The 93,818-nt window shown below is 46.1% G+C and carries 86 protein-coding genes and 1 riboswitch (1 of these 87 only partly in view); of the genes, 33 read left to right on the forward strand and 53 right to left on the reverse strand.

Features of this window, described 5'->3' with window-relative positions:
* Positions 1-533, forward strand: the final stretch of a protein-coding gene (locus ACFOEE_RS12795; protein ID WP_377124843.1) for an alpha/beta hydrolase family protein. 1,423 nt of this gene lie to the left of the window's left edge; the window shows 533 of its 1,956 coding nt (coding positions 1,424-1,956); its start codon lies beyond the left edge, outside the window; the stop codon is at positions 531-533.
* Between the two features lie 49 nt (positions 534-582).
* Here ACFOEE_RS12795 and ACFOEE_RS12800 read toward each other — a convergent pair whose 3' ends face one another.
* From ACFOEE_RS12800 to yaaA, 3 genes are read right to left on the reverse strand one after another with little or no spacing between them, the layout of a single operon-like run.
* A complete protein-coding gene (locus tag ACFOEE_RS12800; RefSeq protein WP_377124845.1) occupies positions 583-1,764 on the reverse strand; it encodes an MFS transporter in 1,182 nt (393 codons plus the stop codon).
* A 32-nt stretch (positions 1,765-1,796) separates the two neighbouring features.
* Positions 1,797-2,063 (reverse strand): hypothetical protein, encoded by a 267-nt coding sequence (locus tag ACFOEE_RS12805; protein ID WP_377124847.1) that lies wholly within the window; start codon positions 2,061-2,063, stop codon positions 1,797-1,799.
* A 22-nt stretch (positions 2,064-2,085) separates the two neighbouring features.
* Entirely contained in the window at positions 2,086-2,865 is a 780-nt protein-coding gene (yaaA, locus tag ACFOEE_RS12810; protein ID WP_377124849.1) for a peroxide stress protein YaaA, read from the reverse strand.
* A gap of 262 nt (positions 2,866-3,127) precedes the next feature.
* Between yaaA and tal the strand changes: the two genes are divergently transcribed.
* Both tal and ACFOEE_RS12820 read left to right on the forward strand, forming a co-directional pair.
* A complete protein-coding gene (gene tal / locus ACFOEE_RS12815) occupies positions 3,128-4,078 on the forward strand; it encodes a transaldolase (protein WP_377124851.1) in 951 nt (316 codons plus the stop codon).
* Positions 4,079-4,341: 263 nt separating this feature from the next.
* On the forward strand, positions 4,342-4,530 hold the full coding sequence (locus ACFOEE_RS12820) for a DUF3545 family protein (protein WP_377124853.1): 189 nt from the start codon (positions 4,342-4,344) through the stop codon (positions 4,528-4,530).
* Between the two features lie 96 nt (positions 4,531-4,626).
* Here ACFOEE_RS12820 and ACFOEE_RS12825 read toward each other — a convergent pair whose 3' ends face one another.
* The 4 genes from ACFOEE_RS12825 to ACFOEE_RS12840 all read right to left on the reverse strand — a co-directional run bounded on the left by ACFOEE_RS12825 (position 4,627) and on the right by ACFOEE_RS12840 (position 7,979).
* Positions 4,627-4,803, reverse strand: coding sequence for a hypothetical protein (locus ACFOEE_RS12825; protein WP_377124855.1), 177 nt, complete (start codon positions 4,801-4,803; stop codon positions 4,627-4,629).
* Positions 4,804-4,894: 91 nt separating this feature from the next.
* Entirely contained in the window at positions 4,895-6,667 is a 1,773-nt protein-coding gene (phaC, locus tag ACFOEE_RS12830; protein ID WP_377124857.1) for a class I poly(R)-hydroxyalkanoic acid synthase, read from the reverse strand.
* A 121-nt stretch (positions 6,668-6,788) separates the two neighbouring features.
* Positions 6,789-7,133, reverse strand: a complete 345-nt coding sequence (locus ACFOEE_RS12835; protein WP_377124859.1) for a phasin family protein — start codon at positions 7,131-7,133, stop codon at positions 6,789-6,791.
* Positions 7,134-7,229: 96 nt separating this feature from the next.
* On the reverse strand, positions 7,230-7,979 hold the full coding sequence (locus ACFOEE_RS12840; RefSeq protein WP_377124861.1) for an SDR family oxidoreductase: 750 nt from the start codon (positions 7,977-7,979) through the stop codon (positions 7,230-7,232).
* Between the two features lie 452 nt (positions 7,980-8,431).
* Here ACFOEE_RS12840 and ggt point away from each other — a divergent pair, with 452 nt between their 5' ends.
* Complete coding sequence (gene ggt / locus ACFOEE_RS12845; RefSeq protein WP_377125012.1) at positions 8,432-10,132, forward strand: gamma-glutamyltransferase; 1,701 nt, start codon at positions 8,432-8,434, stop codon at positions 10,130-10,132.
* A gap of 192 nt (positions 10,133-10,324) precedes the next feature.
* Positions 10,325-12,382 (forward strand): winged helix-turn-helix domain-containing protein, encoded by a 2,058-nt coding sequence (locus ACFOEE_RS12850; RefSeq protein WP_377124863.1) that lies wholly within the window; start codon positions 10,325-10,327, stop codon positions 12,380-12,382.
* Positions 12,383-12,417: 35 nt separating this feature from the next.
* On the opposite strand, the gene ACFOEE_RS12855 is transcribed toward ACFOEE_RS12850, so the two are convergent.
* The gene (locus ACFOEE_RS12855) at positions 12,418-14,586 is read right to left on the reverse strand and encodes a carbohydrate binding family 9 domain-containing protein (RefSeq protein ID WP_377124865.1); all 2,169 of its coding nucleotides are present in this window, start codon (positions 14,584-14,586) and stop codon (positions 12,418-12,420) included.
* A gap of 222 nt (positions 14,587-14,808) precedes the next feature.
* Entirely contained in the window at positions 14,809-15,303 is a 495-nt protein-coding gene (locus ACFOEE_RS12860; protein ID WP_377124867.1) for a DUF4124 domain-containing protein, read from the reverse strand.
* A gap of 192 nt (positions 15,304-15,495) precedes the next feature.
* Between ACFOEE_RS12860 and ACFOEE_RS12865 the strand changes: the two genes are divergently transcribed.
* Positions 15,496-15,735, forward strand: coding sequence for a hypothetical protein (locus ACFOEE_RS12865; protein WP_377124869.1), 240 nt, complete (start codon positions 15,496-15,498; stop codon positions 15,733-15,735).
* 38 nt (positions 15,736-15,773) lie between these two features.
* Here ACFOEE_RS12865 and ung read toward each other — a convergent pair whose 3' ends face one another.
* The 21 genes from ung to ACFOEE_RS12970 form a co-directional block, all read right to left on the reverse strand.
* Positions 15,774-16,433 (reverse strand): uracil-DNA glycosylase, encoded by a 660-nt coding sequence (gene ung / locus ACFOEE_RS12870; RefSeq protein ID WP_377124871.1) that lies wholly within the window; start codon positions 16,431-16,433, stop codon positions 15,774-15,776.
* Between the two features lies 1 nt (position 16,434).
* Positions 16,435-17,277, reverse strand: coding sequence for a cobalamin-binding protein (locus ACFOEE_RS12875; RefSeq protein ID WP_377124873.1), 843 nt, complete (start codon positions 17,275-17,277; stop codon positions 16,435-16,437).
* A gap of 9 nt (positions 17,278-17,286) precedes the next feature.
* A complete protein-coding gene (cobO, locus tag ACFOEE_RS12880; RefSeq protein ID WP_377124875.1) occupies positions 17,287-17,889 on the reverse strand; it encodes a cob(I)yrinic acid a,c-diamide adenosyltransferase in 603 nt (200 codons plus the stop codon).
* Between the two features lie 12 nt (positions 17,890-17,901).
* A complete protein-coding gene (locus tag ACFOEE_RS12885; protein WP_377124877.1) occupies positions 17,902-19,374 on the reverse strand; it encodes a cobyric acid synthase in 1,473 nt (490 codons plus the stop codon).
* A gap of 1 nt (position 19,375) precedes the next feature.
* Positions 19,376-19,921, reverse strand: a complete 546-nt coding sequence (gene cobU, locus ACFOEE_RS12890; RefSeq protein ID WP_377124879.1) for a bifunctional adenosylcobinamide kinase/adenosylcobinamide-phosphate guanylyltransferase — start codon at positions 19,919-19,921, stop codon at positions 19,376-19,378.
* Complete coding sequence (locus ACFOEE_RS12895) at positions 19,912-20,688, reverse strand: adenosylcobinamide-GDP ribazoletransferase (RefSeq protein ID WP_377124881.1); 777 nt, start codon at positions 20,686-20,688, stop codon at positions 19,912-19,914. The genes cobU and ACFOEE_RS12895 overlap by 10 nt, the downstream gene beginning before the upstream one ends.
* Positions 20,688-21,746, reverse strand: coding sequence for a nicotinate-nucleotide--dimethylbenzimidazole phosphoribosyltransferase (gene cobT, locus ACFOEE_RS12900; protein WP_377124883.1), 1,059 nt, complete (start codon positions 21,744-21,746; stop codon positions 20,688-20,690). Before cobT ends, ACFOEE_RS12895 begins: the two co-directional genes overlap by 1 nt.
* Positions 21,743-22,738: a FecCD family ABC transporter permease gene (locus ACFOEE_RS12905; protein ID WP_377124885.1), complete on the reverse strand. Its 996-nt coding sequence runs from the start codon at positions 22,736-22,738 to the stop codon at positions 21,743-21,745. Before ACFOEE_RS12905 ends, cobT begins: the two co-directional genes overlap by 4 nt.
* Positions 22,735-23,544, reverse strand: a complete 810-nt coding sequence (locus tag ACFOEE_RS12910) for an ABC transporter ATP-binding protein (protein ID WP_377124887.1) — start codon at positions 23,542-23,544, stop codon at positions 22,735-22,737. Before ACFOEE_RS12910 ends, ACFOEE_RS12905 begins: the two co-directional genes overlap by 4 nt.
* A 212-nt stretch (positions 23,545-23,756) precedes the next feature.
* Positions 23,757-23,942: riboswitch (cobalamin riboswitch) on the reverse strand.
* Complete coding sequence (locus ACFOEE_RS12915; protein WP_377124889.1) at positions 23,943-24,539, reverse strand: histidine phosphatase family protein; 597 nt, start codon at positions 24,537-24,539, stop codon at positions 23,943-23,945.
* Between the two features lie 49 nt (positions 24,540-24,588).
* Positions 24,589-24,801, reverse strand: a complete 213-nt coding sequence (gene nqrM / locus ACFOEE_RS12920) for a (Na+)-NQR maturation NqrM (RefSeq protein WP_377124891.1) — start codon at positions 24,799-24,801, stop codon at positions 24,589-24,591.
* 132 nt (positions 24,802-24,933) lie between these two features.
* On the reverse strand, positions 24,934-25,962 hold the full coding sequence (locus tag ACFOEE_RS12925) for an FAD:protein FMN transferase (RefSeq protein WP_377124893.1): 1,029 nt from the start codon (positions 25,960-25,962) through the stop codon (positions 24,934-24,936).
* 136 nt (positions 25,963-26,098) lie between these two features.
* Positions 26,099-27,325 (reverse strand): NADH:ubiquinone reductase (Na(+)-transporting) subunit F, encoded by a 1,227-nt coding sequence (gene nqrF, locus ACFOEE_RS12930; RefSeq protein WP_377124895.1) that lies wholly within the window; start codon positions 27,323-27,325, stop codon positions 26,099-26,101.
* A 17-nt stretch (positions 27,326-27,342) separates the two neighbouring features.
* Complete coding sequence (gene nqrE, locus ACFOEE_RS12935; RefSeq protein WP_377124897.1) at positions 27,343-27,951, reverse strand: NADH:ubiquinone reductase (Na(+)-transporting) subunit E; 609 nt, start codon at positions 27,949-27,951, stop codon at positions 27,343-27,345.
* Positions 27,952-27,961: 10 nt separating this feature from the next.
* Complete coding sequence (locus ACFOEE_RS12940; RefSeq protein ID WP_377124899.1) at positions 27,962-28,594, reverse strand: NADH:ubiquinone reductase (Na(+)-transporting) subunit D; 633 nt, start codon at positions 28,592-28,594, stop codon at positions 27,962-27,964.
* Positions 28,594-29,337: a Na(+)-translocating NADH-quinone reductase subunit C gene (locus tag ACFOEE_RS12945; protein WP_377124900.1), complete on the reverse strand. Its 744-nt coding sequence runs from the start codon at positions 29,335-29,337 to the stop codon at positions 28,594-28,596. Before ACFOEE_RS12945 ends, ACFOEE_RS12940 begins: the two co-directional genes overlap by 1 nt.
* Positions 29,330-30,529: an NADH:ubiquinone reductase (Na(+)-transporting) subunit B gene (locus ACFOEE_RS12950; protein ID WP_377124902.1), complete on the reverse strand. Its 1,200-nt coding sequence runs from the start codon at positions 30,527-30,529 to the stop codon at positions 29,330-29,332. Before ACFOEE_RS12950 ends, ACFOEE_RS12945 begins: the two co-directional genes overlap by 8 nt.
* A gap of 3 nt (positions 30,530-30,532) precedes the next feature.
* On the reverse strand, positions 30,533-31,876 hold the full coding sequence (locus ACFOEE_RS12955; RefSeq protein ID WP_377124904.1) for a Na(+)-translocating NADH-quinone reductase subunit A: 1,344 nt from the start codon (positions 31,874-31,876) through the stop codon (positions 30,533-30,535).
* A gap of 398 nt (positions 31,877-32,274) precedes the next feature.
* Positions 32,275-33,465: an enoyl-ACP reductase FabV gene (gene fabV / locus ACFOEE_RS12960; RefSeq protein WP_377124906.1), complete on the reverse strand. Its 1,191-nt coding sequence runs from the start codon at positions 33,463-33,465 to the stop codon at positions 32,275-32,277.
* A gap of 82 nt (positions 33,466-33,547) precedes the next feature.
* Entirely contained in the window at positions 33,548-33,862 is a 315-nt protein-coding gene (locus ACFOEE_RS12965; protein ID WP_377124908.1) for a BolA family protein, read from the reverse strand.
* 60 nt (positions 33,863-33,922) lie between these two features.
* Positions 33,923-34,519, reverse strand: coding sequence for an alpha-ketoglutarate-dependent dioxygenase AlkB family protein (locus tag ACFOEE_RS12970; protein WP_377124910.1), 597 nt, complete (start codon positions 34,517-34,519; stop codon positions 33,923-33,925).
* A gap of 38 nt (positions 34,520-34,557) precedes the next feature.
* Between ACFOEE_RS12970 and ACFOEE_RS12975 the strand changes: the two genes are divergently transcribed.
* The 4 genes from ACFOEE_RS12975 to ACFOEE_RS12990 all read left to right on the forward strand — a co-directional run bounded on the left by ACFOEE_RS12975 (position 34,558) and on the right by ACFOEE_RS12990 (position 38,369).
* Positions 34,558-35,724 carry a methyltransferase gene (locus ACFOEE_RS12975; RefSeq protein WP_377124912.1) on the forward strand — a complete coding sequence of 389 codons (1,167 nt, stop codon included), beginning with the start codon at positions 34,558-34,560 and terminating at the stop codon, positions 35,722-35,724.
* Positions 35,714-36,280: a YajG family lipoprotein gene (locus tag ACFOEE_RS12980; protein ID WP_377124914.1), complete on the forward strand. Its 567-nt coding sequence runs from the start codon at positions 35,714-35,716 to the stop codon at positions 36,278-36,280. The genes ACFOEE_RS12975 and ACFOEE_RS12980 overlap by 11 nt, the downstream gene beginning before the upstream one ends.
* A gap of 3 nt (positions 36,281-36,283) precedes the next feature.
* The gene (locus tag ACFOEE_RS12985) at positions 36,284-36,904 is read left to right on the forward strand and encodes a peptidylprolyl isomerase (protein WP_377124916.1); all 621 of its coding nucleotides are present in this window, start codon (positions 36,284-36,286) and stop codon (positions 36,902-36,904) included.
* A gap of 73 nt (positions 36,905-36,977) precedes the next feature.
* Complete coding sequence (locus ACFOEE_RS12990) at positions 36,978-38,369, forward strand: AmpG family muropeptide MFS transporter (protein WP_377124918.1); 1,392 nt, start codon at positions 36,978-36,980, stop codon at positions 38,367-38,369.
* Between the two features lie 44 nt (positions 38,370-38,413).
* Here ACFOEE_RS12990 and ACFOEE_RS12995 read toward each other — a convergent pair whose 3' ends face one another.
* Positions 38,414-38,656 (reverse strand): helix-turn-helix domain-containing protein, encoded by a 243-nt coding sequence (locus ACFOEE_RS12995; protein WP_377124920.1) that lies wholly within the window; start codon positions 38,654-38,656, stop codon positions 38,414-38,416.
* A 487-nt stretch (positions 38,657-39,143) separates the two neighbouring features.
* Here ACFOEE_RS12995 and ACFOEE_RS13000 point away from each other — a divergent pair, with 487 nt between their 5' ends.
* Complete coding sequence (locus ACFOEE_RS13000; protein WP_377124922.1) at positions 39,144-39,320, forward strand: hypothetical protein; 177 nt, start codon at positions 39,144-39,146, stop codon at positions 39,318-39,320.
* Between the two features lie 48 nt (positions 39,321-39,368).
* Here the strand turns inward: ACFOEE_RS13000 and ACFOEE_RS13005 are convergent, their stop codons facing one another.
* The 3 genes from ACFOEE_RS13005 to zntR form a co-directional block, all read right to left on the reverse strand.
* On the reverse strand, positions 39,369-40,469 hold the full coding sequence (locus ACFOEE_RS13005; protein ID WP_377124924.1) for a lysophospholipid acyltransferase family protein: 1,101 nt from the start codon (positions 40,467-40,469) through the stop codon (positions 39,369-39,371).
* 137 nt (positions 40,470-40,606) lie between these two features.
* A complete protein-coding gene (locus ACFOEE_RS13010) occupies positions 40,607-41,980 on the reverse strand; it encodes an SO_0444 family Cu/Zn efflux transporter (RefSeq protein WP_377124926.1) in 1,374 nt (457 codons plus the stop codon).
* Positions 41,964-42,380, reverse strand: coding sequence for a Zn(2+)-responsive transcriptional regulator (zntR, locus tag ACFOEE_RS13015; protein WP_377124928.1), 417 nt, complete (start codon positions 42,378-42,380; stop codon positions 41,964-41,966). Before zntR ends, ACFOEE_RS13010 begins: the two co-directional genes overlap by 17 nt.
* Before the next feature lie 92 nt (positions 42,381-42,472).
* Here zntR and ACFOEE_RS13020 point away from each other — a divergent pair, with 92 nt between their 5' ends.
* Together ACFOEE_RS13020 and ACFOEE_RS13025 are read left to right on the forward strand one after the other, a co-directional pair.
* Positions 42,473-43,420 carry a D-2-hydroxyacid dehydrogenase gene (locus ACFOEE_RS13020; protein ID WP_377124930.1) on the forward strand — a complete coding sequence of 316 codons (948 nt, stop codon included), beginning with the start codon at positions 42,473-42,475 and terminating at the stop codon, positions 43,418-43,420.
* A gap of 152 nt (positions 43,421-43,572) precedes the next feature.
* On the forward strand, positions 43,573-43,953 hold the full coding sequence (locus ACFOEE_RS13025; protein ID WP_377124932.1) for a DUF3192 domain-containing protein: 381 nt from the start codon (positions 43,573-43,575) through the stop codon (positions 43,951-43,953).
* Between the two features lie 43 nt (positions 43,954-43,996).
* Here the strand turns inward: ACFOEE_RS13025 and ACFOEE_RS13030 are convergent, their stop codons facing one another.
* The 3 genes from ACFOEE_RS13030 to ACFOEE_RS13040 all read right to left on the reverse strand — a co-directional run bounded on the left by ACFOEE_RS13030 (position 43,997) and on the right by ACFOEE_RS13040 (position 50,129).
* Entirely contained in the window at positions 43,997-44,911 is a 915-nt protein-coding gene (locus ACFOEE_RS13030) for a diguanylate cyclase domain-containing protein (RefSeq protein WP_377124934.1), read from the reverse strand.
* Entirely contained in the window at positions 44,904-48,605 is a 3,702-nt protein-coding gene (locus ACFOEE_RS13035; RefSeq protein ID WP_377124936.1) for an ATP-binding protein, read from the reverse strand. The genes ACFOEE_RS13030 and ACFOEE_RS13035 overlap by 8 nt, the downstream gene beginning before the upstream one ends.
* Before the next feature lie 120 nt (positions 48,606-48,725).
* Positions 48,726-50,129, reverse strand: a complete 1,404-nt coding sequence (locus ACFOEE_RS13040; RefSeq protein ID WP_377124938.1) for a PhoH family protein — start codon at positions 50,127-50,129, stop codon at positions 48,726-48,728.
* A gap of 337 nt (positions 50,130-50,466) precedes the next feature.
* Here ACFOEE_RS13040 and rapA point away from each other — a divergent pair, with 337 nt between their 5' ends.
* The 5 genes from rapA to ACFOEE_RS13065 all read left to right on the forward strand — a co-directional run bounded on the left by rapA (position 50,467) and on the right by ACFOEE_RS13065 (position 57,060).
* The gene (rapA, locus tag ACFOEE_RS13045) at positions 50,467-53,361 is read left to right on the forward strand and encodes an RNA polymerase-associated protein RapA (RefSeq protein WP_377124940.1); all 2,895 of its coding nucleotides are present in this window, start codon (positions 50,467-50,469) and stop codon (positions 53,359-53,361) included.
* Between the two features lie 72 nt (positions 53,362-53,433).
* Complete coding sequence (gene rluA, locus ACFOEE_RS13050) at positions 53,434-54,087, forward strand: bifunctional tRNA pseudouridine(32) synthase/23S rRNA pseudouridine(746) synthase RluA (RefSeq protein WP_377124942.1); 654 nt, start codon at positions 53,434-53,436, stop codon at positions 54,085-54,087.
* Between the two features lie 319 nt (positions 54,088-54,406).
* Positions 54,407-55,297, forward strand: a complete 891-nt coding sequence (locus tag ACFOEE_RS13055; RefSeq protein WP_377124944.1) for an ABC transporter ATP-binding protein — start codon at positions 54,407-54,409, stop codon at positions 55,295-55,297.
* Positions 55,294-56,037 (forward strand): ABC transporter permease, encoded by a 744-nt coding sequence (locus tag ACFOEE_RS13060; RefSeq protein WP_377124946.1) that lies wholly within the window; start codon positions 55,294-55,296, stop codon positions 56,035-56,037. Before ACFOEE_RS13055 ends, ACFOEE_RS13060 begins: the two co-directional genes overlap by 4 nt.
* An 87-nt stretch (positions 56,038-56,124) precedes the next feature.
* Positions 56,125-57,060: a DUF3530 family protein gene (locus tag ACFOEE_RS13065; protein ID WP_377124948.1), complete on the forward strand. Its 936-nt coding sequence runs from the start codon at positions 56,125-56,127 to the stop codon at positions 57,058-57,060.
* Positions 57,061-57,071: 11 nt separating this feature from the next.
* Here the strand turns inward: ACFOEE_RS13065 and djlA are convergent, their stop codons facing one another.
* Genes djlA through ACFOEE_RS13080 form a run of 3 tightly spaced genes read right to left on the reverse strand, consistent with a single transcriptional unit; the run spans position 57,072 to position 59,618 of the window.
* On the reverse strand, positions 57,072-57,950 hold the full coding sequence (gene djlA / locus ACFOEE_RS13070; RefSeq protein WP_377124950.1) for a co-chaperone DjlA: 879 nt from the start codon (positions 57,948-57,950) through the stop codon (positions 57,072-57,074).
* Positions 57,940-58,620, reverse strand: a complete 681-nt coding sequence (gene murU / locus ACFOEE_RS13075; protein WP_377124952.1) for an N-acetylmuramate alpha-1-phosphate uridylyltransferase MurU — start codon at positions 58,618-58,620, stop codon at positions 57,940-57,942. Before murU ends, djlA begins: the two co-directional genes overlap by 11 nt.
* Positions 58,617-59,618 carry an aminoglycoside phosphotransferase family protein gene (locus ACFOEE_RS13080; RefSeq protein WP_377124954.1) on the reverse strand — a complete coding sequence of 334 codons (1,002 nt, stop codon included), beginning with the start codon at positions 59,616-59,618 and terminating at the stop codon, positions 58,617-58,619. Before ACFOEE_RS13080 ends, murU begins: the two co-directional genes overlap by 4 nt.
* 99 nt (positions 59,619-59,717) lie before the next feature.
* On the opposite strand from ACFOEE_RS13080, the gene lptD reads away from it, so the two are divergent.
* The 7 genes from lptD (at position 59,718) to ACFOEE_RS13115 (ending at position 68,453) form a co-directional block, all read left to right on the forward strand.
* Positions 59,718-62,036 carry an LPS assembly protein LptD gene (gene lptD / locus ACFOEE_RS13085; protein ID WP_377124956.1) on the forward strand — a complete coding sequence of 773 codons (2,319 nt, stop codon included), beginning with the start codon at positions 59,718-59,720 and terminating at the stop codon, positions 62,034-62,036.
* A 13-nt stretch (positions 62,037-62,049) separates the two neighbouring features.
* The gene (gene surA / locus ACFOEE_RS13090) at positions 62,050-63,342 is read left to right on the forward strand and encodes a peptidylprolyl isomerase SurA (RefSeq protein WP_377124958.1); all 1,293 of its coding nucleotides are present in this window, start codon (positions 62,050-62,052) and stop codon (positions 63,340-63,342) included.
* Positions 63,343-63,344: 2 nt separating this feature from the next.
* Entirely contained in the window at positions 63,345-64,337 is a 993-nt protein-coding gene (gene pdxA / locus ACFOEE_RS13095; protein WP_377124960.1) for a 4-hydroxythreonine-4-phosphate dehydrogenase PdxA, read from the forward strand.
* A complete protein-coding gene (gene rsmA / locus ACFOEE_RS13100; RefSeq protein ID WP_377124962.1) occupies positions 64,334-65,140 on the forward strand; it encodes a 16S rRNA (adenine(1518)-N(6)/adenine(1519)-N(6))-dimethyltransferase RsmA in 807 nt (268 codons plus the stop codon). Before pdxA ends, rsmA begins: the two co-directional genes overlap by 4 nt.
* Positions 65,124-65,513 (forward strand): Co2+/Mg2+ efflux protein ApaG, encoded by a 390-nt coding sequence (apaG, locus tag ACFOEE_RS13105; protein WP_377124964.1) that lies wholly within the window; start codon positions 65,124-65,126, stop codon positions 65,511-65,513. The genes rsmA and apaG overlap by 17 nt, the downstream gene beginning before the upstream one ends.
* A 3-nt stretch (positions 65,514-65,516) precedes the next feature.
* Complete coding sequence (locus ACFOEE_RS13110) at positions 65,517-66,320, forward strand: symmetrical bis(5'-nucleosyl)-tetraphosphatase (RefSeq protein WP_377124966.1); 804 nt, start codon at positions 65,517-65,519, stop codon at positions 66,318-66,320.
* Between the two features lie 111 nt (positions 66,321-66,431).
* Positions 66,432-68,453 carry a methyl-accepting chemotaxis protein gene (locus ACFOEE_RS13115; RefSeq protein ID WP_377124968.1) on the forward strand — a complete coding sequence of 674 codons (2,022 nt, stop codon included), beginning with the start codon at positions 66,432-66,434 and terminating at the stop codon, positions 68,451-68,453.
* 141 nt (positions 68,454-68,594) lie between these two features.
* Here ACFOEE_RS13115 and tkt read toward each other — a convergent pair whose 3' ends face one another.
* Positions 68,595-70,586 carry a transketolase gene (gene tkt, locus ACFOEE_RS13120; RefSeq protein WP_377124970.1) on the reverse strand — a complete coding sequence of 664 codons (1,992 nt, stop codon included), beginning with the start codon at positions 70,584-70,586 and terminating at the stop codon, positions 68,595-68,597.
* A gap of 298 nt (positions 70,587-70,884) precedes the next feature.
* Here tkt and metK point away from each other — a divergent pair, with 298 nt between their 5' ends.
* Positions 70,885-72,072 carry a methionine adenosyltransferase gene (metK, locus tag ACFOEE_RS13125; protein ID WP_377124972.1) on the forward strand — a complete coding sequence of 396 codons (1,188 nt, stop codon included), beginning with the start codon at positions 70,885-70,887 and terminating at the stop codon, positions 72,070-72,072.
* Between the two features lie 225 nt (positions 72,073-72,297).
* On the forward strand, positions 72,298-73,071 hold the full coding sequence (locus ACFOEE_RS13130; protein WP_377124974.1) for a hypothetical protein: 774 nt from the start codon (positions 72,298-72,300) through the stop codon (positions 73,069-73,071).
* 1 nt (position 73,072) lies between these two features.
* On the opposite strand, the gene ACFOEE_RS13135 is transcribed toward ACFOEE_RS13130, so the two are convergent.
* The 5 genes from ACFOEE_RS13135 to ACFOEE_RS13155 all read right to left on the reverse strand — a co-directional run bounded on the left by ACFOEE_RS13135 (position 73,073) and on the right by ACFOEE_RS13155 (position 78,451).
* Entirely contained in the window at positions 73,073-73,501 is a 429-nt protein-coding gene (locus ACFOEE_RS13135) for a GFA family protein (protein WP_377124976.1), read from the reverse strand.
* A 328-nt stretch (positions 73,502-73,829) separates the two neighbouring features.
* Positions 73,830-75,110 carry a glutamate-1-semialdehyde 2,1-aminomutase gene (gene hemL / locus ACFOEE_RS13140; protein WP_377124978.1) on the reverse strand — a complete coding sequence of 427 codons (1,281 nt, stop codon included), beginning with the start codon at positions 75,108-75,110 and terminating at the stop codon, positions 73,830-73,832.
* Between the two features lie 11 nt (positions 75,111-75,121).
* Positions 75,122-76,138 (reverse strand): aspartate carbamoyltransferase, encoded by a 1,017-nt coding sequence (locus tag ACFOEE_RS13145; RefSeq protein WP_377125014.1) that lies wholly within the window; start codon positions 76,136-76,138, stop codon positions 75,122-75,124.
* Positions 76,139-76,320: 182 nt separating this feature from the next.
* Entirely contained in the window at positions 76,321-76,755 is a 435-nt protein-coding gene (locus tag ACFOEE_RS13150) for a CopD family protein (RefSeq protein ID WP_377124980.1), read from the reverse strand.
* Positions 76,756-76,768: 13 nt separating this feature from the next.
* Positions 76,769-78,451, reverse strand: a complete 1,683-nt coding sequence (locus ACFOEE_RS13155) for a chloride channel protein (RefSeq protein ID WP_377124982.1) — start codon at positions 78,449-78,451, stop codon at positions 76,769-76,771.
* 274 nt (positions 78,452-78,725) lie between these two features.
* Here ACFOEE_RS13155 and erpA point away from each other — a divergent pair, with 274 nt between their 5' ends.
* Positions 78,726-79,064, forward strand: a complete 339-nt coding sequence (gene erpA / locus ACFOEE_RS13160; RefSeq protein WP_377124984.1) for an iron-sulfur cluster insertion protein ErpA — start codon at positions 78,726-78,728, stop codon at positions 79,062-79,064.
* Between the two features lie 207 nt (positions 79,065-79,271).
* Here the strand turns inward: erpA and ACFOEE_RS13165 are convergent, their stop codons facing one another.
* Positions 79,272-81,107 (reverse strand): winged helix-turn-helix domain-containing protein, encoded by a 1,836-nt coding sequence (locus ACFOEE_RS13165; protein ID WP_377124986.1) that lies wholly within the window; start codon positions 81,105-81,107, stop codon positions 79,272-79,274.
* Positions 81,108-81,213: 106 nt separating this feature from the next.
* Between ACFOEE_RS13165 and ACFOEE_RS13170 the strand changes: the two genes are divergently transcribed.
* A complete protein-coding gene (locus tag ACFOEE_RS13170) occupies positions 81,214-82,575 on the forward strand; it encodes a serine hydrolase domain-containing protein (RefSeq protein ID WP_377124988.1) in 1,362 nt (453 codons plus the stop codon).
* A 245-nt stretch (positions 82,576-82,820) separates the two neighbouring features.
* On the opposite strand, the gene ACFOEE_RS13175 is transcribed toward ACFOEE_RS13170, so the two are convergent.
* The 3 genes from ACFOEE_RS13175 to ACFOEE_RS13185 form a co-directional block, all read right to left on the reverse strand.
* Positions 82,821-83,672, reverse strand: coding sequence for an HDOD domain-containing protein (locus tag ACFOEE_RS13175; protein WP_377124990.1), 852 nt, complete (start codon positions 83,670-83,672; stop codon positions 82,821-82,823).
* A 101-nt stretch (positions 83,673-83,773) separates the two neighbouring features.
* A complete protein-coding gene (locus ACFOEE_RS13180; protein ID WP_377124992.1) occupies positions 83,774-84,493 on the reverse strand; it encodes an SRPBCC family protein in 720 nt (239 codons plus the stop codon).
* 33 nt (positions 84,494-84,526) lie between these two features.
* Entirely contained in the window at positions 84,527-86,047 is a 1,521-nt protein-coding gene (locus tag ACFOEE_RS13185; RefSeq protein WP_377124994.1) for a CYTH and CHAD domain-containing protein, read from the reverse strand.
* Between the two features lie 162 nt (positions 86,048-86,209).
* On the opposite strand from ACFOEE_RS13185, the gene ACFOEE_RS13190 reads away from it, so the two are divergent.
* Entirely contained in the window at positions 86,210-86,857 is a 648-nt protein-coding gene (locus ACFOEE_RS13190; RefSeq protein ID WP_377124996.1) for a TIGR04211 family SH3 domain-containing protein, read from the forward strand.
* A gap of 38 nt (positions 86,858-86,895) precedes the next feature.
* On the opposite strand, the gene ACFOEE_RS13195 is transcribed toward ACFOEE_RS13190, so the two are convergent.
* On the reverse strand, positions 86,896-87,393 hold the full coding sequence (locus tag ACFOEE_RS13195) for a winged helix-turn-helix transcriptional regulator (protein ID WP_377124998.1): 498 nt from the start codon (positions 87,391-87,393) through the stop codon (positions 86,896-86,898).
* A gap of 137 nt (positions 87,394-87,530) precedes the next feature.
* On the opposite strand from ACFOEE_RS13195, the gene putA reads away from it, so the two are divergent.
* A complete protein-coding gene (putA, locus tag ACFOEE_RS13200) occupies positions 87,531-91,331 on the forward strand; it encodes a bifunctional proline dehydrogenase/L-glutamate gamma-semialdehyde dehydrogenase PutA (RefSeq protein WP_377125000.1) in 3,801 nt (1,266 codons plus the stop codon).
* A 154-nt stretch (positions 91,332-91,485) separates the two neighbouring features.
* Here putA and ACFOEE_RS13205 read toward each other — a convergent pair whose 3' ends face one another.
* Both ACFOEE_RS13205 and ACFOEE_RS13210 read right to left on the reverse strand, forming a co-directional pair.
* Positions 91,486-91,650 carry a DUF1328 domain-containing protein gene (locus ACFOEE_RS13205; protein WP_377125002.1) on the reverse strand — a complete coding sequence of 55 codons (165 nt, stop codon included), beginning with the start codon at positions 91,648-91,650 and terminating at the stop codon, positions 91,486-91,488.
* Positions 91,651-91,659: 9 nt separating this feature from the next.
* Positions 91,660-92,106, reverse strand: coding sequence for a PA2169 family four-helix-bundle protein (locus ACFOEE_RS13210; protein ID WP_377125004.1), 447 nt, complete (start codon positions 92,104-92,106; stop codon positions 91,660-91,662).
* Positions 92,107-92,432: 326 nt separating this feature from the next.
* On the opposite strand from ACFOEE_RS13210, the gene ACFOEE_RS13215 reads away from it, so the two are divergent.
* Together ACFOEE_RS13215 and ACFOEE_RS13220 are read left to right on the forward strand one after the other, a co-directional pair.
* Positions 92,433-92,999, forward strand: coding sequence for a BON domain-containing protein (locus ACFOEE_RS13215; protein WP_377125006.1), 567 nt, complete (start codon positions 92,433-92,435; stop codon positions 92,997-92,999).
* Between the two features lie 125 nt (positions 93,000-93,124).
* Positions 93,125-93,700, forward strand: a complete 576-nt coding sequence (locus ACFOEE_RS13220; RefSeq protein ID WP_377125008.1) for an outer membrane beta-barrel protein — start codon at positions 93,125-93,127, stop codon at positions 93,698-93,700.
* Positions 93,701-93,818: the final 118 nt, after the last annotated feature.

Here is a 93,818-nt window from a genome sequence, read left to right on the forward strand (position 1 = left end):
ATCGCCAATGGGGTAATGCTATTCAACGCGATATCAGTGAAGCAGTGGCGTGGACCATCAAAAACAAAGGCGTCAGTAAAGACCATATTTGCATTATGGGTGCGAGCTTTGGGGGTTACAGTGCAATTATGAATCCAATTTTAAACCCAGATTTGTATCAATGTGCAGTGGCGAATGTTGGAGTATATGACTTGGCTATGATGTACAACGAAGGGGATATCCCAAGAATGCGTACCGGTAAGGCGTATTTAGAGGAAGTGATTGGCCGCGACGAAGCTGAACTTGCTGCTTATTCTCCGGTTAATCATGTTGAAAAACTTAACATCCCCTTGTTTTTAGCCCATGGTGAAAAAGATCAGCGCGCACCCGTTGAGCATTATGAAGCTTTAACCAAAGCGCTGGATAAAGCGGGAAAGCCATATGAGTCATTGGTAGAGGCCAAAGAAGGCCATGGATTTTATAATGAGCAAATTCGTGGCAATTACTACATCCAAGTGCTCAACTTCTTAGATAAACACCTCAAAGACGAATAAAACACAAATTAGCACTCGTTTTTGTATAAAAAGGCGCTTAGCGCCTTTTTTACTTCAACGCACTGATAGGCTGTACTTGCATGCGCTTAGCCCGCCATTGCCAAACGAGTATAAAAAGTAGCAGCAACAAGATGGGCAAGGTATACCAGTTAATATTTTGCCAGCCGATTGTGCCTTCTAGCCAACCCGCACCGAGTGACGATAGCGCAACCATACTAAACACCAGAAACTCATTGGTTGCCTGTGCTTTACCCCGCTCACTCGGCTGATAGGTGCTGCTCACCATTTGCGTGGCAGTAATGAACATAAAGTTCCAGCCTACGCCAAGTAGCGTCAGCGCCACTAAAAAGTGCGCATGGCTGGTGCCATAAAGATTAGTCAGCACACACAGCAACATCAAAGCGATACCAGCACAAACGACAGTGATCTGCCCAAAACGATTAATAAGTTTAGCGGTAAAGAACGATGGCACAAACATGCCAAGCACATGCCATTCAATCACCAGCGCCGAATCAGCCAGTGCGAAGCCATGGCGGTGCATAGCCAGTGGGGTGGCCGTCATGAGTAAGTTCATGACGGTATAACTCACCATAGCGACTAAGACCGCGGTATAAAACTGTGGTTGCGTCGCAATTTGCCACACACTACGGCCGCCGGATTTAACTGCAGTGGCTTGCACCTCAGCAAATTTCACTACTTGCAATAGCAGTAATGCCAATACATACAAGCAGCTTAAGGCGATAAAAACATTGGCATAGTTAAGGCTTGGATAGTGAGTGTTCACCCAAACCGCAAGATTGGGCCCTAAGATAGCCGCAATCACGCCACTGGCCATCACAGTAGAAATCGCGGTTGCGGGGTTATCACTGGCTTCAATTGCAGCAAAGCGATATAAAGTAGCAAATCCTATACCGACCCCAATCAAAAAGGTAGCAACACTGAATAACCAAAAGTGCGAAAGCATAAGTACGACATAACCTAACACAGTGCCGCTGATGCCAATTAAATTACCTAAGCTAAAGCCTTTCTTCCGGCCAATTTTAGCCATGATAAGTGACGCTGGAATGGTTGCGAGCAGCAAACCAAACATTTGCGCCGCAACAGGAAAAGTAGTGAGGCTGGTCGATGGGCTAAGTAATTGCCCTACCAGCGCGCTAATCGTCACCAATAAAATGTTTCCTGTGGTGATAAGACCCTGACAGCACGCTAGTAACAGCACATTTTTATTCACCGCCTTTTCCTTCTTTTACTTACTTAGTGTAGCTACCAGCCCGCTCTCACTTCCCAACTGCCGGGTTTACTGTCAGTTTCGCATTGCGGGCTATTGATCTGACATTGCTGTAAACAGTTTTGCAGAAGACTGTCAGGGTTTTTATGATCCTCGCGGCACTGTTTGGTGCAGCTAGTTTGGTCGCGGTCACAATATTGATTTTCTTGTCCTTGCTTGGTCGAGCTTGTGGTTGACGTGGTCAAGTTACACCCAGCCAACAACACTGAGCTGATAGCTAAGCTAATCACGCCTTTTTTCATCCTTTATTCCTTATATTACTTATTATTTTTGCTCTGCTCTTAAAAATACCGGTTCACTGCTTTTCTTCGTGGCTTCAGCACTGTAGTAATACCCGGCAACACTAAACTTTAACAGCTCAGCGACATTGTCAATTTGCTTATCCATAATGTACCTTGCCATCAAACCACGGGCTTTTTTGGCATAAAAGCTGATAACTTTATATTGACCGTTCTTCTGATCCTTAAAAATCGGCGTGATAATCTCGCCTTGCAAGGCTTTTTTATCTACCGCTTTAAAATATTCATTCGAAGCGAGATTCACTAACACTTTACTGTTAGTCGCCGCTAATGCTTCATTTAATTTGTCCGCAATAATACGCCCCCAAAAAGCATATAAACTTTTGCCACGCGGATTATCTAAACTGGTCCCCATTTCCAAACGATAAGCCTGCATTAAGTCGAGCGGTTTGAGTACCCCATAAAGACCGGACAAGATGCGTAAATGTTGCTGAGCATATGCAATCGTTTGCTGTGGCGCGTTGTACGCATCAAAACCACCATAAACATCACCATTAAAGGCGTAAATAGCTTGCTTGGCATTTTCACGGTTAAAAGGCAAAGACCACTGTGTAAAACGGGCAACATTGAGCGCCGCTAATTTATCACTCAGCTTCATCAAACTAGCCAGCTGTTGCACTGATAGTTCACGGCAAACAGCAATGAGTTCGGCACTGTGGTCCAACAGCTCAGGCTGAGAAAAGTCGCTCAGCGGTGCTTGGGTTTGATAATCGAGATTTTTCGCGGGAGAGATCACTGTGATCATAGCTAGCCTATTGACTTCAATATTATTTAGTGTCAATTTCAACATTAAATGAAGCGAAAATCACGCTTTGTTTTCCCGCCCTTATAACAACAATACACTTGTGGCCCGCAACAGTAGCGATAATTTCGTTAGAAAAAAGCAAGATAGGACATTTGACCTATGCGCCATGGTCACGGTATTGCAACATAAGGACAATAAGCTTGCTGTTGGCTCAAAGCTCACATCATCATCGAGCCAGCAAAACATAGGAATGAGGACAGCCATGACATCTGCATTAGACAGGCTAAAACAATATTCATCAATTGTTGCTGACACCGGCGACATTGACGCTATCCGTAAATTACAACCGGAAGATGCGACCACTAACCCATCGTTATTATTAAAAGCGGCAGAAACACCAGCCTATCAACACTTTTTAGCTAAAGCATGGCAGTTTGCCAAAGCAACGCACAGCGATGCGAAGCAGCAGTTAGAGCTGGCTTGCGACTATTTTGCAGTATTAATAGGTAAAGAAATTGCTGACAGTGTGCCTGGTTATATCTCAACCGAAGTAGACGCACGTTTGTCTTTTGATACCGCAGCAACCATAGCCAAAGCAAAAACTTTGCTCGCGCTTTACCAACAAGAAGGCGTAAGTAAAGATAAAATCTTGATCAAAATTGCCTCAACTTGGGAAGGCATTAAAGCCGCTGAAGTGCTCGAGCAAGAAGGCATCAAATGTAACCTGACACTACTATTTAGCGATGCACAAGCGCGTGCCTGTGCCGATGCCAATGTGTTCCTGATCTCGCCATTCGTTGGTCGTATTCTTGATTGGCATGTCGCGAAAGGTATGACAAAGCCAAGCGATCCGCTGCAAGATCCAGGTGTGCAGTCAGTGCGTAGCATTTACGACTTCTATAAACGTCACGGATACAAAACCGTGGTCATGGGTGCAAGCTTCCGTAATGTGGGCGAGATCTTAGCGTTAACGGGTTGCGATAAGCTCACCATCAGCCCTGCACTGTTAGAAGAGCTAGCCAGCATGCCTGCTGCAGAAGAGTATCTGCTCGAAAATAACTATACAGTCACAGCCAAACCTGCGGCATTAACTGAGGCCGAGTTCCGTTGGTTGCATAACCAAGACGCCATGGCTACAGAGAAATTAGCCGAAGGGATCCGTGCTTTTGCTGAGGCGCAAGAGACCTTAGAAAAACGTTTTAGCGCGCTATAATCGTCATACGATTGTCATCGCGACTACATCGCTTTGTCATTAACACGCCACCGCCTCAGGTGGCGTTTTTGTTTCTACTGAATTTCTTTTGCTAACTTGAGCTTCATCAAACCATCACAGGCTTTTAACCAGATTGAAATATTTGTGTTTTATTTTTGAGCTGTCTGTGATATACCAACCTTACCTGAATGCGCGTGGAAAAAGCGCAAAAGGTCAACGTGGGTGTTCGCGTTTTGAGGTCAATCATCAATTAGGAGAAATTCATGGATAGCCTAGACGATCTATTTGAGTTACTAGAGGATCCTGAAACAACAAAAAGAACCTCTCAAAGAAGCAAGAAGAGAAGATGGCGTGAAATTGAAGCACTGAAAGACAGACAGCGACTTCGCAAAGAACTACAAGAACTAGATATATTCGCAGACAGCGTCGACTTAGAAGGCTTAGACTTCTAATCAAAAAAGGCTCATTTTTGAGCCTTTTTTGCATCTGCATAATACTAGCCTGTTCGAAGATAAAGCCAGCGGCTTTATCTTCTCACCCGCTACATTTTAGAATGTAACACACACGCTATAGTCGCCATCATTACCAGGTTGCTGGTCCATAACGCATTGTGGATTGCCTGAACATGCCCCTTGACCACCCGCAACCACACGAGTTTTATCCGCAGGGAAAGTCTTATTCCACGATAAATCTTTAACCTTCTTCTTGTTTAGTTTGATTTTCATAACCTACTCCTTGTTTTTATATAGGCACAATTACACTAGCATCGGTACAAAATGCCGTCAACTAGCTAACGTGCCCAAATTGACAACATAGTTAGGAAATAGATTTTTTCACGTATTCACCCGGCGCATCGTAAATGCCTGGGTTTTCTTGGCTTTTTGCTGCCCTTGCAGGTACTGCATCACCTTGATACGCACTGAGCCAGCTAGCCCAGTGTGGCCACCAGGACCCACTTTGATGCTCAGCTTGAGCTAACCAATCATTAGCATCCCCCTGCACTTGCGGACCACACCAATAACCATATTTGCCTTTCGTGGGCGGGTTGATCACCCCAGCAATATGCCCAGATTCGCCAAGCACAAACGTGGTATTGGCAGCCGTGGCTTGAATACCTTTGAAAGTTGCTTGCCACAGTGCAATGTGATCATCTCGAGTAGAGAGCATGTACACCGGCTGTTTGACTTTACTTAAGTCAATTTTCGTCCCGCGAATACTGACACCTTTAGGCTCAACCAAACGGTTATTGAGATACAATTCACGAAGCATAAAATTGTGACACGCCGCGGTGAGGTTGGTGCTATCACCATTCCAATAGAGTAAATCCAAATCCATCGGTTGCTGGCCTTTGAGGTAATTATTCACATAATAATTCCAGTACAGGCTGTTTTCGCGCAGCATACTAAACGACAACCCCAGCAAATGGCCGTTCATCACGCCATTTTGCAGATTATAGCTTTCAAGCGCGGCTATCGTTGGTTCATTGATAAACACCCCTATCTCACCTGGCTGTGAAAAATCCAGCAAGGTAGTCAGTAACGTAGCGGATTTGATCCTCGCTTTACTGCGCTTGGCAGCAAAATAGGCCATAGTGGCAGTAACCAAAGTACCAGCAATACAGTAGCCTACCGCGTTAACTTCGTTTTCCCCAGTTTGCTTTTCAATGGCATCAAGGGCGGCAATCACTCCATCCACGACATAATCTTCAAAGCCGATTTCCGCCATACTGGCATCAGGATTTTTCCACGACACCATAAACACACTGTGGCCTTGCTCTAGGGCGAATCTCACCAGTGAGTTACTGGGCTTGAGGTCCAGAATATAGTATTTGTTCACATACGGCGGGACGATTAAAAGTGGCGTTTTATGCACTTGCTCGGTAAGCGCATGGTATTGAATTAGTTCAAATAAGTGATTCTGATAGATCACTCGACCAGGAGTCGTCGCCAAATCTTGGCCTAAACTAAAGGCATCGTCGCGGGTCATGCTAATACGCAGCATATCGCCGCCTTTCTCAAGGTCTTTTTTAAATAATTCAAAACCTTGTAGTAAGTTTTGGCCTTTTGATTGAATAGTGAGGTTAAGTAATTCAGGGTTAGTTGAAATAAAATTACTGGGGGCAATTGAGTTAATACTTTGTCTGGCAAAAAACTCTAAGCGTTCTTTGAGTTTGTCATCAAGGCCCGGCGTATCACGAATGGCATCTAACAATGATTGACCAAACAGCAAGTAGCTTTGCTTGATATAATTAAACCAAGGGTTGGCTTGCCATTCTTCTGCAGCAAAACGCTTGTCACCACTTTCTGGCTCGACAACGGCAGCATTGTCTTCACCAAGCGCTTGACCCCAAGCAGCTTGCATAATTTTTAACTGCTGTTGCCACCAAGCAAACTGCTTACTGTAAACAACCTCAGGTTGCTTGCTGACTTCATTGATCCAAGTCGCAAAGTCGCGCGCATTTTGCTCATTAAGCGCTTTTTGCAGTGGATTTTCTTGCAGCATACTTTTGGCCAACACATCGTAGCAACTTTGGTTAAACTGCCACCATTTGGCTAAATTCTGTTCCAAATCTGAGTTTTGGGTTTCCATAATACTTTTCCTAAGCGGAGGCATTATTATCAAGATGGGCGTGTGTCAGGCTATTGCTTGCCAACACAGCATAACGGAAAAGGAGCATCAGGGCGTTGCCCAAATGCTCCCTAAAACACACTTAAACTTGTGCCGCTTTCATCGCATCTTTATTGATGGTTTCAAGCGTATCTTTGAACTCTTGACCTAATTGCGTGAGCTTTTGGCCATCCGCAATCATTTGTTGACTCAATGCGTTTAGTGCACTCAGCTGGCTGACGTTAAAATCAATGAAAGACTTCACATCTTTCACTTCAGAAGCGGTTTTAAGCTGTTCAATTGACGTCTTAGTATAAGACTGCGCTGCCTCTAACTGAATTTGCGCCAGTTGCTCAATATTCTTTGCAACCAATTGATTAAACTGTACTAATGGTGAAAAATACTTTTCACTTTGGGCGCTAAATGTTTTCAATAAATCGTTGTACATGGTCTGTTTCCTTATCTGATCAGCTTGTAAAAGTGGACTTTTCCCAAATACCACCACGCGCATTTGCCATGTTTTGAGAAGTCGCCACGTCAGGTGTTAATTCATATATAAACCACCGTTGAGCGCTAACGTCTCACCGGTAATGTAAGCAGCCTTGTCGGAGGCCAAAAATGCCACCGCTTGTGCAACTTCAGTTGGGGTCGCAAGGCGCTGCATCGGCACTTGCGCCTTGATGCTATCAAGCACGTCAGTCCGCATTGCCGCGACCATAGGTGTCTCTGTGTAGCCCGGTGCCACAACATTCACTGTGACACCAGCTCGTGCCCCTTCATAGGCCAACGCTTTGCTAAACCCTATCATGCCAGCTTTGGCGGCAGAGTAGTTGGCTTGGCCAAATTGACCTTTTTGACCATTCACGCTGGAAATATTGATGATGCGACCGAATTTTTGCGCGCACATGGCAGCAAAAAGCGGCTGAGTCATATTGAAAAGCGAATTGAGATTGGTATCTATGACCTCTCGCCATTGTGCGGCAGTCATTTTCTTAAAAGTGCTGTCGCGAGTAATACCGGCATTGTTGACCAAAATATCAATGCGACCAAACTCCTCCAGCAAATTGCTAATAGCAGCTTCACAAGCCTGCTGGTCGGTGACATCCAGAAAAAGCGGTCGGACAAGAGCGGGATTAAGCTGCGTGTCGTTCAGCCACTCATCATAATCTGCAGCGGTACGTTTGGCGCTGGCCACGGCAATCACCAAACAGCCCTCTTGTACCAATTCTTTGGCGATTGCAGAACCAATACCGCCAAAGGCACCGGTCACGATAGCTATCTTAAGGTTTTCCATAACTGTGTTCCTGACAAAAAGCGGCTGAACTGGCACACCTCTCAGCCACGGTACCCGCTATGACAGCTCCCTATAGCGGCGTTTGCTTAACTACGGCTATTGTTCACGTAGTTTGTGACGGATATATGCCAATAAGATGTACTTCTCAAGACAAACTCGCGCCACATGATACGTAATAAGATTGAGTGTAGAACTTTAGAGTAAAAACTCAAACTTCATTCCCACCTCAGTAGCCAAAGTTATGATGCCGATTATTGGCGCCATAAAGCTTGATGTAAATCACACTCCACGGCTTTTTGCTTGCCATCCCGCTATACCCGCCATTGCGCGGATTTATTGGACAGTTTGCAGATCAGGTGTTCTAATCAAAAAACATTGCGTTAATTGAAATGGACCCGAGTGTGACAAAAATAACTACCCTACTCGCAGTATTAACACTCAGCGCAACCAGCCTGAGTTTAGCGGCGCCAAGCGCATCTGAGAGCAACATCAAAGCTGCAGAAACATCCATCTTTAGTTCACAAGCCACCGCACAGCCGATTTGGGCAAAAGACGGTATGGTGGCTAGTCAAGAAGCGTTAGCCTCTCAAGTAGGCATCGAAATATTGAAGCAAGGTGGCAATGCGGTTGATGCTGCTGTGGCGGTAGGTTTTAGCCTTGCTGTCACTTTGCCACGCGCAGGTAATATAGGTGGTGGTGGTTTTATGCTGGTGTATTTAGCCAAAGAACAGCAAACCATTGCAATTGATTACCGTGAAACAGCGCCAGCCAAAGCACACAAAGACATTTTCTTGGATGAACAAGGTAACGCGGTGGCGAGTCTTAGTCGTGAACATGGTTTAGCTGTGGGAGTACCAGGCACAGTAATGGGCATGGAGCTGGCGCTAAAAAAATACGGCACCATGAGCATGCAGCAAGTAACGCAAGCCGCTATCAAAATGGCACGCGATGGCATCTTAGTTACGCCCGATTTAGCTAATTCACTAGCGGGCTTAAAACGTCGTATCGCGCAATGGCCAAGCTCTGCTGAGATATTTTATAAACCGAATGGCGATAATTTCGCCCCCGGCGAGTTACTCAAACAACCTGAACTGGCGCATTCATTGGCGCTTATCGCCAAGCACGGTAGTAAAGGTTTTTACCACGGCGAAACAGCAGAAAAAATCGTTGCGGCGGTCACTCAAGCAGGCGGCATTATGTCATTAGCCGACCTAGCGAATTATCGCGCGGTGGAGCGCACTGCCGTTACAGGTCATTATCGTGGTTATAAGGTCATTTCAATGCCCCCTCCTTCATCAGGCGGTGTACATCTGATTGAGTTACTGAACATGCTGGAAAACTTCCCGCTGAGCGAACTTGGTCACAATAGTGCTGCCAGCTTACATATTATGGCCGAAGCGATGAAACGCGTTTATGCGGATCGCAGCGAATATCTTGGCGACCCAGATTTTTATCAGGTTCCTGTCGCAACTTTGACTGATAAAACCTACGCAAAACAGCGCGCCAGCGAGATAAACCTACAAAAGGCAACGCCCAGTACCGAGATAAATCCCGGCAAACTTACCCCATATGAAAGCGACCAAACCACCCATTATTCGGTAGTCGATAAATGGGGTAACGCAGTAAGTAATACTTATACTTTAAACTTTAGCTATGGCTCAGGTCTGGTAGCCAAAGGCACAGGCATTTTGCTTAATAATGAAATGGACGACTTCTCAGCGAAACCGGGTACGCCCAATGGGTTTGGTTTAGTGGGAGGCGACGCCAACGCCGTAGAAGGCAACAAACGACCGCTCAGTTCAATGACACCCACGATTGTTTTGAAAGACGGTAAGCCTTTCTTAGTCACTGGCAGCCCAGGTGGCTCACGCATTATCACCACCACTTTGCAGGTGATTTTAAATGTCATTGATCACGGCTTAAATATCGCGGAGGCAAGCAATGCATCGCGGGTACACCATCAATGGCTACCCGATGAACTACGTATAGAACGTAGTCTCAACCCAGATACGCGCGCGTTGCTTGAGGCCAAAGGCCATACTTTGTCGGTGCAAAACGCTATGGGTTCGACGCAATCTATAATGGTTACCGAGCAAGGTTTGTATGGCGCATCCGATCTACGTATTTCAGGTAGTGCCACGGTGGGGTATTAGTTCAATCGCTGACGTATTGCTACGGTAAGCTCTGTAGCAATACGCAATAACGTCAACACTCCGCCTATGCTTAACACATCAAGCAACACCTTGGCAGCTAGCCCAATAATTCACATTGAATGTTACAAAAAAAGACATTGCAGAAACGAATTTGATCGTTAACATTGTTGCCAAAACAAAGAAATGAGCGCTATGAATGTAATAATCGTCGGTGAATTCAAGTTTGACGCAGTCAATGCTTGCTTGGAAAAGCCCCCCGAAGTGATAGCGCTCGACCCAAGGTTACTGGCGTTATTGTCGTTTTTAGTGGCTAACCCCAACCGCATTATTACACGTGATGAATTGCAAGCCGCGATTTGGCAACAAGTGATTGTCACAGATAATGCCATCAATAAACTGGTCGCCAATTTACGTAAAGTATTGGCCGACGACCCTAAAGCACCGCGTTACATTAAAACCATTCCAAAACAAGGTTATGTTTTTATTGCGCCTATTTCTACTTACCAAGCAGAGTCGACCACTTCACCTCTTGCGCCTGTGCTCCCAGTAAATCGCATTACTCAGTCACCACATACACTGCGGTATTGGCTACTCGCGGCCATGACAATTGTGGGTTTCGCGCTCGCTTATTTACTTATGTACACTACCCCAGCTAGCGTGACTTATGGCGATAGCCAAGCCTTGTCGCGTCAGTACGGTGGCAAAGGTTCATTGTTGCTCAGTGCAGATAAGCAAACGCTCTACTTTCTCAACCACCGTCCAGCGGGTGCCGAGCTGTGGCAATTGGATAGACAAACCGCGAATCAACCCTTACCAATTCAGCTCAATACCCCTTATAACATCAAAGAACTACTGTTTGCGGATAAGCAAACCCTGATTTTTCGCGCTGAAGAGGAGCAATGTGGCTGGTATCGCGCTTCCTTTGATGCCATCAGCCAGAGTCTGAATAACGATGCAACACTCCTTACCGAGTGCGATAAGCTCACCGTCCACCGCTCAATGCTGCATGCCAATGGTCAGCTCTATGTGCTGGCGCATGAAAAACAACACGAACACCGCAACCATTTATACCACGCAGCACTTGGCGAAGCATTACAACCGCTGCCGCTAGAGCTCGCGTCTAAGTGGCGTTTAATAGATATCGACAGGCAAGCAACACAGCCACAGTTGCTACTCAGCGCCCATTCTATCGACGGTAAAACCGCTGCGGTGGTGTATGATCCTGTCAACGCCAGCACGAGTATCTTAACTGAGTTAAATCTTCTTACAGCACCGCTGGTCTGGGATCACCAGCAAACCGGACTGGTGTTTGCGACCTCAGCGCCAGACAGTAAACTCATTCATATAGATTTAGCCAGCCAAAACCAAACCTTGCTGGCTAGCAGCAACGAAAGGTTATGTTGCAATATTTTGCGCCACCCGAATGGTCGTGATTATATCTTCAGTAGTAATGATAAAAACGTGGATTTGCGCTGGCAAGAAACCGGCTATCAGCTCGACAATAGCAGTGTGGTGGACGCACAGCCTACCTTTGCTCATACCCGCACTGGGCATTATTTACTGTCGAATCGCGCAGGATTTATGCAGGTGTACTTTCAGAGCAATGCAGGTTCAGCTGAGCTGTTGCCCATTCTCAATGCTGATAGCCTCGCTAGCACTTTGGCACTGTCGGCGAACGACTCACTGCTGTTGATTGCCGAGCAACATCGACTGATGCTTGCTGATCTCAATGAGCGCCGGTTACAACATGAGCACTTTGTAGAAGGTGATATTATCAATACCCAGTGGCTCACCAACACGTTATTTAGTGTATCCATCAAACACTACAATCAAAAGTTTGTGGCTATCTATAATAACTCGCTACAACACATTGCCACGTTGAGCAAACCTTGGCAGCAGGTATTGGCAGACCCACAAGATAGCGAGCACTATTATTTTATTGATAGCGACCACAATCTTTACCACATGCCAACCGCAGCTATCTTCGAGACCCCAAGCCCAGATGCCGGAACATGGCTAGGCACCTTACCCGTTTATGATAATGTGAAAATTGAACACGGTATTTTATATTTACTCACCGTATACGGAGAGCATCTGCTGCGCTATGACTTACGCGGTTCACAATTGCAACACCTGTCGAAAGTCCCTATACACAGTTATTTAGGCTTTGATGTCAAAGACGGTGAGGTGCTCTTTGCCACCAAAGCCAGTTATCGCAGTGAGGTGTACCAAACGCTCGCGCGTGACTAATTGAGCCGCCTTTGGTCGGCTAAGTTACCAGCAAGCTACCAGCGAAAGGTATAATTGAGCTTAAGCGCAGTTTCGTTAAATTGCGTTAAACGCTCATGCCAACCTTCGCTCAAATCAAAACCGCGATTAAAACTCAGCTGATATAACTCATCAGGGCGGCTTTGATAACGCAGCCGACTAAACACCGACAATGAGTCTGATTGCGTGTTGTGCTGCAACAAAGTTTGCCACGACCAATCTGGGTTAAACGCCACATTCACGCGTAAGCGAGTACCATACATTTGTTCTTTTTCAATCTGACGTTGGTAATGATAGAGCTGCCGGCTCAAGGCTAAGCTGATAAATTTATTCGGTTTATAGTTTAAATCAAACTCGAACTCTTTAACCTCGCTATCATAAAAATCACCGCTGGCAATACGCATTTCGCCAAACAAAGGTTTGCTGCTGTCCGTTCCCAGTGCCATTTTCCACTTTGAAAAAGTAAAGTCCTGCTCGGCAAAGGTGATGTTTTTGCCCATTTTATAAGGTGTTTTTAGTTGCTCCTTACGCGTTTCATGCTGCACATAAAGCCAAGAGCTATCTTTAAACTCAAACTGTAGTGGTCGAACGCGGTATTCCTGACTCAGCCTGTGATTATCGGTATCGTCGGTTTGCCAAAAGAAAGTGGTAAACTGAAAGTAATTTAAATAGTCAGCCAACGGCCCCTGTTTGGGGCGATGACGAAAGTGATTCACCAACTCATAGTATTGAATACCTCGGCGATTAACAAAGCCGAGCGCTGGGCGGTAATCCGCACCAATATAGCGGTATTTAGCCCGCATATAGACCGCATCATTAGGCAAAAACATCTGGCCACCATAAGCTTTGGTATCGTCGCTGGCGTGCTGGGATTGTGTTTCTTGATACCAAGCGTAAGCTTCTAAACGCTGATCGGTAAAGATCGCGTCTTCGTAACGATAATCTATGCCCCACAGCAAACTGTCACCACTGTTTTGCGCATTACCCTGCGTGGCTATCATACCAAGTTGATGGGTGCTATTAAGCTGATGACTCAAACGCACCACACTTAATTGCGTGCTGTCGTCTATCGCACCGTCCTGCGCTTGGTTGACCGATAGCACCCCAATGCGAGTGTCGCCAATCTGGCCTGCCAATTTAGTGCCCCAGTTTATGTCTAACACGCCGCTTATGGCTCCTTGCCCAATGCGTCGCGAATAAAATGGCATGCCATTTTGGTCATAGTCATTTAGGCCACCGAAGCTGAAAACTTGCGAATCTTGTAAAAAGAAATCCCGCTTTTCACTGTAGTATTGCTGAAAGCGCGTGAGGTTCATATTCACCTCATCGACCTCAGTCCCAGAAAAGTCAGTATTTAACGTCACCACCCCAGTCAAATTGGGGGTTAGCTTGTAAAATGCGTCCAGCGACGGTGTCCACGCGTGCTCACCAGCAGTCTTGCTCAACGCCAGACCCGGTTTTAGTTCAACTCCTAAGCCTTGTTTTAAGCCAGTTAGCTGAGTAATGGGCGCAACCTGCCCCGCAGCCCAACCATAGGTTTCGCCATCATTTAAGTTCCAATACACTTGTTGATATGGCGCGGAGAGTTTATGCCGCAGCTGAATGCCCCACGTATCAAGCGCTGGGTCAAACGATAAGGATTGCATCGGAATAGCCATTTCCACTCGCCAGCCGTCGGCAAAGCGCGATGTTTTCGCGTACCATAGGGTCGACCACTGAGCGATGTAATCAGTGCCGTTGACTAAGCCGTCCTCTTTCACCCCTGAAGGCGAGACATGAAACAAATACCCATCGCGTTTATCAAAATTGGTGTCGAGCGTAATACCAAAATAATCCTCATTCCAGATTGAGCTACCTTGAGTCAACACCCTGTCGGTGATGGTATCTTGTGGCTGGAATATCTCGGCCGCCACATACAAAAAATTGTCGTCATAACTCAGATAAGCGGTCAGCGGGTATTTGGGCTTATCACCAACCGTAGGTCGAAACAGCACAAAATCGCTAATTTTCACCGCCTCATCCCATTCATGGGCGCTAAAAACACCATCAATTTGCGGCGCGGTAGTCATTTTCTTCAACGCCAGTGCACCTCGGGCAAATGGATAAGGAGACTGTTGCTGCGCTACAGCCATACCTGATTGCGGCAGTAAAAAACTCACCAGTAAGGATCCCAGTTGCTTTTTCATGATAATTTCCTGTTGTTAAGCTGGCTTTGATTGTGTGGAAAGGCCGCCAAAAAAAGGTGATTGAAGCAGGAAAAAAGGTGACAAAGCGGTGAAATCTGGTGATAGACTCGTGATTATCTCTTTATAAATCAAAAGATTCGAATTTTATTGTAAGGAAGCGGCGCTACTTTTGCAGCAAGCAGCGCAAAATGTGGTTTCACAGCCAAAAGATAACAGGGAGCGTTAAGGATGTTCGAGTTGTAATTGGCGTTGTTGTAAACTACGAATGGCTGCGTCTAAACTTTCTACCTCAGTGGCATAAGCTTGGCTAATCGCGCTCATTTCTTCACTGATACTGGTTTCCCACTGCGCCCCTGCCAAGTTGTTATTGGCTTTGAGCTTTTTTTGTTGCAATGCCAAGAGCTGCGCGTCGCGCTGTTTGAGTTTAGCTTCACGTTTTCCTTCCAAACGCGCAATTTCCCGCTTAACTTGTTCAACTGCCACATAACTTTCAATATCTGCTAGCACTTGCTGAGCAGTTTGCTGCTGTGTTTGTTGAGCAGTTTGCTGCTGCGCGGTTTGCCCACCTAAAAACGGCGGCGCTTTAATGGTGACCACTTGCTGATCTTTACCGCAGGGAAATTGCGAATAAACCACAGTACCATTATCGTTGCATTTATAGACTGATGTGCTACTGGCAAGCATGAAAGGCAAAACCCAAGAGACAGTAAAAGACATAGTTATTGCTCCTTGCAAAATTCACTCAAGTACCCTGAAAGTTTACTACAAAATCGCCGCCATGGTTTAGATTTGCGATGATTAAAGCAACTGCTTTAAATTTAATTTCCTATTTTATAGACAACTACTTAAGTGCGTTTTAGAGTGTTAACAAGTTATTACATTACAGCGCTCTGAATAAGGATAGTGAGTATGTTATTTCTCGTCTTTGTCATGTCATCCTTAATAGGCATGGTGATGGGGGTTTATTCACGAAAACGCCCATGGTATGAACATGGTATCACTTCCTTGATGACGGTATTTGTTGTCGAACGTCTCTTTTTTGACAGCACTGCGCCAGATTTGACCATGCTGATAACCACCCTAGGGTGTTTATGCGCTGGTTTTGCACTCGGCTATTGGCTGAGATATAAGGTGTTTCCTTACGATTAGCGGTGCAGGTAAGCAGCTTACCCGCACATTGATGTTGATCACACCTGCCAGTTGATCGGTGTTTTACCCATACTGGTTAAAAGCTGATTGGTTTGCACAAAATGCTGACAGCCCAAGAAGCCACGATGCGCCGATAGCGGAGACGGATGCGGTGCTTGCAACACATGGTGACGGCCGCGGTCAATGGCTTTGCCCTTTTTCTGGGCATGTGAACCCCACAGCAAAAACACGATGCCATTGGCATGGGCGTTAAGCTGCTCTATCACCACATCGGTAAAGCGCTCCCAACCTAAATGTTTGTGAGAATGCGCTTGTCCTTGCTCAACGGTTAAAACGGTATTGAGTAACAACACCCCTTGCTCTGCCCACGGCAGTAAATAACCATGGCTTGGGATCTGAAACCCCGCCACTGTGCCCGCCAGCTCTTTATACATGTTGACTAATGACGGTGGTGGTTTAATGCCGGGTAACACCGAAAAGCATAAACCATGGGCTTGATCTGGGCCGTGATAGGGATCTTGACCTAAGATCACCACTTTTACTTCATCAAATGGCGTCACCTTAAACGCTTCAAACACTTGCTCCTGCGGTGGATAAACCGTCACACCTGCGGCGCGACGCTCTGCCACATAGTTCAGCGTGTCTTGAAAATAAGCTTGTTGTTTTTCATGCCCAAGTACATCGGCCCAAGTGGTCATGCTATTTCCCTTGTTGGTAATGCTGTTTTGAAAGCGCCAGTTTAGCACACATGTCGTCGATACCATCAAGCACTCGAGTGGTATAACGGTGCAGCAGATCCGCATTCACATGAATATACTGTTGATGCTTGGCAGCTGGGATCTCAGGCCAAGCTTGCCAATTGATCAACGGCACTTTTTGCTTGGTTTTTTCATCCGGCAAAATGATCACTTGCGGTTTCGCGTGGATCACATTTTCAATACCGATTTGCGGATAATCGCTACTGGCATCAGCAAAGACGTTGTCGACTTGGCAGATCTCAAGCAACTGATGCACCCAAGTGTTACGCCCAATAGTCATCATAGGTTCTGGCCACAACTGATAAAACACCGCAAGGCGCATCTCACTTTGATACTTGTCCTGTAGTGTTTTAAAACGCGTTTCAAACTGTTGTGCCTGCTTCTCCGCCTCTACTTCAAGCCCCGTTAATTGACCAAACTCACGCAGCTCTTTGGCAACATCGGCAATCTCATGGGTGTGACTGTACACTACGGGGATACCTAGCGCTGCGATTTTATCGAGATCCGTTTGCTTGTTGCCGGTTTGCCATGCAATAACTAAATCAGGCTTGAGCGCCAGCAGCTTTTCCATGCTAATACCATGGTAACCGCCAATACGCGGGATAGCATTGGCGGCTTCTGGAAAGTCAGCATATTCCACTGTGCCAACAATGCGCTCCCCAGCCCCTATCACATAGAGGTTTTCAACGATATGCGGCGCTAGGGCAATGATCCGTTGTGCCGATGGTTTAGCAACACTGCCAAATGCACATAGCGACAACACTAGCGATAACCAATATTTCATTGCTATTCCTTAAAAATCAAAGCCTTTACGTGCTTTCACGCCAGCTTCAAAGGCATGTTTGAGGTTTTGCACTTCACTGACTGTATCTGCCAAGTCTTTTAAGCGACGATGTGCCCCACGACCGGTGATAATCACTGACTGCATTGGCGGGCGGTTTTCAAGCGCACTGATCACCTCATCTAAATCCAGATAATCATAAGACACCATATAGGTCAGCTCATCTAACAGCACTAAATCAATGCGTTCGTCTTTTAGCCATTCTTTTGCAATTGCCCAAGTTTCTTGCGCGGCCAACGTGTCGGTTTCACGGTTTTGAGTTTCCCAAGTAAAACCGGTTTTCATCACCGCAAACGGCACACCAGCCTTTTCCAGCAAATTGCGCTCGCCACATTCCCACATCCCTTTAATAAACTGCACCACCGCCGCATTCATACCATGGCCCACACAACGTGCGACAGTGCCAAACCCTGACGTCGACTTGCCTTTACCATTGCCGGTGATCACTTGCAAAATGCCTTTTTCAATATCCGCCGCTGCGACTTTGGCATCGACTTGTTCTTTAACCTTTTGTTGTCGTTGTTGATGCTTGTCTTGTGATTGCTGTTCGCTCATACGCGCCTCAAGTTATTGGTTAGCCAGCGCAAATAGCTGGTCTAAATCTAAATGTTGTTCGCAAATATCCGCCAGTCGCTCTAATTGTTGTTCACGATGGCTATCTAAATCAAAGCTTTGCCCTTGCCATCGGCCACCACTCGCCCAAGCTAAAATGGCGTTACAGGCACTGCTGCTGTCGAACAAACCATGTAAGTAAGTACCTGCAATTTGGTTGTCAGCTGAAATAAAGCCATCGTATTGCACGCCCTGTGGGTGGCTACTAAAACGTAAAAAGGGTTGCTGCATAGCCGAGCCATGAGATTGTCCACAGTGGATCTCATAGCCGCTAATTGCCACACAGTTACTATCTAACAGACATTCGCCTTGTGCTTGGGTTAAGGTTTTGTGCGCGCTTAAGGTCGTGACAAAATCAGCCAGTTGTAAGCCAGTAACACGACCCAGCGACGATTCAATACCAAGCGGATCGCAAATTTCACTGCCGAGCATTTGTAATCCGCCACAAATCCCCAACACTTTGCCACCATAGCGTAAATGTTGTTTGATCTCTTTAGGCCAGCTTTGCGAGTGTTGAAATTGCAAATCACCCAGGACGTTTTTACTGCCCGGTAAAATGATCAGATCCACTTGGCCAATGGCGTCGGTATGGCGCACATAGCGTAAATCGACTTCTGGGTTGAGGCGCAAACTGTCAAAGTCGGTGTGATTGCTAATATGCGGAAACACCAACACGGCGACTTTTAGTTTGGCATCGCTAACTTGATTGCTGACATTGATGGCATCTTCGGCATCGAGTGCAAGGTCATGGAGATAAGGCAATACGCCAAGCACTGGTTTACCTGTGTATTGTTCTAGCCAATCCAAGCCGCCTTGCAATAAGCTAATATCGCCGCGAAAGCGATTGATCACAAAGCCTTTCACCAGCGCTTGTTCTTCCTCACTCAACAGTGCCAAAGTCCCCACTAGATGGGCAAATACCCCACCTTTATCGATGTCCGCAATAATGATCACCGGCGCTTGTACTTTGCAGGCAAAGCCCATATTGGCAATGTCATTTTCTCGCAGATTAATTTCTGCGGGGCTACCAGCTCCTTCGACCAAACACCAATCGTACTGCTGGCTTAAACGTTGGTAGGAAGTGAGTACCGCATCCATCGCGACTTTTTTGTAATCGTGGTAACCCGCCGCTTCCATATTCGACAGCGCTTTGCCATGGACTATCACTTGTGCGCCAGTATCTGAGTTGGGTTTTAATAAAATCGGATTGAAATCCACCGATAACGGGACTTTTGCCGCCACTGCTTGTAGTGCTTGAGCACGACCAATCTCACCACCGTCCTCAGTGACCGCACTGTTAAGTGCCATGTTTTGTGGTTTAAATGGCGCGACCTTTTCCCCGCGGCGCGCCAGTACTCGGCACAGCCCCGCTACTAAAGTACTTTTGCCAGCATCAGAGGTGGTGCCCTGTACCATTAAAGTCCGCATTTTAGTCGGCTCCTTTTAAAGTTAATGGCAAACCGGCCATCACAAAATCGACCCGCGTCGCGATACTAGCCAACTCTTGATGTAAGCGACCCGCTTCATCGACAAATTGGCGGCTTAATGCGCCAAGCGGCACGATACCTTGGCCAACTTCATTGCTGACTAAAATCACTTTTGCTTGGCACATTTGCAGGCTTTCAACAAATGCGTGTTTTGCCTCTAAAAACGCCTCTAAACCGTATTCACATAAGCCATGGGTAAACCATAAGGTTAAGCAATCTACCACCACTGCGCTGTTTGCGGGTAAGCGAGTCATCACATCATGCAGTTGCCAGTGTGCTTCTATCACTTGCCAATGCGCTTGGCGCTGTTGTTGGTGATGAGCAATGCGCGCTTGCATTTCTTGGTCTTGCGCTGTGCCTGTAGCTAAATAAAACAGTTGATCTACCGCGCCACTTTCGAGCCACTGCTCTGCGCGTTGTTCCGCCAAGCGGCTTTTCCCCGAGCGTGCGCCACCTAAAATCAACTCTAGTTGGGTGGTTATTGCCATAGCACCACCAAACAAGCGTACACACTTAGCTCTGCAAGCTGCTGCGCAGCGCCAAGGCAATCTCCGGTGTAACCGCCAAGCTGTTGTTTAAACCAACGTAAGCACAGCGCACGCAGTAACCATAACACCACGACTATCACCAGCAGCTCTGCCAGTTGCATTGGTGTGACTAACCACAGCAGTAATATCAATGCAGCGCTGGTAAGGTTAAGTAAGTCGCGACTGTTTGCTGCTAATACTTCGGCGACGGGCTTTACCTTGCTTTGCGCATCCTCTTGAACATAAGGCAAGGCACCAATAATTGAGGTCGCCATCGCGCGCGACAAACTGTGGCCAAGCAAGAGTGCCACCGCAATCTGCCAAAAGGCAGCGCTTAAACTGGCCAGCAGCAGCACTTTTAATAGCAGCAACAGCACCAAAGCCGCAGCACCATAGGTGCCAAGGCGGCTATCTTTCATTATTTGTAGCTTATGCTCAGTGCTAAATCCGCCACCAAAGCCGTCCCAGACATCGGCAAAACCATCTTCATGGAATGCGCCAGTGAGCAATAGGCTCACCGCAAGTAACAGCACCACCGCTATGGTGGCAGGGAAAAGTAACTGCAATAGCCAGTAACTAATGGCTAAAATTAACCCCAGCATGACCCCGACCAAAGCAAAATAACCACTGGCGCGGTTCAAGCTGACATCATCCGGCTGTTCGGCAAGCTTAAGGGGAATGCGGGTTAAAAATATCACCGCAAGTTTAAAATCCGTTTGCCATGCCATTAATGATTCACCTCAGTGACGGCGGCAGTTGCAAAACTCGCCATGTCGTTGTAAAACGCCGCAGCACATTGCAATAGCGGCAAAGCCAGCGCTGCACCGGTGCCTTCGCCTAAACGCAGCTGTAAATTTAACAGTGCTTCAACCTGTAAATAGTCGAGCATTTTTTGATGGCCTTGTTCACCAGAACAATGAGCAAAGACAAGATATTCTTTACAAGCAGGATAAGCCGCTACCGCCAGCATAGCTGCCGCGGTGGCAATAAAACCATCCACTAGCACCACTTTACCCGCTTGCGCGACTGCCAACATAGCACCCACCATTTGGCAAATCTCAAACCCACCAAGATGGCGTAAAATGGCCCAAGGCGATGTTAACGCCGCGCGATGTAACTCAAGCGCCTGGGTAATTAACTGGCATTTTTTCGCCATGACCTCAGCACTGACTCCTGTGCCTTTGCCCACAGTTTCGCTGGCAGGTAAGCCACTCAGGGCAGAAAATATCGCTGCCGCACTACTAGTGTTGCCAATGCCCATCTCACCAAATGCAAACACATTGCTGCCCGCTTGCAGTGCAGCGCTGATACTTTCAGCGCCAAAACTTAAACCTTGTTGCAACTGAGCTTCGCTCATCGCGGGCGCATTATGAAACGCTGCTGTTGAGCTACCAAGACGCTGACTGATCACCGCTAAATGCGCAGCTGGCGGTTGCAAAATACCGCAATCCACCACTTGTAACTGCCACCCCAATTGCCGACAAAATACATTAATGGCAGCTCCACCATTTGCGAAGTTTGCCACCATCTGGCCTGTCACTTCACTGGGGGCTATCGACACCCCTTCGGTGGCAATGCCATGGTCGCCAGCAAACACTGTCAGCACGGGTTGTTGCAATAAGATAGGTTGCTTTGCATCTACAGTTAACACTTCCGCCAGTTGCTGTGCCAGTGCTTCAAGTTTACCAAGCGCTCCCAAAGGTTTGGTTTTTTGCGCAATACGGGTGCTAATGGCACTCTTTGCACTATGCTTGAGTGGTTGAATTTTAAAACGGACCTCATTCACGAGCGCGTTCCCCGATTTTTAAGCAGTAATAAAGCTAAGAAAAACACACTGCCGATGGAGGAGGTGATCACTCCGATGGGCAGCTCTTGATTGTCGAGCAGCGTGCGGGCGGCAATATCGACCCACAACATAAACAAGCCCCCCACTAAAGCAGTCGCGACCACCCCTATCACTTTCGCCTGCGATAAGAAAAACCGCACCATATGTGGGATCATTAAGCCAACAAAGCCAATCCCACCGCAGCCCGCCACTAACACCGCTGTGACTAACGAGCTAAGTAACAATACAGTAATGCGCAGTTTTGGCACATTCACCCCTAACGTAGTGGCGCCTTCATCCCCCAGTAAGAGTGCGTTTAGCGGACGGCGTAGTAACAGCAATGCTCCTGCAACCAGCCCTACAGTTAAACAGGGCAACCATAACCAGTTCCATGAGGCGCGTGAAAAACTGCCTAAACTCCAAAATAGAATTGCAGAAATGGCTTCTGGATCGCACCAATACAACAGCAGACTGGTCAAGGCGCTGAATAAAAAGGACAACGCCACCCCAGCAAGCAGCAAGGTTTCGACTCTAGGGTTGCGGGTACTGGCCGCAAGCAATAGCAACAAACTCATTGCCAACACACTGCCTAAAAATGCCGCGCCCGATAACCACAAACCGGTATGTAAACCCGTCGCGGCAAATAACACCACCACGCCAAATGACGCGCCGGACGAGATCCCAAATAAATAGGGGTCCGCCAAAGGGTTACGGGTAACGGTTTGCAACATCATACCTGCTAGAGCCAGACCTGCCCCAGCAGTAAAAGCCAAAATGGCCCGCGGTAAACGCAGTTCAAGGACGATTTTATGCAACAGATTTTGCGCATCGTATTGCCATAACGCAGTGATGACATCCTGCGCGGGAATAGTGACCGCACCAATGGCTAACGCAGCCAATAAACTGACCAATAAGAACGAGCACAGTGACCCTAAGATTACGCTGTTTTTCATTGCTGATAGCCATAGAAATAACGAATATGGGGAATACGTTTGTCTTTACTCATCGGGCAAGGCACCTCGGTGACTTCAGCGCATACTGCAAATACGTCGCTCAGCAGGGTTTCATCGAGAATCGCGATAGGGGTACCATCGGCCACCAGTTTGCCGCTCTTCATCACTAATAGCCTGTCACAAACTGCCGCAGCAAGATTTAAATCGTGAAAAGAAGCAAGCACAGTCACGCCCATACTTTTTGCTAGCTCCATAATTTGAATTTGATATTTCACATCTAAATGACTGGTTGGTTCGTCCATGATAAGTAACTGTGGGCTTTGTACCATAGCTTTGGCTATCATCACCCGCTGTCGCTCGCCCCCCGATAAACTATTGTAACTTTGCTGCGCTTTGTCGCTTAGACCAATAGCAGCAATCGCAGCATCAATGTGGCTTTTATCAGCTTGGGATTGCGTGGCAAACAAGCTTTTATGGGGAGTAAGCCCCATGGCGACCACATCAAACAGGGCAAGATTAAAATCATTGCTGACTTCTTGCAGTACCACCGCCACTTGCTGGGCATAGTATTTGAGCGATAACGTATGAATGGCCTGATCTTGCCAGCAGATCTCACCACTATCAGGTTGCAAATAACGATACAAGCAGCGTAATAACGTCGACTTACCCGCCCCATTTGGGCCAAGTAAACCAACAAATTCGCCAGCTTGAAGGTGAAAGCTCACGTTTTGCAGGATAGCCTTGTTGGCACGACTGACACAAACCGCATCAACGCTTAATAACGGAGGGTAAATAGCTGCGCTCATAGTACCTCAGGTTTACCCTTACAAGCGGCTTTGCGGCAATACTGAGTATCAGCATCGCCAAGCAAATTCAACAATTTAAGGGGTTATATCAGTAAATAGGCGCGACGACTAAATCAACCATAGGCACTTATACCTAAGGTTTAATTTGATTGTGGTACGGCATGTTACGCCTCACCACAATATGAATATTTGTTGCCACTTGAGTGCGCCCGCTCAAGCTCGTTGCAATAGCCCTAGTATCTGACTTAACCTCAAACATTTGATTCAGCTTACCCAGCGGTATAGCAGAACATCGCAAGTTTGGAACAGTATCACAGTTGCGGGGACAGTTGAGGACTAGCACCTCATTCCCAGGGAATGCCATTGCAATTAGTGGCGCTATTATGAAGTCTAGACGGCTAAAACACAACTTTCGGCCAAGCTTTTACTTGTTCGTCAAAATAGACTTCAACCTTAAAACCGCACAAATAGGAAAATTCAATCGCAGCTAGCTGCTCACCACTGGGACGCATATTCCCGAAGATAGCCAATAGCAGAATTTTCATCACACCGGCATGGCTAACAATCAACCACTCCCCCACGCAAGGCTGAGCAAGCACGCTTTGCCACCATTGCACAACTCTGGCATGAAATGTTTCCATTGTTTCGCCTTGCGGCGGCGTATATGCCCAAGGGTCTTGCCAAAAGTCCCCAATCTGTGCGCCCTCCTCGGTACGTTGCCAAAGTTGTTCATACGGTTTACCGTCCCACACGCCAAAATCCATTTCACGCAATGCCGCCGCCACTTCAACCGGACACAGGCTTTGCTCAGCAAACGGCGTGGCGGTTTGCTGGCAACGTAGTAAAGGGGAGCTGTAAATGCGTGTCAGTTTGTTCACATCCACCATGCTGCCAGCTGAAAAATGGAGCGGCGCTAAAGCGCAGTCAGTACGGCCTAACAGTACTCCCGTTAAAGCGGGTTTTGCATGGCGTAGAAAATGCAGGGTTAAAGTCATGGTGGTCGGATGTATGAAACGACAATGCGAGCCTGAGCTCGCATTGGTCTTACAGAATTTGGTTATCTTTCCACATCTGCTCTTTGGCTAAGCGCTTTTTGCGCTTATCACATGGGTCATCGCAATCGCACACTTTGTCAATGCCCATTGAACCTAAGCCACCACAGCTACTGGCCATGGATTTCTTTTGTACAATTACGCCGACGGCCATCGCCGCTGCAATCAAAATCAGCAAACCAAAAGTAAGAATAAATACAGACATGGTTATAACCCTATAAAAAGCGAAGCTCAGCACGCTGAGTGGTGACGAATTGACGATATTATAACGCGCTTACGGATTGCTCACCACCATAAGCGCGTGACCGAACGCAAATTCCCAGTTAGCAGATGCAGCCTAGAGATATGGCGCAAATGCTGGGCTTGACCAAGTTTGAATACCCGTTGGCGTTTTACTCATTAAGTACACAGGTAAATTGTGCTCGATAGCATAAGCCTGTGCTTTTTCCATCCCCATGACCGTCAGTGCGGTAGCTAGTCCATCTGCGGTCATTGCCGAAGGATGCAGCACAGTGACCGAAACCAAGTCATGTTTAATTGGCATGCCCGTGGCAGGGTCAATTAAATGGGTATAAATCTCGCCATCCATTTCGTAGAAAATACGATAATCGCCAGACGTCGCAATACCATTAGTGCCAGGTTCAACGACACGGTGTACTTGGCGCTGTCCCATAGGGGCATCTGGCTGCTCAATGGCAATGCGCCAAGGCTCAACACCGGCTTTGTCACCAGCAACGCGCAGCTCACCACCAATTTCCACCATATAATTTTTAATACCATGCTGCTCAATTAGCTCAGCCACTTTATCAATGCCATAGCCTTTGGCAGTCGCTGAGAAAGTTACCCGCAAACCATCTATTGTCTTGCTCAGACCTTGCTCACTCAGCACCAGCTTATCAACCCCAATACGCATTAACATATCGTCAAGCTGCTCTTGAGATGGGCGTTTGGTTGGACGTTTGTCTGGACCAAAACCCCACAAATCAATCAATGGCCCCATAGTCACGTCTAACGTTTTTGTCGATTCACCGATGCGAATAGACTCGGCCGCGACTTTACGAAAATCTTCGCTTATCGCCATCACTTCGTCTGCAGGTAGGCTATTAAACTGATTGATCTCAGAATCGGGGATATAGGTTGACATCGATTGATTGACTTCCAATAACGCCTCATCAACTTCTGCTTGAAGGCTTGAACTGGTCAAATCTATGTCACCAGGAAACACTTTAATACTATAAGTGGTACCCATGGTTTTACCATGGATCTCTAACATGCTTGTATTGTTTATCGCGGGATTACATGCCGTCAATAGCACAGAAAATAAAGTCGCTGCAATTAAGGGCAATCTAAGTTGTCGGGTATTCATTATTCATCCTAAACAGCTTTCCCTGCATTTGAGGGAAAGGGTAATACACTAATTCATCTCACCAATAAAAAAGAACCCTACGGTTTACACCGCAGGGTTCTAATTATGCATAAATTACTTGCTGCATATTGATGGATTAACCACCAAAGTCATCCAGAAGGATGTTCTCGTCTTCAACACCTAAGTTTTTCAGCATGTTGATAACGGCCGCGTTCATCATCGGAGGTCCACACATGTAGAACTCACAATCTTCTGGCGCTTCATGGTCACGTAGGTATTGTTCAAACAATACGTTGTGGATAAAGCCTTTGTAACCAGTCCAGTTGTCCTCTGGTTGAGGATCTGACAAGGCTACGTGCCAAACGAAGTTGTCGTTCTCAGCTGCCAAGCCGTCGAAATCTTCCACATAGAACATTTCACGCTTAGAACGAGCACCGTACCAGAAAGACATCTTACGCTTAGACTTAAGACGCTTTAACTGGTCGAAAATATGTGAACGCATTGGCGCCATACCAGCACCACCACCGACGAAGATCATTTCTGCATCAGTGTCTTTCGCGAAGAACTCACCGAATGGACCAGAAATTGTCACTTTATCGCCTGCTTTGAGTGACCAAATGTACGAAGACATTTTACCACATGGCAAAGTCAAGTTGTTTGGCGGTGGCGTCGCAATACGTACGTTCAGCATGATGATACCGAACTCTTCTGGGTAGTTCGCCATAGAGTATGCACGAATGGTTGGCTCATCAACTTTAGACTCTAGTTTGAAGAAGCCAAAACGTTCCCAATCGCCACGGTATTGTTCTGGAATATCGTAATCAGCGTATTTAACGTGATGCGCTGGCGCTTCGATTTGAATGTAACCACCAGCACGGAACGGTACGCTTTCGCCATCAGGAATCGCAAGCTTAAGCTCTTTAATGAACGTTGCTTTGTTATCGTTAGAGATAACCGTACATTCCCACTTTTTAACACCGAAAATTGACTCTTCAAGTTCAATTTCCATGTCGTTTTTCACGTTAACCTGACACGCTAAACGACAACCTTCACGCGCTTCACCTTTAGAAATATGGTCAAGCTCAGTTGGCAGAATGTCGCCACCACCAGCATGAATGTGGACACGACACTGGCCACAAGAACCACCGCCACCACAAGCTGATGATACGAAGATACCTGCGTTAGCAAGTGCACCAAGCAACTTACCACCCGCTGGCACCTTAAGTGCTTTCTCAGGATCACCATTGATACCGATTGTAATATCACCTTCAGCAACTAACTTTGACTTAGCCGCGATGATGATAAGTACCAGCATTACTACGATAGCAATGAAAATACCTACGCCTAAATAAACCTCTAGCATGATCTCTCCTAGCTACCTTACAGTGAAATACCAGAGAAAGACATGAAGCCAAGACCCATTAGACCTACAGTGATAAAGGTAATACCTAAACCACGAAGACCATCAGGAACGTCTGCATACTTCATCTTCTCACGGATACCCGCTAGCAATACGATTGCAAGCGCCCAACCTACACCAGAACCGATACCGTAAACGATAGACTCTCCGAAGTTGTAGTTACGCTCAACCATGAACGAAACCGCACCGAAGATCGCACAGTTTACTGTGATAAGCGGTAGGAAGATACCTAACGCGTTGTATAGGGCTGGGAAGTATTTATCCAAAGCCATTTCAAGGATTTGTACTAAGGCTGCAATAACACCGATAAAGGTTAAGAATTTCAAGAAGCTTAAATCCGCTTCAGGGAAACCCAACCACTCAAGTGAACCTGGCGCCAAAATCGCATGATAAACAACTTGGTTCACTGGTACTGAAATACCAAGTACGGCAACAACCGCAATACCAAGACCTAACGCAGTTGTTACTTTCTTAGATACTGCTAGGAAAGTACACATACCTAAGAAGAAAGATAAAGCTAAGTTTTCAATGAAAACCGCTTTAACAAATAAGCTAATATAATGTTCCATCTTTCTCCCCTTATGCCTTCGCTTCTACTTGATCTTTCTTATAAGTGCGTAGTGCCCAAATAATCAGACCAATGATGAAGAACGAGCTTGGTGGTAGGATCAATAGACCCATAGGTTGATACCAACCGCCCTCAGAGATAAGTGGCATAATTTGCACGCCGAACAATGAACCAGAACCACCTAGTTCACGCACGAAAGCAACTGTCATCAATACCGCTGAGTAACCCAAACCGTTACCGATACCATCAAGGAATGACATCATAGGTGGCGACTTCATTGCATAAGCTTCTGCACGACCCATAACGATACAGTTAGTAATGATTAGACCAACGAATACCGATAGTTCTTTAGCTGTTGCGTATACAAACGCTTGTAGCGCTTGGTCAACCACGATTACCAATGACGCGATAATCGTCATTTGCACGATAATACGTACACTTGATGGAATGTGGTTACGGATCATAGAGATAAACAAGCTTGAAAATGCCGTTACTAATGTCAATGCGATTGACATGATTAACGCCTTTTCCATCTTTGAAGTTACTGCTAGCGCAGAACAAATACCCAAAACCTGTAAGGCAATTGGGTTATTTGCTAGCACTGGGCCAAACAGTACCTTTTTAATGTCTTTTGCATTAGCCATTAGTTCAATTCTCCTTTACGTAGTTTCGCAAGGAATGGACCAAATGCTTTGTCGCTAGTCCAGAAATCTACTGTGTGATCAACACCATTAGATGTTAATGTGGCACCAGATAGACCATCAACCTTGTGTTGGTTACCCTCAGCACCGCTTTTCACAACATCAAGCGGAAGTGATTTGCCCACCCAAGTAGCAGTCCATTTTGGATTCTGGATCTCACCACCTAGACCTGGCGTTTCAGAGTGCTTGAAGAAGATGATTGACTTAACCGTAACACCATCCGCTTCCAATGCTAGGAAACCGTACATGATACCCCACAGGCCGTAACCTTGGATTGGGAGTATAACAGCGTCGATTTTACCTTCAGCAGTACGCGCGAAATACACAGGTGAGTTGTACGTCATACGTAGTACACCCGCTTTGTCATCGGCTTTATCAAGCTTAAAGCTGCGTTTGGCGTCAAACTTTGTTGCTTCGAAGTCAAATGTTGCCGCATCTTCGTCTACAAACTCACCAGTTTCCATGTTAACTACACGAGACTCGATGCGCTCAGCAAATGTTTTCGCTACATCAGTCACGTCATTAACACCAGCAACAGATAGAATGTTACGTTGAATGTCGGCAGATTTACTGGCTTTTTGGAGTGGGCGTAATTGTACTGAAGCTGTTGCTACAACAATCGCACACACCAAACACAGGCCAACAACTACACCTAGCGTTTTGCCAACTGTCTCTTTCTTAGCCACGAGCCAATCTCCTCTTCATGTTAGCTTGCACGACGAAGTGGTCAAATAGTGGCGCGAATAAGTTAGCAAATAGAATTGCCAACATCATGCCCTCTGGGTATGCCGGGTTAACTACACGGATCATGACAACCATGAAACCGATAAGTGCGCCGTAAGCCCATTTGCCTTTGTCCGTGAATGAAGCTGAAACCGGGTCAGTTGCCATGAAGAACATACCAAAGGCAAAACCACCTAGCACTAAGTGCCAATGCCAAGGCATTGCAAACGCAGGGTTAGTCTCTGAGCCAAGCATGTTCAATAACGTTGCAGTCACTGCCATACCAAGTAAAGTACCTAGTACGATGCGCCATGAAGCGATACGAGTGTAGATTAAGAACAAACCACCAATCATGATAGCTAGAGTAGAAGTTTCACCTACAGAACCTTGAATAAAGCCGTAGAATGAATCCCACCACAATGCCATATCATTGTAATCAAGACCGCCAGCGCTAGCTTGGCTTAGGTAAGTCGCACCTGAATAAGAGTCAACTGCAGTCCATACTTTGTCACCCGAAATTTGTGCTGGGTAAGCAAAGAATAAGAATGCACGGCCAGCAAGTGCTGGGTTTAGGAAGTTACGGCCTGTACCACCGAATACTTCTTTCGCAATAACCACACCAAAGGTGATACCTAGCGCAACTTGCCATAATGGAATGGTTGCAGGTAGGATTAATGCAAACAGTACTGAAGTTACGAAGAAACCTTCGTTTACTTCATGCTTACGGATTGAAGCGAACAGCACTTCCCAGAAACCACCAACAATAAATGTTGTTGCGTAGATAGGTAGGAAGAAACACGCGCCGTAGAACATTTTTGCACCCCAACCTGAGGTTGCCGTCAGTTCTCCACCGAACATTTGGAATAACGCAACTTGCCAGCTGTTCGCTAGCTCGAAACCGTTACCTAATGCGATAGCAGCTTGATGACCGATATTAAACATACCAAAGAACATTGCTGGGAATGTCGCCATCCATACAAAAATCATGATACGTTTTAGGTCAATGTTATCACGCACATGAGTCGTGCCTTTGTTAACATAACCTGGAGTATAGAAAATAGTCGCCACTGCTTCATACAGAGCGTACCACTTCTCGTGCTTACCGCCCGGTTCAAAGTGGTGTTCAATGTCTTCTAAAAATTTCTTTAAGGCCATTTGTTAACCTTCCTTCTCGATAGTCGTCAGGCAATCACGAAGGATTGAACCGAAATCATACTTGCCTGGACAAACGAAGGTACAAAGCGCTAAATCTTCTTCATCTAGCTCAAGCGCACCTAACGCAATCGCACTGTCAAGATCGCGAGCAATAAGGTCGCGAAGTAACAATGTAGGCAGGACATCGAGTGGCATAACGCGCTCGTAGTTACCGATAGGTACCATCGCACGCTTAGAACCACCCGTTGAGGTTGTCATCTTGAACAAACGACTTGGTGCTAAGTGAGATAGGAACGAACGTGTTACAGAGAACTTATCGCTACCTGGGGCAATCCAACCAAATAGTTCTTTTTCGCGGCCTTCTAACAGCACTGCGACTTGAACATGGTAACGGCCTAGGTAAGCGTGTGGGCCTGTCGCAATTTTACCTGCGAGTACAGAACCAGAGATCACGCGGTTATCGCCTTCCTCTAACTCGCCAGCAACTAAATCGGTCAACGACGCACCTAATGTAGTTCTTACTAAACGAGGGTTCTTAACACGCGGGCCAGCAAGAGAAATAACGCGCTCAGCGTAAATTTCACCCGTTAGGAATAGTTTACCGAAGGCAATAACGTCTTGGTAACCTAAGTGCCATACTTGCTTGCGAGCAGATACCGCATCCAAGAAATGGATATGTGTACCAACAAGACCAGCTGGGTGAACACCGCCAAACTCGTGTACTTCTACCTGAGCAATTGACGAGCTCGGGATTTTCGCGCCAGTTTGCTTACAAACGAATACTTTACCGTCAGTCAGACGAGATACTACAGCTAGACCCGCTTCAAACGCTTCTACGTTTTCAGCAATGATCACCGCAGGATCAGCAGCTAATGGGTTAGTATCGATTGCAGTCACGAAAATTGAGCTTGGCGTTGCTGCCAGGCTTGCTACGCGACTGAACGGACGAGCACGTAGCGCAGGCCATTGACCAGCATCTACTAGTACACGTTGAACAGTTTCACGGTCTAAGTTAGCTAACTCAGCTGCCGCAAACTTGTCGAACGTGACTTGCTCATTACCGCTCACTTCAATCACAACTGACTGAAGTACGCGCTTCGCACCACGGTTGATTTCTTTAACTACACCAGAAGCTGGCGCAGTGAACTTGACGCCTGGGTTCTTTTTATCTTCAAAAAGAACTTGGCCTTTTTTGACTTGGTCATCCACGCGAACATGCATGGTAGGACGCATACCAATAAACTCTTCACCTAGCACAGCCACTCGTTTAACGGCAGAACCGTCATGAATAACTTGCTGAGGTGCGCCCTCTATCGGTAAATCCAGACCTTTTTTTATGTTGATCATACGCACTTGCATTACATTAATGGAAAGAAACTGAATAATCTTTAGTCACCACAGCACTTAATTCAAGTATTTCGCTAGGATTTAAAGAGCAACCCTATCGCAACCGCCTTAAGCGATGTGATAATGTCCTTACATATTTCCCAGATTTTAACATTAATCCTGCGGACTATGCGAGGGGAAATATGAAATTAATCCTGCAAAGCAATGCTTTTCCCTCAGCTTTTGCGAACTGAGCGTAAGTGCAATTCATTCATGCGCGACTTTAGTGGTATTGTTTTTTTCTGACACACCTGAATTGCAAGCTGATGATAAAATCACCAGCTCAATTTCGCAAATAACTGCAATAGACATCCTTTTCTGCTTTGCTAGTAAAAAGCCGCTTTGCAGCGGCTTTTCGATTATAGCATATGCTTGATATCGACTACTGGGTCAACATCGGCATCGTAATCAACCCCATCGAGGCCAAAACCGAATAAACGTAAAAACTCATTGTGATAACCCACATAGTCCGTCAGCTCGTCGATAGTTTCTGTCGTGGTGGTATCCCAAATCGTTTGGATCTCTGCTTGAATATCGTCCTGCAGTTCTTTGTAGTTTTGGAACAGGTGGCCACCTTCATCAAAACGTGGCGTTTCACCGTAGAGGTTTTCGGTAAATAAACCGTGGATCTGCTCAATCGTGCCTTCGTAAATGCCACGCGCTTTGGTGACTTTAAACAACGCAGAAATATACAAAGGCATAATTGGAATTGCTGAGCTCGCCTGCGTAACTACAGCATTAAGTGACGCCACATAAGCTTCGCCATTTAGTGCCGAAGTAGTGGTGTTAATGGCTTTTGCCGCACGGTCTAAGTCTTCTTTAGCTTTGCCGATAGTGGCATGACCGTAGATAGGCCAAGTTAATTCTTTACCAATGTAAGTGTATGCTGCGGTTTTAAAGCCATCAGCTAACACACCGGCTTGTTGCAAAGCCGCAATCCACAATTCCCAATCTTCACCACCCATTACTTTGATGGTATTGGCAATTTCATCTTCATTTGCGGCTTCAACGGTCATTTCATCAATTGCACGCTTGGTGGTATTTAAGTTTTTCGTGGTGATGCTGTTGCCAATTGGCTTAAGCACTGAAGAATAGGTTTCACCGGTTGTTGGATCAGTGCGGCGTGGAGAGGCGAGCGAGTATACGATAAGGTCAATCTGTCCCATCTCGGCTTTAATGACATCAATGGTCTTGGCTTTAATTTCGTTCGAAAACGCATCACCGTTAATGTTCTTTGCCCACAAGCCTTCAGCTTCAGCAGCGGTTTGGAAAGCGGCAGTATTATACCAACCAGCCGTGGCCGTTTTCTTTTCAGAGCCTTCTTTTTCGAAGAACACCCCAAGCGTTTTTGCACCATAGCCAAACGCAGCGGTAATACGTGACGCCAAACCATAACCGGTCGATGCGCCAATCACTAGCACGTTTTTCGGACCATCGCCCAATTTACCTTGTGCTTTGACAAAATTGATCTGTTCGCTGACATGTGCCGCACAACCTACAGGATGCGCATTAGTACAAATAAAACCACGAATTTTCGGCTGAATAACCATGTTGAGTCCTATTTTCGTCTTCTTAAATTAGTTAAAACTGTCCTAGTTTATAGGTTGATCGACATAAATCAGGTCTGATCAGCTATTTATCAAACTTTGAACCACCTAAACAGCGCGGTGAATCTGGCACTGTTTGCCCGCTTTGTTGATATTCTTGAGGGGTATAAGCATGAATCGCCAAAGCATGAATATGGTTGGCTAGCTCATCTGCTAATATGGCATTGATTGTGCGGTGGCGTTGCAATAAACGCTGACCAGTAAAAGTATCGCTTACCGCAATTACTTTAAAATGCGATTCTGCGCCGCGACTGTGCATGTGACTTTCATTTAGCACTTCGAGATGAGTGCAAGGCAGTGCCGCCTGAACTTTGTCAAAAATGACCTGTTGCATCGTCATAGTGTCACTCCACTTTGGTTTGTGCGCCACTATACGCCGATGAGCTGACAAAAGCGAATCTTACTCTTTAGGACCAATAATATAGCGAAAAGTCAGGTTAATGCGCCCACCTTGCACTTTTAATTGCTTTGGCAGTGCATGTTGATAATGATGTTGGCTATCTCCATGCATAACTAAACAACTACCGTGCTCTAACATTAACTGGTGCTTTTCATCGTTAAATTTATGTTTAATGGTGAATTTGCGTGGCGCGCCGAGGGAAATTGACGCAATCACAGGTTGATGCCCCAATTCCTGCTCATCATCGCTATGCCATCCCATGCAATCACGACCATCACGATAGTAATTGAGCAGTAGCGCATTAAATGGCCGTTGGTAATGATGCTCTAAACGCGCGCGCATCGCACGCAATGGCTCACTCCAAGGTAAAGGCGTTAAAGTCATTTGTGAATAGGCATAATTCAGCCCAGCGTCAGCTACATAGCATTGTAATCTAGGGATCGGATGCTTGCGGCCATAAACTTGGATCTGCGGTTGTTGCCAAGGCATAGCCGTTTGTAAATATTGATATAAGGCAAGTGCCTTATCCATACTTAACACTTGCGGATAATAGCTGAAACCAGACGGTAACTGAGGTTTTTGCAACGATTCAAACATGATACGATGACAGGCCAATTTTTGCTTTTACAAACACTATGCTAACTGATGCTATTTTAGGCGGGGTTAACTACACCCTGCACCGCTTTCCATTAGACCAGAAAAACCGCAGTCTGCAAGCTTGGGATGCCGCTGACGAATATTTGCTTGAGCATATTGCCAATGAATATGCCTCGGCCGAGCATATTTTGGTGCTCAATGACGCATTTGGTGCGTTGGCTTGCGCGCTCCCTGCCAAGCAACTGACCTGCGTCAGTGACTCCTATATTAGTCAATTAGCCACTCAGCATAATTTGGCCTGCAACCAACTTGAAGATAAAACCGTGACCTTGCTCGACAGTTTGGCGGCTTTTCCCACGGATGTGTCATTGGTGGTCATCAAACAGCCCAAAAACAATGGTTTTTTAGCAGCGCAATTAGAGCAACTCAGTAGTCAGTTAGCACCTGGCACACCGGTTATCATTGCTGCCAAAGCAAAAGATATTCACAGTTCAACTTTGAAACTCATCGCTAAAGCGCTGCATGAGCCAATCACCAGTTTGGCGCAGAAAAAAGCCCGTTTGGTGTTTGCCACCACCAAACCACTGCCACACGCCCGCTCCGTCCGCGACCACGCAGTAAGCTGGCCACTAGAAAAAACCACGTTTAGCATCACCAACCATGCCAATGTGTTTTCACGCGATTCTTTAGATATCGGTGCGCGGTTCTTTATCAACTATCTGCCTCAAGGTAAAAAACCACTTAAGGTGATTGATTTAGGCTGTGGTAACGGAGTAATTGGTTTATCTGTGCTGGCAGCAATGCCGAACGCGAAAGTGACATTTGTCGACGAGTCAGCCATGGCAGTTGCCTCGGCTCATGATAATGTCACAACCAATTTAGCTGAGCGTATTGCAGACTGCGAATTTAAACAGAACGATTGTTTACAAGGATTTGCATCACACAGCGCCGATTTAGTACTGTGCAATCCGCCTTTTCATCAAGCCCAAGCCATTACCGACCATATCGCTTGGCAGATGTTTGTTGAAGCAAAACGCACCCTCAAAGTCGGTGGTGAGTTGCGTATCGTTGGCAATCGCCATCTGGGCTATGAGGAAAAATTAAAACGTTTATTTAATAATTGCCGATTGATTGGCAGCAACAACAAATTTGTCGTGCTGAGCGCCAAAAAAGAAGCTAACCCCGGAGTATCTTATGACTTTTAGCTGGTTTCGTGTAATTACCCTGACTCTTAGTTGCGCATTATTAAGTGCCTGCAGTTCGCCATTACGTCATGCTATTTTGGCGCCAAGTTATAGCGGCGCTCAGTTCCAGCATTTGCCTTTTGCCATGCAATTACAAGTCAATGACCACAGGATCAGCAAATTCGCGATTAAAGTGGTAGATCAAGAACCACAAATTTACTTACCCGACGCCAATGTGCCAATACAAGTCCAACAAGCTTTCAACAGTGCTTGGCAAGCGCAAGGGATCACGCTTAGTAATGATGCGCATATCGCGATGACACTGAATATCAAAATGCTCAATGCCCGCATTACGGAAACCTACAGCCAACATCAAAGTATTGCCAAAACTGAGTTTGAAGTGGTTGTTCGCAAGGGCAAAAAGACCTTTAGTAAGGTTTACAGTGGCAGTGCAGAACTCAATGGCCCACTGCGTCATGAACAAGCAAAAATTGAAAATCAGCTCAATCACTTGATTGAACAGACACTAACCCGCATTGTATCAGACTCAGAACTTGCCAACTTTTTAAAGGAGTAACCCATGAAAACCTGGCTATTCACCTTCATTTTGGCTGCCTTTAGTGGTTTTACCATGGCCGATATCGACGGTAAATTTGTGCAAAAAGACAATTTGTTCCCACGGGTTAAAATGTCAACCAGCATGGGCGAGCTTACGCTCGAGTTAGACAGAATGCGCGCGCCTATCACGGTCAATAATTTTCTGACTTATGTCGCCAACGGCGATTACAAAGGTTCGGTGTTTCATCGCGTTGAGCGTGATGACGCCAACGAGAAAGACTTTGTGATCCAAGGCGGCGGTTATGATAAAGACTATGATGGCATGTTTGAACGTGCGGCGATTTTTAATGAAAGTGGCAATGGTCTGCGTAATGACCTTTACACTATCGCCATGGCTTATCAAGATAACAAACCGCACTCAGCCACACGGCAATTCTTCTTTAATATGAACGACAACGACCACCTCAATCCAGGCAAGGGCTGGGGGTTTGCGGTATTTGGTTATGTCACAGATGGCACCGATACGTTAGACAAAATCATGAAAGTGGAAACTGGGTATAACCAAAAGTTGGGCTATTCATTTATCCCAAAAACCCCAGTAATCATTTATAACGTTGAAATACTAGAAGAAAACGCACAATAATGGTCTTTAATCGCCACCCACAGCAGTGGCGATATGCCAAATCACCTAACGACAACATCAATAAGAGTCCCAAATGAGCACTTGGTCGCAATTCGTTAATCACAGCAAACTGCTATTTTCCGACAAACGACTTGCGACGGTATTCGCGTTTGGTATTGCCAGCGGCTTTCCTTGGGTTTTGATTGGCTCTGTGATGTCCGCTTGGCTGAAAGACGAAGGCTTAAGCCGCAGTATGATTGGTCTGTTTGGCATTGTTTTTGGTGCCTATACCATCAACTTTTTATGGTCACCACTACTCGACCGCTTAGCTATCCCATTTCTAAAAGTGCGTATGGGGCAGCGCCGTAGCTGGATCTTCGTGTGTCAGCTTATCGCTATCAGCGCCACGGTCGCTATGGCTTCTCTCGATTTACACGCCCATTTATGGCACGTTGCCTTATGTTGTTTTGTAATTGCACTTTCCTGCGCGACCCAAGATATCGCTATTGATGCCTATCGTATCGATAGTTTCGCCGAGCATGAGCAAGATAAAATCACGGCCGCCGCGGCTATGGCTACCTCAGGATGGTGGACGGGCTATGCTTTACTCGGCGCGATCCCATTCTTTTTAGCTGATTTGCCGGGGGTTAACTGGCCGCAAGTGTATTACGTACTGGCGGTTATTTTCAGCTTGTTATTGCTAGTTACTTTAATTGCCAAGGAGCCGCTGTCAAATCGTGAGCACCAGCAGCAAGCCTTAGAGTTAGCCTATCAAGCTAAATTAAGCGCTTTACAAGGCCCTAGAGCGCAGATCATGGCGTGGTTGTTGGTCACCTTGGTTGAACCGTTTCGCAGCTTTTTCCGCCGCAACGGCGTCAAAACTGCGCTGGCGCTTATCTTGTTTATCTTCCTATTCAAAATTGGTGAAGCCTTTTTAGCCCGGATGTCGATTGTGTTTTACAAAGAGATAGGCTTCAGCAACAGCCAAATAGCACAGTATTCCAAGCTTGGCTCTGGGGTTATTACCATAATATTTGCCTTACTTGGCAGCCTGTTTAATCAAAAATATGGCATTGTCCGGGGCTTATTTATCAGCGGTATCGCGATGGCGGCTTCCAATTTGATGTTCTCATGGATTGCGATTACCGGCCCCAAAGAGTCTTTGTATCTCGCCGCGATTGTTGTCGATGGGTTTACCCAAGCTTGGTCACTGGTTGCGATGGTGGCATTTATTTCGATGTTATGTGATAGAGCGTTTAGCGCCACGCATTATGCCTTATTGGCTTCTATTGGTAGCTTTGGTCGGACAGTTTTATCCAGCTACAGTGGCGTGGTGATAGATGATTGGTTGCACGGAAACTGGGCGCTATTCTTCGTTTTAACAGCGCTGATGGTTATACCGTCGTTGCTATTTTTATTCTTTATTCGCCATGAACTCCATGCGCTAGAGCAAAAAGCGAAGGTGACGGTAAACACGTTAAAGTAACGTTGTGCCTCCCTGCACGTGAAGTTTAACCTGCAGAAGAGCGATTATTGCTCTTCTTTAAGTAGTTTTAAACCTTCATATGGGTCAACTTCTAGGGCTTCACAGTAACGCAAAAACTCAATTACGTCTAAACGGCGTTCTTGGTTTTCAATTTTACCGATAAAAGAGTGTGGTGTACCAAGTACTTGAGCTAGGCTACGCATAGTATGACCTTTCTCTTGACGCTTAGTTTTTAACCACTTAGTCAACTTACCGTTTTCTTCTGAAGAAACCGTTTTACCCATCATAAATTACATCTCCTACTCGATGAATGATTAATAAAGCCTGAGCGAAATTTGCCCGTCTCGCTCAAGGCTGTATGTATACCACAGGACAGGTTGGCAGCAAAGCATTGCCTGCAATCTCAGACCTGTTTTAGGTATAGACTATTATCAAAATAGTGCCTAGTGAAATTTTTATTTCTTAGCGTTATAAGCAATATTTTGCAGCTGAATGTAAACGATGAGATAACCAAACGCTTTTTTTTGCTTATTCTCAGCGCCATAGGGCTTTTACTTTAACAAATAATTGATTAAATGTACCAGTATTTGAAATAATTTATTTTACCTTTAAAAATAAGGTTTTATGTCTTAGTATTCAATTTAGCTGGGATTTTCTTCGCAAGTACAGTGTGTTTTTGCATGCAACACTGCAACAACTGTTTAAATATCAAACAGCAAGATCCGCATTTCATCACCTAAGTGTTTACCCTGCGGCTTAGAGTAGGACGAGTATATGTTTAGAGTTTTGTTCTTGTTACCCCTGCTGGCGTGTTTAGGTTGGTATTTGTTTTTACGCCATTATGGAGTGCCTATCAAAAAAGGTCGGAAGGGCTTTATTTATATTTTAGTCTTTTCCACGGCGGTACTGGGCTTCTTTATCTTGATGATGAGATTGACCAACAGCCAATAAAAACGGCACTCGCAGTGCCGTTTTACTTTTCTATCTTGCTTACAGAATTCACTCAGGGAAAGATTTTCGCTTTACCGGCTCAGCGTACATAGCCAAAACTTGTTCGCGCAGCTCTTCTGGCACGAGTGCCAAACGCGCGGCAAAACTCGCTTGTTCACTGCTGCTCACCTCTGAGTCCATTCCCGCCGCCAAATAGTTGCTAGAGTGCAAGTGATAATGTGTCAGGATCTGCTTATCTATCTGCAGCGCTAAATCATCAGGGTTATCACATTCAGTATGGATTGGTTCACCAAAAGCAACATGGACATGGCCTTTATCTGAACTAAAACCATCGATAATGCTGGTGATGTCTTCACCTTGGACTTTAGTGTAAGAGCCATATTTGCGCTTGTGGACCAGCTCGCGGGCTTTAGCTATCGCACAAGGTTCATATTGATAAGAAATAGATACAGGCACAATTTGCAGCTGATTAATATATTCTGCAAAGCCGAGTTTAAGTTTTCGGCCGTGCAGCTGTAACATTTTGATCAAGGCAGGATCGGTAAAATCAACACCATCTTTGGCACGCCCTTCTTTTTGCGCAATCCAAATCGAGTGCCCTTCCTGCAAGGAGGTATAAATATACTCCGACAGTTCACTCAATGCGCGCAGCATTTCTTTCGGCGCTTTGGCCGAACGTTTAACAATAAAGCTTTTATTAAGACGCATCAGCTCAGTGATGTAAGGCACTTGCAAAAGGTTGTCACCAATGGCAATACGCACTGTATTCATATTGTTCTGGTGCAAACCCCAGTTCACTAACGCAGGATCTAACACGATATCGCGGTGGTTAGAAATAAACAGATAAGGTTTATCCGCAGCCAGATTATCAAGGCCTGAGAAGGTTACTTTACTGGTGGTATTATCAATCAGCATCGACAAATATTGCGCAACAACGCGCTGTACTTGCTCAACACTGTTGAAACTGCCCCATTTATTACGTAAGCGCCAACGCACCAAAATACGCGCTAACGTACGCCATTGATTGAGGAAGGAAGGTAAATTGTATTTTGCAATAACGTCAATAAAGTCGTTATCCGCCATCAGTCGCGCTAATGCGGGCGCAACTTCATCATCATTGTACGGTCTGATTTCCGCGAACTTATCCACTAAACAACTCATTTACTAGGATTAAATGAAAAAACGGCGCTATTTTATCGCGCCGCTTTGGTTCTTGCTAAGAATATCTAGTCTGACCAGCATGACCTCACCTTCATGGTTGTTATTATTGCGATTAAGTCACTGTTCTAGATAGCAATGCGATTCCTAGCAAGCAAAGAGCGTAGCATTAAACGGGCCATTAAACCAGCCAAAAGGAGCGCGGATACTAAGCTCAACCAGTCTGGCAATACACTATGCTCTTCACCAAGTAGAGGGGATACGGTAAAGCCATAACGCTGCACCAAGAAATCAGTTAAGTAGCCAAAGACAATCGCCACTCCAATCACCCCGCCGAGATAAGCCATCACAGCGCGTTTACCCAGCTCATTTGCAACTACACCTATTGTAGCAATATTGGTTGCAGGTCCTGCCAACATAAACACCAGTACCGCACCTGGCGATACTCCAGCCAACAACAGCCCCGCAGCAATCGGCGTGGAAGCCGTGGCACAAATATACATAGGAATACTAATTAAGATAACCACTAGCATCGCGAGAATACCGTTTCCCCACTGGGCTAAAAACGAAGTGGGCACAAAGGTTTGGATCAATGCCGCAAAGAACAATCCCACCATTAACCATTTCATGGTGTCTTCTAACAATTTATCGCTACTATAACGCATCGCCTCGGTTAACTTTGCCACCACACTTGCGGTTGGCGCCACTGGCTGCTCGCCACAGCAACTACTGTTCGCTGAGGTACCGTGCACTGAAGTAGTGTGCGAGGTGTGGCTATGTGATTGGCCGACTGGCGCACAGCAACTCACTTTTTCGGATGCTACTGAAGCTGTAGTTTTGGGTGTACAACAACTGGTTTCTGTGGTTGTAACAAGGTTTGCCGTACTCGGTGCACAGCAACTCTTTTCAGCGCTTACAACTACACTTGCTGATTTTGGCGCACAACAACTAGTTTCCGCCGCAGTCACTGAACTTGAGGTACTCGGCGCACAGCAGCTGGTTTTTACGCTTGCCACTGTACTATCAGATTTTGGCGCACAGCAGCTGGTTTCAGCCGTTTTGCCTGATGTACTTGGGTCTTCCTCGCTACGCGCCTGCATGATAGGCGTATCTCTACCTACTAACACGCCTGCGGCAATTGCACTACAAATGGCCGCAATTGGGCGGATCACCGCCATAAAGGGACCTAATAATGCGTAAGATACCGAAATGGAATCAACTCCGGTTTCTGGCGTTGACACCAAAAAGGCGGTGGTGGCGCTTTTCGACGCCCCAGCACGGCGCAGCCCAATTGCTGCTGGGATAACCCCGCATGAACAGAGCGGCATAGGGGCACCAATTAGCGCGGCTTTTATGGTCGTCCAAAGGCCTTCTTTGCCTAAATGACGACCTAATAGATCTTTGGGAATAAACACATGAATTACCCCAGCGACAAACAACCCCAGTAACAACCAAGGCGCTGACAACACAAACAGTTGCCAAAAATTAGTGAGTAGTGCCATCTCGGTCCTCCAAGGTGGTAAGAATTGAACAAGCGGCTGCGGATTCATCGCCACCGCAGCAGCGATCAGCAAGCACAGTGAGCGAGCGCTCAAACTTCTGCAGTTCAGCAATACGCGCACGCACCAACTCAAGTTTAGTTTCGGTCAGCGCTTTGACCTCTTCACAGTGGTACTGCGCTTTTGCGATTTGGATTTTCAACAATTCGCCAATTTCACTGAGGCTAAAACCCACTTCTTTGGCGCGCAGGATAAAGCGCATCTGTTGATATTGATTTTCACTGTAAAGTCGGTACCCCGCGCTTGAGCGCATATCCGGCGTGAGTAAACCATGTTGTTCGTAATAACGCAGCGTATCTGTAGAGATAGCAAGGCGCTTAGCCAGTTCACCGATTTTCATCATTTATCCCTTTGTCATACCGTATAATGGAGAGTATAAACCTTGGAGTAAACACTAAGGTCAAGCTTTTTAAAAAAATAACTCACAGGATAACTATGAACATTGCAATATTGGACACTCAAACCTTTGGTGATGTGGATCTCAGCCTGTTTGATAGGTTTGGTCAGGTTGCTCATTATCAAACCACCAGCGCGATACAATTGGTGTCACGGCTGCAACAGGTTGAAGTGGTGATCACCAATAAAGTGGTACTTGATGCCAACACCTTAGCGCAAGCACCGCAGCTAAAACTTATCTGCGTTGCTGCCACTGGTAGCAATAACATCGACCTTAGTGCAGCAGAACAACTCGGCATTACAGTATGCAATGTTGCAGGCTATTCCACCGCTTCTGTGGTGCAACATACGTTTACCTTACTAGGTAATCTATTAGGCAATCAACATCGTTATATTCAGGATTGCCGCGCTGGGCTTTGGCAACAAAGCCAAATGTTTTGTCGCTTAGACTATGCCATTACTGAGCTGGCTGGTAAGCAATTTATGATTTACGGCTATGGTAGTTTAGGGCAAGCCGTTGCCAAAGTTGCCAGCGCTTTTGGTGCCAATGTAGTTATCAGTGAACGTAAGGGAGCAAGTGTGGTACGTGAAGGTCGGGTCGCGTTTTACGATGCGTTAGCGCAGGCTGATATCGTATCACTCCACTGTCCATTGACCACGGAAAGTCGCGATTTGCTCAGCCACGCTGAGTTTCAGCGCATGAAACCTTCTGCTGTGCTTATTAATACCGCAAGGGGTGGTATAGTCAATGAACAAGCATTAGCGGATGCGCTTGGCGATAACACCATTGCCGCAGCAGGTGTTGACGTGTTGAGCCAAGAACCAGCGAGTACGGATAACCCTTTGGTCAATTATCAAGGTGATAACTTACTGCTCACGCCGCATATCGCTTGGGCAAGTCAAGAGTCAATTAAACGCCTTCTTGAGCAAATAGCCTTAAATATTGACAGTTTTATCGCGGGCAATGCTCGTAATCGAATCGTCTAATTTGCTATTTATTAGTAAATTTGACTACTTTGATTTAAAACCATAAACAACAATGAAATATAACGTATTGATATGTATTAAAATTTAAATATTGGCCGAGGTTTTGCTAAACTCTTGCTACGCAATGACAGCTCTTAAATGGAATAAATACAATGAAAAAACTACTACTTACTGCTCTACTTAGCGCTCCTCTATTAACCGGTTGTGTAGTTGCAGTATCGGATGGTGAAGTAGATCACGGCTGGGCGAGTGACTACAACAATAATGACTGGCGTCATACGCAAAAAATGAACCGCGACAAAATAGCTAAACTTGTACTAGGTACAGATTACAGCAGCGTCGTTAATACTTTTTCGACTCCAGATTTCAGTGAATCTCTAGAAAAAGAAGGGGCTGTTTACCAAGTGTTGTATTTCGCCACTCATAGCAAGCACTCTGATGGCAAGACCACTAAAGACGAATGCACACCACTGCTGTTTAAAGATGGTAAGTTGGTAGGTTTTGGCGAAACCGCGCTCAAAGCCCTACTGTAATCAAAATGAATCCCCAATTTAAAGCCTTGCTTACCGCAGGGCTTTAAATACTGACAATTTCCAGCTTTGCCTGCAACTGATGTGCTTTGCGTAGCGCTTCATCCGCTTGGGCGTATATCTCGACCGGAGTCGCGGTAAAATTATCAACGACCACTATGCCCCCCATACTGATACTGATAAAAGCGCAAATTGGCGATGCTTGATGAGGTATTTTTAAATCTTCGACCATTAATTCCAATGCTTGAGCAAACTGCAATGTGCTTTCCAACCCATCGACATTGAGCACCACGGCAAAACGCACACCATCAAATCGAGCGACAAAACCACCATAATGTCTAGTCACTTCCTGCAATACATGGGCTACTTTCACTAAACACGCATCCCCCGCCGCATAGCCATGTTTATCATTGTAAGCGCGAAAATAGTCGATATTAACTAGTAAAAATGCTAACGCATGGCTATTTTTTTTAGCTTGCAACCACAGTTTGCCAAACACTTCTTCGAGCGCACGGCGATTGGGGATCTCTGTTAACCCATCAATATTCGCCAAACGCTCCAGTAAATCATTTTTCTTTTTTATCGCCAGATGGTTTTTAACCCGAGCTTTGATAATCGCGGGGCTGAATGGCTTAGTCACATAATCCAGAGCGCCAAGCTCTAAGGCTTTAGCTTCATCATGGAAACTATGGCTTTGCGATAAAATAATGACCGGGATACTGTAGGTTTTATGACTGGCTTTTAATCGTTCCAGCACATGGTAACCGGCGCCCTCCCCCATCAAGACATCCAGTAAAATCAAGTCTATCCGCACTTCATCGACATCGTTATCGAGTACCAGCCATGCTTCATCTGCACAGCTACAAAGCCGTATATCGAACTCTTCACTCAAAGTGTTTTCTAACACCAAGCGATTTAATGGGTCATCATCAATAACCAGTAGATGCGCGCGTTTATTCATGTTTTTCCTCGAATCGCCATGTTAGGTATTGCAGAGCCTGTGCGAGTGCGTCCTGTAACGCACAAAACGCAGCCTCAGCCACCGTGCCTTGCTTCCCTTGCTGCTCAACTTGTTTGGCTTTCTCTGCCAAGCGCTTAAACCCGAGTCCAGCCGCCGTTCCTTTGATACTGTGCGCAAGCTGAGTTTGCACTGCAGTATTAGTTGCAGCCGCCAGCTGGACTTGATACCCATCTAACAGCTTAGCAAACTTTTCCAACATCACAGGTAAAAGTGCTTGATTACCTAGCAGTTGCCCAAGCGCAAACGCTTCATCAAAAAATGCGCTATCGACCTGCACGTGCGCTTGTAGCTGGGATTCCAGCTGGACTTTATCAATTGGTTTAATGATAACGCCATTCATACCGGTCTGCGCAGCACGGCTACCAAGTAAGATCTCTGTATCAGCGGTCAATGCGATAATAGGAAGCTCGTGTTGATTAAAGCGTTTACGCAGCTGAGCGGTAAGGGCGAAGCCATCTAATTCCGGCATATGAATATCCATCAGCACCGCATCAGGCATTAATGTCGGTAACTGCTGCAAAGCTTGCAACGGATCAATAAATGTCAAAGCCACCGCACCTAGGTGCCTTAACAAATTTTCTGCTATGGTCAAATTCAACGGGTTGTCGTCCACTACCGCCACTAATGCACCATGTAGCTTAGTTTCCAATGGTGCATTGACAGCAGCCACAGGCGGCTCAGCTAAGCTTAGTGCAACACGTTGCCAATAACCTATATCATTAAAAAATTGCACGGAGCATTTCGATTTAAATATCGGTAAATGCCCAGCAAGAGATCTAGGCGCATGTAGTACAAGCGGTAAGTTGTGGTTCAACTGAGGTTGTGTTTCTAGCAAATCATCACGCTCACTATGAATATCTAACAGCACGTAGGCAGCCTGCTGCTGCGTTGAATCCGAGTTAGGATCAGCAACAAACGGCTCTAAATAAGCTGGCGCAGTTACGTTTGCTGCGAGGTAAAGTGGGCATTTGGCGGTGTCTGGGGTGACAGTAACAGTATCTAATAGCAAGCTAAAATAGAAGCAACTGCCCTGCTGATACTCACTTTGCAGCTGGATCTCCCCACCCATTAAATGCACTTCATGCTTTACAATTGCAAGCCCTAGCCCAATACCATCATATTTACGTGCGCTAGACTCATCGCCTTGAGTAAACGCATCAAACAAACGTTGTTGATCATGGCGCTTAATGCCAATCCCAGAATCAGTGATAGCGAAGCGGATCTGCTGTTGCTGACCTTGTCGCTCCTCACAGTGCAAAGTTAGGCGCACAAAGCCAAGCTCAGTAAACTTAACCGCATTACTGAGTAAGTTGAGTAACACTTGCTTAATTTTATCGACGTCACCACGCAGCTTCGGCGCAATTTGCGGGTCGACTTCACATTCAAAAGTCAGTGCTTTTTGTTGGCAAGGTGCCTCGATTAATGTGGTACAGGTATCTATCAACTCTACCACACTAAATTCCTGCAGTTGCAAGCTCGCTTGGTAACTTTCGACCTTGGCAAATTCGAGAATACTATTGAGCATTGCCAACAGTTGCTTGGCGGACAGATCTATCTTGCGGGCATTGTCCTGTGTTAGCTCATCTTGATTATGATGTGCTATTAGTTCAGACAAACCTAAAATGGCATTCAGGGGTGTACGGATCTCATGACTGATATTGGCAATAAAGCGGCTTTTCGCCAACGTGGCACGCTCTGCTTCAAGCTTGGCTTCTGTCAATGCCGTAACGTTTTGCACATGAATCACAAAATACTGTGGTTGATGCTCGCCATCCCAAACTAGCGATGCGCCGAGCTGCAAATAAGTGTAAGGTGCGGCTTGCTCAATTGCTAAATACTGGACTTTTTTGTGCTGCTGTAGCAATTGTTCAAACATATGCGCAACTTGCGGATAATCTTGTTGCGCAAATAGCTGGCTTAAACTGCTACCAGCGTTAGGCTCACGGTGAGCAAAAAAGCGTTTCGCGGCTTTATTCAGCGCCATTATGGTGCCATCAATTGCGACTAAAATGACACCGTTAGCGGCGTATTCGATAGCTGCTCGGAATTTAGATTCAGAAGCTTTGAGCGCACTTAACATCGCATCCGTGGCGGTGACATCCTTCAGTATGCCCATACTACCGAGCACTTGTTGATCATGATAAAACGGCGCCACACGCACATCATAAACTTGGCCTGCATGGCGCAGACGCAATTCTTTGGCTTCGTTATGAGTCAGTAAATCCTGCTCCAACTCAACCAGCTCTAAATAATCACCACACACTTCTTCATGTGTTCGACCCAGTAACTGCTGACGCGAAACACCTATAAAATGTTCAAATGCGCGATTACAACCAAGGAAAGAACCATCGATATTTTTGAAGTAAATCAAGTCCGGCACACTATCAAGCATAGTATTGAGCAGCACAGCTTGGCGCTCTTTGCCTTCTAAACTGCGCTCAAGAGCACGAGTTTGATGTTTTAGCATCTGATCAAGCTCAATATTGCTTTCTGATATCTGCGCCAACAGTTTTTGCTTTTGTTCGACCACATGTTTGATGCGCCTAAACCAGGGGATCCATACCTTAGGAATAACATACTCTGGCGAAACAGCATTCACATCCTGATGCACCAAATAACTGACAAACTGCTCTACTGGTTTGATAAATAACCGTAAGCTCAGCCAAAACAAAGCAATTGCAGTCAAGATCAAAAAGCCACTGAGGAATCCGTATTCCATCAGCAACTCTTTGGTGATGGCGGCTTTGAAATCGTGCTCATGCTCTAAATACACTAGGTTTATGGCGCGATTTTTCACACTGCTTAAGATAACCCCATCATGCCAAGGCTTGGCTCCATTAACTGAAGTACGATATGGCAAGTAAACACTGACATCCGTATAAAGCTCTGACGAGCTAGCTAGCTTGAGATTATCGCGATTAAGTAGCAAAGTTTGCCCTGAGACTGGGGCTATTTTGCTCAGCCAGCTACTTAATTTCGTGGTGTCGTAGATAAGCAGTAAAATATCACCGCTGATCAAATCTCGTTTCATGCCAAGACTGAATAATTGCTTGCCGTCTACTTCCACAACTTTACTGCTATTTAGTAGCGCTGGAGCAAAATCAGGTGTTAGCCGCTGTGCCGACACGGCGGTCAACAACTGGCTGCTGGATTGGTCACGACGCTTAATAAAAGCAAAGCCATCAGCGCGCAGATACGCCACCGCATCAAGCGATTGCACTAAGGCCAAGGTAGTTTCAAATACCGGCCCGAGTGCTGCAACCCGTTGCCAACTTTGTTTTGCGTCTGAGCTTAAATCGAAGTTGCCCGGCCCGACTATTTCCCCACCATCATTAGGCAAGGCGCGATAATAATAATCTGAATACTGGGCAATATCGTGCAACCAAAGTTCATCAAATTGGTACACTAACGGTTGCTTGATGCTCGCAAACATACGCTGGAACACTTCATCAGACGCTTTCATCATGTGGTCGACGTGAGCATCAAGCGCGGCAAAATTTTCCAAGCGACTTTGGTAGGCGCGTTCCAACTTTAAGTGATACAAATGCAAACATAAAAACGCCGCCACCAATAAAGGCACAACCACAGCGACCAACATCGCTCGGTTGTAATGTTTCAGTGGCGTAAATTGCATATCAAGTCCTTGCGATACTTAAAGAAAAAGAGTCAGAGTGACCCTTTTAGCGTATCTCTCGACACGCGCTTAAGCAAGCGCTGAGTTTACGCTTTGTAACGTAAACTCAGGTGCATGTGGTTAGAGGTTTTCTTCTGCAAATGACGCCAAGCGACTACGCACTACACCATTTAAGTTGATTGTGGCACTGCCTTCGAAGTGTTTAAAGCGCTCAACTATGTAGGTAAGGCCTGAAGTCAACGGCGTCAAGTAATTGCTATCGATTTGCGCCAAATTCCCGGTGCAAATCAGTTTCGTGCCTTCGCCACAGCGAGTAATGATGGTTTTTAACTGTGACGCGGTGAGGTTTTGACTTTCATCCAAAATCACCACGGCATTTTGAATGCTGCGGCCACGCATAAAATTCACCGACTTAAACTGAATATTGGCCTTTTCCATTATATAGTTGCGACTGGTTGACGGGCTTTCATCATTTTTATGTAGTACCTCCAGCGTATCTGTAATGGCGGCAAGCCAAGGCGCCATTTTCTCTTCTTCAGTACCGGGTAAAAAGCCAATGCTTTCGGCGATTTCTGGCGTATTTCGGGTCACTATCACTTTATCGTAAATACGTTTTTCAATGATCATTTCAAGTGCACTAGCAAGTGCTAATAAGGTTTTCCCACAACCCGCTGGACCAGTTAAAATCACCAACTCAATCGTTGGGTCAAGCAAAGCATCAAGTGCCATCCCCTGATAGACATTTTTCGGTTTCACCCCCCATGCCATCTGGTGCAGCAAACGCTCAGCACTGATATCTTTAATGGTAATATGTGCATCGTCATAACCTGTCACGCGGGCAGCAAAGTGTTCGGTATCATCAATTAAATACTCATTACAGAACACATCCGGCAACAAATCTTTCGGCACATGATGATAAGTATCGCGGCCATGTTGCTCTGTTTGGCAATCGCCAACACTAGCCCAAAAGTCGCCCTTAAACTTTTTAAAGCCAGTGCTGAGCAGTTTAATGTCGTTGATCAGCTGATCGGTACGATAGTCCTCAACATATTTAAGCCCTGCGCCTTTGGCCTTCAAGCGCATATTAATGTCTTTGGTTACTAGTACCACCTTGGCATTGGCATGCTGTTTTTGCATCCGCACTGCACAATTGATAATACGGTGGTCGTTTTCATTGCCGGGCAAGCCCGAAATGGTGTCTGGATAAAGGTGGTCATTAACAATAATGAGTTTACCGGCTTTTGAAGGCTTGCCGTCTATCCGTTTATGGGTTGGTAATTTTACCCCTTCTAGCATTTGCTCAGGCGAGGCATCTTTCAATGCTTCATCCAAAGCGCGGATCACCACCCGTGCGTCACGGCTGACATCACGTTTGCGGTCTTTGATGTGGTCTAATTCTTCAAGTACTGTCATCGGGATGACGACGTCGTGTTCCTGAAAGGAGAGAAAGGCGAGTGGATCGTGGAGTAGTACGTTGGTGTCGAGCACGTACATTTTGTTGTCATTGTCTTCTGCTTTTCCCATAGCGCGCTCCTGTCGATTGCGAAAAAGTATGCTATACCCAATCTTACTGTGCGAAACGCAACGCACATGGCTATAGTCCAAGTTTAGTCTATTTGTCATAAAAGTCTGTTTGATGACAAAAAAAGCTTGCTTGAGCGCTCAGTTTTTAATCAGCAGTTATTTGATTTTGCAAGACTCAACAGGGAAGAAAAGCATCCGCCAGCGCGGTAGATGAAATTTTTTATGAAACTGCCATAACGCATATTTGGCAACATTTAGCAATATTGAACATGGCCAACCTTATAGGTAACATAGCCGCCTTTTTTCTGCTAAGACATCTGCAAAGACGAGACGATACATGAATTTTTCCTTAGGTCAGCGCTGGATCAGCGACACTGAGTCAGATTTAGGGTTAGGGACTGTGGTCGCCATTGAAGGCCGCCAAGTTACCATTTTATTCCCTGCCTGCGGTGAGAACCGCGTTTATGCTGTGACAGAAGCGCCGGTAACGCGTGTGGTATTTAACCCGGGCGACGTTATCCGCAGTGCTGAAGAATGGGAAATGCGTGTCGATAAAGTCGAAGCTGTAGGGGCACTATTGTGCTACCACGGGCAACGCATAGATACCGAAGAAATAGTCAGCTTAAAAGAAGTGATGTTGGATCATTTTATCAAGTTCAATAAGCCGCAAGACCGTTTATTTGCGGGTCAAATTGACCGCTTTGATCGCTACACGTTGCGCTACCAAACTTGGCAGCATTTATATCAAGCTGAGCAATCGCCGTTAAAAGGTTTAATCGGTCAGCGTGCCAGCCTTATTCCGCATCAGCTGTATATTGCCGAAGAAGTCGGTAAACGCTTTGCGCCACGGGTGTTATTGTCTGACGAAGTGGGTTTAGGTAAAACCATCGAAGCGGGCATGATATTACATCAGCAGATCCTCTCTGGTCGAGCCAACCGCGTGTTAATTGTGGTACCGGAAAACCTGCAACATCAGTGGTTAGTGGAAATGCTGCGTCGCTTTAATCTGAAGTTTTCAATCTTTGATGAAGAGCGTTGTGACGAATCGTTTGCCGATGCCCCTAATGTGTTTGAAACCGAGCAGTTGGTGCTGGTAAGCCTTGAATTTATTACCAAAAAGCGCCGCTGGTTTGAGCAAGCTACCTTAGCCGATTGGGACTTATTAATTGTTGACGAGGCACACCACTTAACCGTCAGCAAAGATAAGCCATCACAAGAATACCAACGTATTGCTGAGCTTAGCCAAGAGATCCCAGGGCTTATCTTACTAACAGCAACGCCTGATCAACTAGGTCATCGTAGCCACTTTGCGCGTCTGCAATTGTTAGATCCAAGCAGATTCTACGATTACGAAGAGTTCGTCGAAGAAGAAAAACACTATAAAGAAGTCGCCGATGCCGCCAACCAACTCTTGCAGCATGGCGAACTTTGCGATGCAGCGCAGCAAACGCTAAAAACCTTATTAAAAGAAAGCGATATCGACGCGCTATTGGCAAAAACTGCTGCCGGTGATGACGCTGCTAAGCATGAGCTACTAGAAATGTTGCTAGACCGCCATGGTACGGGTCGTATTTTATTCCGTAACAGTCGTAGCGCAATTACAGGCTACCCGAGCCGTAAGCTCAACAGCTACCCAATGGTGATGCCAAAGCAGTACCAGACCGCGATTTCGGTGCTGGGTAATATGGGTTTGCAAAATACCGAAGGTAAGGCTCGCCGTGCTTTATTCCCAGAAAAAATCTTCCAAGAGTTTGAAGGTGAAGGCAGCAGCTGGGCTGGCTTTGATCCTCGTGTAAACTGGTTAATTGATTTACTGAAAGAACTTAAACACGAAAAAGTGTTACTGATCTGTGCTGAAGCGCAAACCGCAGTCAACTTAGAACAAACCTTACGTGAAAAAGCCGGTGTAAAAGCCGCGGTATTCCACGAGGGGATGTCGATTATTGAGCGTGACCGTGCCGCGGCTTATTTTGCTAACGAATACGATAGCGCGCAGGTTCTACTCTGTTCAGAAATTGGCTCTGAAGGTCGTAACTTCCAGTTTTCACATCATTTAGTGTTATTTGATTTACCACTCAACCCTGATTTACTAGAGCAGCGCATTGGCCGTCTTGACCGCATTGGCCAAAAGCATGATGTGCAAATTCACGTACCGTATTTTGCCAACACCGCACAAGAGGTGTTGTTACGTTGGTATAACGAAGGGTTAGATGCGTTTGAAACCACCAGCACCACAGGTCAACTCTTGTACAAGGGTTTTGCAGAGGAATTACTGGAACTTATCGCAGCGCATAATTGTGATGAAGACAGCCTAGATCCTTTACTTGAACAAGCGGCTAAACAAAACCAAAATTTACGTAAACAAATGGAACAAGGTCGCGACCGTTTACTTGAGCTGCATTCCAGCGGTCAAGGTCGTGCTGAGCAAATCGCCGCAGACATAGCTAAACTGGATGACGATGTGATCTTACCTGCGTTTATGATCAAAGTGTTCGATCTCTTTGGCGTATCGCAAGAAGATAAGGGCGAAAATACCATTATCTTAAAACCTACTGAGCACATGTTAAACCCATCATTCCCATGTTTACGTGACGATGGCATTACCGTTACTTTTGACCGTAGCACGGCTCTATCACAAGAAGATGCCCATTTTATCTCTTGGGATCATCCTATGGTGCACGGCGTGATGGATATGATCTGTAATGATGACTTTGGTACTGCGTCAGTGGCATTACTCAAAAACAAAAAGCTGCCCGCTGGCACTTTCTTTGTTGAGCTGGTCTACATTGCAGAAGCATCGGCACCAAAAGCGCTGCAAATTGGTCGCTTCTTACCCCCTACGCCAATTCGCCTATTGTTAGATAAAGCGGGTAACAACCTTGCCGCAAATGTGCCGTTTGATGGCTTTAACCAACAGCTTTCTGCTGTCGGTCGCCAAACTGCGAGTAAATTAGTTAATGCCCTGCAAACCATTATCCATCCGTTATTGCTTAAAGGTGGTGAGGTTGCCGAGCAGCAACTGGCGGGCTTACAGCAACAAGCGCGCACTAGCATGACCACTAAACTAGATGAAGAGCAAGCACGTTTGGTGGCGCTTAAAGCCATTAACCCCAACATTCGTGATGAAGAAATCGACTATTTTGCACGTCAGAAAACGCAACTGCTCACCCATATTGATAAAGCACAAATGAAGCTCGATGCTATTCGCGTGATTGTTGTCACGCACGAATAAGCAACCAGCTTAAACTTGGCAAGCAACAAGGGGCGCAATACAATACGCCCCTTGTTATTTTGGAGCGTTTCCATGTTGCTGCACTATGCCCCTGCGCTAACCCCGTATCTGAGTTTTTTATATCAGGATAACGATATCTTGATCATCAACAAGCCAAACGGTTTGCTGACGGTGCCAGGTAAAGCGCCAGAGCACTACGACAGTGCCATCACGCGGGTCAACAAAGTGTATCCTGAAGCGCGCATTGTGCATCGCTTAGATATGGCCACATCTGGCATTCTTTGTATTGCCATGCATAAAGCCGCCCATCGGCACTTAAGTATGCAGTTCCAAGACCGCAATACCGAAAAACGTTACGTGGCAAGAGTATTCGGCCATCTTCAAGAAACCACAGGCAGTGTTTCACAGCCGCTTATTTGTGATTGGCCCAATCGCCCTAAACAAAAAATCTGTTATGACAATGGCAAGCCGTCGCTTACGCACTGGCAAGTGTTGGCGCATGAGGACAATGCCACGCGGGTCGCACTCACCCCCGTCACTGGTCGCTCGCATCAATTGCGGGTACATATGCAATATCTTGGACATCCTATCCTTGGCGATAAATTTTATGCCCATGAGCAAGCCTTGTGCGCAGCACCAAGGCTGCAACTGCACGCTGAAATGTTAAAAATCAGCCATCCACAAACCGGTGAAATGATGGAGTTTCACTGTCCTGCACCGTTTTAACGCTTTGCTGAGCGCGAACAATGTGCCTCAGCCCCCAAACTACATCCCCAGATGACTTGGTATTGTAGCGAAGAAGCCCAACCACGCCCCTACTGCTTCAGGTAATACTGCTTCCGGTAAAAATGTATATGACACTTGTCATCTTGATTGATGACAAGCCTCACTGCATTTGCCGTTATCCATTTGCCATACTGGCCTTGTCTTCAAACCTGCAAGGAACAAAGTATGTCTGGTTATATCTGGTTAGTGACTTGGATGGTGTTCGCTGTGATCTGGCGTGTACTCAATATTTGCACCGCCAAACATTCGGAGCAAAACAATGACTGAGCACATTATTAGCGTCAGTGCGCTGACAGTTAAACGGCAAAATCGTACTATTTTAGATAATTTGCACTTCACGGTAGGCCGCGGCGAATGTATTGCGATACTCGGCCCCAATGGCGCGGGTAAATCTACCTTAATTGATGTGCTGCTAGGTCGGCTGGCCCCAGCACAAGGCAGCTGCCATATTCTACAGCAACAACCCGGTGCGAGCGCACTGCGCCAACAACTTGGCATCATGCTACAAAGCGCTACGTTACCTGCAAACAATACTGTCAGTGAATACTTACATCTTTTTCGTAGCTATTACCATAAACCTATCAGCTATCAACACGCGTTGCAGTTTAGTGGCTTAACCACTGCGGAATCACAGCGTTTTAGCGAACTCTCTGGTGGTCAAAAACAACGTTTACTGTTTGCTTTAGCTCTGCTTGGCGACCCGCAAGTGCTGTTCTTGGACGAGCCTAGCTTAGCGATGGACGCAGCAATGCGCCGTGAAATGTGGCAACAAATCAAGCTACTCAAACAGCAAGGCAAAACCATAGTGCTCACTACTCATTACTTGGAAGAGGCCGATGCGTTAGCAGATAGCGTATTTGTGTTGAAGCAAGGCCAGTTTATTGCCAGTGGCTCTCCCTGTGCGTTAAAGGCAGCCGATAAGTCCAGTCGAGTGAAATTTTACACCCACACACCGTACGCGATTTTATTAAGCCTCTTACCCGACACCCCGTTTACCATTGAGGAACACTGGGTGAGTTTGCAAACACCCGAAGCGAGCCAGATATTACAACGCTTGTTTGCTGCTGGAGTGCAAATTGATGATTTGAGTGTGACTCCTCATTCGCTGGAAGATACCTTTTTAACTTTAACCGAGGAGCAAGCAGCATGATAGCTTTAACGCAAACGACTTATATGCAGGAAAGCAAAGTAGACTTGCTGGGGTTAATGCGCAGCCCCGGCTTTGTACTTCCCGCACTCCTCTTTCCTTGCGCTTTTTACTTTTTCTTTGGTGTGGTGTTTAAACATGACGCGAGCGGCGCAAGCACCTACTTACTGGTTAACTACTGTATTTTCGGGATTATGGGCCCCGCTTTATTTAACTTTGGCGTGCATGTGGCACAAGACCGCGAAACCGGTAGCCTGACTTTAAAACGCTTATCTCCTATGCCCCCGCTTGCTTATGTCATGGCAAAAAGTCTCAGCGCGCTGTGTTTTTCGCTGCTGATCTGTAGTTTATTGTTTGGCATTGCTTTACTGGGTACAGATGTCACCATGAGTGCAAGCCAATGGCTAGGTTTACTTGGCACTGCGCTACTTGGCACCCTACCATTTTGCGGGCTGGGGTTATGGCTTGGACTTAAACTTAGTGCGAAAGCGGCACCAGCTGTAGTCAACTTAGTGTATCTCGCCATGGCGATGTGCTCGGGTCTTTGGGTGCCGATTACGTTATTGCCAGAGAGCATGCAAACTTTTGCGTGGTTGCTACCTAGCTATCATCTTTCTCAACTGGCACTTAGCGTACTGTCAATGCACCAAGGTCACCCCATTGGGTTGCACTTAATCATTTTAAGCGCGTTTGCCATCGCGTTTGCGCTATTGGCCAGTCACCAATGGCGAAAACTCTATTAAGCAAAAGAAAACAGTAAACTTTTCCCACTACGCGCCGATATCTAAGCAACGCATGTTAAGCATTTGGCATCAGTTAGGAGATTGCAATTGGCGCGTCCTCACCCTGCAATGACAACTATCGTAATTAATCGCTGCAGTCGTTTTATTAATACCCGAGTAAAACCTGGTTTTACTTTGTTACTTGGTTTAATGATGACCTTATTAGTCGCAGTGAGTTTACCCTCTTGGGCTGAACGCCCAGCTCACATTGCCGCGCCATCTTGGACCAGCCAGCTTGAAAACGATATCACGCGACATGTAGCACTTGAGGAGCGCAAAGCTTTTACGACTGACGAAGATGAGAGTTTTTCAGCGCTCTATTTGCCCTACATGAGCGCCGAAAAGCGCGGTATCGCGATTTTAATCCCAGATTGGCAGCACAGCCCTATGGATAACAATGGCTTTAGCTATTTGCGCCAAGCCCTAACTGACGATGGTTTTGATACCTATGCGGTGGTTGTCCCTGAAATTAACTGGCAAGCTGACATTGCCACCCAGAGCGAAGAACAAGCACAAAATGCACAAGATAGCGCCGTGCATTTTATTACCGAAGCTGTACTCGACGACTATAAAAAGCGTTTATTTGCCCGTTTTAGCAAAATTTACGAAAGCTTGGCGATGAGCCAAAGTGAGCAGTTGGTGGTGATAGCGCAAGGCACCAGCGCTGGTGTTTTGGCTGAGTACTTAGCGCGGATGCCATCGCTGCGCGTTAATGCCTTAGTTACAGTCAGCGCCATGTTACCAAACAGCAATCGCAACAAGCATTTACCCGCCACACTGTCATTAGTCGGGCCGGCGTTACTTGATTTATACTATTCTGCCGACACGCCACTTATCACCGACTCAATGCATGAACGTAATCGCTGGGCGCGCCGTAATGCGAAGTACGATTACCGCCAACGTGAATTATTTGGCCTGCCGTACGAGGCGCGCCAACATGTGCGATTACGCAAAGAAGTCGACGGTTTTCTACGCCAGCTATAATCTAGCATTGATTAGCTCGCTTTTTTTAAAAACTCGTAAGCCGCTTGAATGTCCTGACTTTTCTTCTTGGCAAGTTCCATCATATGGGGTGGCAAACCTTGCGAAACCAGCTTGTCTGGATGGTGCTGCGACATCAGTTTACGATAAGCCCGTTTGATGTCCTTTTCATTCGCGCCATCTGCTAAGCCCAACACTGCCAGCGCTTGTCCTCGGCTATTGGCGCTAGTTTGCGCTTGGCTACGATTGTGCTGTTGTTGCTGCGAATGATGGTGGTGAGACTGCTGACTGTGCTGCTGTTGCGACTGACGATAAGCTTGCTGCTGCGCACGGAACTGAAATTCAGCCTGATAACGTTTTAGGACAAACAGAAAATGGCTGTGAGAGATCCCTAAATATTTGCTCACTTGCTGAATAAGCGCTTGTTCCTGCGCCGCTAAATGACCATCGCTGTATGCCATTTGAATTTGAATTTCTAAAAACAGCTGCAGCAGATCATAGCGCCGACCAAACGCCTCGCGCACATCCTGCACGGCTTCTTTGAGTGAAAACTCCGCAGCCTTACCAGCATTGAATGCACGCTGCGCTTCTTTACGGTCTTCGCCATGCAGTGCCATTTCATCCATAAAGGCAGACGCTGCTTGAATGTGGATTTCACTTACCCGACCATTCGATTTGGCAATGTGTCCCATGACAGCAAAACAGCTGGAGAAAAATAGCGCTTGGCGCTCGTGTAAATCATCACCACGACTAAAGGCATTAAAACCACCCACTTTGTCGAAGTCTTGTTTTAACCCCTTGTCGAACAAGTGGCCTAGATAAAACCCCAGTGCCGCGCCAAGCCAACGACCAAACATAAACCCAAAACAGGTGCCAAGCAATTTACCCCACATGTGCACCCCCTTGCTGTGCGTTTAATTCCGCCAATCGCTCTGGCGTGCCTACATCGTGCCACTCGCCAAGATAAAGTTCAGTCGAAACCTGACCGGCTGCAATTCGCTCTCGCAAAATTGGCCCAAGCGCAACAAAACCCGGCGTAATACCATCAAAAAAAGCGCGGTCGTAGCGTGCGATACCCGAAAAAGTATATCGGGTTGGATTGAGTGGCTGATGACACAAAGTGAAATCGCCCTCTGGATGCTGCGGCGGGTTTTCCACCAACACCAAATGCCCTTCTCCAGCTGCCAAATGCAATTGTAATAGGCTATCTAACTGATAGTCAGTAAAGATATCACCGTTTATCACCACAAATTGCGACTCAGTTTGACTACATAGCAGCGGTAATGCAGCCAAAATCCCGCCTGCGGTTTCAAGCCCAGCAATGGGCTCTTGGCTGTATTCAATTTGCACTCCAAACTTGCTGCCATCTTGGAAATAATCACGAATTTTATCCCCTTGCCACGCAAGATTGATGACGATTTCAGTGATCCCAGCCGCTTTACAGCGGGCGATGTGGTAGGCAAGCAACGGCAGCCCAGCCACCTCCAACATAGGTTTTGGCATATTAGCCGTCAGTGGCATCATACGTTTGCCGCGCCCTGCGGCTAAAATCATGGCTTTCACGCTAAAGACTCCAGTTTCGCGCTTACCGCTGGGATTATGTCAGCTTGCAGCCAACTTGCAAGCCATTGGCTTTGCGGATATTTCTCCGCAACCTCAACAATATAAGCCAAGGTTGGGAGGATATTTGCTAAGTAACCCGCTTTGCCATCACGTAGCCATAAGCGCACGAAAATCCCCGCAGCCTTTAGATGACGCTGCAATCCCGTAACGTCCAAATAATAGGCAAATTCTGTCTCCGATATTTGCGCTAGTAGCCCTGCTTGATGCAGCAAAATAAAGGCATCGTGACGCAGCTGAATAAACTCCGCCTCAGGAAGGCGGAAATAGCAATCACGCAGTAGCGATACTACGTCATAACAAACTGGACCTTGCACTGCATCTTGATAATCAATCAGTGCCCAACCGTCCTCTACTGCCATAATATTACGACTATGGAAATCACGATGCATAGTCACTTGTGGTTGCGCTATAAATTCGCCAACCAGCCAATGCTGTAACGCTTGCCAACGCGTTGTTAGCTCCGCTGTGCTAGGCACCTGCAGCCACTGGCTGAGTAACCAATCGCGGAAGATGTCTAACTCCATGGCAATAAAAGCCGCATCATAGGGCTTCATCCAGCTACTTGGCGTTAAAGTCGCGATTTTTGGCATGAGCGCTAAGACTTGCTGATAATGACTTACGCGTGTGGCCTCATTTAACTTATCCGCCAGATGCACACTGCCGAAATCCTCAAGTAAGACTAGCCCCTGCGCATGATCTACCGCCAATACTTGCGGTACACGCAGCCCACCTGCGGCAAAATGCTCGGTTAAAGCGACAAACGGGCGGTTGTCGACCTTGCTCGGCTCTGCAGCCATTAAAATATAACTTAAGCCGTTGTGTTCAATACGGAAATAACGGCGAAAACTGGCATCCCCAGTAATAGCTGCCACACTGGTTGGGGGAGCGTTAAAGTAAGCTTGTAAAAAAGAGTCAAATTTTGTCAGCACTGTGGTCATGATTTATCACGTTTTTCGTTATTCTGGTTACTGTAATTAGGCCCATTTTCATTTATGATGTTGGGCTTTGAAAACAGGCGCATGGAAAAGAAGGTTGCAATGCAAAAAATCTGGAGTTTGTTAGTCTTAGGTTCACTGCAGGGATTGTATAGCGCCACTGTAACTGCGCAAACCACCACTGCTGCCGATACTGCCTCACAAACTTCTGCCGATACTGCTGTCACCTTGCCTGCACCACAACTATGTAACACTACAACCCTGAACCCCAGCTGGCAACCCGCACCGGGATTAGGACTCAATGCCATCGCTATTGATGCCGACGACGTTGAATTACAAGGTACGCAGAGTGCCGAGTTTAATGGCAATGTCAATATCCATACCACCAAAATGACCTTACGTGCTCAGTCGGCATTGGTCGATAAGCAACAGGGGCTGTTACATGCGAGCGGACCGCTACAGTATCAGGATAAGTTCAGCAAGGTAGAAAGCGCAGGCCTTACTGCCAACCTCAATCAAAGCAGTATTGTCCTGCTTGGTGCACAATACCAACTTACCCAACAAAATGGTCACGGTGGAGCAGAAAAGTTAGCGGTTAATGCCAAAGGTCTAAGCCTCGACAATTCAAGTTTTACCACTTGTCCCGGCGAGCAACCGTTTTGGCAAATCAGTGCCGACAACATCACCTTGTCACAGGACGATGGTTGGGGTGAAACCCACAACACCATCTTGAAAATCTTAGATGTGCCTGTTGTTTACATTCCCTATTTCACCTTTCCAATCGACGATAGACGTAAGTCAGGCTTACTGACTCCTACACTATCTAGCTCTGCGCGTTTTGGTTTAGAGCTTGCGACCCCGTTTTATTGGAATATTGCGCCCAATTACGATGCCACCATCACGCCAAGATATATGGCCAATAAAGGGGTGCAACTGGTCAGTGAATTTCGTTATCTGACCGAAGATCACCAAGGTTTAGTAGCGGTAGAATACTTAGGTAATGATAAATCTGAGCAAACTTTGGATGAGCGTTACCTCTTTCATTTTCAACAACAAAGTGATTTTAACTCGCAGTGGCGCGCCAGTTTTGACGTCACCAATATCAGTGATGACAACTATATTACCGATTTAAATACCGACTACGCGTCGATGACTGATACGCAGTTGCAGCGTACTGCGCTATTTAACTACTTGGGTGATGATTGGACGGCCAACATTAAACTGCAAAACTTTGAGGTGCTAGGTAATCACACCGAATCCTACGCGGCACTGCCTCAGGTAAGTTTTGCGCGGCGCCAAATTGGCGATCAACAAGGGTTAAATTGGCACTTTAATGGTGAATTTGCTCACTTTCAAAATCGCGATTTAACCATAGAAGAAGCCTCACGCGTGCACTTAGAACCCAAACTCAGTTATCGTATTGATGACTATGCTTGGTCATTTTTATCTGAAGCCAGTTTATTACATACCCGTTATCGTCAAGATGGCGAGCTAAGTGACACTCCTTACGCACGAGAAGTGAGCCGCACGTTACCCAAAGTACGCCTCCACGGCAAACTCAACTTCGAACGCGATACCGCGTGGTTTATTGAAGACGGTATACAAACTTTAGAACCACAAATTCAATATTTATACACGCCAAAACGCGACCAATCAGAGATTGGACTGTACGATACCACAAGATTACAAGATGACTTCTTCGGTTTATTCCGCGACAAACGCTTCTCAAGTGTTGACCGAGTTGCTGAAGCAAATCAGTTTACCTTAGGTGCCACCACACGCGTGTTTAACCGTGGCAACGACGAAGTGTTTAACTTTAGTTTCGGCCAAATTTTCTACCTCAGCGATTCAGTGAAACCGAGTGAGCAAGGCCTCCCCAGCGCAGGCTCTGACACTAATTACAATGCGCTACTGGCCGCTGAAACTATGTGGCATTGGCATCGTCGCTGGTATTTAGGTGCTGGTGTGCAATTTGATGCCGATGGCAAAGATGTGGTGCAATCTCACCTTACTTTAGATTACAAAGGTGATAATAATCAGCTAGTGCAATTGAACCATCGCTATGCAACCGATGTCTCAGGCTATACCATAGATCAGGTCGGTATGTTTATGAGTGTGCCAGTAAGTGATAACTGGCAGTTAATTGCCAGCTACCACCGTGATTTAGAGGCAAACCGCAGTATTGAGTCGTTTGCTGGATTTCAGTATGAATCTTGTTGCTGGGCGGTGCAAATAACCACCAGTCGACAAATTGAAACCGACCTCAATCGCACCATTGGGCAAGACGATGCGGTGTTCGATTCTAGTATCCGCTTCAACTTTGTGTTGAAAGGACTTGGCAGCAACGCTCGTAGTGATGTACAAAACCTCTTAAAACGCGGTATCTTTGCTTACAGAAGACCCTATTTTTTAAATAACTAGAAATTAGAAGTTTATGAATTTTAAAAAGCTATTTTTAAGCGCTTGCCTAAGCCTGAGTGTATCTCAGGTGGCTTTTGCAGAGCGTGTTGAACTCGATAAAGTGGTCGCTACCGTCAATAATGGCGTAGTGTTGCAAAGTGAAGTGAATGTCGTCATTGACCGTGTCAAAAAGAATGCTGAACAACAAGGCACGCAGCTTCCGTCTGACAAAACCTTACGTTTGCAAGCCGTAGAGCGCTTAGTTGACCAAGAAATTATGATGCAGCTTGCTGAGCGTATGGGCCTTGAGATCTCTGATGCGCAGCTCGACCAAACCTTAGCTAATATCGCTGGCGACCAAGGTGGTACTATTACCGATTTACGCCGCACCATTGAAGCCTCAGGTGAAAGTTTTGCGGCTTACCGCGAAGAAATTCGCCGTGAGATCACTACCGGGCAAGTAATGCGTGCGAACGTTGACCGCCGTATCTACGTCAGTCCACAAGAAATTGATAATCTTCTGAAAATCATGGAGTCACAGGGCGCTAATAACGAAGAGTACGATATCGGCCATATTTTGGTTAAGCTCCCTTCAAAAGCCTCACCAGAAGAAATCGAAGCCGAGCGTAATCGTGCGGAAAAAGTCATTGAGCTGTTAAACAAAGGCGAAGACTTTAAGCGCATCGCGATTGCTTCATCTGGCGGTGCCAAAGCACTCGATGGTGGTCAGTTAGGTTGGATGGGCATTAATGATATGCCAACCTTATTTGCCGAAGCAGTAAAAGGCAAAAAGAAAGATGATATTATCGGCCCACTCCGTTCTGGTGCTGGCTTCCACATTATTAAAATTCAAGATATCCGTGGCCGCCAAGTAGTTGAAACTACAGAAGTTCGCTCACGCCATATCTTAATCAAACCTTCTATCATCCTGAGCGAAGAAAAAGCCCGTTCGATGTTACAAGGCTTTGTTAAAGATTTACGCGAAGGCAAAGCGGACTTTGCCGCGCTAGCCAAAGAGCATTCTGAAGACCCAGGTTCAGCGCTTAAAGGCGGCGAGTACGACTGGACAGATCCAAGCACGTATGTACCTGCGTTTCGTGATACTTTATTATCACTGCAAGTAGGTGAGCTAAGTGAGCCATTCCGCAGTACATTCGGCTGGCATATCGTGCAATTGCTGGACAAGCGCATTGCCGATAAAACGGAACAAGCTAAACGCAATCGCGCCCACGGCATTCTCTTTAATCGTAAATTCAAAGAAGAAAGCTTCAAGTGGCAGAATGAGATGCGTGAACAAGCCCATATTGAAATTTTCCCGGCAGAATAAAAATGACTTTACGGATTGCTATCACGCCAGGAGAGCCTGCAGGTATTGGCCCAGACCTGTTAATTAAGTTGGCACAAAAGGCTTGGTCAGAGCAATTGGTGGCTGTTGCGGATGCCGCGCTGTTAACACAGCGCGCAGCAGAACTTGGCCTCAGCATTAAAGTTTTACCATTTGATCCTGAAGCTGTTGCCACACCTGCCCCAGCTGGTGCCATTTACTGTTTACAAGTTGACCTTGGTGCCCCTGTTGTAGCGGGTCAGCTTGATGAGAATAACGGCCGTTATGTGCTTGATACGCTGCGAATAGCATCCGAAAAAAACATGGATAATACCTTTGCCGCGGTGGTCACAGGCCCAGTCCATAAAGGCATTATTAATCGCGCGGGCATCGCATTTAGCGGTCATACTGAGTATTTTGCTCTGCAATCAAATACTTCACATGTGGTGATGATGCTCGCCACCGAAGGACTACGAGTGGCACTGGTGACGACCCATATTCCGCTGGAATATGTGTCACGCGCCATTACCACCGAACGACTCAGCAAAGTGGCACGAATTCTCCACCAAGATTTACAGCAAAAGTTTGGCATTGCTGAACCGCGTATTTTGGTTTGCGGCTTAAATCCACATGCTGGTGAAGACGGCCATTTAGGCCGCGAAGAAATCGATACCATCCGCCCGGCTCTAGAAGCGCTCAATCGAGAAGGTATGCATTTTATCGGTCCACTGCCAGCTGATACGCTGTTTCAGGCTAAATATCTAGAAAACGCAGACGCGGTACTGGCAATGTATCACGATCAAGGATTACCTGTGTTAAAATACAAAGGATTTGGTAATTCCGTAAACATTACATTGGGGCTGCCATTTATTCGTACTTCCGTTGATCACGGTACTGCGCTAGATTTAGCGGGTACAGGCAACGTCGACGTGGGCAGTTTCGATTTAGCGATTCGTGAAGCAATTAAGCTTGCGACTGAGAAAGCACAAAATACATGAGCGATAAAGTACACTTAGGCCACCGCGCGCGTAAGCGCTTTGGTCAAAACTTCTTAAATGATGCGATGATCATCGACAAAATTGTCACCGCCATCGACCCCAAACCACAAGATAATCTGGTCGAAATCGGCCCAGGTCTTGGTGCTATCACCGAACCTGTAGCGGCGTTATCAGGCCATTTAACTGTGGTAGAACTAGATATGGATCTGGCTGAGCGCTTGACCCAGCACCCATTTTTAGCATCTAAGCTGACAGTTCACCAAGGCGACGCGATGAAGTTCGATTTTTCATCGTTGATTAAAGAGGGTGAAAAACTAAAAATCTTTGGTAACTTACCCTACAACGTTTCAACGCCTTTATTGTTTCACTTGTTTGAGTTTGTCGACAACGTTGAACATATGCACTTTATGCTACAAAAAGAAGTGGTCAACCGTATGGTTGCAAGCCCAGGCAGCAAGGCCTTTGGTCGTTTGAGTGTGATGACACAATATTACTGCTACGCCATGCCGGTCATTGAAGTGCCACCAACATGCTTTAAACCTGCACCTAAAGTCGACTCTGCGGTAGTACGTTTAATGCCAAAACCGGCTGAGCAACGCAGTGCCAAATGCACTAAACTTCTCAACACAGTCTGCTTGGAAGCCTTTAACCAACGCCGCAAAACGCTGCGTAATAGCTTATCAAACTTACTTACCGAAGCAGAAATCGCTGGCCTTGGTATTGATGCAGGGCTTCGTGCTGAAAACCTCTCACTTAACCAGTTTATTGAGATAGCTAATTTTATCTATGACAAACAACACTAATCTTGGCTCTCCGATCAAAATCTCGGTAGAAACCTTTTACGTTGAAGCGCAGTCAGAACCGGAAAAGGAAAAGTACGTTTTTGCGTACACTATCACCATTAAAAATCACAGTTTGTGCAGTGCCAAACTAGAGAGCCGCTATTGGTTAATCACTGACGCCAACGGTAAAGAAACCGAAGTCGAGGGTGAGGGTGTGGTAGGTGAAACCCCAACCATTCGTCCTGGTGAAAGTTATCGCTACACCAGCGGTGCAGTGCTTGATACCCCAGTTGGGACAATGCAGGGGCATTACGTGATGCGTAACGAGTTTGGCACTGAATTTCAGGCGCCAATCGCGGTATTTAGGCTCTCTACTCCTAATATTCTGCATTAGACTATGGCACGCTACGTAGTCGGTGATCTGCAAGGTTGTTTTACACCTCTGGTTGAACTACTCGACCAAGTAGATTTTAACCCAAGTAAAGATCACCTCTATTGCGTTGGTGACATTGTGGCACGTGGTCCTGACTCACTTGCCTGCCTAAGCTTTTTGGCTAAAAATGCCAGCTCGGTAAGCATTACTTTAGGTAATCACGACTTACATTTGCTGGCTTGCCAAGCACTCCATAAAGCACCGAATCCAAAAGACAAACTCGCTGCACTGTTTGCTCACCCAGACTTCAACCACTATTTAGCCTTCTTACAGGCACAACCGCTGGCCATTTACCTCCCCGATAGTGATGCGCTGATAAGTCATGCTGGTATTTATCCAGACTGGAGCATTGAGGACGCGCTTAGCCATGCAAAGTTTGCCGAGCAGTGCTATCAAGGTGCTCAGGCTGCTGAATTTTTCGCAACTATGTACGGTGATTGTCTGCCAAGCGACATCCATAGTCATGATGCTCACTCTCGGTTTCGCGCCATCGTTAATGTGTTTACGCGAATGCGCTTTTTAGAATTGGATGGGCGACTAAATCTCTCGCATAAAGAGGGTTTAGAGGGGGCAATTGGTCTGCAACCTTGGTTTCAGCATCCAAAGCTAAATCCCCCGCCCTGCAAGCTGATCTTCGGCCATTGGGCGGCATTAGAAGGGAAAACGGGGCGAAATGACATCATTGCACTCGACACGGGCTATGTCTGGGGTGGAGCAATGACACTGCTGGATTTAACATCTTGGGAACGCCTGTCCGTAAATCCCTAACATTTAACCTATTTAACTGAAATTATTGCTCACATCTGCTATAAAAGACTTAACTTATCAGCGACAATTCCGATAAGTATTTCGATTCGATTAGTAAATTTGGAAGATTCTATGAATTTAACCGTCAGCCAACGTATTTGGGGTGGATTTATCGTCATTACCTTGTTGCTTATACTTATTGGAGGTAACTCTCTGATGCGTATAGCCAACATTGACAATTCATCACAGCTTGTAAATACCCTGTCTTTACCTGCTTTAGACAAAAGTTCAGAGCTGCAGGTTGAATTCTCATTGATGAGTAAAGTGGCACAAGGCAGCTTTTACAGCCAATCAGAAGAGCGCCTTAATGCACTTGAAGCCGAGTTTGCAAAACGTAAAGCCAGCTTCAGCGCCACCTATCAAGAGTTGCAACAGGTCGTAAGCAAAAACAACAATGCCAAGCTCACTAAAAGTAGTAATGATGCTGGCGCCTCTTATCAAACTTTCCTGCGCTCTGTTGATAGCTTGTTAAAAGATAAACATCAAGAGTTAGCATTGAAAAAAGCGACACGCGCCCAGCTAGAAAAAATCGAGTCAGCTTCTGAAGACGCCAACACCGTAGTGCTAGATATTATTGATCTCAACGGTTTTGAAGCCGCAGATAAGCGTGCTTTCCAAGCCGCAAATAATATGGAAACTAACTTTACCTCGTTAGTCACCAATAGCACTGACATGTTGACTGTGGACAACATCAATACGTTAGAGATCGTCTCCAAAGAGCAACTTTACTATTTATCTGAGTTAGAGCGCAGCATGGGTCTCCTAAAGCCAGCTGTCACTGAACTTGATGCCGACCTCTATGCTAGCCTTGAAGGTTATTTCAACGCGATTCAAGCGCAAGTTAAAGGTAGCCAAGGTTTAGCGGAAAACCAACGTCGCTTAATCAACGCCATTGAAATGACTCGCACTGAATTGGCCGATGCAGAAAAAGCGACTGCAGCAGCCCTAACTCAATTAGATGAGCTGCTGTTAGAAGCCAGCGAAGTCGCCTTTAAGCTGCAAAAAGAAGTGCGTGAAGATGTGACCTCGGCCAACTTATGGACTTGGATTGGCATGATCTCCGCCACTTTAGTTGCCATCATCGTTGCCTTTATCACTGTTGGCCGTATTACTAAGCCACTTGCCGAAGTTAACCGCATTTTAGATATCGTTGCCCGAGGCGACATGACTCAGCGCCTTGATGACCGCGGCCGTGATGAGTTCGGTGAACTCGCTCGTTCATGCAATAGCTTGATTGATAATTTGCGTGAGCTTATCACAGGTATCGTTTCACGCTCGACTCAGCTTGCTGCAGCATCAGAGCAAACCTCTGCGATTACCACAGAATCAAGCCAAGCTATCCGCAACCAACAAGCGCAAGTTGAGCAGGCTGCCACCGCGACCACGGAAATGAGCAGCACCTCACATGGCGTAAGCAACAGCGCACACCAAGCCTTATTAGAAATCAAAAATGCCGACAAAGAAGCAGAGCGCGTTAAGGGCATTTCAAACGATAACAAACATACCATTGAACAACTTGCACGTGAGGTAGACGAGGCCTCACGGGTTATCAATAAGCTGAATCAAGATAGTGCCTCTATCGGCAGCATTCTTGATGTGATCCGCGGTATTGCCGAGCAAACTAACCTACTGGCACTCAACGCTGCAATTGAAGCTGCCCGAGCTGGTGAGCAAGGCCGTGGTTTTGCGGTGGTAGCGGACGAAGTTCGCTCGCTTGCCAGCAAAACCCAAGTATCAACACAAGAAATTCAAGTCATGATTGAGTCGCTACAAAGAGGCGCGCAAGAAGCTGTACATGTGATGTCAAAGGGAAAACAACAAGCTGAGTCTTGTGTTGCGCAAAGTGATTTAGCCGCCCAAGCACTGAACTCGATTACCCTTGCAGTCTCTCAAGCCCACGATGTCAGTGAAGAAATTGCCACTGCCGCACAAGAGCAACAACAAGTCGCCCAAGAGATAAGTGAACGCTTAGAGTCAATTGTTGCGATTGCGGAGCAAACGGCGGAAGGCGCAAACCAAACCTCGATTTCGAGCACTGAGGTGGCGAAACTGGCCGAGGAATTACGCTTGTCTGTGGCGCAATTCCGCGTTTAACGGTTTTGAACACGCGGCTCAATTGCGCAAAGCAAGTGAGCACTGCGTAACCTCACTAACGTTACTCACCGCTAAAGTACAAAAAAAATAACAAGAAAAAAGCCCGCTCAGTTGAGCGGGCTTTTTGTCTATATATCAGGCTTAGAATAACGCCTCAGCCTTAGCCACTACGTTATCTACCGTAAAGCCGAAGTACTTGAATAGCTCATCAGCAGGTGCCGACTCACCGAATGTCGTCATACCCACAATAGCGCCATTGAGACCAACGTACTTGTACCAGAAATCTGCGATACCAGCTTCGATTGCAACCCGACGCGTTACCGCACTTGGCAATACGCTTTCTTTATATTCAACGCTTTGTGCATCGAACAAATCGGTTGATGGCATAGAAACCACACGCACTTTCTTACCTTTTGCACGTAGTGCTGTTGCCGCGTCAACTGCTAGCTGAACCTCAGAGCCAGTGGCAATCAGAATCAGTTCAGGCGTGCCGTCACAGCTTAGTACATAACCGCCTTGCTTAATCGCTGCAACTTGCGCTGCGCTACGCGGCTGTTGCTCAAGGTTTTGACGGGTAAAGACTAGCGCAGTTGGGCCATCTTTACGCTCAATTGCTTGCTGCCAAGCGACCGCTGATTCAACTTGGTCACATGGGCGCCAGTTAACCAGATTCGGCGTCATCCGCATACTTGCCAATTGTTCTACTGGCTGATGTGTTGGGCCATCTTCACCCAGACCAATTGAGTCGTGGGTATAAACGAAAATGCTTGGTTGCTTCATCAGTGCAGCCATACGTACTGCGTTACGCGCGTATTCCATAAACATCAGGAAAGTCGCACCGTAAGGAATAAAACCTTTGTGAAGCGCTATACCATTCATAATGGCAGACATACCAAATTCACGTACACCGTAGAAAATGTAGTTGCCTGACGCATCTTCTGCCGTTAAGCCTTTTGAACCGCTCCATAGAGTTAGGTTTGAACCAGCTAAGTCAGCTGAGCCGCCCATAAATTCAGGTAGGAGTGGACCAAAACGATTTAGCGCATTTTGTGATGCTTTACGCGTTGCAGGATTAGCTGGGTTTGCTTGTAGCTCAGCAATATAAGCTTCTGATTGCGCGTGCCAATCTGCTGGTAAATCGCCTTTCATACGGCGCTCAAACTCAGCAGCCAATTCTGGGTATTCAATTTGATACTCAGTAAATTTGATCAACCACTCGCTTTGTTGTTGTTGACCACGTGCTTTGGCATCCCACTTCGCATATATATCAGCAGGCACATCAAACGGTGCATGTGACCAACCGAGGAATTCACGCGCAGCGGCAATTTCAGCATCACCCAGCGGTGCACCGTGGCAGTCATGGCTACCTGATTTGTTTGGCGAACCATAACCAATCACGGTTTTACAACAAATCAGGGTTGGCTTTGCCGTTTCTGCTCGTGCAGCATCAATCGCAGCTTTAATGGCATCACTGTCATGACCGTCAACACCTGCAATGACGTGCCAGCCATAAGACTCAAAACGTTTTACCGTATCGTCAGTAAACCAGCCTTCAACATGACCATCGATAGAAATACCATTGTCATCCCAAAACGCAATCAGTTTGCCAAGCCCTAACGTACCCGCCAAAGAACAGGCTTCATGGGAAATACCTTCCATCAAACAACCATCACCTAAGAAAGCATAAGTGAAGTGATCAACGATATTATGTTCGCCACGGTTAAATTGCGCAGCCAAAGCCTTTTCCGCAATCGCCATACCTACTGCATTGGTAATGCCCTGGCCAAGCGGGCCAGTGGTGGTTTCAATGCCTGGCGCGTAGCCATACTCAGGGTGACCTGGCGTTTTTGAATGCAGTTGACGGAAGTTTTTCAAGTCGTCGATTGATAAGTCATAACCACTTAAATGTAATAGAGAATAGATCAGCATAGAACCATGACCATTAGACAGAATAAAACGGTCGCGGTCATACCAATCAGGGTTATTTGGGTTATGTTTTAGATAATCGCGCCATAGGACTTCGGCGATATCCGCCATGCCCATAGGGGCGCCTGGGTGACCTGATTTGGCTTTTTGCACTGCGTCCATCGACAAAACGCGGATCGCATTCGCGAGTTCTTTGCGAGATGGCATGAATTCTCCTAGATTAATAGTTCTGCGCGGGTAATTTGAACCCTCATTCTTACTTATTTGGGGTCAGGTCTGCAACGCTTAATCCTGAGAAAAAACGGGTACAACGCAGTTTTTCGGTAGATTTTTGCCTGCATGTTTAGCAACTTGAAAAAAATTAATGTGCTGCGGACGTCTAGGCGTAAAAAAGCTAGGCATGGAGGTGAGTTTTGGTTAAAATACGCCTCTTATTTTTCTATTGGTGCGCTGTATAACTCGTTCTGCAGTTGCTGAAGCGCAAATATTGGTGGGTTTAAATATAATGGCAAAACATTTATTTACTTCTGAGTCCGTGTCTGAAGGACATCCGGATAAAATTGCGGATCAGATCTCTGATGCAGTTTTAGATGCTATCATCGCGCAAGACAAACATGCTCGTGTTGCTTGTGAAACTATGGTTAAAACGGGTGTTGCTATCATTTCTGGTGAAGTAACAACAGACGCATGGGTAGATTTAGAATCTATCACCCGTAAAGTAATTTTAGATATCGGCTACAATTCTTCATTCGTTGGTTTCGACGGTGCAACTTGCGGCATTATGAACCTTATCGGCCAGCAATCGCCGGAAATCGCACAAGGTGTTGACCGTGCTAAACCAGAAGAGCAAGGCGCGGGTGACCAAGGCCTGATGTTCGGTTATGCGACCAATGAAACGCCTACTTTGATGCCAGCACCAATCTATTACTCACACCGTTTAGTTGAGCGCCAAGCTGAAGCGCGTAAATCAGGCTTATTGCCATGGTTACGTCCAGATGCTAAATCTCAGGTCACTTTCGTGTATGAAGATGGCAAACCAGTTGCTATCGACGCCGTGGTACTGTCAACACAGCACAACCCAGAAGTTGAGCAAGAAGTGCTCGTACGCGACGTGATGGAGCACATCATTAAGCACACGCTACCTGCTGAGCTTTTAACCGACAACACCAAGTATTTCATCAACCCAACGGGTCGTTTCGTGATCGGTGGCCCAGTAGGTGACTGTGGTTTGACTGGTCGTAAGATCATCGTTGACTCATACGGTGGTATGGCTCGTCACGGTGGTGGTGCATTCTCTGGTAAAGATCCATCAAAAGTTGACCGTTCAGCAGCATACGCAGGCCGCTATGTAGCGAAAAATATCGTTGCAGCAGGTCTTGCTGACAAGTGTGAGATCCAAGTGTCTTACGCTATCGGTGTTGCAGAGCCAACTTCTATCTCTATCGAGACATTTGGCACAGGTAAAGTTTCTGAAGAGCGCTTGATTGAGTTGGTACGTGAGCACTTTGACTTGCGTCCATACGGCATTACTAAGATGCTAGACTTATTGCACCCAATGTACCAAATGACTGCGGCGTACGGCCACTTCGGTCGTGAGCCATTTGAAATGACTGTAGGTGATGATACTTTCACCGCATTCAGCTGGGAAAAAACCGACAAAGCTGACGCACTTCGCGCAGCAGCTGGTCTGTAATAGTCCTAACCTAAATATCCTTAAAAAGCGCCTGCAGGCGCTTTTTTTTATGCTTGTGCTCTTTCCCACTTCTCTATCTGGCTTAGGTAAAAGAGTGTAAGAAAATATATAGAATGACAATTCTATTTAAATATCAAAATCTTATACACAACAAACAGTAACAATGAAAATTGTCATTAGGCCTCCAGTTAGGTACCCTATAATAAACCGACCACAAGGATGAGCATGCAGCTACTGTTTACACTTCACGATTGGCTATCTCTAGGTATAAGCAAATACAAAACTTGGCTTATCACCCTAGCCTTGTTATTGCTTGCCGCTCATTGGTATCAAAAACAGCAAGCAGATCAGTTGCTGCAACAAGCAGTGATTGCCACCCCAGCACTGGATGACGTGTTTATCGTAGATGAAAGTAAACTAAGCGATGCTGCGGGTACACAATCACAATACAAAATCTACCAAGTCAGTGCTATTGACGGTGATAATATTAGTTTTCGGGTTGGCCGTTATACCTATTATCGCTTTCGCGATATTAAACGCGGCATTCAACTAGGTCAGCTAATGGTCGATGACTATTACCTCACCGAGCCGGTGCGTTGGCAGCAAGCTCAGCTCTCTGATTTATACGAGAGCGGCGTGATTTATCAAGCACACCGCCCTATCGATATCTACGTATTTGGCGGCATTGTCCGTCAACGCGCTAAACCAAAAGCTTTGTATATTCCAGAAAAGCCTAACCCACACAATCAAAGGGCTATTCGCCACTATCAAATGGGCGAATTCGATGCCGCCCGCGAAGCCTTTTTCGCGGCGGCGCAAACGGGTGATAAATGGGGTCAGTTTAACTATGCCGAGATGCTTAGAGATGGTGAAGGGGGTAAAGCGGATTTAACACTCGCGGCTTTTTGGTTTGCTACCGCAAGCAGGCAAGGTTTAGCGCAAGCACAAATCGCTTTAAAAACCATTTGTGAAGCTCAGCCAAACCTCACAGAGTGCTAACTTATTGTCCGCCGCTAGATTGACGCTGGCGGCTTGGTTCAAATTCTTCGTAACGGGGCAATTGGGCATCTAAATCCTCCCAATTCGCCTTTGAGCCAACAAAATTATGCGACATTGGCCGCTCGCTTATTTCTGAATCTAAAATCCCCAACCGAATACGAATGCGGTTTGTATCCTCACTGTTAGAGCTATACACAGGTGCAGCGCAATGGCTACAAAAATGCCGAAAGCGGCCTGGCTTAAAGGAGTAGTGGCGGATAAGCGCTTGCCCCGCTGTAATGACAAAATCGCTACTAGCTACAAAACCATTGGTTGCATAGGCAGAGCCTGTTGATTTACGGCACAGCGAGCAATGACAATGAATAATGTCAGTAATTGGCCCATTGACTGAAATTTTGACCTGCCCGCACAAGCAACTCCCTGAATACATAGATAACATCCTGAAATTATGAGTTTTACTTAGTAAACAAGAAAGGAACAGAAAGTACAAGTGGAACTGATGCAAAGTGCCAATAAGTATTACTTACCCTGCAAAGGCAAGTTTATTCTTCTCGTAAGTACGATATAAAGCCATGTCCACCGCAATCAAGGATAACGTTAGGTGAGGGTTACGCCCCCCTAAGTTAATTATCCTTATGATTAAATTACAAATAACGGGTCAACACGCCCTACTAACCAGCTGAAGTAGATGGTTTAAACCCGAAAGTAAAAAGGAGGTATAAAACCTCCTTTCTATTTATAAGTCACAACTTTAGTCGTTACAGTTTAGCGAAGGCACGCTCTGCTGCTGCGATAGTCTCGGCAATATCAGCGTCAGTATGCATAGTGCTGACAAAGCCCGCTTCAAAGGCTGATGGCGCTAAATACACGCCTTCTTCTAACATTAAATGGAAGAAACGTTTAAAGCGCGCAATATCACACTCAGTAGCTTGTTTATAACTTGTCACTACGTCAGCCTCAGTAAAGAAGAAGCCGTACATACCACCAGCATAATTAGTAGTTAACGCAATACCTGCTTTATCTGCTGCGGCTTGGAAACCTTCACAAAGCGCTTTGCTTTTCGCTTCTAATGCTTGGTGTAAACCCGGTGCTTCTAGTAGCTCTAAAGCTTTTAAACCCGCCGCCATCGCAATCGGGTTACCAGACAAAGTACCAGCTTGGTATACCGGACCTACTGGTGCGATAAAATCCATGATCTCCCGCTTACCACCAAACGCGCCCACTGGCATACCGCCACCGATGACTTTACCTAAACAAGTTAAGTCTGGTTTGATGTCGTAATAAGCTTGGGCACCACCTAAAGCAACACGGAAACCTGTCATCACCTCATCAAAAATCAGCACGCTGTTGTATTCATCACAAACCGCACGTAGACCTTCCAAAAAGCAAGCAACAGGTGGAATACAGTTCATATTGCCTGCGACTGGCTCGACGATAATACAGGCGATTTCCTCTGGGTATTTGGCGAAAATGGCTTTCACTTCGTCTAAATCGTTAAACGATACCGTTAAAGTATGTTTAGCAAAGTCAGCTGGAATACCCGGTGAGTTAGGTACGCCCATCGTCAGCGCACCAGAACCGGCTTTAACTAACAGCGAGTCCGCATGACCATGGTAACACCCTTCAAACTTCAGGATTTTGTCACGGCCAGTAAAACCACGTGCCAAGCGAATTGCACTCATGGTCGCTTCAGTACCTGAACTTACCATACGTACTTTTTCAATTGACGGCACTAAAGCTTTAACTTTTTCCGCCATTAAAATTTCAGTTTCAGTGGGTGCGCCGTAGCTAAGGCCATTTTCGACCGCGGCCAATACCGCAGCTTTAATTTCCGGGTGGTTATGGCCTAAGATCATTGGCCCCCAAGAACCAACATAATCTATGTACTTTTTACCATCAGCATCAAAAGTGTAAGCATCTTGAGCTTTAGTAATAAATAGCGGTGTACCACCTACGCCGTTAAAGGCGCGCACTGGCGAATTTACACCGCCTGGAATAGAATTTTGCGCTCTGGCAAAGAGGTCTTGGCTGATTGTCATGCTCTTTCCTATTAGCTATTACGTTTACGGCTAAACCAAGGCACATCGGCCTCGTATTTTTCCACAAGAGTGTCAACCCCAAGGGTTAAAGCGAATAACGCCATGCGGATCAACACACCATTTTGTACTTGGCGGAAAATCGCTAAGTTGTCGTTATTATTCAAGTCGTTATCAAGTTCATTAGCATCCAAGCGGCTGTCGCGTGGTAGTGGATGCATCAATACTGAGTTCGGTTTACAGTGCGCATTGTAAATGGCTTGGCTGATTTTAAAACCACCACGGTATTTGTTGGCTTCTTCTTGCGATGGAAAACGCTCTTCCTGAATCCGCGTTTGGTACACGATATCCGCAGCTAAGTTGCCTTCCATTTTTGACACCAACTCAATTTGGTGGCCTGCATTGGTGACGGCATCCAAAATGTAATCCGGCATTTGTAAACCGTCTGGCGCCACCATAGTGAAGCGCACATTTTTATAGTGGCAAAGTAACTTTGATAACGAGTGTACTGTGCGGCCATATTTTAGGTCGCCGACCATAGCGATGTGCATGCCATCGACGTTTTGTCCAAAGCGACCAAGTTCACGCTCAATCGTTAGCAAGTCTAATAGTGCTTGAGTAGGATGCTCATTTGGGCCGTCACCACCGTTTATCACCGGCACATCGGAGCCTGTGGCAAATTCAGCAACTGAACCAGCATCAGGGTGACGCATTGCTACCGCATCGGCATAGGCCGAAATCACTCGCGCAGTATCATATAACGACTCGCCTTTGGCCAAGGCTGAGCTTTGCATGCCTGTCGTTTCACGCACTAAACCACCGAGTAAGTTAAATGCCGTACCAAAGCTCACACGGGTACGTGTACTTGGTTCGAAGAATAAATTGGCTAAAATAGCCCCTTCCAATACCCGCGTACGCTTATGTTTTTTCGCGTACGGTTCCATACGTCTGGCTACTGCAAAAATGTGCTCGATGGCATCTCTGTTGAGTTGATTCACAGAGAGGATATTTTCACCTTGGAAACTTAACATGGAAGCAATTCCTAAATCACAAATTGAACACGGATGAGCTAGGCACCCGACCCAACAAAACGCTGCCGCTTCACGCGCCCCAACGCGGTAAGTACGCACTTTGGCGTAAAAACCCACGTTTGGGACAGTCGGCATTAAGACCGCCCGTTTGGCGCGCGATCATAGCAGATATTGCGCTAATTTTAGAGTGCTGGTTTGACAATCGCCAAAAATACTATGGCAAGTAATAGCAACACCGGAAATTCATTAAAAATGCGATAGAAACGGTCACTGCGGGTATTTCTGTCATGTTTAAAGTCAGCCAATAACTTAAAGCAGTAACCGTGATAAATGTAGAGTATTATCACAAACACCAGTTTGTAATGCAGCCACATGCTATAGCGAAACCAATCACGGCCATATTCCATCACCGTTAATACCCCAAACACTAACGTCAGCACGGCAAATGGCGTAACAAAATACAATAACCGCCGCTCCATGATTTTCAGCATCGCATTGCAGGCTTTTTCTTCCGTCATGGCGTGATACACAAATAACCGCGGCAAGTAGAAAATCCCAGCAAACCAAGCAATCATAAAAAAGACGTGAAGTGATTTATAAATCAGCACTGCAGCCATAAAAGGTTCCTTGTTAGAGTAATGTATGCCGTATGGTTAAAATATGCCGTAATTGATCCCAGCGTAAAATCCCCATGATCTGCTGCTTATCTTTGCGGTTATACACATACACTGCCCCGCTACGCTTATCTTTGAGCAGTTCAAATGCATCAGCCAAGGTTGCTTGGTTAGACAAACCATGGAGCGGGATATAAGAAATATTCACGCCGCTTTCACCCGTCAAACTTAAATCATATTCTGCTAAACGATAGCCGTTTTGCTCGTCATAAACGATAAGCGGTGTTTGGCTGTTCACCGCAGACAACGTCGCTTTAATTTGCTCTTTGTCTTCGGTGTACATTAATTTAAAGTTTTCTTCCATCTCCGCCATGATCCCGACCTTTTGCAGCGCTTCGGTGGCAGGCGAGACCTGATAAGGCAAGCCTTGGAAATCCAACTGTTGTAAGAAAATCGAGCGGTTACCAAATACTTGCAGTGCAGTTACATAGGCTGTTGAGATAACTAACATCGCGGGGACGATAATTTGCGGGCTTGAAGTAAGCTCCATCACGGCGGTTAATGCCGCTAGCGGCGCGTGTAACGTTGCCGCCAACAACCCTGCCATACCAAGTACCCCATAGGTGCCGCTGACATCCACCCCTGGGCTAATAAACTGCCCGAAGAACGACATCAAGGTGCCCATGACGACCCCAAGCCCAATCACCGGGCCAATTAAGCCACCGGGAATACCAAGACCAATGGCAAATAGCGTCGCCAGTAATTTTGCAATCAAAATAGTCGTCAGTAGCTGTACATCATGCGGCGATTGTAACGCTTGGGTGATTGCACTCATGCCAGAGCCCATCGCCTCAGGCACCAAATAGCCTATCCCCCCTGCAATTAAGCCCGCCAGCAACAAACGTGGGAACATGTTTAAAGGTTTAAAGGTTTTAATGATAAGCATGAGGTTTTGGTTAAAAGCAAAAGCAATAGCACCTAACACGACACCACACAACACCAAAAACGGATAATGCCAACCGCTTAAAGGGGTGATGCTAATAAGTGCGAGTTCCGAATCTGTACCAAACACGTTTTGCGTGAGTAGCGCACCGGTGACAGCTGCAAGCATAATCGGCACAAAGATATGCACTTTATATTCCCGCAGCACCACTTCCATAACAAAAATAACCGCAGCAAGTGGGGTGTTAAACGAGGCCGCAATCCCAGCAGCAACGCCACATCCGCCCAAAGTTCTGGCGGCATTCAAGGGTAAATGCAAGCGCTCAGCTAAAATACTCGCCCCCGTTGCACCCATGTGTACCGATGGCCCTTCTCGGCCGACCGAAAAACCACAAATCAGTGCAAATGCACCACCAAAAAACTGATTGGCCGTGTTCCAAATTGGCATTTGTCCGTAATGGTGTTTGATACGGTGAATAACAAAAGGAATACCCAGGCGATAATGCTTAAAACCAGTCATATCAGCAAATACGGCGATAAATAGCGCCGCCATGACGGGCAAAATCACCCGATTCACTTCCGACAACGTGGTAAAGTTGTCAGCCGACTCAAGGAACAAACCTTGGAAAAAATGAATAGTAAGACGAAACAGGATAATCAAAATCGCGGCAATTAAGCCCGCAGCAATACCGAGCAGGCACAGCTGAATGGAAGTTTTAGGTATTGCTAAACGACGCCTTAACGTATCCAGCGACATGGATGTGTTCCTCGAATGTTCTTGCCACTAAGTGTACCAAAAGGCTAAGAATAAGTCTTTGTGCCGGCGCAAAGTTTTAGCAATATTTGAACGTTTTGAACGACGCACAACATCAACCAAGCACAAAACCTAGCCAACCAAACTATGGGTTTTAGCAAGCCCATATGGCAAAACGAAGATTAAAATAAAATCGCCGCAGTGCAAATGGGCTATACTTGATTAAAATACTCAGGTATTAGATAATTCCGCCATTCAGTTTATGGGGCACACATCAATGTCTGATCAGATACCGATTAAATTTACCGATGCCGCAGCCAACCGCGTTAAAGAGCTTATTGACGAAGAAGAGAATCCAAATCTTAAACTTCGTGTTTATGTGACAGGTGGTGGTTGTTCTGGTTTCCAATACGGCTTCACTTTCGACGAAAAGACCAACCCAGGTGATTTAGAAATCGTGAAAAACGGTGTCACTATGGTGGTTGACCCTATGAGTATTCAGTACCTAGTTGACGGCGAAGTTGACTATACTGAAGGCTTAGAAGGCGCACGCTTTTTCGTGAGCAACCCAAATGCCACTACGACCTGTGGCTGTGGTGCCAGCTTTAGCGTGTAAGCTACTCAGAAAACAGTATAAAAAAGGCAACCTGGTTGCCTTTTTTATTACTTACAATTTCCTTTTTGCAATCCGCTCAGCACGATTCAATCTACTAAAGTCAGATCTGAGGCAATGCAGCGTTATACTTACACGTACCAACATCAACAGTGCCGCACCGTATTCTGTGAACTTTGCAAGCAAACTTTGGCGCATGCACCTTTAACCCTATTGCACTTCTCCCACTACAGATTTTGTTGCCTCATCAACCACCTGCGCAATATTGTGATGATACTTATCAACAATTACAGCAAACTCAGCGCTTCCGAGCAGGCTCTTGAAAAAAGGTGAATCCTCGATGTACCACCAGTTTTGATTAAAGTCGCTCACCCACCCCTGTGATATGGCATTGTTTAATGCGCTTAACGCGGCTTGATGGTGCTCCTGTAGTGCAAAAATAGCCGCTGGACGAATATCAGCATGGTGGCTTCCTGTCATAAGCCCAGCACTAAACTGTTGCTCTAACTTTTTCAAAATAGCCCCACCGCGTTCACGATCACCTGTTTTAAGTAATAGTGCAGCCAAAGGCCCCCAAGTATCAAAAGGCATGTTATCAGGGAGTTCATCTGACAGATTGACCAGTTCGAAAGCGGTAAATGCTTTAAGGGCATCGTCATAACGTTCAAGTTGCCACAATGCGTACACAACTGAAAGTTTAAAGCGGTCGTTGTTTGGGAAAAGTATTTGCCGTTTATTTAATAATCTATAACTTGCTTCAAAGTCACTTTTTGCCCCTGCGATTGCTGCATGCGTGTAGAGATCAAAAAAATGCTCACTGTCATCGTTGGCGCTTTGCATAACCGCTTCTGCACGTTTAACATTGTCCAATGACAGATAAAAAAGCGCTAACCGGTTACGTTGATGGTTTGCTAGCTTAACCTGAGGTGGAGGTGGAGATTGAAAATGCCAACGAGCCATATCAGTGAGGCTTTGGATCGTCAGCGGCATATAGCCCGCTTTATCTGCTGGGTTTGTGTTACTACGATTTGAAAACAGAGCAAAATGAGCAAAGCTAGCAAAGCCGGCTTCATCATTGCCTAGTACCATTTGCATTGTCGCCAGTTTTCGATACACATAAGGACAATCCTGACAATCCGCTAACGCAAGCTCAGTCTGTTTAGTCGCCAATGCGGTGTTTCCTTGTCTGAACAACATATCGCTATAGGCTAAACGTGCACTTACCAGCACATTCTCATCATGTAAAAAACTGCTCAGTTCGCCGCTATTACTATTTCTTGCGAGTAATAGGTCTGACAACCTTTTACCACCACTCCCTAAACTCTCGTCTTTGCTAATCAATACCGCTTTACTTATCCAAAACGCATCCTGCGCTTTGTCAGCATCGGCTTTGCGAATAAAACTATATGCCAGCTCCAATTTCGGCACCGCCCATTTTGGCTCAATTGCAATCAACGCCTGCAGGGTTGATATGGCCTGATTAACACCTTCAACATCCCCTCTATAAAGCTGATAGCGTGCCAGCAGCAACCGTTGTTTGGCCTCGGCTGTCGGCGAGTAGGCTGGCTGGTACAGGAAAATAAACCCCATTACGCTTATCATAAACAGCGCAGCGATTAGCCCGATGATGTGAGATTGTGACCTATAAGATGGAGTACAAACCTGTGTCTTTAAGTCTGGTGGATTAAACGATGCTTTGGGAGGTTCAGATTCGATGGTCTCTACAGGAGGAAGTAACCGATATCCCATTTTTGAGACTGTCTGGATGTAAATGGGTTTACTTGCACTATCCCCCAGCGCCTTTCTTAACTGCCCAACCAAATTGTAAATGGCGTTATCGCCAACAACTTCTTTAGGCCAAATCGCAGTATTCAACTCATCAAATGTGACAACTTTTTGCGGATGACGACAAAAATAAAGCAGTAACGCCATCACTTTTGGCAATAAGATAGTTTCGCTTTCATCTGACGCTAGCACGTTCTCTTTCCCCCTAATAGTAAAAGGTCCGAGTTTGAACTCATCAGACTGAAAAGCGCGACTTTCCATGCTTGTTAGCTCCTGTTAGAAAAAAAATAGAATTATTTGAGGACTTTATCAAAGGGACGATACTAGCATTCATCATCATTTTCAATTTCACAGGTCTATGGATACAATGAAAACAATACTTGGTTTGGTTAGCGCTATTTTTTTGTGCCACAGCAGTTGGACGAATGCGTCACAGACTGAATCGCCAGTATGCGATAAAATCACCCCAGCGCTCACTCCATTTATTGAACAAGGAATATTTCAGGGCAACGTATTAATTGCCAAAAACGGCGTTGTTTTATGTGCGAAGAGTGTTGGCTTTGCAGATGCAAACAAGCAGATTTCAATCAACCGCAACACTCAATTTGCTATAGCTTCGCTAAGTAAACCGATTGTCGCAAGCTTGGTACTTAAATTGGCTGAGCAAGGTGTCGTCGATTTACACTCACCATTAAATCGCTATTTGCCTAAATTTAATGCCCCATGGGCCAAGCAAGTCACTCTTCACCATTTACTGGCCAACCGCTCCGGACTGCCTTCACACTTTATGTTGCCAGGTTGGAAAGAAGGTAGATATAAACAGGATATACCACAGCAAGCATTGCTCGATACCCTTGCTAGCATGAGCATTGATTTTACCCCCGGCACACAATATCGATATACCAATCTGGGCTGGCTGCTTTTAGCCGAGATGGTTGAAACCGTGACCGCAAGCAGCCTTGAAGAAAACCTGAGAAAGCATATTTTTACACCAGTTTCGATGCCAAATTCAGGATTGGTGTCTCATTCATCTGCCACAATTGCCACGGGCTTCAGATGGGGGAAAAACGGTGGCTGGCAAGCTGTCAATAACTTACCTATGCAAATATTGCATGGCGGTGCGGGTATTTACTCCACCTCTGACGATCTTATAAATTACTTAGATGCGTTACATAACGGTAACTTGTTATCTGCACAAAGCCAAAAGGCACTCTTTTCGTCCGACTCACCGTACGGATGGAAACTAGAGAACATCACTCTCTCTGAGGATACCGATAAAGCGGTACATACCTTTGATGGACAGTTGGAAGGTCATAGCAGTTTTGTCTATTACCTTACACAAGATAATGTCAGTTTAATCTTGCTTAACAATACCGGAATGGGCTATGAACATAAACGTATACTAGCCGATGACATGCTGCGCGCATTTTATGGTCTCCCTCTCCCCAACCGCACCGCTACCGCTTCACTTGTTTTAAACAGGGCATTGCTCGACAATAAATGGGCTGACGTCATAAAGACTATACAATCCAAACCTATCGACAACATCACTGATTTACTCCTAGTCAATGACTTAGCTAAACAATTAGATTGGTCAGACAATACCAGCAAAGCGTTAGATTTGTTCGCTTGGCTTGTCAAAAGTTACCCCGACAACCCTCACCTAAACCACAGTATCAAAAATCTGTGTACCAGAAATACGAGCCACAGAGCGTGCGGTATACTCTAACCACCGCCAGTGTGTAGCGAAAACCAACAACCTTCAGGAATAGCAACATCAAGTCAGAAGGTCTGGAAGGCAAGAATGGTGTAAGCCGTTTCTTGCCAACTACCCTGTTCTTTAGGGCTGGAAGAAATTAAAAAGGGTTGAATATAGTTCAAGAGACAAAGGACGAAATTGAAATTCCTCAATAAGCTGAAATTGGCTTTCTTAAAACTTCCTCTTGAGCTAATGTTCACAACTATTGATGCAACTCACCCACCCACAATAAATATTTCTTCGGCATCTTCTTTAATGTCGTTATATTCGTCTTCTTGTAAATCCAGCTCTAACAACACTAATTCGCGAAACGCAAACCAGTCGGCGCTGCTCCGAAAGCGTTTCGCTTCACAGACTAAGTTTTCAGCCAGTTTTAGGGCGGCAAAAGTTTGCTTGTCAATTTGTGGGATAGTACCGCGTAAAAATTCGGGGTCGTGATGGCGTAATATCATTTGGCAGATATTTTTCGGCAAATGCCAAGAGCTGGCTAAGAAGAACCCCACCACAGTGTGCGTGGTCACAAAGTGCTGTTGTTCATAATATTCTAATGAGTGCTCAGTACGCTCTTCTGCCCGAGTTAGCACCTCGTGATAATTTGCATAACGCATCGCCATTGCAGGAATACCAGCATCGTGAAATAACCCCAGCAGTTGGAGATTTTCAATTGGCACTTTGCTTTTCATATAGGTGCCAATCAACATCGCCACTTTAGAAATATCGGTGGCGTTATCCCAAAAACGCTCTAATGAAATACAACAAGCGTCTTGATTAAACGCCTTTTTCAGTAAGTAACCCGTCACCACTTGGGTAATGCAGTTCATCCCCAAAAACATCACAGCTTGACGAATATCCGTCACGGTTCTGGCCATGCCGTAAGCGGGGGAGTTAATGACTTTCAACACAGCCGCCGAAGTCGCTATGTCAGCGGAGATAATTTGCGCCACCTTGAATAGCTCAGGTTCGGGTTGGCTTAACTCTTTTTGCAATTGGCGCAAAATCTCTGGTTGGGGAGGCAGACTAAAACCAGAGCGCAAGTCATCTAACACTGTGTCGTCAATTTCTATCATAATCACAACTGAAAAGTGGCCTTCTTTATAGTGTAGTAGAGGAACACTACACAGGGGGGTTAAATCAATGCACTCTGCACAATTATTTATTTTGCTGGGGATTAGGGCGTAAAGAAATCATCACATCGACCTGCGACAAAACCATGTTCACCGCTTAAATAACGCGGTTTTAGCAACTGGCTTTTAAGCTGCCGCAGCGCCTGTTTGGTATTGTTAAGATTGGTAAAATTGACTAACCACAGCGGTAAACGACCATTCGGATCGGCATCTACTTCATAGCGAATATCAAGCGCATCACCTTGCTCAGTCAGGCGCCAAATGGCACGCAGTGGAGAAATGGCAATTAGCTCATTGTTAAGCATACTGCTTTGCACATCTTTTACTTGCAGTAGCCATACGCGTTGCCCATCTTGCATGGCAGAAGACAAACAAGAGCGGCTCAGCAACTGCCGTTTAGCCACCGGAAACGGCGCATCAAACACTGAATACACTAAAGTTTGTGAGGGGGTTGGGCGACTGACTAACGTCACCGAGAGTACATGTGGGAGCCACTCGGCGGCATGTTCAACATCATTGAGCACTCTAAAAAACTGCGCGGCGGAGGTTTGCTCTAAGCGCATGTGCGCGCCAACAGTGGCAGCTCGTTTTGGATGACGCTGCTGGCTGATGGTAATGTCATCACCTTGAAACCAGACTTGCCACCCGTCATCGCTTTGAGCCTGCGTAGCAAAACTGACTAAGAGCGTAGTAAAACTGGTCAAAAACGCAGCTAAACTGATGACTCGCACAGCGGCTCTGACTGGTAGTGTAGCAAATCGCATGCGAGTGCCATTTAACCAGTTTAGCACTGTGTTTTAACGCCAATAAGGTTGGTTATCAAGCGATGCGATGCGGCTTTGCTCCATCGCAGAGACTAAAAACCCTGATTTTTGATCTAACCAAGCCTGAATTTCCTCAAGCTGCTCGTCGCCTTGACTGTGACAAAGTTGCTTGAGATAAGCCAAAGTTTGTAGCTCGTAAACACCATAGACAATATCTATCCAAGGGGTACGAAACGCACGACGTGCTTCTTTATCAAACAATGCACCAAGGCAATTACCATTTTGCATGGTACTTTCAAGATGCGGCTTAAGCTGTAAATAATCCTGCGCGGTAAAGGATTTATCTGCGCGCATCAGCTCTCGCATTTCTTGCCAATCGCGGTTAAAGAGCTGCCCTGCCACTTCCAATACCGGTTTATCTGCAGCCATTACGGCTTTTTGATTCCAACTTTTACGCCAGCTTTTATCTACTAACCAACGTGTTAATGACAACAGCAAACGGTTGTAACGACTACAGTGAAACAAGTCCTGCATATCGGTAATGCTTGGTTGCACATCTTGTAAGTCGTTGATCACTTGCGCAAGCTCTGGCGCATTATTGATCTTTTTATAGTAAGCGTGGCGCTTGGATGAATATGTGCGCAGCTGAATGGCATTTTCCACCCAACTTAATTCGGCGATAAGCCATTTCAGCTCTTTACGAATCGCTTCTGTGGAAGATTTATCAACAATTTCATCAAACAGCCAAAAACTGTGACGAATAAGTGCAATGCCATCGAGCAAACGTTTTAAGGTTTTCAGCTTTGGCTCGTCAAAGTAACACTGCTCATGCTTTTGTACAAAGCGAATGGCGTAACCGACTACGGCAATTAATGCTTCTTCTTGCGTTGCACTGCGCTCTAACGGCACAAAACCTAACGCATGACTGGCGGTAAGCGGTTTGCCATCAGCAAGGCGATAACCGCGCGCAGCTTTGGAATAAAGTCCTAAACGCACCCCAAGTTGACCAATTAAGTGCTCGGCGAAGGCAAAAATATCTTCTCTATCCCCTTCTACCAGCTCAATTTCTAATTCAGAAATAGGCTCACTTTGCTTACCTGTGGTGATTTCGCCCTTATCCAACACCACTTCAATCACACTGCCTTGATCAGTTTCTACTAACCACTTGCGGCGGGTAAAGTTGGTGCTAAAAATGGGCTGTAAACGTGCGGCGATATCTGCAACATCAAAGCCTGCGGGCCAAATACTGGCGTCAAAATCTTGGATTGAAGGGCGTCCACCACTGATCGGCAGGTTATATTCTGGGCGTTGGTGTAAACCACCTACCACTTCACCAGCCAGTTTAATGGTCTGTTCACATTCGTCATTGCAACATCTGGTGCGCAGGCCAATATCGAATTGTCTTAACGTCCGCTCCGGCGTATCAAAATAAGCGTTTTGGAGTTGTTTGGTTGGCTTATTATTGACGGTCTTTGCAAATTGCATCAACAAGCCGGGAATGAGAGGTACTTCATTGTCTGAAAGTAAAAACTTCAGTTCTATCTCAGTATCCATGCAGTGGGGGTATGCCTAAGTAATAATTGAACGGTAAAAATAACTAAACTGCCTTAGTTTTGCAAATAATTTACCGCACAATGACGCCATTTGGCGACGTTTAAAACTTGCACTTGATGCTTTAAATCCCTACTATCATGTGCAGATCTTAAGGAATTTCAAATGATAAATAGGTTGAACATGGTCAAACGCTGTCTGTTATCCATTTGCTTGCTGACTTTGGCGGGCTTCAGTAATGCTGAAACAACTGAATCACCATCTACTACAGAGCAGCTCACAACAACCTCGGCTATTGACGCCAATGCCTACGTGATGGATGACTTGTACGTCTATGTCCATGCTGGCGCCGGTAAAAACTACCGTATTTTAGGCTCAGTTAATGCGGGCAGCCCCATCCAAATCTTAGGTGAAGAGCAAAATGGCTTCTTCAATATCCTCGATGACAAAGGTCGTGATGGCTGGATTGAAAGCAAATTTGTCACCACCGAGCCGGGTCTACGTGTTACCAACAGCCAACTACAGCAACAGCTCGACAACGCCAATCAAGATTTGGTTGCAGCCCGTGATGAATTGCCAGTGCTACAAACTAAACTGCAAGAATTAGAAGCGCAGAATAAACGTTTACAACAAACGGTAGCTGAAGTAGAAGCACAAAAAGTGAAGCTACAACAAGATGCTTTGGGTAAAAAGCAACAAGAGCAGCATTTAATGCTGACTTACGGCGGCGCCATTGCCTTTACAGGTTTGCTCCTCGGGGTGATTTTGACATTATTTTTATCGCGCCGTAAACGCTACGATGGCTGGGCTTAATCGCTCACCATCCCTTGCAAACACAGCAGAAAAGGCGGTTATCCGCCTTTTTTTGGCATTAACACCTGTACCCCTAAATCCGGTTTTACGTGTTCTATCACCATATAAGTATGGTTGGTCGCCACACCGGGGATCTCAACAATAATCCCGAGCACTTCACGATATTCACTCATATCCCGCACGCGGATTTTTATCAGATAATCAAAGCCGCCCGCCACCATATCGCAGCCCACCACTTGCGGGACTTGCAGAATATGCTGCTTAAAGGTTTCAAATACCGCCTCAGTGGAGCGATTAAGTGTGACCTCAACATGCGCCACCAAATTTTGCCCCAACTTAGCTGGGTTTAAGCGGGCGGTATAGCTTTCGATATAGCCGTCGGCTTCGAGCTTTTTAACTCTGTCTAAACAAGGGCTTGGACTTAAATTCACTTGCTTTGCAAGATTTACGTTGGAAATTCGTCCATTTTTTTGTAAGGCGTCTAAAATTGCTAAATCAATCCGGTCAAGGACGCGCGTTTTGATTGAGGTAGTCATACAGAATTTTATGCTGAGCAAGTTCGATTTTACCCCGTAAATTACCGTAAATCGTAAAATTAAACCAGCATATTCTGCTGAACTTTGTATAGAATGCACGGCAAATTGTCCCAGTTAATTCTTTGAGGGTTTTACCTATGCTATTTCATGGCGACTTAACGACCCACTGTCCGATCCGTCAAAAGATCCGTGACTTCTACCGCATCGACGAAGAGCAAGTGATCGATCACATTTTGCCGCTTGCCGAAGTGGGTATTACTGCCCGTACCCGTGCGTGGGAACGTGCCCGTCAGATGGTATTGAACATCCGCAATGACCAAAAAGGTCAAGGTGGTGTGGACGCACTATTGAATGAGTACTCGCTCTCGTCTGAAGAAGGCGTGGTACTGATGTGTTTGGCTGAAGCCTTACTACGCGTGCCAGACAAAGAAACTCAAGACGAACTTATTCGCGATAAGCTCACTAAAGGTGACTGGTTCTCGCACTTAGGTAACAGCGACTCAATGTTTGTTAACGCTTCTGCTTGGGGCCTATTGGTCACAGGCAAAATGGTTAACTACGCCGACAAAACCAAAGAAGAACAATTTGGCGTATTGAAGCGCATGATCGGTCGTTTAGGTGAGCCAACCATTCGTAAGTCGGTACAAACTGCCATGAAGATCATGGGTAAGCAGTTTGTAATGGGCACCACCATTGATGCCGCGGTTGAACGTGCCAAAGAAAAAGAAGCCAAAGGTTACGCCTACTCTTACGACATGTTAGGTGAAGGCGCTCGTACTATGGCTGACGCTGACCGTTATTTCGCCAGCTACATGAAAGCCATTCACGTCATTGGTAAAGCGGCAGCAGGTCGTGGCCCAGTAAAAAGCCCAGGTATCTCTGTTAAGCTATCAGCGATTCACCCGCGTTATGAGTTCTCCCACCGTGAACGTGTGATGGCTGAACTGGTGCCAAAACTAAAAGAATTAGCACTAGCAGCAAAGCAGTATGACATCGGTTTTACCGTTGACGCTGAAGAAGCAGAACGTTTAGATATCTCTTTAGATATCATTGAAGCGGTATTTGCAGATGACGAATTAGGTAATTGGAATGGTTTTGGCCTGGCTGTACAAGCGTACCAAAAACGTGCCACCTTCGTGATTGACTGGTTAGAAGCCCTAGCCCGCCGCGTTGGCCGTAAGCTGATGGTGCGTTTAGTTAAAGGCGCCTACTGGGATACAGAAGTGAAGAACACCCAAGCTGACGGCTTGGAAGACTTCCCAGTATTTACCCGTAAAGCCACCACAGACGTGTCGTACAAAGCCTGTGCGATTAAACTGATGAAAGCCCGTGATGTAATTTTCCCACAGTTTGCGACCCACAACGCATACTCAGCGGCTACCATTCTTGAGCTCGCTGAAGGCAATTATAGCAACTGGGAATTCCAACGCTTACACGGTATGGGCGAGTCACTTTACGACCAAGTGGTAACCCAAGACAAAGTGCAATGTCGTGTATACGCACCAGTTGGTCACCACGAAGATCTACTGGCTTACTTAGTGCGCCGTCTACTTGAAAATGGGGCTAACTCTTCATTCGTTAACGCGATTGTTGATGAAAACAAGCCAGTTGAAGACTTGTTACAAGACCCTGTTGAAAAACTCCAGCGCTTACGTAACCGCCGTAACAAGCAAATTACCATGCCTATTGATATCTATGGTAATGAGCGTAAAAACTCTAAAGGCTTAGATTTAACCAACATCAATTTGATCACGCCAATGCGTACCAACATTGAAGCTTGGGTCAAAGATAACGTTAAAACCCTAGATCAAGTGCCGGAAGGCCATGAAGCTGTGGTTAACCCAGCCAACTTAAGCGAAGTGATCGGTAGCATCCGTCATCATGATGCTGAAGAGATGCAGCAATTAGTTACCAACGCGGAAGCAGCCTTTACCACTTGGTCACAAACGCCAGTACAAGAGCGTGCCGACATTCTACGTCGCACTGCTGATGCCCTTGAGCGTCACCGTGATGAATTGATAGCTATGTGTATCAAAGAAGCGGGTAAAGTGACACAAGACGCGATTGACGAAGTTCGTGAAGCGGTGGATTTCTGTCGTTACTACGCAGCACGCGCGGAAGAGCTAAACCTAGATACGCGTTTCTCACCACGTGGCGTGATTTTGTGTATTAGCCCATGGAACTTCCCGCTGGCAATTTTCCTAGGTCAAGTTGCAGCAGCCATAGTGACAGGTAACACAGTTATCGCAAAACCTGCAGAGCAAACATCGCTGATTGCCCTGCGCACTATCGAAATGATGCGTGAAGTTGGCTTGCCTGAGTTTATTGTGCAGCCAGTGCTAGCGCGCGGTAGCGAAGTTGGCGCACATATCGTGCCTGACACGCGTGTGAAAGCGGTGATGTTCACTGGTTCAACAGAAACAGGTACACGCATTTCACAAACCTTAGCCGCACGCGGTGGCGAGCAAGTGCCATTAATCGCCGAAACTGGCGGTCAAAACTGTATGATTGTTGACTCAACGGCATTGCCTGAGCAAATCGTTGATGACGTGATCTCTTCTGGTTTCCAAAGTGCGGGTCAACGTTGCTCTGCGCTACGTGTGTTGTTCTTACAAGACGAAATCGCCGACAAAGTCATTCGCATGATCAAAGGTGCAATGCAAGAGCTACACATTGGTGACCCAGCTTACTTCGAAACCGATGTCGGCCCAGTGATCGACCAAAAGGCATTAAATGCGTTAAATGCCCACGTTGAATACTTAAAAGGCAACGCCACGTTACATTACGAGTGCAAACTGCCAGAAAACCATGAGCAAGGTTACTTCTTCGCACCACGTTTATATGAACTAAGCGATTTATCTGTACTGAAAAAAGAAGTATTTGGTCCATGTGTTCACGTTATCCGTTTTAAAGCGGGTGAGGTAGACAAAGTGATTGACCAAGTTAACAGCACCGGTTTTGGTTTGACTATGGGTATCCACACTCGTATCGAACAACGTGCACAGTACCTTGCTAAGCAATCTCGCGCAGGTAACATTTACATCAACCGTAATATGATTGGTGCAGTCGTTGGCGTACAACCGTTTGGTGGCCGTGGCCTATCTGGTACGGGTCCAAAAGCGGGTGGCCCGAACTACTTGTTCCGCCTAGTGAAAGAAAACGGCGTAGCCGACAACTTTGAAGCAGCGCAATTTGCCCCAGCAGGTGAAGAGCTACAAGTGCTACCGGGCGCACAAGAGCAAGTTAACCGCATGATGAGCAATGCACAGCGCGATGAAAAAGCATGGCGCTTTATGCCAGTGAGCAACCGCGTTTCAATTATGCGTCAATTGTTGGCAAAACTTGCCACAGTGAACAGCATGAATGCGCTGGCTGATGACCTAGCTAAAACGTTAACTGACGCGCGCGCGCAGTTAGTGCGCGTTGAAAAACGTTTAAGCAAAGGTTTAGTGATGCCAGGCCCAACGGGTGAATCTAACATCATGTATTACGAGCCACGTGGTTGTGTGCTGTGTTATGCCGATAAAGACACTTCATTCAATTTCTGGGTGATGTCTGTGGTCACTGCATTGGCCGCAGGTAATACAGTGGTAACGGTAGTCTCTGAGCTGTTCCATGATGAAGCGGTGGCGTTCCGTGACAAGCTTATCGCTTGTGGCGTAGCAGAAGGCGTACTACAAGTGGCTAAGTTAAGCCAGTTACCAGCCTTACTTGCGCATAGCAACCTGACTGCGGCTGTGGTAAGCACCAACTGTGACCGTACTTCGTACATCACAGCTAAGCTTGCAGCTCGTACTGGTGCGATTTTGCCAGTGATCAGTGCCTTACACTACGACAACTTATTAACGCGTTTAATCACAGAGAAAACCATCAGTAATGATATTACCGCCTCTGGCGGTAATACCTCGTTGATGACGCTAGTTGAAGACGACGAATAAGCGTATACGCTGCACAAAAGTGCGTAGCACTTTTGTGCAAGCCGTCATATTCTTGCTTAAACCGTAAGATAAAAAATCCTCGAACTCAGTTCGAGGATTTTTTCTTTCTATTCCCACCTGTTCAACAAGCGTAGGTTTGATCTTTCGCTCTGCTTTACGGAACTTTGCGTCGACCAAAAATAAACGACAGCACGGTCAAAATAACAAACACAAAGAACAGTATCTTTGCCATACCCGCCGCCGCGCCAGCAATACCGCCAAAACCCAATAAAGCCGCCACCATAGCGAGGATCAAAAATAGTACCGCCCAACTTAACATGGCAACCTCCTATTCAGTGATAACTTCCAAGGCACGAATTTCATTATGGCATAATGTCATACGCGCTTTTATTTGCAGTAACGCCGACTTACATTGTCCAGGTAAGTTGCCCTCAAGGGCAGCTTCGATTTTTTCCAAAACTTTATCTTCCAGCTCTTCTAACTGGCTTAAGTACAAATGTAAGTTGTCGCTTTGGAACAAATCGAGAAGCTGGGTATAAGCTTCGCGGATCTCTACTGACACGGCGCTGCCTCGTTCGGCACAGCCTTCATCCGCCACTACATAAGGTTGTAGTAACGCAATCGCTCTGACTTTCTCGCCTATCATACGTTCAAACACTTGGTTGAAACGCTTGTCTGAGGTTTTGTGCTCAGCTTTTTTGTAAAAATCTATGCCACTATTTAAAACTCGAATAAGAGATTTAACGGGGGCAAGGTCATAATTTGAAAGGGTCATAATAATACTCCATTTATTGATTGGTTCAGGAGTACTCATACAAATACCAAGCCAAAAATAACCAACTGAATTTAAACAACTTTAATTAAAACCCTAAACAGCACCATAAATAAATTACCTACTCACTTACCCAACCGTGTAATTTTTTCATTAACTTATAATGAATATCCACAAGGAATATTTTACCGGAATATATTTCCCATCTTTCTCACTCCATTTACACATTACTGCGCACAAAAACAATAAAAACACTAAAAATCAATAAATTATAATTTGGCACAGGTACTGCATTATCCACTGTGAACAAACATTACAGGAGTTCCACTATGAAAAAGTTAATTATTGCCAGTTTGATTTCTTCAACATTTATGATCTCACCCGCATTTGCATCGGATAATGGTTGGAAAAAAGAAGCAAGTGACGCGTGGATCGATGGTAAAGCAGAAGCAACCTTATTGTTTAGCACTGAGCTAAACAGCTTTGATATCAACACCGACGTGAAAAATGGTGTCGTTATTTTAACCGGTGACGTTGAAAACAGCGTTGAGAAAAAGCTCGCCGAAGAATTGGTATCTGGTATCGACGGTGTGCAAAAAGTTGATAACCGTCTGACCATAGTCAAAAGCCAAGACGGCGAAGCGAAAGCAGCAGCAAAAGATGAAAATGGTTCAGATTTTACTGACGCTAAAATTGCCACGGTAATCAAAACTCGCTTCCTCTTTGATGGTGATATTGATGGCACCGACATTGATGTCGACGTGGTAAACCGCAGCGTAACCTTAACGGGTACGGTGTCAACAAAAGCAGAAAAAGAGCTTGCGCTGAGTATTGCCCGCAATGCCTCTGATGTGAGTAACGTCAAAGACATGCTAGAGATCCGCAGCAACTCTTAAGCTTTATACCCCAAGTGCAGTGGTAACTAAGCTCACACGACTTGGAGTGCAGCCAACACAGCCGCACTCCAAGAAGTAAGCGCCTATGCCACTGCCCTTTCTCTTCGCAGATATAAGGACAACCTATGAAAAAAGCCATTTTACCGCTTATCTTTGTTTCGTTCGGTGCATTTGCCACTTCAGCGACAGCCCAAACCAATCCGCAAGCTTTAGAGCCATTTAGTATATACGCTGGTATTGGCTATGGTCAGTATGCTCTGCAATGGCAAGACAGAGAAAAAGACATGGAATTTGATGATGATGCCGCGATGCTCAAAGCTTACGTTGGTACGCATATCACACCTTACTGGAGCATTGAGCTAGGCTACGAAAATTTTGACGAGGCCAGCGACATCGATAACTATGCTGAATTTGATGGCATATCCTTAGCTACCCGTTTTACCGCCCCTATCACCGAGCAATTTGGCGTTTATGCAAAAGGCGGTTGGTTTGAATGGGATGGCGAATTGTACGCCGATGTACCGGGTCTAGGTCGAGTCAGTCGCAGTGCCGACGGCGGTGATTGGTTTTATGGTGCGGGGGTGTCTTACGCCTTTACTACCAACGTGAGCATGCGTTTAGAGTACCTGCGCTATGAGCTTGAAGACCATATTGAACCCGATTTAGATGTGGCTTCGGTATCCGTAGAATACGTTTTCTAATCTCTCCCCAAAACTCTTTGGTCCCTATTAAAGTGCGCTTTTGCGCACTTCAGATTGATGATAAACCCTGCTTTTTTAAGCGGGGTTTATTTTTTCGATAGTTAGGTCGTTTTTTCTA

The organism is Pseudoalteromonas fenneropenaei, from assembly GCF_042643375.1.
Taxonomy (GTDB): Bacteria; Pseudomonadota; Gammaproteobacteria; order Enterobacterales; family Alteromonadaceae; genus Pseudoalteromonas; species Pseudoalteromonas fenneropenaei.

Excerpts from the sequence above, each read along its gene's own strand:
- ACFOEE_RS13170 (WP_377124988.1), top strand. The coding sequence starts at position 81,214 with ATGAAAACAATACTTGGTTTGGTTAGCGCTATTTTTTTGTGCCACAGC.
- ACFOEE_RS13060 (WP_377124946.1), top strand. The coding sequence starts at position 55,294 with ATGATAGCTTTAACGCAAACGACTTATATGCAGGAAAGCAAAGTAGAC.
- ACFOEE_RS12820 (WP_377124853.1), top strand. The coding sequence starts at position 4,342 with ATGGATAGCCTAGACGATCTATTTGAGTTACTAGAGGATCCTGAAACA.
- phaC (WP_377124857.1), bottom strand. The coding sequence starts at position 6,667 with ATGGAAACCCAAAACTCAGATTTGGAACAGAATTTAGCCAAATGGTGG.
- ACFOEE_RS12975 (WP_377124912.1), top strand. The coding sequence starts at position 34,558 with ATGCTAACTGATGCTATTTTAGGCGGGGTTAACTACACCCTGCACCGC.
- ACFOEE_RS12825 (WP_377124855.1), bottom strand. The coding sequence starts at position 4,803 with ATGAAAATCAAACTAAACAAGAAGAAGGTTAAAGATTTATCGTGGAAT.
- ACFOEE_RS13145 (WP_377125014.1), bottom strand. The coding sequence starts at position 76,138 with ATGTTAAGTTTCCAAGGTGAAAATATCCTCTCTGTGAATCAACTCAAC.
- ACFOEE_RS13165 (WP_377124986.1), bottom strand. The coding sequence starts at position 81,107 with ATGGAAAGTCGCGCTTTTCAGTCTGATGAGTTCAAACTCGGACCTTTT.
- ACFOEE_RS13055 (WP_377124944.1), top strand. The coding sequence starts at position 54,407 with ATGACTGAGCACATTATTAGCGTCAGTGCGCTGACAGTTAAACGGCAA.
- surA (WP_377124958.1), top strand. The coding sequence starts at position 62,050 with ATGAATTTTAAAAAGCTATTTTTAAGCGCTTGCCTAAGCCTGAGTGTA.
- ACFOEE_RS13080 (WP_377124954.1), bottom strand. The coding sequence starts at position 59,618 with ATGACCACAGTGCTGACAAAATTTGACTCTTTTTTACAAGCTTACTTT.
- fabV (WP_377124906.1), bottom strand. The coding sequence starts at position 33,465 with ATGGTTATTCAGCCGAAAATTCGTGGTTTTATTTGTACTAATGCGCAT.
- ACFOEE_RS12915 (WP_377124889.1), bottom strand. The coding sequence starts at position 24,539 with ATGACTTTAACCCTGCATTTTCTACGCCATGCAAAACCCGCTTTAACG.
- ACFOEE_RS12905 (WP_377124885.1), bottom strand. The coding sequence starts at position 22,738 with ATGAAAAACAGCGTAATCTTAGGGTCACTGTGCTCGTTCTTATTGGTC.
- cobO (WP_377124875.1), bottom strand. The coding sequence starts at position 17,889 with ATGAGCGAACAGCAATCACAAGACAAGCATCAACAACGACAACAAAAG.
- ACFOEE_RS12995 (WP_377124920.1), bottom strand. The coding sequence starts at position 38,656 with ATGATGGGTAAAACGGTTTCTTCAGAAGAAAACGGTAAGTTGACTAAG.
- nqrM (WP_377124891.1), bottom strand. The coding sequence starts at position 24,801 with ATGTCTGTATTTATTCTTACTTTTGGTTTGCTGATTTTGATTGCAGCG.
- rsmA (WP_377124962.1), top strand. The coding sequence starts at position 64,334 with ATGAGCGATAAAGTACACTTAGGCCACCGCGCGCGTAAGCGCTTTGGT.
- tkt (WP_377124970.1), bottom strand. The coding sequence starts at position 70,586 with ATGCCATCTCGCAAAGAACTCGCGAATGCGATCCGCGTTTTGTCGATG.
- ACFOEE_RS12860 (WP_377124867.1), bottom strand. The coding sequence starts at position 15,303 with ATGTCTTTTACTGTCTCTTGGGTTTTGCCTTTCATGCTTGCCAGTAGC.
- ACFOEE_RS13215 (WP_377125006.1), top strand. The coding sequence starts at position 92,433 with ATGAAAAAGTTAATTATTGCCAGTTTGATTTCTTCAACATTTATGATC.
- djlA (WP_377124950.1), bottom strand. The coding sequence starts at position 57,950 with ATGTGGGGTAAATTGCTTGGCACCTGTTTTGGGTTTATGTTTGGTCGT.
- ACFOEE_RS13175 (WP_377124990.1), bottom strand. The coding sequence starts at position 83,672 with ATGATAGAAATTGACGACACAGTGTTAGATGACTTGCGCTCTGGTTTT.
- ACFOEE_RS12950 (WP_377124902.1), bottom strand. The coding sequence starts at position 30,529 with ATGGCCTTAAAGAAATTTTTAGAAGACATTGAACACCACTTTGAACCG.
- ACFOEE_RS12970 (WP_377124910.1), bottom strand. The coding sequence starts at position 34,519 with ATGTTTGAATCGTTGCAAAAACCTCAGTTACCGTCTGGTTTCAGCTAT.
- ACFOEE_RS13025 (WP_377124932.1), top strand. The coding sequence starts at position 43,573 with ATGAAAAAACTACTACTTACTGCTCTACTTAGCGCTCCTCTATTAACC.
- cobU (WP_377124879.1), bottom strand. The coding sequence starts at position 19,921 with ATGGCAATAACCACCCAACTAGAGTTGATTTTAGGTGGCGCACGCTCG.
- ACFOEE_RS13185 (WP_377124994.1), bottom strand. The coding sequence starts at position 86,047 with ATGGATACTGAGATAGAACTGAAGTTTTTACTTTCAGACAATGAAGTA.
- ACFOEE_RS13030 (WP_377124934.1), bottom strand. The coding sequence starts at position 44,911 with ATGAATAAACGCGCGCATCTACTGGTTATTGATGATGACCCATTAAAT.
- ACFOEE_RS13010 (WP_377124926.1), bottom strand. The coding sequence starts at position 41,980 with ATGGCACTACTCACTAATTTTTGGCAACTGTTTGTGTTGTCAGCGCCT.
- ACFOEE_RS13205 (WP_377125002.1), bottom strand. The coding sequence starts at position 91,650 with ATGTTAAGTTGGGCGGTACTATTTTTGATCCTCGCTATGGTGGCGGCT.
- rapA (WP_377124940.1), top strand. The coding sequence starts at position 50,467 with ATGAATTTTTCCTTAGGTCAGCGCTGGATCAGCGACACTGAGTCAGAT.
- ACFOEE_RS13210 (WP_377125004.1), bottom strand. The coding sequence starts at position 92,106 with ATGACCCTTTCAAATTATGACCTTGCCCCCGTTAAATCTCTTATTCGA.
- zntR (WP_377124928.1), bottom strand. The coding sequence starts at position 42,380 with ATGATGAAAATCGGTGAACTGGCTAAGCGCCTTGCTATCTCTACAGAT.
- ung (WP_377124871.1), bottom strand. The coding sequence starts at position 16,433 with ATGACCACTTGGGCCGATGTACTTGGGCATGAAAAACAACAAGCTTAT.
- metK (WP_377124972.1), top strand. The coding sequence starts at position 70,885 with ATGGCAAAACATTTATTTACTTCTGAGTCCGTGTCTGAAGGACATCCG.
- nqrE (WP_377124897.1), bottom strand. The coding sequence starts at position 27,951 with ATGGAACATTATATTAGCTTATTTGTTAAAGCGGTTTTCATTGAAAAC.
- ACFOEE_RS13195 (WP_377124998.1), bottom strand. The coding sequence starts at position 87,393 with ATGACTACCTCAATCAAAACGCGCGTCCTTGACCGGATTGATTTAGCA.
- ACFOEE_RS12835 (WP_377124859.1), bottom strand. The coding sequence starts at position 7,133 with ATGTACAACGATTTATTGAAAACATTTAGCGCCCAAAGTGAAAAGTAT.
- nqrF (WP_377124895.1), bottom strand. The coding sequence starts at position 27,325 with ATGCTAGAGGTTTATTTAGGCGTAGGTATTTTCATTGCTATCGTAGTA.
- ACFOEE_RS13155 (WP_377124982.1), bottom strand. The coding sequence starts at position 78,451 with ATGTCGCTGGATACGTTAAGGCGTCGTTTAGCAATACCTAAAACTTCC.
- lptD (WP_377124956.1), top strand. The coding sequence starts at position 59,718 with ATGCAAAAAATCTGGAGTTTGTTAGTCTTAGGTTCACTGCAGGGATTG.
- rluA (WP_377124942.1), top strand. The coding sequence starts at position 53,434 with ATGTTGCTGCACTATGCCCCTGCGCTAACCCCGTATCTGAGTTTTTTA.
- hemL (WP_377124978.1), bottom strand. The coding sequence starts at position 75,110 with ATGACAATCAGCCAAGACCTCTTTGCCAGAGCGCAAAATTCTATTCCA.
- ACFOEE_RS12855 (WP_377124865.1), bottom strand. The coding sequence starts at position 14,586 with ATGAAAAAGCAACTGGGATCCTTACTGGTGAGTTTTTTACTGCCGCAA.
- putA (WP_377125000.1), top strand. The coding sequence starts at position 87,531 with ATGCTATTTCATGGCGACTTAACGACCCACTGTCCGATCCGTCAAAAG.
- ACFOEE_RS12875 (WP_377124873.1), bottom strand. The coding sequence starts at position 17,277 with ATGAAATATTGGTTATCGCTAGTGTTGTCGCTATGTGCATTTGGCAGT.
- ACFOEE_RS13020 (WP_377124930.1), top strand. The coding sequence starts at position 42,473 with ATGAACATTGCAATATTGGACACTCAAACCTTTGGTGATGTGGATCTC.
- ACFOEE_RS13135 (WP_377124976.1), bottom strand. The coding sequence starts at position 73,501 with ATGTATTCAGGGAGTTGCTTGTGCGGGCAGGTCAAAATTTCAGTCAAT.
- ACFOEE_RS13035 (WP_377124936.1), bottom strand. The coding sequence starts at position 48,605 with ATGCAATTTACGCCACTGAAACATTACAACCGAGCGATGTTGGTCGCT.
- pdxA (WP_377124960.1), top strand. The coding sequence starts at position 63,345 with ATGACTTTACGGATTGCTATCACGCCAGGAGAGCCTGCAGGTATTGGC.
- ACFOEE_RS13150 (WP_377124980.1), bottom strand. The coding sequence starts at position 76,755 with ATGGCTGCAGTGCTGATTTATAAATCACTTCACGTCTTTTTTATGATT.
- ACFOEE_RS12925 (WP_377124893.1), bottom strand. The coding sequence starts at position 25,962 with ATGAATACCCGACAACTTAGATTGCCCTTAATTGCAGCGACTTTATTT.
- ACFOEE_RS13000 (WP_377124922.1), top strand. The coding sequence starts at position 39,144 with ATGTTTAGAGTTTTGTTCTTGTTACCCCTGCTGGCGTGTTTAGGTTGG.
- ACFOEE_RS12885 (WP_377124877.1), bottom strand. The coding sequence starts at position 19,374 with ATGCGGACTTTAATGGTACAGGGCACCACCTCTGATGCTGGCAAAAGT.
- ACFOEE_RS13040 (WP_377124938.1), bottom strand. The coding sequence starts at position 50,129 with ATGGGAAAAGCAGAAGACAATGACAACAAAATGTACGTGCTCGACACC.
- ACFOEE_RS12895 (WP_377124881.1), bottom strand. The coding sequence starts at position 20,688 with ATGGCATGGCAAACGGATTTTAAACTTGCGGTGATATTTTTAACCCGC.
- ACFOEE_RS12805 (WP_377124847.1), bottom strand. The coding sequence starts at position 2,063 with ATGAAAAAAGGCGTGATTAGCTTAGCTATCAGCTCAGTGTTGTTGGCT.
- ACFOEE_RS13180 (WP_377124992.1), bottom strand. The coding sequence starts at position 84,493 with ATGCGATTTGCTACACTACCAGTCAGAGCCGCTGTGCGAGTCATCAGT.
- ACFOEE_RS13220 (WP_377125008.1), top strand. The coding sequence starts at position 93,125 with ATGAAAAAAGCCATTTTACCGCTTATCTTTGTTTCGTTCGGTGCATTT.
- ACFOEE_RS12955 (WP_377124904.1), bottom strand. The coding sequence starts at position 31,876 with ATGATCAACATAAAAAAAGGTCTGGATTTACCGATAGAGGGCGCACCT.
- ACFOEE_RS12910 (WP_377124887.1), bottom strand. The coding sequence starts at position 23,544 with ATGAGCGCAGCTATTTACCCTCCGTTATTAAGCGTTGATGCGGTTTGT.
- ACFOEE_RS12980 (WP_377124914.1), top strand. The coding sequence starts at position 35,714 with ATGACTTTTAGCTGGTTTCGTGTAATTACCCTGACTCTTAGTTGCGCA.
- ACFOEE_RS12940 (WP_377124899.1), bottom strand. The coding sequence starts at position 28,594 with ATGGCTAATGCAAAAGACATTAAAAAGGTACTGTTTGGCCCAGTGCTA.
- erpA (WP_377124984.1), top strand. The coding sequence starts at position 78,726 with ATGTCTGATCAGATACCGATTAAATTTACCGATGCCGCAGCCAACCGC.
- ACFOEE_RS12965 (WP_377124908.1), bottom strand. The coding sequence starts at position 33,862 with ATGACGATGCAACAGGTCATTTTTGACAAAGTTCAGGCGGCACTGCCT.
- ACFOEE_RS13115 (WP_377124968.1), top strand. The coding sequence starts at position 66,432 with ATGAATTTAACCGTCAGCCAACGTATTTGGGGTGGATTTATCGTCATT.
- ACFOEE_RS12850 (WP_377124863.1), top strand. The coding sequence starts at position 10,325 with ATGAATGTAATAATCGTCGGTGAATTCAAGTTTGACGCAGTCAATGCT.
- ACFOEE_RS12865 (WP_377124869.1), top strand. The coding sequence starts at position 15,496 with ATGTTATTTCTCGTCTTTGTCATGTCATCCTTAATAGGCATGGTGATG.
- apaG (WP_377124964.1), top strand. The coding sequence starts at position 65,124 with ATGACAAACAACACTAATCTTGGCTCTCCGATCAAAATCTCGGTAGAA.
- yaaA (WP_377124849.1), bottom strand. The coding sequence starts at position 2,865 with ATGATCACAGTGATCTCTCCCGCGAAAAATCTCGATTATCAAACCCAA.
- ACFOEE_RS13190 (WP_377124996.1), top strand. The coding sequence starts at position 86,210 with ATGATAAATAGGTTGAACATGGTCAAACGCTGTCTGTTATCCATTTGC.
- ACFOEE_RS12840 (WP_377124861.1), bottom strand. The coding sequence starts at position 7,979 with ATGGAAAACCTTAAGATAGCTATCGTGACCGGTGCCTTTGGCGGTATT.
- ACFOEE_RS13130 (WP_377124974.1), top strand. The coding sequence starts at position 72,298 with ATGCAGCTACTGTTTACACTTCACGATTGGCTATCTCTAGGTATAAGC.
- tal (WP_377124851.1), top strand. The coding sequence starts at position 3,128 with ATGACATCTGCATTAGACAGGCTAAAACAATATTCATCAATTGTTGCT.
- ACFOEE_RS12985 (WP_377124916.1), top strand. The coding sequence starts at position 36,284 with ATGAAAACCTGGCTATTCACCTTCATTTTGGCTGCCTTTAGTGGTTTT.
- ACFOEE_RS13110 (WP_377124966.1), top strand. The coding sequence starts at position 65,517 with ATGGCACGCTACGTAGTCGGTGATCTGCAAGGTTGTTTTACACCTCTG.
- ACFOEE_RS12990 (WP_377124918.1), top strand. The coding sequence starts at position 36,978 with ATGAGCACTTGGTCGCAATTCGTTAATCACAGCAAACTGCTATTTTCC.